The organism is Micromonospora sp. AP08, from assembly GCF_008085935.1.
In the GTDB taxonomy this organism is placed as follows: Bacteria; Actinomycetota; Actinomycetes; order Mycobacteriales; family Micromonosporaceae; genus Micromonospora; species Micromonospora chersina.
The window spans coordinates 1-113457 of sequence record NZ_VSEZ01000015.1 but is presented as its reverse complement, the minus strand read 5'-3'; the positions used below and the strand labels follow the sequence as shown (position 1 = coordinate 113457).

Here is a 113457-nt window from a genome sequence, read left to right as displayed (position 1 = left end):
GTGGGAGTGCCCCGACCAGCCCGAGCAGGAGCAGCACGAGGGCGCCGACCGCCATGCCGCCGCTGGCCATCACGACGGAGGGCAGCGCGGGGTCGACCCGGCCGGCGATGACGAAGTAGCCGGCGAGCCCGACCCCGGCACCGAGTCCCCAGAGGACGCCGACCAGGTCGAGGCGGCCGGCGCCGGTCAGGTCCAGCACGAACACCAGCCCGCACAGGGCGGTCAGCGAACCGGCCACCGTGAGCAGCCGGGGCCGCTGGCCGTGGACCAGCCACATCCAGCCCACCACGAGCACGATGCCGAGGTATTCGAGCAGGAGCGCGACGCCGACCGGCAGGTAGCGGACCGCGTTGAAGAAGCACGCCTGGGCCAGCGCCACCCCGAGCAACCCGAACACCACGAGCGTGCCGGCGTTGCGGCGCAGCACCGGCCACCGGCCGCGCAGCGCCAGCAGGGCGGGCACGGCCAGCACCAGGGCCGCGATGCCGACCCGGGCGAGCACCACGGCCTCGGCGGACCAGTCGCCGGTGATCAGCGGTCGGGCGAAGGTGCCCGAGGTGGCGAAGGTGAGCGCGGAGAGCAGCGCCAGGCCGAGGCCGACGCCGGGCCGTTCACGCATCGACAGCTCCTTGGGTCGACCGGACATGAGTCAAACGGGGTTATGCTGATGACGCTAGGCCGGCACCCCGACAGGAGTCAAGTTGCTGTTTGCTCATGACACCGAGTGCGGCCTGATCGCGTCCGCGGCGCTGGTCAACACGGCCGGTCCCGATCGGGAGGGGCTCCCGGACGTGGCCGCCCTCGACGAGTTCTTCACCGCGTACGGGTGGACCGGCCGGCACGAGCACACCGAGGCCGAGCTGCGCGAGGTCCGCGCGCTGCGGCCCCGGCTCCGGCGGATCTGGTACGCCGACACCGACGAGGTGGTGGCGGTGGTCAACGGGCTGCTCCGCGAGTCGCACGCCCTCCCGCAACTCGTCCGGCACGACGACGAGCCGTACCACCTGCACGCCGTGCCGCGGGACGCGCCGCTGGCCACCCGGATGGCGGTCGAGGCCGCCATGGCCCTGGCCGACCTGGTCCGGATGGACGAGCTGAGCCGGCTGCGCCGCTGCGACCACCCCGACTGCGAGAACGTGCTTGTCGACCTCTCCAAGAACCGGTCCCGCCGGTTCTGCGACGCCGGCTGCGGCAACCGGGCCGCGGTGAGCGCCTACCGGGCCCGCAAGGCGGCGTCCCACTCCTGACGCACCCCGGGCCAGTCCTCCCGGCGCAGCTCGTACTCCACCTCGCCGTGCTCGGCGCCCGGGATCGGGTCGTCGAAGGTCAGGTGGAAGGTACGCACGTGGCGCAGCCCGGCCCGGGCCATGATGGCACGGGACCGGTCGTTGACCGCCATCGTCTCGGCCCACACCCGCCGGACGCCCACCACGTCGAAGGCGTGCCGCACCAGCGCCCGCGACCCCTCGGTGGCCAGACCCCGCCCCCAGGCGGCACGCCGCAGCCGGTAGCCCAGTTCCCCCTCGCTCCCGTCGTCGGACGGGTCGAGCGCGAACCAACCGAGGAACTCGCCGGCGCCCCGGTCCAGCGCGGCCCACCGGCCGAGGTCGGGGTGACGGTCGTACCGGGCCAGCAGGCGGGGCAACTGCTCGCCCCGGACGGTGTCGGCCGGGGTCGGCCGGCCGTTGGTCAGGAACCGCATGACCTCCGGGTCGCTGTCCAGCTCGACCAGGTCGTCCACATCGTCCATGGTGAACCGCCGCAGCCGCAGCCGCGCCGTCTCCAGCAGCACCCCGTCACCGCCCATGACCGGATGATGCCCGCCGACCCGGCCTTCGGCGAGCGGTTATCAGGGCGGCGCCGTGATCAGGGGTGGGTCATCCGGAGCAGGTCCAGGGCCTCGTCGAGCTGGGTCTCGCTGAGCTTGCCCGAGTCGACGTGGCCGCGGGAGATCACCACCTCGCGGATGGAGACCTGCTTGGCCAGCGCCTCCTTGGCGATCGAGGCGGCCTCGTCGTACCCGAGGTGGCGGTTGAGCGGGGTGACGATCGACGGCGAGCCCTCGGCGTACGCCAGGCAGACCTCGGCGTCCGCGACCAGGCCGGCCACCAGGCGGTCGGCGAAGAGCCGGCTCGCCGCGGAGATCAGCCGGATCGACTCCAGCAGGTTGCGGCCCATCACGGGGAGCATCACGTTCAGCTCGAAGTCGCCCTGCGAGCCGGCGAACGCCACCGCGGCGTCGTTGCCGATCACCTGCGCGCACACCTGCCGCATCGCCTCGGCGACCACCGGGTTCACCTTGCCGGGCATGATCGACGAGCCGGGCTGGAGGTCGGGGATGCGCAGTTCGCGCAGGCCGGCGCGGGGGCCGGAGCCCATCCAGCGGATGTCGTTGGCCATCTTGTAGAGGCCGACGGCGACGGTGCGGAGCTGGCCCGACGTCTCCACCAGCGCGTCCCGGGCGCCCTGCGCCTCGAAGTGGTTGCGCGCCTCGGTCAGCGGCAGCCCGGTCGAGGCGCGCAGCTTCTCGATCACCTTCGCGGCGAAGCCGAGCGGCGTGTTGATGCCGGTGCCCACGGCGGTGCCGCCGAGCGGCAGCTCGGCGAGCCGGGGCAGCGCCCCCTCCAGCCGCTCGACGCCGTACCGGACCTGGGCCGCGTACCCGCCGAACTCCTGGCCCAGGGTGACCGGGGTGGCGTCCATGAGGTGGGTACGCCCGGCCTTCACCACGGTCTCGAACTCGGCCGCCTTCTCCTCCAGGGCGCCGGCCAGGTGCTTCAGCGCGGGCAGCAGGTCCTCCACCACGGCCTGGGTGGCGGCCAGGTGGATCGACGAGGGAAAGACGTCGTTGCTGGACTGGGACGCGTTGACGTCGTCGTTCGGGTGCACGCCCCGGCCCAACTCCCGGCCGGCCAGCGTGGCGATCACCTCGTTGGTGTTCATGTTGGACGAGGTGCCCGAGCCGGTCTGGAAGACGTCGACCGGGAACTGGTCGTCATAGCCGCCGTCGGCCACGTGCGCCGCGGCCGTGGCGATCGCCTCGGCCACGTCCGCGTCGATCACGCCCAGCTCGGCGTTGACCTGCGCAGCCGCGCCCTTGATCTGCGCCAGGGCCTTGATCTGGGCCGGTTCGATGCCCCGCCCGGAGATCGGGAAGTTCTGCACGGCGCGCTGGGTCTGCGCCCGCCACAGTGCCTCGGCGGGGACCTCCACCTCACCCATCGAGTCGCGTTCGATCCGGTAACCGGTCGCCTCTGGAGTCGTCACGCGTTCCATCCTGCCGCGCCCGCCGCGGACTCGCAGATGATCGCTCAGTCCAGGTCCGACAGCAGCCGTTCCACCTCGTGCTGGTCCGGCGACTCGATCTGGCGCAGCAGCGCCAGCGAACGGGTCCAGTGCGAGCGGGCCGCGTCGGGGTCGGTGTCCCGAAGGCAGCGGGCGATGCCGTCGAGCGCCCGCGCCTGTTCGTAGCGAGCGCCCATGCGGGTGGCGTCGGCGAGCACCCGGCGGTGCAGGTCCAGCGCGCTCGCCACGTCCCCCTGGTCGCGAATGGCCAGAGCGAGCAGGTTGCGCGAGGCGCACTGCCCGATCCGGTCACCCACCTCGGTCATCGCTACCAGCGCGTCGCGGTGCAGGGCGGCGGCCCGCTCCGGACGGCCGTCCTCCCGCTCCAGCATGCCGACCTCGTTGAGCACCTCGCCCTCGCCGTAGCGGTTGCCCAACTGGCGCTTGAGGTGGAGCGCGACCCGCAGGAGCCGGCGGGCCGGTGCGGCATCACCCATTCGGTGCCTGATCATTCCGAGGTGCCCCAGGGCGTGGGAGGTCTGCCGGAGGTCGCGGGTCTGGCGGGCCAGCAGCAGGTGCAGCCGGCCGATGTGCAGCGCCTTCTCGTACCGACCCCAGGCGAGCAGCGCCATGCAGAGGTTGTTCTGCAGATTCGTCAGCTCGCCGGCGTCGTTGAGGCCCCGTACCAGCCGGAGCGCCTCGTCGAACCGCGCCATGCCCTGGCGGTAGTCACCGTTGACCGCGTAGGAGACACCGAGGTTCCACAGCGTGCTGAGCACCTCGCTCCGCAGCCCGAGCCGGCGGCGCAGGTCGAGTGCCATCTCCATGAGCCGGATCGCCTCGGGGAAGCGGGCCAGCCGGTAGTAGGCCGAGGACAGGTAGTTGAGCATGGAGGCGACGGCCATGTCGTCACCGACCCGCTGGGCGACCCGGAGGCCGATCGTGTGCGTCTCGATCAGCTCGTCGAGGTGCCCGCCGTCGAAGTTGAGGCGCCAGCAGGCCCGCGCCAGCTGCCAGCACCGCTCCGGAAAGCCTTCCTCCTCGGCCAGCCGGACCAGGACGGTGAGCGCGGCCAGGTTCTCCTCGAACCAGGGCCGCCCCTCGGCGGCCGCCGCCTCCACCAGATCACCCCGTTCCGGCGCGCCCGCCGGCAGCGTCTTCCGGCTGCCCGCCGCCTCGAACGTGCGGGCGATCGCCACGGTGACGTGCAGGTGGTGGTCGAGCAGCCGCGCCAGCGCCTCCCGTCGCTCGGCGGCCCGCTCCGGCGCGCTGAGCAGCGTCCGGCCGTACTCCCGGATCAGGTCGTGCAGCCGGTACCGGCCGGGCTCCACCTCCTCTGCCAGGTGCGCGTCGACCAGTTCGTCCAACAGGTCCTCGGCGAGCGGCAGGCCGACGTCGCCGAGCGCGGCGGCGACCCGGCTGTCGAACCGCGCGCCGGGGTGCAGGCCGAGGAGCCGGAACAGCCGTTGCGCCGCCGGGGAGACCTGGGCGTACGACAGCGCGAACGCCTGCCCCACCGACCGTTGCCCGGCGGCCAGCTCGGCCAGCGGCCCGGACCCGGTGACCAGGCGCCCGGCCAGGTCGGCGACCCGCCAGCGGGGCCGGTGCGCGAGCCGCGCACCGGCCAACCGGATGGCCAGCGGCAGGTACCCGCACCGACGGGCCACTTCGGCGGCGGCCTCCGGCTCGGCGGCCACCCGTTCCTCGCCGGCCACCCGACCCAGCAGTTCGACGGCCTCCTCCCGGTCCAGCACGGGCAGCGACGACGGGCGGCCCTCGTCCAGGCCGACCAACCGGCGACGGCTGGTGATCAGCACCAGGCAGTCGGGGCCGTTCGGCAGCAGCGGCGCCACCTGGTCGGCGGTGGCGGCGTTGTCCAGCACCACGAGGGCCCGCCGGCCGGCCAGTTCGCTGCGCCAGAGGGCGAGCCGGTCGTCGAGTTCCAGCGGCACCCGCTCCGCCGGGACACCGAGCTGACGCAGCAGGGCGGCCACCGCCGCGCCGGGTGGCACCGGCGTCCGCTCGCTGTGCCCGTGCAGGTCGATGAAGAGCTGCGCGTCCGGGTAGTGGTCGCCGAGTGCGGCCGCCACGTGCACGGCGAGGGTGGTCTTGCCGCTGCCGGCCATCCCGTCAATGAGCTGGATCCGGACGCCGTCCTCCTCGATCTCCTTCACCAGCCGGGACACCGTCTGCTGCCGCCCGGTGAAGTCGCTGATCGCCCGGGGCAGCGAGCGGATCGGGACCGTGACCAGGCTCTCCGGGCCGCCGAGGGCCAGGTCACCGGCGAGCACCCGCTGGTGCAGCTCCTGTAGCGCGGCACCGGGCTCGATGCCCAGTTCCTCGGCGTAGATTCGGCGGCCCTCCCGATAGACGCCGAGGGCGTCGGCCTGCCGGCCGACCGCGGAGAGGGCGAGCATCAGCTGGCCGCGCAGCCGCTCCCGCAGCGGATGGCGGTCGACGCTCTCGGTCAGCTCGTCGATCAGGTCGGCCGCCTGCCGCAGCCGCAGTTGGACGTCGACGCACTCCTCCAGCACGGCGAGGCGCTGCTCGTCGAGGGCCTGCGCCCGGCGTCGAACGCTCCGGCTGGCGATGCCGCTCAACGCCGGACCCCGCCAGAGCGCGAGGGCCGCCCGGTAGTGCGCTCGGGCTTCGGTGGGCTGGCCGGCGGCAACCGCCGCGCGGGCGGCCTCGACACCGCGGGCGAAGACCTCGGCGTCCAGGTCGGCCGGATCAACCCGGATGCCGTACCCGATGGGGTCGGTGACGATGGTCTCCGGCGGCAGACGGAGCACAGCAAGGCGCTGTCGCAGCCGCGACACGCAGGTCTGGAGTTGGGCCCGCGCGGTGGCCGGCGGGCTCTCCTCCCAGACCGCGTCGACCAGCTCCTCGATGGGCACCACCCGGCCGGCACGCAGCAGGAGCATGGCGAGCACGGTCCGGTCCCGACCCGCGGTGACGGTGGCTTCTCCGCCACCGACCCGCAAGGGTCCCAGGATCCCGAACCGCATCTGCGCCCCCGTACGCCCGTTATGCAACTTACTGAAGGGTAACCCGGTGCGCACAGATCGCCCTCCACCGGCGATAGCGATCTGATAGCGGATCGACAGCGGCAGCGGTGACACTCGTGCGCGGGTTGTCGGTGACGGCATCCGACGGGGGCGGTGCGCCCGGTCGGGCGAACACCCGGGCGGGCGCACCGATGTCGATGAGCGCCAGACGACGAAGGGGCGCCGGGCCTGATACCCGGCGCCCCTTTCGCGTACGCGCGTCGAAGGTCAACGCCGCCCGACGGTGAGCACCGGCTTGGTGACCTCGGCGAAGAAGTCGTTGCCCTTGTCGTCGACCACGATGAAGGCCGGGAAGTCCTCCACCTCGATCTTCCAGACCGCCTCCATGCCCAGCTCGGGGTATTCGAGCACCTCGACGTGCTTGATGCAGTCCTGGGCGAGGCGGGCCGCCGGGCCGCCGATCGAGCCGAGGTAGAAGCCGCCGTGCGCCTGGCAGGAGCGGGTGACCTGGGCGGAACGGTTGCCCTTGGCCAGCATCACCATCGACCCGCCGGCCGCCTGGAACTTCTCCACGTAGGCGTCCATCCGCCCGGCCGTGGTGGGGCCGAACGAGCCGGAGGCGTAGCCCTCGGGGGTCTTGGCCGGGCCGGCGTAGTAGACGGCGTGGTCCCGCAGGTACTGCGGCATGGGCTCACCGGCGTCCAGCCGCTCGGCGATCTTGGCGTGGGCGATGTCCCGGGCCACCACCAGCGGGCCGGTCAGCGACAGCCGGGTCTTCACCGGGTACTTCGACAGCTCGGCGCGGATCTCGTCCATCGGCCGGTTGAGGTCGACCCGGACGACCTCGGAGGTGTCCAGCTGGGCGTCGGTGACGTCGGGCAGGTAGCGCGCCGGGTCGGTCTCCAGGCGCTCCAGCCAGACGCCCGATGGGGTGATCTTGGCGACCGCCTGCCGGTCGGCCGAGCAGGAGACCGCGATGGCCACCGGGCAGGACGCGCCGTGCCGGGGCAGCCGGACCACGCGGACGTCGTGGCAGAAGTAGCGGCCGCCGAACTGCGCGCCGATGCCGAAGTTGCGGGTCAGCTCCAGCACCTCGGCCTCCAGTTCGAGGTCGCGGAAGCCGTGCGCGCTCATCGAGCCCTGCGTCGGGAGGGCGTCCAGGTACTTCGCCGAGGCGTACTTGGCGGTCTTCAGCGCGTATTCCGCGGAGGTGCCGCCGATGACGATGGCCAGGTGGTAGGGCGGGCAGGCCGCGGTGCCGATGAGGCGCAGCTTCTCCTCCAGGAACTGCATCATCCGCGTCGGGTTCAGCAGCGCCTTGGTCTCCTGGTAGAGGTAGGACTTGTTGGCCGAGCCACCGCCCTTGGCCATGAAGAGGAACTTGTAGGCGTCGGGGTGGCCGTCCGGGTCCTCGGCGTAGAGCTCGACCTGGGCGGGCAGGTTGCTGCCGGTGTTCCGCTCCTCCCACATGGTCAGCGGGGCGAGCTGGGAGTAGCGCAGGTTGAGCCGGGTGTACGCCTGGTAGACGCCGCGCGAGATCGCCTCGGCGTCGGCGCCGTCGGTGAGCACGTGCCGGCCGCGCTTGCCCATCACGATCGCGGTGCCGGTGTCCTGGCACATCGGCAGGACGCCACCGGCGGCGATGTTGGCGTTGCGCAGCAGGTCCAGCGCGACGAACCGGTCGTTCGGCGAGGCCGCCGGGTCGTCGATGATCGACCGGAGCTGGGCCAGGTGGGCCGGGCGCAGGAAGTGGGCGATGTCGTGCATCGCCTCGGCCGTCAGCGCGGTCAGCGCGGCGGGCTCCACGGTGAGGAAACGGCGGCCACCCGGGCCGTCGACGACGTCGACGCCCTCGTCCGTGACCAGGCGGTACTCCGTCTGGTCGGGTCCGGTCGGCAGCAGGGGGGCGTACGAGAAGGCGGCGGCACTGCTCATGACGGAAAAGCCTAGGGCAGAGCCGTCGATCGGTGGCACCCGCCGGGTGCGTCCTGGGACGCCGCTCTCACCCGGCGTCACTTGCCGTCGGCGCAGAGTTCGTTCTTCGGGCCGCAGCTGCCCTGGTCGGTCGGGGGTCGCCAGGTGTCGCCCGGGTCCGGCGCGGGCACCGCGCCCTCGTCGGGCGGGGGCACCGCGGCGGCGCCGGCGCCCCAGCGGACGTACCCGATCTCCCGGCCCTCGCCGATGATCATGCCGTGCGGACCGACCGCCAGGGCGTTCGCCGACGTGCGCAGCAGGACCAGCTCCTGACCGCTGCGCGGCTCGACCGCGATGAGCCGGGACGGCTTCTCCTCGGCGATCAGCGCCGCGTACGGGGTGAGCGCGGCGCCGCTCTTCCCGCCGGCCGGCCGGGTCCACCGGGTGCCGTCGGCCGTCAGCTCCCGGCCGAACAGCGAGCGCTTGTCGGCGCTGCGCACCACCGCGTAGCGGTCGTCGACGGCGAGCACCTTCTCGCCCTCCCCGCCGACGAGGAGCAGCCGGCCGTCGTACCCGTCGAGGACCGCCTCGCGCCCGTCCGGGGCGACCCCGAGCAGCACGTTGCGGGCGCCCTGCGGGTCCTCCCGCTGCACGCATCCGGCGTAGTCGGCGGTCCGCAGGTTCACCCCGTTGCGCCGCCACACCTGCTGCCCGGTCGCCGGGTCGACGGCGGTGAGGACGAAATAGCAGCTGCCGTCCCGGGAGGTGGCCGAGATCCGGAGCAACCGGCCGCCGACCACCGCGAGCCGCTCCTCGCGGCCCGGCTCGACGTTCTGGAGCACCCGGCCGGTCGCGGTGTCCACCACGTGCACCCGGCCGTCCACCGGGAAGCCGAGCAGCGGCGGGACCGACTCCGGCCCGGCCACCCCCTCGTCGATCCGCGGCGCGCCGAGGCGCCGGGTGCCCAGCAGCTCCGGGTTGTCGGCGAGCACCCCGCTGTGCACGCCGGGCAGGAACGCGCTCCAGCGCGGCGCGGTGCCGCGCGGCTCCCAGGCGCGCAGGGTGCAGTCGGTGGGCTGCACGCAGTAGGCGTCGAGCAGCAGGTTGCGGTACGTCCAGACGGCGATGGCCCGCTCGTCGCGGCGACGCACCACGCCGGTGGTGGGGTCGAGCACCTCGTACCCCTTGTCGAGGAGCTTGCCCACGGCGACGACCGGGTCCCGGTCGCTGCCGGCCACCGCGGCCCAGTCGGCCTTGCGCTCCCAGAGCTGCGCGCCGGTGGCCAGGCTGCGCGCCTCGACCCGGGTGCGCTGCTCGACGATCACCGTGTCGCCGGCGATGGTGACGCTTCTCGGTGTGCCGCCGACCCGCTGCTGCCAGACCGGCTCGGGGTCGGCGATCGGCCTGCTCCGGTCGATCCAGTCCGAGATGGCGGGAAACGGGTTCCACACCCCGGCGGCGACGAGCACGACCACGGTGATGAGCCCCAGCAGCAACCAGCCGCGTACGCCAAGGCCCTTCACACCGCACACGGTAGCGACGACCACCGCTGCGCCGGCCCCCCGCAGGGCCGTGTCGCGCCGCTTTCTCGGTCAACCGCCGTGCTACGCGCCCCGGGCGGCCGAGCGGACCAGGGGCAGGGTGCGGTACGGGATCTGCTCGGCGAGGGCGATGATCGTGGAGGCGCGGCGGATGCCCTCCGAGGCGACGATCTGGTCGATGACCCGCTGGAGGTCGGTGTTCGACCGGGCCACGATGCGGCAGAGCAGGTCGCTGGAACCGGTGATGGTGTGCGCCTCCAGCACCTCGGGAATGGCGGCCAGGTGCGCGGTCACCGGGTCGTGGCCGTGCCGCTGGCTGATCTCCAGGGTCACGAAGCTGGTCACCCCGAACCCGATGGCGGCCGGTGAGATGTCCGGCCCGAACCCGGCGATCACCCCCCGCTCGACCAGCTTGTCGAGCCGGGCCTGGACGGTGCCCCGGGCCACGCCGAGCCGCCGTGAGCACTCCAGCACCCCGATCCGGGGTTCCTCGGCGAGCAGATCGATCAAGCGGGCATCCAGCCCGTCGAGCTGTACATCCTGACCAGTGTTCATGGGGTTTCATATTACCGAATGCGCAACCTGACCAGGGTTTTCGACAACTGTTGCCCAACCGGCGGCCGCGCAGCGATCCTCGCCACAACAGCAGATCAACGGCGGCCCACGAGGCCGGCCGGTGCGCAAGGGAGGCCACCATGACCCAGGCGATCGACCGACCCCAGTCGACCGAGGAGGTCGACGTCGACGCCCTCGTCGGCGCCGTCGACCACGACATCACCCGCGACCCGTTCCCGGTCAAGGGCCTCGACCACGTGCACTTCCTGGTGGGCAACGCCAAGCAGGCCGCCCACTACTACTCCACCGCGTTCGGCATGACCTGCGTGGCGTACCGGGGGCCGGAGCAGGGCTACCGGGACCACGCCCAGTACGTGCTGACCAGCGGCTCCGCGCGGTTCGTGCTGACCGGCGCGGTCCGCCCCGACGCCGACGGCGCCGAGCACGTGGCGAAGCACAGCGACGGTGTCTCCGACATCGCGCTGGAGGTGCCCGACGTGGACGCGGCGTACGCGCACGCCACCGCCCAGGGCGCCACCGGCCTGGTCGAGCCGCACGACGTCAGCGACGAGCACGGCACCGTCCGGATGGCGGCCATCGCCGCCTACGGCGACACCCGGCACACGCTTGTCGACCGGTCCCGCTACACCGGCCCGTTCCTGCCCGGCTTCGTGGCCCGCGGCCCGATCGTGGACCGGCAGCCGATGATCGACGCCGGCATCCAGCCGAAGCGCTTCTTCCAGGCCGTCGACCACGTGGTCGGCAACGTGGAGCTGGGCCGGATGGACGAGTGGGTCGAGTTCTACAAGCGGGTCATGGGCTTCAGCAACATGGCCGAGTTCATCGGCGACGACATCGCCACCGACTACTCGGCGCTCATGAGCAAGGTGGTGGCGAACGGCACCCGCAAGGTGAAGTTCCCGCTCAACGAGCCGGCCGTCGCCCGCAAGAAGTCGCAGATCGACGAGTACCTCGAGTTCTACCAGGGCCCGGGCGCCCAGCACATCGCCGTGGCCACCAACGACATCCTGGCCAGCGTCGACGCCATGCGGGCCGCCGGTGTCGAGTTCCTGGACACCCCGGACTCCTACTACGAGGACCCGGAGCTGCGCGCCCGGATCGGCCAGGTGCGGGTGCCGATCGAGGAGCTGCAGTCCCGCAAGATCCTGGTCGACCGCGACGAGGACGGCTACCTGCTCCAGATCTTCACCAAGCCGGTGCAGGACCGCCCGACCGTCTTCTTCGAGCTGATCGAGCGGCACGGCTCGCTGGGCTTCGGCAAGGGCAACTTCAAGGCCCTGTTCGAGGCCATCGAGCGGGAGCAGGAGAAGCGCGGGAACCTGTAACACTGTCCGCGTGACCGAGCCTTCCCCCGCGTCTCCGCCGCCCGTCGGGCCCCCGCCCGCGGGCGGCGGCTTCGCGCCGCCGTCCGGGCCGTACCTGCCGCCGCCGCAGCACACCCCACCCACGTACGCCGGGCTGCCGAGCTACCCGCCACCACCCCCGGGGTACGCCCCGCACGCCGCCTTCGTGCCGCCTCCCCTGGCCCCCAGCGGGCAGCCGCTGGCCGGCTTCGGCGAGCGGCTGCTGGCCTGGCTGATCGACGGCCTGGTGGCCACCGCGGTGGCGATGGTGCTCTTCGCGCCGGTCTTCCTCTGGATGGTCGTCAAGATGGTCGACGACCTGCCGCCGCCCGGGCCGGCCGGCACGGTGGCCGGGCCCGACTTCGGCACCGCCATGACCGACTTCTTCCTGCCCGTGCTCCTCGCCGAGTTCGGCGTCCTCGCGCTCATGCTCGTCTTCTACTGGCTCTACCACGTCGAGTACGCCCGCCGGAGCGGGCAGACGCTCGGCAAGAAGGTGATGAAACTGCGCATCGTCCCGCTCGACCCGCACGCCCCGCTCACCCGGGGCATGCTCGGCAAGCGGTACCTCGTGGAGTTCGTCGCCGGCGCGCTGGTTCCCTTCGCCAACTACCTCGACGGTTTCTGGCAGCTCTGGGACAAGCCCTGGCAGCAGTGCCTGCACGACAAGTTCGCCGGGACCGTCGTCGTTAAGGTTGCACCGTGAGCGTGAGGAGTGAGCCGGGTTTGCGAGCCCCGCAGTCGCGAACTGGGTCGGCGTCGTGAGCGAGCACACCGAGGCACGGCCGTGAGCGTGCAGCCCGGCTGGTACGTCGACCCCGCCGATCCCGAGACCCGCCGGTACTGGGACGGCGAGGGGTGGATCGGCGCGCCGATCCCGGTCGACGCCACCCCGCCCGACGGACCACCGCCGCCCGAGCCGGAACCCGCCGCCGCACCGGCCGCCGCCGCCGCGCCGCACCCGGGCCAGCCGGCCCCGGTGACCGGTGCGCACCCCGGCGGTCCGGCCCCCGGGCCGTGGTCGGGGCCGCCGGCCGGTGGGCCGGGTCAGCCGTGGCCGGGACAGCCCGGTCAGCCGGGGCCCTTGGCGGGCCCGCCCGGCCAGCAGGGGCCGCCGCCGGGCTGGCCGTACCCGGGCTGGCCGGGGCGCCCGCCGGCCCCGCGACCGCACGGCCTGCCGCTCGCCTCGTACGGCGCCCGGCTGGTCGCCCGTCTGATCGACCTCGGCGTGGTGTTCCTGCTCAACGCCGTGGTCAACGGCTGGTTCGTCTGGCGCTACATCGAGGAGATCTCGCCGTACCTGCGCGAGTCGGTGCGCCGGTCGCTGGCCGGGGAGACCTCCACCGAGGGGCTGCCCCAGCCGGGCGAGCAGGCCGCCGGGCTCCAGATCGCCATCCTGCTGATCGCCACCGCGCTGTGGTTCGCCTACGAGGTGCCCTCGATGGCGGCGCGCGGGCAGACCTTCGGCAAGCGGCTCATGGGCGTCCGGGCCCTGCCGGTCGAGGCGGACCAGCCGCTCGGCTTCGGCCGGGCCACCCGGCGCTGGAGCACCCTCGGCCTGCCCACCCTGCTCTGGTACTGCTGCGGCCTCGGCCTGCTGCTCCAGTTCGTCGACGCGGTCTCCCCGCTCTTCGACCAGCCGCTGCGCCAGGCCCTGCACGACAAGCGGGCGCAGACCGTGGTGGTCCAGCTCCCCCGCACCCGGCCCGACACCCGTACCGCCCCGCGCGACCGCGCCAACCCCCCGGGAGACACCCCATGACCGACACCGGACGTCACCAGCCTCCGCTGCGGCTCACCCGCGCCGACCTGGACGCGCTGCCCAACTACGTGCCCGGGCGCAGCCCGGCCGACCTGGCCCGCGAGCTGGGCCTGCCCGAGGCGATCAAGCTGGCCAGCAACGAGGTGCCGTACGGCCCGCTGCCCGGCGTGGTGGAGGCGGTCGCCGAGGCGGTGGCCGCTTCGCACCGCTACCCGGACATGGGCGTCGTGGCGCTGCGCCAGGCCCTCGCCGAGCGGTACGGCGTGGACGCCGACCGGATCGCCACCGGCTGCGGCTCGGTGGCGCTGGCCGAGCACCTGGTCCGGGCGACCTGCCTCCCCGGCGACGAGCTGCTGTACTCGTGGCGGTCCTTCGAGGCGTACCCGATCATCGCGGCGACCAGCGGCGCGACCAGCGTGCGCGTGCCGAACGACGCCGGCCACGGCCACGACCTGGCCTCGATGGCGGCGGCGGTGACCGACCGGACCCGGATGATCCTGGTCTGCAACCCGAACAACCCGACCGGCACGGCGGTCCGCAAGGCGGAACTGGACCGCTTCCTCGACGCGGTGCCGGACGACGTGCTCGTGGTGATCGACGAGGCGTACCGGGAGTTCGTCACCGATCCCGAGGTGCCGGACGGCCTCAGCTACCTGGACCGGCCGAACGTCGCGGTGCTGCGCACCCTGTCCAAGGCGTGGGGCCTGGCCGGCCTGCGGATCGGCTGGCTGGTCGCCGAGCCGACCGTGGCCGCCGCGGTGCGCAAGGTGGTCACCCCCTTCTCCACGAGCATGGCCGCGCAGGCGGGCGCGCTGGCCGCGCTGGCCCAGGCCGACGAGGTCGAGCGGCGGTGCGCGCTGGTCGTCGCCGAGCGCGACCGGGTCACCGAGGCGCTGCGCAAGTTCGTCCCGGACGTGCCGGACAGCCAGGCCAACTTCGTCTGGCTGCCGCTGGGCGACCGGGCCGTGGAGTTCGGCAAGGCGTGCGAGGCGCGAGGTGTGATCGTCCGACCGTTCCCCGGCGACGGGGTGCGGGTCACCATCGGCACGCCGGCCGAGAACGACGCCTTCCTGGCGGCCGCCGAGGCCGCGCTGGCCTGACGGCCCAGGTCCTGGGCCGGTCCGTCAACCCCCTACGGACCGGCCCAGGACGCCTCGGGTCGTCCGGCCGGGCTGCGACGCACGGACAACCCAGGGAAACCGTACCATTTGTCCGTTTCGTGCGGTCAGGTCGCGGCCAGCAGCACCGGCTCGGCCATCAGGAACCAGCCCTGGTCGTCGTCGTCCGGACGGGCCCGCTCGCGGAGCCGCTCCACCGCCACGTAGCCGTCCGCCGCGTGCGCCCGGCCGGGCTGCCAGCCGATCCCGTCCCGGCCGATGTCCATGGCGAACCGGGACCGCTCCGCGCCCGTCACCGGGTCGAGGGTGACCAGGTCCCGCCCCTCGGTCAGCAGGTGCACCCGGCCCGGCTCGACCGCCAGGATCCGGACCGGCCCGAGGTCGGCCCGGCGCCACAGCTCCTCGCCCGTGCGGGCGGACCGCCCGGTGACCACACCACCCGCGGTACCCACCGCCCGCTCGCCGTCCAGCACGGCGTCCGGGCCGTCCAGGGCGGGGGCGGCCACCGGCTCACCCGCGCCGACGACCAGCCAGCCCCGGCCGGTCTCGTCGCCGCGCCCGGAGGTACGCAGGCCCCGACAGGCCGAGCGCCCGTCCCGGCAGCCCACCGGGGTCACCACGAGCTGGCCCGGGGCGTCCGGCGGCCGCCAGCGGGTCCGCACCGCGCCGGTCGCGGCGTCCCGGAACTCGACCGCGGCCGGCCCGGCGCACGAGTCCACCCCGACCACCTCGCCGGCGGCCGTGGTGCCCACGTCGGCGCGGCAGCCCCGCCCCACCTCGGCCCGCCACAGCCGGCGGCCGTCCGTGAGGGCGTACCCGCCGACCGCGCCCGGGCCTGCGGCGACCAGCACGGTGCGGCCGTCGGCGGCCCGGGTGACGTGCAGGCCCGCCGGGTCCCAGACCGTGGCGGCGTAGGTGCGGCGGGGCTTCGGCACCGCGCCCGGCGCGGGGCCGTCGGCCCGCCAGGCGACCCGCCCGGTACGCGCGTCCAGCGCCACCAGCTTCCCGTCGGACCAGCGGCTCACCACCGTGGTGCCCTCGGCGAGCACGCCGACCAGCTTCGCCGGCCAGCGGCGGTACGACCAGAACGGGGTGACCCGGTGCCTTCCGGAGACCGGCTGGTCGGCGTACACCTGGCGGGCGCCCGCGTAGACGCGGAGCCGGCCGTCCACGACGAGCGGCGCCACCGGCAACCGGCCGATCACGCCGACCGGCGGGGTGGGCGCGGCCGGGTACGCGCCCCGGGCGACCGTCTCCACCTCGGCGGGCGCGAGGACCCGCAGGACCACGGCGGCCGCCGCCGCGACGGCCAGCACCGCCACGACCGCCACCGCGATCCGCCGCCCCGAGGGCTTCCCCATGCCGTACCTCCGCCCGGCACCCTACCCAGCGGCGGCTCCCGGGCCCCGCACCGGCCGACCACGCTCGGGTCGGCCCGCGGGTCGGCTCAGGCGGCCTCGGCGGACCGGGCGGGCCCGACGGCCAGCGCCAGGTCGGCCAGGTCGCGGCGGAGGGCGCCCTCCACGGCCCGGGCGGCCAGGCCGCCGAGGATCAGGGCCAGCACCCGGCCGTACGGGCGGGTCGGCACCGCCTCGTGCTCGACGGTGACCTCGGTGCAGCCGCGCCGCCGGCGCTCGACGGCGCGCAGCGTCCAGGTGATCCGGTAGTCGGCGCCCGCGCCCCGGGAGCTGAGCACCAGCCGTGCCGGGGCGGCGGCCTCGACCACCAGGAACTCCTCCGCCTCGGCGACCCCGTCCGGCCGGACCCGGGTCTCCCGCCAGGCCGTGCCGGGCGCGAGGTCGCCGGGGCTGAGAACCTCGACGTCGCCGACCGCGGACAGCCAGTCGGCCCGCGCCGGGAGGTCGGTGAGGAGCCGCCAGACGTCGACGTCCTGCGCTTCGATGAATGCGGAAACCGTCACCGTCGACATGGCACCTCCCGTGTCGTCCACGGTACGGGCCGTGACCGGGTAACGGGAGCCTTGCGGTGACATTTCCACCACCGGTGCCCCGAGCGGGGCACCGGGCGCGGCGAGGGGTCAGCGCCGGAAGGCGTCACCCCGGATCGCGGCGACGAACGCCGTCCAGCCCGGTGGGCTGACGGCGAGCGCCGGGCCCTGCGGGTCCTTCGAGTCGCGTACGCCCACCACGCCGTGCGCGGCCACCACGTTGGTGGCCACCTCGACACAGAGGCCCTGATCGTTGGAGCGGCTGCTGGTGCGCCAGACGGCGCCGGTCAGCTCGGTCATCTCTCGGTCCTTCCTGTTCCACTCGGGTGCGCCCCGGCCCGCACCGCCAGGGCGTACGCGGTCCGCGACGATCAACGGCCAAGGAAACGTCCCCGGTCGCACAGCGGGTGCGACCGGGGACGGAGAGTGAAAAGGGGCCGGTTCAGCGGGCCGGGAGGATGCTTCCGGTGACCTCGCCGAGGGCGATGGTGGTGCCGTCCGGCCCGGGCGCGGTGGCGGTGATCGTCACCGTGTCCCCGTCCTCCAGGAAGGTGCGGGCGGCGCCGTCGGCGAACTTGACCGGCTCGGTCCCGCCCCAGGTCAGCTCCAGGAACGAGCCGACCTGGCCGCGCTCCGGCCCGGAGACGGTGCCGGAGGCGTAGAGGTCGCCGGTCCGCAGCGACGCGCCGTTCACGGTGAGGTGGGCGAGCTGCTGGGCCGGCGTCCAGTACATGGTGGCGAAGGGCGGCTCGGCGACCCGCTCGCCGTTCCACTCGACCGACAGGGTCAGGTCCAGCCCGAGGTGCGGGGTGTCGTGCAGGTACTCCTGCACCGGCGGGTCCTGGTCCGGGGCGGGCACGAAGGCGTCGGCCAGCGCGTCCAGCGGGGTGACCCAGGCCGAGACCGAGGTGGCGAAGGACTTGCCCAGGAACGGGCCCAGCGGCTGGTACTCCCACGCCTGGATGTCCCGGGCGGACCAGTCGTTGACCAGCACCACGCCGAAGACGTGGTCGGCGAAGTCCGCGACGGCGACGCGGTCGCCGAGCCGGCTCGGCACCCCGACCACGAAACCGACCTCGGCCTCGATGTCCAGCCGCACGGATGCGCCCGTGGTCGGCCCCTGTGCGGTGGCCCGCTGCCCGCTGGGGCGGACGACCGGGGTGCCGGAGACGACCACGGTGCCGGCGCGGCCGTGGTAGCCGATCGGCACGTGCTTCCAGTTCGGCAGCAGGGGCGGCTGCCCGGGCCGGAAGATCTGCCCGACGTTCGACGCGTGGTGCTCGGACGAGTAGAAGTCGACGTAGTCGGCCACCTCGAACGGGAGCAGCAGCTCCACCTCGCGCAGCGGCACCAGCAGCGGCTCCACGGCCGGCCGGTGCGCCGGGTCGGTGAGCAGCTCGGTCACCCGCTGCCGGACGGCGGTCCACTGCGGACGGCCGAGCGCCATGAAGTCGTTGAGGGTCGGCCGGCCCAGCGCCCCGGCGGCCAGCACCAGCCCGGCGGCCTCCGCCCCGGCCAGGTCCAGCACGAAATCACCGATGCGTACGCCGATCCGCGGCGCGCGGTCGCCCTGCCGGAACACCCCGTACGGCAGGTTGCTCACCCCGTACGCGGAACCCGCGGCACCCGTCACCCAGCTCATGCCGCCACTCCGCTCCGCTCCGTGGCGCCATGAGGCACCATCGCACTGAACCTGCTGATTCGCTCGCTACGCTCGCTCATTCCTCAAAACCCCCGTTCACCAGCCCCAGCCGGATCAGATCGGTCAGTGGTTCGGAGATGCTGCACGAGCCGTAGCCGACCCACAGCGGGCGCTCGGCCTCCCGGTGCGACCGGGCCAGCTCGACCACCCGGAGCGGGTCGGTGGCGGCCAGCAGCTCGGCCACCCCGTCCACCTCGGCGCCCCCGGTGGCGGCCAGGGTGGCGGCCAGCACGTTGACGAAGCCGTGGTGGGTGAAGCCGGTCTCCGGGTCCCGGTGCCGGATCGCGTGGTGCAGCCCGGCGGTCAGCTTGAACGGCAGTTCCCGGTCCCGGCAGGCGCAGAGCACCGCGGCCAGTTCGACCGGGGTCGGGAACAGCTCGGCGGCCAGCCCGCCGGTGCGGAACTTGGCGGCCACCGGCAGCCCGCCGGCCCGCGCCTCGGCGAGGGCGTCCAGCGCGCCCATCAGCCCGAAGGTCAGCGGGATCTCGGCGTAGACGGTGGTGCCGGCGAGGCGCTCGGCGAGCTTGACCAGGTCGGCCAGGCCCGGCTGCGGGTCCTCGCCGCGCTTGGCGACCGGCGCCTCGACCTGGCGGACGGCGAGCCGGGGGTCCGCCTCGGCGAGGGCCTCCTCCAGCCGGCCGACCGGCACGTCACCGATCACGCCGACCGCCAGTGTCGCCTCCGGGGCGAGCAGTTCGGGCAGGTCCGGCAGGGTCGAGGCGGGCAGCAGCAGCGGGCCGACCAGGTCGGCGTACCAGCCGGCCCGGTGCCGGTGATGCGCGGTCACGGCGTCCGGCAGCGCGGCGCTGCCGGGCGGGAAGACCGCCGCGTCGTCGACCAGGCCGGCGAGAAGGCGGGGCACCTGCGTTGACACGAGACAAGAATCTACGGGACGCTACAAGGAACGGACAGCCGCGTCCGATTATCGGACGTCACCGGCCGGAGAACGGGACATATCGGGAGGCGAGATGCCGTACTACCGCAGCGTCGGCGAGGTGCCCCGCAAGCGCCACACCCAGTTCCGCCAGCCCGACGGCAGCCTGTACGCCGAGGAGCTGGTCGGTCAGGAGGGCTTCTCCTCCGACTCGTCGCTGCTCTACCACCGGCACGCCCCCACCGCGATCGTGGCCGCCGAGGAGTTCACCCCGCCCGCCTTCACCCGGGTGCCCAACCTGCCGCTCAAGCCCCGGCACCTGCGCACCCACAAGCTCGACGGGGCCGGCGCCGACCCGGTGCTCGGCCGGCAGTACCTGCTCGCCAACGACGACGTGCGGATCGCGTACGTGCTGGCGGACAAGCCGTCGCCGCTGTTCCGGGACGCCACCGGCGACCACTGCCTCTACCTCGAGTCCGGCTCGCTGCGCGTGGAGTCCCCGTTCGGCGTGCTGGAGGCGGTGGCCGGCGACTACGTCGTCATCCCCACCTCGACCATCCACCGCCTCGTGCCCACGGGCGACGAACCGCCCCGGCTGCTCGCCGTCGAGGCCGCCGGCCACATCGGCCCGCCCAAGCGCTACCTCTCGGTGCGCGGGCAGTTCCTGGAGCACTCCCCCTACTGCGAGCGGGACGTCCGCGGGCCGGACACGCCGCTGCTGGTCGACGAGACCGACGTCGAGGTGCTGGTCCGGCACCGTTCCCGGGCGGCACGCCCGGACGGCAGCGGCACAGTCTGGACACGTCATGTTTATGCGAACCACCCGTTCGACGTGGTCGGCTGGGACGGGCACATGTACCCGTGGGCGTTCTCCATCCACGACTTCGAGCCGATCACCGGCCGGATCCACCAGCCGCCGCCCGTGCACCAGACCTTCCAGGGCCCGAACTTCGTGATCTGCTCGTTCGTGCCGCGCAAGGTCGACTACCACCCGGACGCCATCCCGGTGCCGTACAACCACCACAACGTCGACTCCGACGAGATGCTCTTCTACACCGGCGGCAACTACGAGGCCCGGCGCGGCTCCGGCATCGAGCAGGGCTCGATCTCGCTGCACCCGTCCGGCTTCACCCACGGCCCCCAGCCGGGCGCCGCGGAGCGGTCGATCGGGGCGGAGTTCTTCGACGAACTGGCCGTCATGGTGGACACCTTCCGCCCGCTGGACCTCTGCGACGCGGGGACCGCCTGCGAGGACGACGCGTACGCCTGGACCTGGGCGCGCCGGGCCTAGCGCACCGGGTGCCGGCCGGCGCGGGCGAGCACGGCGAACCCGGCCACCACCGTCACGGTGATCCCCGCGACCAGCGGCCACGGGCCGCCGACCAGCGCGTAGAGCACCAGCAGCGCCGGGGCGGCGGCCACCGCGTACACGCTCAGGGCCAGGCCGCGGTCGGCGCGGAGCAGCCCGGGCAGGACGGTGTCCCGCAGGCCGGGCAGCCGGGCCGCGCTCCGCCAGACCAGCAGCGCCCCGCCCAGCGCGGCCAGCACCGCGAGGACGCGGGACGGGCCGGGCGCGACCGGGGCCAGGAAGGCGACCAGCACGGTGGCGACCAGCGACCAGCCGGCGCCGTGGAGCACCAGGCGGTGCAGCGGGTCGACGGTGGTCGGGCCGGCGTCGCGGCGTTCCGGGTCCATGGTGGCCGCCTCGGCCAGGTGCTCCAGCGCCTCCGCGTAGCGGCGCTGCTCCAGCCGGATCACGCCCGTGTCGTGCCGCGCCGCGGCCACCTCCGGGTCCAGCCGCAGCGCCTCGCGGTAGGCACGCTCGGCCAGGTCGTACAGCTCCAGCCGGGCGGCGACCAGACCGAGCACCAGGTGCGCCTGCGCGGTCTCCGGGGCCAGCTCCACACCCCGCCAGGCGGCGTTGAGCGCGGGCTGGCCGTTGCGGGCGCCGGCCAGGATCGCGGCGGCGGTCCGCTGGGCGTACGCGTCGTCCGGGCCGAGCGCCAGGATCTGGTCCCCGGTGCTCGCGGCGGCCTTCCACCGGCCCAGGTCGACCAGGGCGAAGCCGCGCGCCACCAACGGCGACAGGGCACCCGGGGCGGCGGCCACGGCCGCCTCGGCGACCGGCAGCGCCTCCGCCGACCGGTCCGCGGCCAGGTGCACCCGGGCCAGCATGGTCAACGCCTCGGCGTTGCCCGGGTGGCCGGCGAGCGCGGCGTCGAGTTCCTCGGCGGCCTCGTCGTACCGGCCCAGTTCGGCGAGGAGCTGCGCGCGCTGGAGGTAGCCGTCGGCGGCGGACTGGTCGGGGGCGGCGTCGTTCGACATCCCGGCGAGCGTAGCCTCCGGCCCGGCCGTCCGCCCGTCGTCTTACGCCGCCGGCGCCTCGTAGACCAGGGCCACCGCGATCCCGGTGAGCCCCTCGCCGCGCCCCGTGAAGCCCAGGCCGTCGGTGGTGGCGGCGGAGACGGTGACCGGCGCGCCGACCGCCGCGGAGAGCACCCGCTGCGCCTCGTCCCGGCGCGGGCCGATCTTGGGTCGGTTGCCGACCACCTGGACCGACACGTTGCCGATCTCGAAGCCGGCCGCCCGGACCCGCCGGGCGCTCTCGGTCAGCAGGGCCACACCGGACGCGCCCGCCCACTCCGGCTGGTCCACGCCGAAGTTCGCGCCCAGGTCGCCGAGGCCGGCCGCGGAGAGCAGGGCGTTGCTGGCGGCGTGCGCCGCCACGTCGGCGTCCGAGTGGCCGGCCAGGCCGTCCTGGTCCGGCCAGTGCAGGCCCGCGACCCAGCAGGGGCGCCCGGCCGCGAAGGCGTGCACGTCGGTGCCGATGGCCACCCGAGGAACGATCATGAACCGAGGGTACGCGTCAGGCGCCGGTGGCCAGCAGGTGCTCGGCCAGGGCCAGGTCGAACGGGCGAGTGATCTTCAGGGCCAGCTCCGACCCGGGTACGCAGTCCACCGGGACGCCCAGCTTCTCGACCAGTCCGGCGTCGTCGGTGAGCGGGTCGCCGGCCGCCTCGTGGGCGGCGGTGAGCACCGACCGGCGGAAGCCCTGCGGGGTCTGCACCGCGCGTAGGGCGGCCCGGTCGACCGTGCCGAGGACCCGTTCGCCGGCGTCGACCTCCTTGACCGTGTCGACCACCGGCAGCACCGGAATCACCGCGTCGTGGCCGGCGCGGACCGCGGCGGCCACCGACTCGACCAGCTCGGGCGGGGTGAGCGCCCGCGCCGCGTCGTGCACGAGGACGATCTCCGGCCCGGCGGGGACGGCGGCCAGCGCGGCGGCCACCGACGCCTGGCGCTCGGCGCCGCCGGGGACCACGGTGACCGGGGCCACCGGCGCGAGCATCGCCCGGACCGACTCGACGTCGGCGGCCGGGGCGGCCACCACGACGGTGTGCACCGAGGGCGCGGCGGCGATCCGGCGCACCGCGTGCACCAGCAGCGGCTCGCCGGCCAGCAGCCGGAGCGCCTTGGGCGCGCCCGGGCCGAGGCGTACCCCGGCACCGGCCGCAGGAACGAGGACCGCGACGTCACCGCGCGGATTGAGCTGCGCGGTCACGTCGCGGTCCTCGGATTCGTTTGCTACGGCGTGGGTACGACGATGAGGTGTGGATCAGGCCTCGGTCAGCACCTTGTCGAGCAGCGTCTCCGCCTCGTCCTTGGTGCTCTTCTCGGCCAGCGCGACCTCGCCGACGAGAATGTCGCGGGCCTTGGCCAGCATGCGCTTCTCACCCGCGGAGAGACCCCGCTCCCGCTCCCGGCGCCACAGGTCGCGGACGACCTCGGCAACCTTCAGCGGGTTACCGGAGGCCAGCTTCTCCAGATTCGCCTTGTAACGCCGCGACCAGTTGGTCGGCTCCTCGGTGTGCGGTGCACGGAGCACGTCGAAGACCTTGCCCAGGCCCTCTTCGCCGACCACCTCTCGCACACCCACGATCTCGGCGTTCTCGGCGGGCACCCGGACCGTCAGGTCACCCTGCGCGACCCTGAGGACGAGGTACTGCTTAGGCTCGCCCTTGATGACCCGAGTCTCGATTGCCTCGATGAGTGCGGCCCCGTGGTGGGGGTAAACAACGGTCTCGCCGACACTGAAAACCATAGGTTCGAAACCCCTTTCGCTGTGTCTAGGGTAACACGCTCAGGCACTGATGTCTCACCGCTGTCCTGACCGTTGGCGCAGCTCAGGGGCCCTGTGAGAGGTATTTCTTCAGCTTGACAGGCGGTCAAGCCGATGGTTTCGACACGCTCCGTGACCAACGGATGACAACCCGGTAAGGGTGACGGAAGCGTTCATAACTAGGGCGATGCGCTCCTTCCATGGTAGCTCCGGAATTCCACGTGCGCCCAGGTGTGGCGGTACGACGGCCGGTGCGGGACGCTGGGAAGGGACGTACGTCCGCTCACCGAGACGGCTCCTGGGGGTCCGATGGGCATGCCTGACGCTGAAGGCCACGGGCCACCGGACGGGCTGCCCGACCTGCCTCCGGAGTGGGGTCGGGTGGTCATCCCCGACGACGCCTCGGCGCTGGCCGAGGAGGCCCGCCAGGTCCGCCGCGAGCTGCGCGCGGCCCACCGGCAGGCCACCTCGCGGTGGGGCCTCGGCCCGGCCGGTCGGGGGGCGCCCGGGCTGCCGGTGCTGGCCCTGCTGGTCGCCCTGCTGATCACCCTCACCGGGCTGGCCGCCGTCACCTGGCCCCGGTCGAGCCGCTCCGGCGGCGCTCCCACCGTTCTCCCGTACCCGACGGCGCCCATCGGGCCGCTGCCCGCGCTCGACCTGGTCGGTCCCGACGACGCGCCGGTGCCGCTGCGCAGCCTGCTGCCCGCCATGATCATCCTGGTGGACGCGTGCGTCTGCGCGGAGCAGGTCGGCACCGCGGCGGCGACCGCGCCGCCCGGCGTGACCGTGGTCACCGTCACCGAGAGCCGCAGCGCCGGGTCCGCCACCGCCCCGGGGGTCCGCCCGCTCGCCGACCCGGCCGGCGGCCTCCGCTCCTACCTGCATCTGTCCGCCCACCCGGGCACGGCCGCCGCGCTGCTGGTGGACCGGCAGGGCACCCTCGTCCGGGTGGTGCCCGACCTGGGCCCGGTGGCGGACTACCGCGACGACCTGGTCCGGCTGGGCGGCTGACCGCCGCTCAGGCCAGCGCCTCCAGCCGGGCGTCGAGGTCGACCCGGTCCCGCAGCGCGACGAACCGGGTCAGCAGCGGCCCACCCATCGAGCTCACCGTGACCATCGACCTGGCGGTCGGCCCGTCGCAGCTCAGTATCTGCTCCGTCCCGTCGTCGGACGAACCGGTGAACCGGACGGCCACCGCCCCCGGGCCGGAGCAGCTGACCGTCAGCAGGAACCGGTTGCCGTCCGACGCGTTCGCCCGGCGGGTCACCGGGGCCCCGTCCGGCGTCAGGCGGGACCGCTCCCGCCACACCTCGAACAGGACCTCGCTCCGCCGCGTCACCCCGCCGGGCTCCTCGTGGATCACCACCGGCGCGTCCGGATCCGCCTCCGTCTGCTCCAGCACCCGCCCGGTCTGCGCGTCCACCACCACGCTCAACCCGACCCGGGAGCCACTCGGGCCGACCCGGACGCCGGGTTCGAGGAAGGCGCCGGTCGACGGGGTGGGCGCGGGCGCGGGTCGGCCCAGCTCCGGCGCCGCCGCCCGCCACCAGCCCGCGCCGGCCGCCAGCGCCGTCACGGTCAGCCCGGCCAGCAGCGCACTCCGGATCCGCTCGTCGGGAGCCATGCGGAGAGCGTATCGGCGCGCGGCGGCGGCCGCCGTCCCGTCAGCCGGTGCGCTCCAGCAGGGCCGCGTAGAGCGTGAGGCCCGGGCCGAACGCCAGCATCACGACCCGTTCCGGCGGCGTCTCCGCCCGGCCCAGCCGGTCCAGGATCAGCAGCACCGTCGGGGACGAGCAGTTGCCGTGCTCGTCTAGGATGGCCCGGGACGCCGCGAGCGCCGCCGGCGGAAGGGCCAGCTCCCGCTCCACCACGTTGAGGATGCGGGGGCCGCCCGGGTGCACCGCCCAGCCGTCCACCTCGGAACGCTGCCACCCGTGCCGGGCCAGCAGGTCGTCGACCAGCCCCCGGACGTGACGCGAGAGCACCTGCGGCACCTTCGGGGACAGCCCCATCCGGAAGCCGGTGTCCGTGACGTCCCAGGTCATGTGGTCGGCCGTGGAGGTGTCGGTGACCGAGGTGACCTCGCGCAGCGCGTACCCCCGGCCGCCGGGGACGACCACGGCGGCGACCGCGGCGTCGGAGAAGAGCGCGTGCGAGACGATCTGCTGGGTGTCCACCCGCGCGCCCGGCGGCTGGATGTGCAGGCTGGTCAGCTCCGCGCAGAGCAGCAGCGCGGGGCGGCCCCGGGCGGTGACGAAGTCGCTGGCCGCGCCGAGCCCGGGCAGGGCGGCGTAGCAGCCCATATGCCCGACGAACATGCGCTGCGTGTCCGGGGCCATGCCCAGGTCCCGGGCAAGCAGGATGTCCAGCCCCGGCGTGGCGTACCCGGTGCAGGAACAGACCACGAAGAGGCCGATGTCACCGGCGTCGAGGCCGGCGGCGGTCAGCGCCCGGCCGACCGCCTCCTTGCCCAGCGGCAGCGCCTCGACCTGGTAGCGCCGCATCCGCCGTTCGGTGGGCCACTCCGAGACGTCCTCCAGCAGCGGGTTCACCGCCGCCTGGCGCCGCGACACCCCGGAGTTGGCGAAGATCCGCTCGGCCAGCGCCCGGGTGGTCCCGGAGAAGTGCTTCGCGAAGAAGCCCGCCCACAGCTCGTCCTGCGCGGCGGACGGCGGTTGCGCCGTACCCAGACCCGCGATCACCGGCACGCCCATGTCCCCCACGTCCCCCACCTCTCGTCCCCCAACCCGACGCTTCACCAACGAGGCGTCGAGCCGTCGCGGTCCGGGTCGCCGCCGAGCGCGGCGATGCCGAGCCAGTCGGCGCAGACGTCGGACGTGGCCGGGTGGAGCGAGCCGCACCGGGCGTCCCGGTAGAGCCGCTCCAACGGATGCCCCCGCCGGGTGGCCGACGTGCCGGCGGCCTCCAGCATGGACGCCGCCACCTCGGCGGCGGTGGTGCCGGCCAGCAGCTTGGCCCGCCACACCCAGCGGTTGGTCTCGGCGTCGCCGGGCGCCTCGTCGACCCGACGGGCCGCCTCGGCGACCACCAGTCCGGCCGCCGCCACGGCCGCGTCCGCCCGGCCCAGCCGGGCCCGGACCGCCGGCAGGCCGGCCAGGTTGCGCGCGTTCAGGTGCTCGGCGGCGGCGTCGATGGCGGCCCGGGCCACCCCGACGTAGACGGCCGCGTAGCTGGCCACCAGCCAGTGCGGCATCAGCTGGGCGACCACCAGGGCCAGGCCCTCCACCCCGCCGAGCAGCCGGTCGGCCGGGACGGTCACGTCCAGGTGCAGGTCGTGCGAGGAGGTCGCGCGCATGCCCAGCGAGTCCCAGGTGGGCTCGACCGTGAGCCCCGCCCCGGCGGGGACCAGGAACTGGGAGACCACCGACTGGTCGGTGGCGCTGCGGGCGGCCACCAGGTAGCCGTCCGGGTGGCCCGCGCCGGAGCAGAAGGTCTTGCTGCCCTTGAGGTGCCAGCCGCCCTCGACCGCCTCGTAGACCGTGCTGAGCTGGGACAGCCGGGCACCGGCGCCGCGCTCGCTCATGGCCACCGCGTACCAGGCGCCCTCGGCCGCCGCGCGGAGCAGGCGGTCCCGGGCGGCCAGCGCCTCGTCCGGCACGCCGAGCGCCTCGGCCAGCTCCTCGGTGACCGCGCCCAGCGCGCCGGTGACCGAGGCGTGCATGTTGAACACCAGCGCCGTCGCGCCGTTGCCCCGGGCCAGTTCGGTGGCGACCGCCGCGTACTCGGCGAAGGTGGCGCCCATGCCGCCCAGCTCGCGCGGCACCATGAGCCCGAACAGACCGGCCTGCCGGAGGTCGGCGAAGTCGTCGACCGGGAACGAGCCGTCCCGGTCGTGGTCGGCCGCGCGGGCGGCCAGTCGCGGCGCCAACCTGCGGGCCGCCTCCAGCGCGTGCACAGTCATGTAGCCCCCTTCTCGGCGTCCCCTTTACCCCCGGCGGCCCCCGCTACCCGCTCCGGCGCCCGTGGCCCTGATAGAGCACGGCGGTCGACCAGGTCGGCACGATGCGCGGCTCCCTCCGGACCGGACGGCCGGCACCGCGCCACCGGCGCAGCAGCCACGTCAGTGTCCCGCCCAACTCGGGTCGGACCCCGCGCAGCCGCAGCGCCACGCCGTGCCGGGCGCATTCCGCCACCAGCGCGCGGGCGTCCACGAACAACCGTGGATCGTGGATGCCGCGCGGCACGGTGGGCAGCCGCTCGCCCAACTCCACCGCCACCAGCCGGGCCAGGAAGGTGTCGTTGAGGGTGTCCAGCACCAGCAGCCCGCCGGGCCGCAGCAGCCGGCACGCCTCGGCCACCGCGCGCCGCCAGTCCGGCACGTGTTCCAGCAGCTCACCGGCGGAGACCACGGCGGCGCAGCCGTCCGCGAGCGGGACCGCGGTGGCGTCGCCCTGGACCACCGTCACGCCGCGCCCGGCGGCCTGGTCGAGGGCGGAGCGGGTCAGGTCCACCCCGACGTGCCGGTAGCCCTTGCCGGCCAGGTGCGGGGCGAGCAGCCCGGCGCCGCAGCCGAGGTCGACCAGCAGGTCGTCCCCTTCGGACGCCGGCGGCACCAGGGCCGCGCGGGCCCGGGCCAGCCAGTGCAGCATCGCGAACGCGCCGTCCGGTCGCCACCACTCGCCGGCCAGGTCGTCGTACTGGCGGGGATCGTTGGGCGGCAGCACCCGGGGCGGAGTGGACACCGGGGCCGCGTTCCGCATGGACCGAGCGTGGCACGACTCCCCGGTAACGACCAGACTTCCCTTATGTCGATGTCGGTGTTAGGGCTGGTCAGGGCGAGCCACCCGGAACCGGCCGCCGCGGTGACCGTGGTGGCCGCGCTGCTCGCCCGGGGCGCCGGGCACGACCCGGCCGGGATCACCGCCGTCGCGCTCACGGTGCTGGCCAGCCAGCTCGCCGTGGGCTGGAGCAACGACCTGATCGACGCCGACCGGGACGCCACGGTGGGGCGTACCGACAAACCGGTGACCACCGGCGCGGTCTCCCGGCGGGCGCTGGCCCGCGCCACCGTGCCGGCCGCCGTCGCCACCCCGCTGCTGGCGCTGGCCACCGGCCCGGCGGCGGCGCTCTGCGCCACCCTGGGCCTGGTCTCGGCACTGCTCTACAACTGGCCGCTGAAGTCGACTCCGGTCTCGGTGCTGCCGTACGCCGTCTCGTTCGGCGCGCTGCCCGCCTTCGTGGTGCTGGCCCTGCCCGGTGCGCCCGCGCCCCCGGTCTGGCTGGTCGCGGCCGCCGCGCTGCTGGGCGCCGGGGCGCACTTCGCCAACGTGCTGCCCGACCTGGCCGACGACGCGCGGACCGGGGTGCGCGGGCTGCCCCACCGGCTGGGGTCGGCGGGCAGCCGGGCGGCCGCCGCCGGGCTGCTCCTCGCGGCCACCGTCGCGCTGGTCCTGGGGCCGCCCGGGCCGCCGTCGTGGGCCGGGCTGTCGGCGGTCGCCGCCGCCGTCGGCGTGCCGGCCCTCGGTTGGTACGCCGGACGCACCGCGGCCGGGGCCGGCGTCCGGCAGGTCGCCGCCTTCCGGGCGGTGCTGGTGGTGGCCCTCATCGATGTGGTGCTGCTGGTGGCGAGCGGCCGGGTGGTCTGACGGTTCCCCACGAAGGTGGCATTACCGGGTCGGCGTGCGGGCCTCGATCACCTCCAACTACCCTGGAGCGCGGTCTGCGCGGGTATGGCCACCCCGTGTCCGGCGTCCCGCCGGGTGGGGATCGTGACGAGGAGGACCGACGTGACGCGCTCGATCAGGGGTTCCGGGCGGGCGGCCCTGCTGCTGGCCGGCACGGCGGCGGCGACGAGCCTGCTGCTGTCCGGGTGTGGCGCCGGCCAGGTGGCCGAGACCGCCAACAAGATCCCGTCGGTGCAGGGCGTCAACGTCCAGACCCCCGACAACCTCTACAAGGTGCGCGGCCTCTACGTGGAGTTCCCCGGCCCGGAGGGTTACAAGTCCGGCGCCAACGCGCGGCTGAACGTGGTCATCTACAACGACAGCGAGCAGCCGGTGACCGTGACGGTCACCACCGACGGCGCCCGGGAGATCGTGCTCAGCGGCGCCGGGGCGGGCAGCGAGGCGGCCACCCCGACCGGCTCGCCGACCGAGCCGGCGTCCGCGTCGCCCACGGCGACCGACCCGAGCGCCTCGCCCAGCCAGTCGGTCGGCACCAGCGAGTCCCCGTCGGCGAGCGGCTCCGCCTCGGCCAGCGGATCCGCCTCGGCGAACCCGTCGCCGTCGGCCAGCGAGTCGGCGCCGGCCGGCCAGCCGGCCCGGATCGAGATCCCGGCCAACAGCTACGTCCAGCTGACCGGCAGCAGCCCGCGATTCCTCCAGCTCGTCGGCCTGAACCAGAGCCTGCGCGTCGGTCAGCCGGTCAACCTGACCTTCGACTTCGGCGGCGGCAAGGTCATCAAGACCGGCGCGGCGGTCGGCGTCCCGCTGACCCCGGCCGCACCGCCCTCGCCGGTGGTGCAGCCCCGCGAGGAGGAGGGCGGCGCCGGCCACCCGGGCGGCCTCATCGAGGGCGGCACCGAGGGCGGCAACCACAGCTGACGCCCGACCCAGCTTCGACGGCACCGCCGGTGTGGCCAGCGCCACGCCCGGCGGTGTCGCCGTTTCCGGGTGGGCTTTCGTCGTACCGTCCGGTTAGCGTCCTGGGGTGAGCACGCCCCGATCGACCTCCCCCCGCGCCACCGCCGGCCGCGGCCGCACCACCGCCAAGGAGCCGCGCCCGGCCTACGAGTGCGACGCCTGCGGCCACCAGCCCCCCAAGTGGGTGGGGCGCTGCCCGGAGTGCGGCGAGTGGGGCTCCGTGGTCGAGTGCACGGTGACCGGCCCGCTGGTGTCCGGCCGGGTGGTCAGCTCCCGGATGCCCGCCGAGCCGGCCCGCCCGATCGCCACCATCAGCGCCGCGCCCGCCCGGGCCCGCGCCACCGGGGTCAGCGAGCTCGACCGGGTGCTCGGCGGCGGCCTGGTCCCGGGCGCGGTGGTGCTGCTCGCCGGCGAGCCCGGGGTCGGCAAGTCCACCCTGCTGCTCGACGTCGCCCAGCAGTGGGCGACCAACGCGGGCAGCCCGTCGCTGGTGGTCAGCGGCGAGGAGTCGGTCAGCCAGGTGCGGCTGCGCGCCGAGCGGATGGGCACCCTGCACGAGCAGCTCTACCTGGCCGCCGAGAGCGACCTGTCGGCGGTGCTCGGGCACCTCGACGCGGTCAAGCCGGGTCTGCTGGTGCTCGACTCGGTGCAGACCATCTCCACCACGGGCACCGAGGGCGTGCCGGGCGGGGTGACCCAGGTCCGGGCGGTCACCGCGGCCCTGGTCGCGGTCGCCAAGGAACGCGGCATCGCCACCGTGCTGGTCGGGCACGTCACCAAGGACGGGCAGGTCGCCGGCCCCCGGGTGCTGGAGCACCTGGTCGACGTGGTGCTGCACTTCGAGGGCGACAAGCATTCCTCGCTGCGCATGGTCCGGGGGGTGAAGAACCGGTTCGGCGCGGCCGACGAGGTGGGCTGCTTCGAGATGCACGAGGGCGGCATCAGCAGCCTGGCCGACCCGTCCGGCCTGTTCCTGACCCGCTACTCCGAGCCGGTGCCGGGCACCTGCGTGACGGTGGCCATGGAGGGGCGGCGTGCCCTGGTCACCGAGGTGCAGGCGCTGATCGGCGCCACGGTCGCCGGCTCCCCCCGGCGCACCGTCTCCGGGCTGGACGGCGCCCGGCTGGCCATGGTGCTCGCGGTGCTCCAACGCCGCACCGAGCGGCTCACCCTGCACGACCGCGAGGTCTTCGCCGCCACGGTGGGCGGCATCCGGGTGGTCGAGCCGGCGGCCGACCTGGCCGTGGCGCTGGCGGTCGCCTCGGGCGGGCTCAACCTGGCCCTCAACCCGCACCTGGTGGCCATCGGCGAGGTGGGGCTCACCGGCGAGGTCCGCCGGGTCGGGGCGGTGCCCCGCCGGCTGGCCGAGGCGGCCCGGCTCGGCTTCCGGTTCGCCCTCGTGCCGCCCGGCTGCGGCCCGGGCAGCAGCGGGGTGGTGGCCCCGGAGAACATGCGGGTGACGGAGGTCACCGACGTCCGTGCGGCCCTCCAGGCTGCCGCGCGCGCGTCGGCCGAGTGACGGTCCGTAGGCGTGCGGTGGGACCGGGCGGGCGATTTCGGGCAGCCGGCGCAGCGGGTCGGCGACCGGGGGAGCCGGACATCGTGACACATCACAGTAACCACGAGAGCACCCACCGCACGGCAGTCCGTAGACTGTGCCCGTGCCGATCGACCGCGATGCCACCAAGCCCGCCGCGGCGACGCCGCACGCCCGCACCGGCGCCGTGGGCTCCCCCGCCCGTGCCATCAGCGTGAGCGTCACCGGAAACGTCGGCGGGGCCGGCGGCGACCCGCTGCGGGCCAACCTCGCCCTCATGGCGCCGGGCACCGCGCTCCGCGACGGCCTGGAGCGGATCCTCCGCGGCCGCACCGGCGCGCTCATCGTGCTCGGCTACGACAAGGTCGTCGAGCAGATCTGCACCGGCGGCTTCCCGCTCGACGTCGAGTTCTCCGCGACCCGGGTCCGCGAGCTGTGCAAGATGGACGGGGCCGTGGTGCTCTCCAGCGACGGCACCCGCATCGTCCGGGCCGCCGTGCACCTCATGCCCGACCCGTCGATCCCCACCGAGGAGTCCGGCACCCGGCACCGCACCGCCGAGCGGGTGGCCCGGCAGACCGGCTACCCGGTGATCTCGGTCAGCCAGTCCATGCGGATCATCAGCCTCTACGTCAACGGCCAGCGGCACGTGCTGGACGACTCGGCGGCGATCCTCTCCCGGGCCAACCAGGCGCTGGCCACCCTCGAACGCTACAAGCTCCGGCTGGACGAGGTCTCCGGCACGCTGTCCGCCCTGGAGATCGAGGACCTGGTCACCGTCCGCGACGCGGTGGCCGTGGTGCAGCGGCTGGAGATGGTCCGCCGCATCGCCGACGAGATCGCCGGCTACGTGGTCGAGCTGGGCACCGACGGCCGGCTCCTCGCCCTTCAGCTCGACGAGCTGATGGCCGGCGTGGACGCCGACCGCACCCTGGTCATCCGGGACTACCTGCCGGTCGGCCGGAAGTCGCGCACCCTCGACGAGGCCCTGGTCGAGCTCGACCTGCTCAGCGCCACCGAGCTGATCGACCTGGTCGCGGTGGCCAAGGCGATCGGCTACCCGTCGGCCTCCGACGCGCTCGACGCCGCGGTGAGCCCGCGCGGCTTCCGCCTGCTGGCCAAGGTGCCCCGGCTCCCCGCGGCCGTGGTCGACCGGCTGGTGGTGCACTTCGGCAGCCTCCAGCGGCTGCTCGGCGCCACGGTGGAGGACCTCCAGGCGGTCGAGGGGGTGGGCGACGCCCGCGCCCGGGGCGTCCGCGAGGGGCTGTCCCGCCTCGCCGAGGCGTCCATCCTGGAGCGCTACGTCTGACCGGCGTCAGCCGGTGATGGTCAGCTTCACCGGCTCGCTGAGCTTGGTGCCCACCCGGGCGAAGACCTGGTACGTGCCGATCGGGGCGAACTGGCCGTTGGCCACCCCGTTGGCGCAGCTGCTGTCCAGCTTGCCGTTCCAGCCGAGCTCGTAGGAGCGCTCGAAGTTCGGCGTGAACGACTGCACGTCCGAGCCCTTGCCGGTGCCACAGGTGTCCGAGGACCAGATCCGGTTCGCGCCGGCCTTCACGTAGAGCTCCTGGAGGTCGGCGCCCACGTCCCGGCTGCAGGTGCGGTCGGAGATGTTCTTGATTTTGAGGCGCAGGGTGACGACCGTGCCGCGCTGGGCGGTGGCAGGCACCGCCACCGGGGTCACCCGGATCTCCGAGTCGGCGCAGGTGCCGTCGTCGGCCACCGGGGCGGCCGGCGCGCCACCGTCGTTCGTGCCGGTGCCGCCGCCGTTGTTCGTCCCCGTGCCGCCGCCGTTCGTGCCGCCGCCGTTGTTCGTCCCGCTGCCGTCGCCCGTCCCGCTGCCGCCGCCCGAGTCGCTCGCGCTGGGCGACGGGCTGGTGGACTGCGGGGTCAGCAGCGAGCCGGTCGGCCCCGGAGCCGCCGTGTTGCTCGGTGACACGCCGCCGCCGGACCCACCGGTGTTCTGGTCGGTCCCAGAGCAGGAATACAGCAGGACGATCACGAAGAGCAGCACGGCGCCGAGTACGACGGCTCGACGCCGCCAGTACACGGTGGGAGACAGAGGGCCGACCGTCAGACGCATGATGCGTTCACCGTAGCGGCGCGACGCCCGGCCCGCTGGCGCGACGCGCCGGTGACCCTTCGCCCGGCCCCACCGACACTCCACAGTGGATGCCGAACACGGCGGCTCAGAGGTAGACCTTGCGCTGGTAGACGGCGTGCGCCCCGGCGACCCGGTCGAGGAAGAGCAGGCCGGCGCAGTGGTCGATCTCGTGCTGGAGGGCCCGCGCCTCGAACCCGTCGGTGACCAGCCGCACCGGGTCGCCGCTGCCCGGCAGCACGCCCTCGACCACCAGGCGGCTGGCGCGCTTCACGTCGCCGGTCAGGTCGGGCACCGACATGCAGCCCTCCCGCCCGGCCTTCCAGCGGCTCGCCTCCACCACGGTGGCGTTGCAGAGCACGAAGGTGCCGTGCACGGTGACCGCCTTCGGGTGGCCGGTCACGTCCACGGCGAACACCTGGGCGCTCACCCCGACCTGCGGCGCGGCCAGGCCCACGCAGCCCGGCGACACCCGCATCGTGGCGACCAGGTCGGCGGCGAGCCGCACCACCTCGGCCGAGGTCGGGTCGACCGCCGGCCCGGGCCGGCTGAGCACCGGATCAGGGGCGGCGACCACAGTGCGTACCTCGCCGGCGAGGCCGAGCTTCTCCGGGGTCCAGCCGCCCAGGCCGGCGTACTCCTCCGCCGTCACAGCAGGTCCGTGTCCGCGGGGCGGAGGCTGACCCCCACGCCCAGCTCCGCGGCGGTGCGGGCGAGCCGGCCGGCCACCTCGTCGGCGCTGCCCGGCGGCAGGTCGACCTCGGCGACCACCACGTAGAGGGAGCCGGTCAGCCGGGTGCTCAGGTCGGTCACGTTGCCGCCCGCGTCGGTCAGCACCCGGGTCATGGCCGCCACGATGCCCATCCGGTCCGCGCCGTGCACCGCCATCACGTACGGCTCGCCCGTGGGCTCGGTCTGCCCGTCGGGGGTGACCGCGCGTACGGTGGCCAGCAGCTGGCCCTCGGCGGCGAGCGGGGCCAGGGCGGCCTCGACGTCGGCGGCGGCCGGGCCCACGCAGATCAGGGTCATCGCGAAGTGTCCCCGCAACCGGGTCATCGTCGAGTCGGTGAGGTTCGCGCCGAGCCGCGCGAGGACCTCGGCGACGTCGGCCACGATGCCCGGCCGGTCCCGGCCGATGACGGTGATCGCGAGCTCGTTCATCCGGACATTCTGCCCGGTCACCGCCGGTCCGCCGCGACGGCCCGCCCGCCCCGCCCAACCTGCGGGAAAGCGGCCCGTGACATCATCGGCGGCGCCATGACTGAGCCCACCTTCGCCACCCTGGTCAGCCGCTGGTACGAGCAGAACGCCCGCGACCTGCCCTGGCGCGAGCCCGGCGTCGGTGCCTGGGCGATCCTGGTCAGCGAGGTCATGCTCCAGCAGACGCCGGTGGTCCGGGTGCTGCCCGCCTGGGAGGCGTGGCTGACCCGCTGGCCGACCCCGGCCGCGCTGGCCAGGGACAGCCCGGCCGAGGCGATCCGGATGTGGGGCCGCCTCGGCTATCCCCGCCGCGCCGTACGCCTGCGTGACTGCGCGGTCGCCATCGTGGAACGGCACGGCGGCGAGGTGCCGGACCGGCTCGACCACCTGCTGGCGCTGCCCGGCGTCGGCACGTACACGGCCCGGGCGGTCGCGGCCTTCGCGTACGGGCAGCGACACCCGGTGGTGGACACCAACGTGCGACGGGTGGTGTGCCGGGCGATCGCCGGCGAGCCCGACGCCGGTCCGGCCACCCGCCCCGCCGACCTGGTCGCCACCGAGGAACTGCTGCCCCTCGAGCCGGCCGCGGCGGCGCTGGCCAGCGCGGCGTTCATGGAACTCGGGGCGGTGGTGTGCACCGCCCGCGCCCCGCGCTGCGCGGTGTGCCCGGTCGAGTCGGTCTGCGCCTGGCGCGCCACCGGCCAGCCGGCCCCGGCCGGGCCGACCCGCCGTCCCCAGCGCTACGCCGGCACCGACCGCCAGGTGCGCGGCCTGCTCCTCGCCGTGCTGCGGGACGCTCCCGGGCCGGTGCCGCATCAGCGGCTGGACCAGGTCTGGCACGACGACGTGCAGCGGGCCCGGGCCCTCGCCGGCCTGGTCACCGACGGCCTGGTCGAGCCGGTCGGCGAGGAGTCCTTCCGGCTGGTCGGGGACGGCCCGCCGGTCCCGCTCCCCCGCCCCTGACCCACCCGACGTCCGGGCCGGAAAAAGGCGACGGCCCCGGCGGCTTTCGCCTGCCGGGGCCGTCGCCCTCGATCAGTTGCCCGAACTCACGCGGCGTCGTCCGCGCCCGTGGCGGCGGTGCCGCCGAGGTCCGCCGGGACCGCGTCCGGCACGGCCACCGGCCGGTCGGCGCCCCGGAAGACGAGCTTGGACTTGTCGATGTTGTCGGGGTCGCCCTCGCAGTCCACCACCACGATCTGACCCGGGGTCAGCTCGTTGAAGAGGATCCGCTCGGACAGGTTGTCCTCGATGTCGCGCTGGATCGTGCGACGCAGCGGCCGCGCGCCCAGCACCGGGTCGAAGCCCTTCTTCGCCAGGTACTTCTTGGCGTTGTCGGTCAGCTCCAGGCCCATGTCCTTGTTCCTCAGCTGCGTCTCGATCCGGGCGATCATGATGTCCACGATCGAGAGGATCTCGTTCTCGCGCAGCTGGTGGAAGACGATGGTGTCGTCGATCCGGTTCAGGAACTCGGGCCGGAAGTGCTGCTTGAGCTCGTCGTTGACCTTCTGCTTCATCCGGTCGTAGTTGGACTCGGAATCCTCAGAGGCCTGGAAGCCCAGCGACACCGCCTTGGCGACGTCCCGCGTGCCGAGGTTGGTGGTCAGGATGATGACCGTGTTCTTGAAGTCCACGATCCGACCCTGGCCGTCGGTGAGCCGCCCGTCCTCCAGGATCTGGAGGAGCGTGTTGAACACGTCCGGGTGGGCCTTCTCGATCTCGTCGAAGAGGACCACCGAGAACGGCCGGCGACGCACCTTCTCGGTCAGCTGCCCGCCCTCGTCGTAGCCGACGTAGCCGGGAGGGGCACCCACCAGCCGGGACACCGTGTACCGGTCGTGGAACTCGGACATGTCCAGCTGGATGAGGGCGTCCTCGCTGCCGAACAGGAACTCGGCGAGCGCCTTGGAGAGCTCGGTCTTACCGACGCCGGACGGGCCGGCGAAGATGAACGAGCCGGACGGGCGCTTCGGGTCCTTCAGGCCGGCCCGGGTGCGCCGGATCGCCTTCGAGACCGCCTTGACCGCGTCCTCCTGGCCGATGACGCGCTTGTGCAGCTCGTCCTCCATGCGCAGCAGGCGCGAGGTCTCCTCCTCGGTCAGCTTGTAGACCGGGATGCCGGTCCAGTTGCCGAGCACCTCGGCGATCTGCTCGTCGTCGACCTCGCTGACGACGTCCAGGTCACCGGCCTTCCACTCCTTCTCCCGCTGGGCCTTCTGCCCGAGGAGCTGCTTCTCCTTGTCACGGAGCTGCGCGGCCCGCTCGAAGTCCTGCGCGTCGATCGCGGACTCCTTGTCGCGGCGGACCTGGGCGATCCGCTCGTCGAAGTCGCGCAGGTCTGGCGGCGCGGTCATCCGGCGGATGCGCATCCGGGCGCCGGCCTCGTCGATCAGGTCGATCGCCTTGTCCGGCAGGAAGCGGTCGGAGATGTAGCGGTCGGCCAGGGTGGCCGCCGCGACGAGAGCCGCGTCGGTGATGCTGACCCGGTGGTGCGCCTCGTAGCGGTCCCGCAGGCCCTTGAGGATCTCGATGGTGTGGGCCAGCGACGGCTCACCCACCTGGATCGGCTGGAAGCGGCGCTCGAGAGCGGCGTCCTTCTCCAGGTGCTTGCGGTACTCGTCGAGGGTGGTGGCGCCGATGGTCTGCAGCTCGCCACGGGCCAGCATCGGCTTGAGGATGCTGGCGGCGTCGATCGCGCCCTCGGCGGCACCCGCACCCACGAGGGTGTGGATCTCGTCGATGAACAGGATGATGTCGCCGCGGGTGCGGATCTCCTTGAGCACCTTCTTGAGGCGCTCCTCGAAGTCACCGCGGTAGCGGGAGCCGGCGACCAGGGCACCGAGGTCGAGGGTGTAGAGCTGCTTGTCCTTCAGCGTCTCGGGCACCTCGCCCTTGATGATCTTCTGGGACAGCCCCTCCACCACGGCGGTCTTGCCGACGCCGGGCTCACCGATCAGGACCGGGTTGTTCTTGGTGCGGCGGGACAGCACCTGCATGACCCGCTCGATCTCCTTCTCGCGCCCGATGACCGGGTCGAGCTTGCCCTCGCGGGCGGCCTGGGTCAGGTTCCGGCCGAACTGGTCTAGCACGAGGCTGGTCGACGGCGCGGCCTCGCCCGGCGCGGCGCCGGCCGCGGCCGGCTCCTTGCCCTGGTAGCCGGAGAGCAGCTGGATCACCTGCTGGCGGACCCGGTTGAGGTCGGCGCCGAGCTTGACCAGCACCTGGGCGGCGACGCCCTCGCCCTCACGGATCAGGCCGAGCAGGATGTGCTCCGTGCCGATGTAGTTGTGGCCGAGCTGCAGCGCCTCGCGCAGCGACAGCTCCAGCACCTTCTTGGCCCGCGGCGTGAACGGGATGTGCCCGCTCGGCGCCTGCTGGCCCTGGCCGATGATCTCCTCGACCTGCTGACGGACGCCCTCGAGGGAGATGCCGAGGCTCTCCAGGGCCTTTGCCGCGACACCCTCACCCTCGTGGATCAGGCCCAGCAGGATGTGCTCCGTACCGATGTAGTTGTGGTTGAGCATCCGGGCCTCTTCCTGGGCCAGGACGACAACCCGTCGCGCTCGGTCGGTGAACCGCTCGAACATGCCCTCGTGCTCCTCACGTGCCGTGCGCCTTGATGGTCAGATCTCGGCGGGGCCGGTGCGCGGACGTCCGGGACGGGCGTCCGTGCCTCCTTACTCTATCGCCGCGGACCGACTCCGCTGAGGTCGTGTGTCCCCGCGAATGGCCGTTCACGCGTCGTTTCTGACAACCGTCCGCGCTCAGGAGGTGTTCCGGTACCCCAGCCTGTACGCGCAGAGCGAAATTCGACCGCCGGTGGAAAAGCCCGGTCGAGGGGCTCGTGCGGGGGCGTCGGCGCCCGGCCGCGGTCTTCCACAACCTGTGGACAGCATCTCCACCGCCTGTGGACAACTCCCCCGGGGGCCGGTTTCTTCCCGGGTCCGGCATGCCCCTGGGCGGGGCTGGCGCGGACCGGACAGACGGCGCAGTCGGGCGGAAACGGCGACGCCGGCCCGGAGTGGTACTCCGGTCCGGCGTCGTGTCGCCCGCTGCTGGGGTCGTCGGGTCAGTGCCCCGCCTTCGCGTGGTACTCGTCCACGATCTCCTGCGGGATGCGCCCCCGGTCGGAGATGTCCTTGCCGGCCTTCTTGGCCCAGGCCCGGATGGCCTTGTTCTGCTCACGGTCGGCGGTCGCGCCGCCACGACCCCGCGCGGCCCGGCCACCCACGACCACCCCGCCGCGGCCGACCTTCGTCCCGTGCGCGATGTACTGCGCGAATACGTCCCGCAATTTTTCAGCGTTGGAAGCGGAGAGGTCGATCTCGTACTGCACACCGTCGAGCGCGAACTTGACGGTCTCGTCAGCGTCCCCGCCGTCCAGGTCATCGACCAGCTTGTGAATGATCTGCTTGGCCACGTCCCACATTCCTTTCGAGCAGGGTTGTGCCCCGGTAATACAGGAGAACGATAACCCGCCCGCTGCTTGCTCCGTCAATAGGATGCGGTAACGACCCGGAGAAGCTTCTGTGCTACTCGGGCCGGACCAACGGGAACAGGATGGTTTCCCGAATTCCCAGGCCGGTCAGCGCCATCAAGAGCCGGTCGATTCCCATTCCCATACCACCGGCCGGCGGCATTCCGTACTCCATCGCCCGGAGAAAGTCCTCGTCCAGTCGCATGGCCTCGTCGTCGCCGCGGGCCGCGAGCTGCGCCTGGGCCACCAGCCGCTCCCGCTGCACCACCGGGTCGACCAGCTCGGAGTACGCGGTGCCCAGCTCGAAACCGAGCACGTAGAGGTCCCACTTCTCGGCCAGGCCCGGCTCGCTGCGGTGCGCCCGGGTCAGCGGGCTGGTCTCCTCCGGGTAGTCGCAGACGAAGGTGGGCGCCTGGAGCGACGGGACCACCAACTCCTCGAACAACTCCTCGGCCAGCTTGCCCGGGCCCCACTTCGGGTCGACCGAGAGGCCGACCTTGTCCGCGTACTCGACCAGGCGTGACCTTTCGGTGCGGACGGTGACCTCCTCACCGAGCGCTTCGGAAAGAACACCGAACAGCGACACCGAGCGCCACTCGCCGCCCAGATCGAACTCGCGGCCGTCGGCGTGGGTGACCACCGTCGAGCCGGCGACCGCCAGAGCGGCCTGCTGCACCAGATTTCGGGTCAGCTCCGCCATGGTGTTGTAGTCGCCGTACGCCTGGTAGGTCTCGAGCATCGCGAACTCGGGCGAGTGCGAGGAGTCGATGCCCTCATTACGGAAGTTGCGGTTGATCTCGAAGACCCGGTCGACGCCACCGACGACCGCGCGCTTGAGAAACAGTTCCGGCGCGATTCGCAGATACAGATCGGTGTTCAACGCATTGCTGTGGGTCACGAATGGGCGCGCCGCCGCGCCACCGTGCAGCAACTGGAGCATCGGGGTCTCGACCTCGATGAAGTCCTGCGCGTGCAGGGTGTCCCGGAGGCTGCGCACCGCGGCGGCCCGGGTGCGGACCATCTGCCGGGCCTGCGGGCGGACCACCAGGTCCACGTAGCGCTGGCGGACCCGGGCCTCCTCGCTCAGCGGCTTGTGCGCCACCGGCAGCGGGCGCAGCGCCTTGGCCGTGACCGCCCACTCCTCGACCAGCACCGACAACTCGCCGCGCCGGCTGGTGATCACCTCGCCGGTCACCCCGACGTGGTCGCCCAGGTCGACCAGGCGCTTCCAGTCGTCCAGCCGCTCGGCGCCGACCCGGTCCAGGGAGAGCATCGCCTGGAGTTCGGTGCCGTCGCCGTCCCGCAGGGTGGCGAAGCAGAGCTTGCCGGTGTTGCGCACGAAGATCACCCGGCCGGTGACCGAGACCCGGTCGCCGGTGGCCGTGTCGGTGGGCAGGTCGGCGTACCGCTCGCGGATCTTCGCCAGGGTGGTGGTCCGCGGGAAGCCGACCGGGTACGGCTCGACGCCCTCGGCGAGCATCCGGTCCCGCTTCTCCCGGCGGACCTTCATCTGCTCCGGAAGGTCGTCGGCGGGGTCTACTGGCAGGGCGTTCTGCTCGGTCACGGCACGCTTCCTCAGACGGAGAATTCGGGCGGGGTCAGGCCCCGAGCGTACTCAAGGGCCCGCCGGGTCGTTACGGGATAACCTGCCCGCCATGACCGACCCCACTCAGGCACTCTCCTTCGGCGCCGCCGCCGCCGACTACGACCGGTTCCGCCCCCGCTATCCGCAGGAGGCGCTGCGCTGGGCGCTGGACGGGCTGGAAGTCCCGGCCCGGGTGGTGGACCTCGGCGCGGGCACCGGCATCCTCACCCGCGGGGTGCTCGCGCTGGGAGCTGACGACGGCTCCAGGTCGCGGCGCGGCGCCAGACGCGCCGAGCTGGAGTTGTCGCAAGTCGTACCCGTGGAGCCCGATCCGGGGATGCGGGCGCAACTGGCGGCCGCCACCCCGGGCACGACGGCCCTGGCCGGCAGCGCCGAGGCGGTGCCGCTGCCGGACGGGTCGGCCGACGCCGTGCTGGTCGGACAGGCCTACCACTGGTTCGACAAGGAGCCCGCGCACGCCGAGATCGCCCGCGTGCTGCGGCCGGGCGGCACGTTCGCGCCGATCTGGAACGTCCGGGACGAGCGGGTGACCTGGGTGGCGGAGCTGACCCGGATCGCCCACCTCGGCTACAACGCCGGCGACGTGACCGAGAAGTACGCCGACTTCGGGCCCGCCTTCACCCCGGTCGAGGTGGGCGAGTTCGCCCACACGACCACGCTGACCCCGGACGAGGTGGTCGGCATGCTGCACACCCGCTCGTACTGGCTGACCGCCACGCCGGCCGAGCAGGAGCGGATCGACGGTGAGCTGCGCGAACTCTTCGCCACCCACCCCGACCTGGCCGGCCGGGCCACGGTCGAGCTGCCCTACCGCACCCTGGTGCTGCGCTCCCGGCGGCGCTGAGGCTCAGGTGTTGCGCTCGTAGACCATCCGCAGGCCGATCAGGGTGATCATCGGCTCGTGGTGGGTGATGGTGCGGCACTCGCTGAGCACCAGCGAGGCCAGGCCGCCCGTGGCGATCACGGCCTTCACCTCGCCCAGCTCCTCGGTCATCCGCTCGACGATCCGGTCCACCTGGCCGGCGAAGCCGAAGTAGAGGCCGGCCTGGAGGCACTCGACGGTGTTCTTGCCGATCACCGAGCGGGGCCGGGTGGCCTCCACCTTGCGCAGCTGGGCGGCGCGGGCGGCGAGCGCGTCGAAGGAGATCTCGATGCCCGGCGCGAACGCGCCGCCGAGGAACTCGCCCCGGCCACTGATCACGTCGAAGTTGGTGGTGGTGCCGAAGTCCACCACGATGCACGGCCCGCCGTAGAGGGTGTACGCGGCCAGCGTGTTCACCACCCGGTCCGCGCCCACCTCCTTCGGATTGTCGATGGCGAGCTGCACGCCGGTGCGTACCCCGGGCTCGACGATCACGCTGGGCAGGTCGGCGTAGTAGCGGGCCAGCATGGTGCGCAGCGAGCGCAGCGCGGCCGGCACGGTCGAACAGGCGGCCACCCCAGTGATCTCCACGGCGTCACCGGCGAGCAGGCCCCGGAACATCAGACCCAGCTCGTCCGCGGTGGACCGGGCGTCGGTCTTGATCCGCCAGTTGTGCACCAGCTTGTCGCCGTCGAAGGTCGCCAGCACGGTGTTGGTGTTCCCGATGTCGATGCAGAGCAGCACAGCGGCAGCCTAGACGGCGCTCGCGCCGGCGGTGAAGCGCGAGGAGTGAGCCGGGGTTGCGAGCCCCGCAGTCGCGAACGAAGACCAGCTCATGTCATTCCTCGCGCAGATCCAGGGCGATGTCCAGGATCGGCGAGGAGTGGGTCAGCGCGCCGACGGAGAGGAAGTCGACGCCGGTCGCCCCGTACTCGGCGGCCACCGGCAGGGTGAGCCCGCCGGTCGCCTCCAGCTCCGCCCGGTCGCCCACCGCGGCGACCACCTCGCGCAGTTGCGCCGGGGTCATGTTGTCCAGCAGCAGGAAGTCGGCGCCGGCCTCGACCGCCTCCACCGCCTCGGCCAGGGTGTCCACCTCCACCTGCACGGGGACGTCCGGGAACGCCTCCCGGACCCGGCGGAAGGCCGCCCCGATCCCGCCCGCGGCGACCTTGTGGTTGTCCTTGATCATGGCGACGTCGTGCAGGCCCATCCGCTTGTTGGTGCCGCCGCCGGCGCGGACCGCGTACTTCTCCAGGGCCCGCAGGCCGGGGGTGGTCTTGCGGGTGTCGAGCACCATCGCCTTCGTGCCGGCCAGCGCGTCGGCCCAGGCCCGGGTGTGGGTGGCCACCCCGGACATCCGGGAGAGCAGGTTGAGCGCCGTCCGCTCGGCGGTGAGCAGCAGCCGGGTCGGGCCGGTCACCGTGGCCAGCACGTCGCCGCGCGCCACCCGCTGCCCGTCGTGGGCCACCAGCGACACCTCGACGGTACGGTCCGCCCCGGTCACCTCGCCCACCAGCTCGAACACGGCCGCGGCCACCGGCAGCCCGGCCACCACGCCGTCGGCGCGGGCGACCAGGTCGGCGGTGTCGTTCTGCACGTCCGGGATGGTGGCGACGCTCGTGACGTCGAGGAAGTCCGCGCCCAGGTCCTCGGTGAGCGCGTCGACGACCACCCGCCGGACCCGCTCCGGGTCCAGGCCCCCGGCCCGCAGCGCCCGCTCCGTCGACTCCCTCACTGTGCCTCCCAGCCTTCGGTCACGAAACCCTCCACCCCGACGCTGGCCACGAGGTGGCCGCGCCACCGCTCGTCGGCCGTCGGGAAGTCCTCCCGCCAGTGGCAGCCCCGGGTCTCCCGGCGGGCGTACGCGGCGGCCACCAGGGTCGACGCCACCGTGATCAGGTTCGTCGCCTCCCAGTCGGCGGTGCGCGGCACGCCCCGGGCCTGGCCCAGCTCGGTGAGGGTGGCGGCGGTGTCGGCGAGGGTCGGCGCCGACCGGAGCACCCCCGCGCCCCGGGTCATGGCCCGCTGGAGGGTGGGCGTGGCGCCCGCCGGCACCAGCCAGCCCTGGCCGCCCACCCAGGCGCCGGTCTCCGCGGGCTTCGCCTGCTCGGGCAGCCCGGCGGCGATGTCCTCGGCGATCCGGCGGGAGAAGACCAGCCCCTCCAGCAGAGAGTTGCTGGCCAGCCGGTTGGCGCCGTGCACGCCGGTGCAGGCGACCTCGCCGCAGGCGTACAGGCCCGGGATGGAGGTGCGGCCGCGCAGGTCGGTCCGGACGCCGCCGGAGGCGTAGTGGGCGGCCGGGGCGACCGGGATCAGGTCGGCGGCCGGGTCCACGCCGATGGCCAGGCAGGAGGCCACGATGGTGGGGAAGCGCCGGGCCAGGAAGTCGCCGCCCAGGTGCCGGGCGTCCAGCCAGACGTGGTCCGCGCCGGTGGCCAGCAGCACCCGGTGGATGCCCTTGGCCACCACGTCACGGGGCGCCAGCTCGGCCAGCTCGTGCTGGCCCACCATGAACCGCTTGCCGTCGCCGTCGACCAGGTGGGCGCCCTCGCCGCGCAGCGCCTCCGAGACCAGCGGCTGCTGGGCGAGGCCGGCGCCCGGCTCACCGGCCGGCACGATCAGCGCGGTGGGGTGGAACTGCACGAACTCCACGTCGGTGACCGCGGCGCCGGCGCGCAGCGCGAGCGCCACCCCGTCGCCCGTGGACACCGCCGGGTTGGTGGTGGCCGCGAAGATCTGCCCCATCCCGCCGGTTGCCAGCACCACGGCCCGGCCCAGGATGGCACCGACGCCGTCCTCGCTGCCCTCGCCGAGCACGTGCAGGGTGATCCCGCAGGCCGGACCGAGCCCGTCCGGCCCGTCGCCGGGGGCGCGCAGCAGGTCCAGCACCAGGGCGTGCTCGACCAGCCGGATCCACGGGTCCCGGCGGACCGCGGCGTGCAGCGCCCGCTGCACCTCGGCCCCGGTGGCGTCGCCGCCGGCGTGCACGATCCGGTCGGTCCGGTGGCCGCCCTCCCGGGTGAGCATCAGCGACCCGTCCGGGTTGCGGTCGAACTCCGCCCCGATCCGCATCAGCTCCCGAAGCCGGGTCGGGCCCTCCTCGACCAGCACCCGCACGGCCGCCGGGTCGCAGAGGCCCACGCCGGCCACCTCGGTGTCGTACGCGTGCGCGGCCGGCGTGTCCGCCGGGTCGAGCACGGCGGCGATGCCGCCCTGCGCCCAGCGGGTCGAGCCCTCGTCGATGTTGACCTTGGTGACCACGGTGACGTGCAGCCCCGCCTCGCGCAGGTGCAGCGCGGCGGTCAGCCCGGCGACCCCGGACCCGACGACGATCACGTCGGTGGTCTCCACCCAGCCGGGTGCGGGCGCGGCGAGCAGCCTCGGCAGGGCCGGCAGGTCGACGGTCGGAAGGTCCATGAGCACAGTCAACCCGAAGCCCCCTCACCCCGGGCGGCGGGGGCGGGACGAGTGGTTTCGGCTACCTCGTCCGGACCGGCAGGCCGGCCGGGCCGGCCCCCTTCAGCGAGGCGGTCACCGTGCGGTCGCTGAGCCAGAGGTAGCAGCGCACGCCCCGGTCACCGACCACCCACCGGCCGACGCCGGGCGGGCGGACCACCACGCCGCTGCGGAACCGCAGCGTCGGGTCGTCGGGCACGCCGGCGTACTTCGCCAGGACCGTGTTGCAGCCGGTGTAGAGGGGCGCCCAGTCGGCGGCCTTCTTCGGGTACGGGCGGTCCGGCGCCGCCCACACCCCCACGAACTCGGCGTCGTGCGCGGCACGGCAGTCGACCGGGGTGAGGGTCTGCACCCGGCGGGCGTCCCGGCCGGTGCGCTGGCAGCCCAGCCGCAGCGGGGACGGCCCCTTGAGCGCGTCGCGCAGGCTGCCCGTCCGGGTCACCACGGTCGCCGCCGCCTCGACCGTGGTGACCTCGGTCAGGTCGCAGCGGTACCAGCGGGAACCGGCCGCCCAGCCGGGGCCGGTGGGCAGCGCCACGGCCAGCCGCAGCCGGGCGGCGCGCCAGTTGTCGCCGACGTAGCCGCCGGCCCGGGTGTCGCACTCCGCGAAGGCGGTGCGCAGCTCGGCCGAGCCGAGCGCCGGCGGGGTCGCCGGCTCGCCGGTGAACGCCCCCACGTGCACCGTCTCCACCCGGTGCGGCAGGTCACAGCCGACCGGGTCGTAGCCGGACAGGCCCACGGTGGGGGTGAAGTCGGCGACCTGGCACACCCCGGCCGCCGGAGTGAACGGGCCGGCCGGCGGCAGGGCGCCCCAGTCGTCGGTGAGATCCCCGTCCAGCCCGCCCGACGAGGCACACCCGGCCAGCGCCAGGACCGCGACCAACGCGGCGGCGAGGCCCCGCATCGCACCGCCCATCGCGCCTCCCCCAGCCCGACGACCGTCGATCCCGACGGTCCGACCAGGGTAGCCGGAAATGACCTTCCGGTGACAGACCGTGCGTGCGGCCCGAGATCAGTTGAGGGCGGCGGCCAGCGGGTTGGGCACGGGGTCACCGGCGGTGCCGGGGGCGGCCGTCGTCGGGTCGGCGCTGAGGTCGACGACCTTGTTGTCGGCGTCGACGTGCACCACCCGCGGCTGGTACGCGCGCGCCTCGGCGTCGTCCATCTGACCGTACGAGATGAGGATGACCAGGTCACCGGGGTGCACGAGGTGCGCCGCGGCGCCGTTGATGCCGATCACGCCGCTGCCCCGCCGCCCCGGGATCACGTACGTCTCCAGCCGGGCGCCGTTGGTGATGTCGACGATCGCGACCTGCTCGCCGGGGATGAGGTCGGCGGCGTCGAGCAGATCCTCGTCCACGGTCACCGAGCCGACGTAGTGCAGGTCGGCCTGGGTCACCGTGGCCCGGTGGATCTTCGACTTGAGCATGGTCCGGAGCATCGGGGTGCCTTTCCGAAGGGATGTGGTGGGGTCAGGAACGCGGGGCGAGGTGGATCGCCGCGTTGTCGATGAGGCGGGTGGCCCCGACCCAGGCGGCGATCAGCAGCCGCGCCGCGCCGGAGACCGGGCCGGGCTCCAGGTCGGCGTCGGTGAGCACCAGGTAGTCGAGGCGGGCACCGGACGTACCCGAGTCGAAGCCCCGGTGGGCGGCGGCCAGCACCGCGCCGGCGTCCGCGCCCCGCTCGGCGGCCTCGGCGCCGGCCCGCAGCGCGGCGGACAGGCTCAGCGCGGCCGCCCGCTCGTCGGCCGACAGGTAGCGGTTACGGCTGGACAGGGCCAGGCCGTCCGGTTCGCGTACGGTCGGCACCCCGACGATCTCCGTCGGCACGTCCAGGTCGCGGACCATCCGCCGGACCAGGGTGAGCTGCTGGTAGTCCTTCTCGCCAAAGAAGGCCAGGTCGGGGCGGGTGAGCTGGAGCAGCTTCATGACCACGGTGAGCACCCCGTGGAAGAAGCCGGGGCGGCTCAGCCCCTCCAGGTCCTCGCCGAGCGGGCCCGGGTTCAGCCGCACGGTCGGCTGGCCCTCCGGGTACATGTCCGCCACGGCGGGGGCGAACACCACGTCCGCGCCGGCCCGCCGGCAGATCTCCAGGTCGGCGTCGAGGGTGCGCGGGTAGCGGTCGAAGTCCTCGTTCGGGCCGAACTGGAGCGGGTTCACGAAGATCGTCACGAGGACGTGGTCCGCCCGCTCCCGGGCCGCCCGCAGCAGGGTCTCGTGCCCCGAGTGCAGCGCGCCCATGGTCATCACCACGCCGACCGTGCCGGTCAGCGCGTCCCGGGCCGCCGCGAGCTCCTTGCGGGTGTGCACCAGCTCCGTCACAGCGCCTCCTCAGTTCGGGACTGCGGGGCTCGCAAAACCGGCTCACTCCTCGCCCTCACGCCCATACCTCCATCCCGTCCAGCACGTCCAGCAGCGGCGCCGCGTCGGCCGGCCGCAGCCGTCCGGCCGCGATCGCGCGGTCCGCCGTCCGTCGTGCCAACGCCAGGTAGGGGGGCACTGATTCCGGCGCGGTCGCCGCCAGGCGCTCCAGGTGCCGGCGTACGGTGCCCGCGTCGCCCCGCGACACCGGGCCGGTGAGCGCGTCGTCGCCGAGCCGCAGCGCGTTCTCCAGGGCGGCCCGCAGCAGCGGGGCGAGCACCTTCTCCGGCCGGTCCACCCCGGCGTCACGCAGCCGGTCGGCGGCCTCGTTGACCAGCGTCACCAGGTGGTTCGCGCCGTGCGCCAGCGCCGCGTGGTAGAGCGGCCGGTCGCCCTCCGCCACCCACTCCGGCACGCCGCCCAGGTCGGCCACCAGCCGCGCGGCGAAGGCGCGCAGCTCGGCCGGGGCGGTCACCCCGTAGGAGATGCCGGCGAGGCGGGTCAGGTCGTCCGGCGTACCGGTGAAGGTCATGGCCGGGTGCAGCGCGAGCGGCCGGGCGCCGGCGGCGGCCGCCGGGGCGAGGACGGCCAGCCCGTGCGCGCCGGAGGTGTGCGCGATCACCTGGCCGGGGCGCAGCGCGCCGGCCTCGGCCAGCCCGGCGACCACGCCGGCGAGGGCGTCGTCGGGGACCGCCACGATGAGCAGGTCGGTGGCGGCGCGCGCCACGGCCGCGGCGGAGCGGGTCGGGGTCTGCGGCAGCAGCAGCGCCATCCGGGCCCTGGCCGCACCGGAGGTGCCGGCGGCGGCGACCACCCGGTGGCCGGCGGCCGCGAGGGCCGCGCCGAGCACGGTGCCGACCCGGCCGGCGCCGATCACGCCGACCGTGAGGGTGCGGGGGAAGACGAGCGGGGCGTCGGCGGCCCGGTGCGGGGCGGCGGGACGCGAACGCAGCGGTGCGCTCATGGCAATCGATCCAGTCCTCGAAGGGGGTACCGGTCGATCGCAAGTATGCGCCGGGGCCACGGAGCCGAAACAAGCATGTGTGAAAACCTTCACCGACGGCGCGATGGGGCCGCTCCGGCGGCGCCGAACGGCCCCTTCTGGTACGCCGGCCCACCTCGTGGCGGCGCCAGCGTAGGGTCGGCACGGTGACGCCTCCTGAACGTCCGCTCCGCTGGCGCGAGGCGATGGCGACGGCCCTCTACGGTCCGGAGGGCTTCTTCGTCTCCGGCCCGGGGCCGGCCGCCCACTTCCGCACGAGCGTCCACGCCTCTCCGGTCTTCGCCTCCTGTCTCCTCCGCCTGCTGTCTTCCCTCGATGCTGCCCTCGGCCATCCCGCTCGGCTCGACGTGGTGGACGTCGGCGCCGGCCGGGGGGAGCTGTTGCGGTCGTTGTCGGTTGCCGTGGGGGCTCCGCTGGCCGGGCGGGTACGCCTCGTCGCGGTTGAGAAGGCACCCCGGCCGGACGACCTGCCGCCAGAGATCGAGTGGGTGGACGAGATCCCGCAGGGCGTCACGGGCCTGCTGGTGGCCACCGAGTGGCTCGACAACGTCCCGCTGGACGTCGCGGTGCACACCCCCGAGGGCTGGCGCTACCTGCTGGTCAACCCGGCGACGGGCGAGGAGTCGACGGGCAACCCGGTCACGCCCGAGGACGCCACCTGGCTGAACCAGTGGTGGCCCTCCCCCGCCCCCGACGCTTCGTTGATCAAGGAGTTTGCGTCGGAGATGGGCCCGGAGTCAGACGCAAACCTCTTGATCAACGGGGTGGAGGGGCGGGGCGAGATCGGGGGGAGCCGGGATGAGGCGTGGGCCGACGCCGTGGGGCACCTCGACCGTGGGCTTGCCCTGGCCGTGGACTACGGGCACCTGCGGGAGGATCGGCCGCTCGGCGGGAGCTTTACCGGGTATCGGGGTGGGCGTCAGGTTTCGCCGGTGCCGGACGGGTCGTGTGACGTGACGGCGCACGTGGCCATGGACTCGGTCGCCTCTGCCGGTGAGCGGGTCGCGCGGTGTGCGTACACCCTGGTCTCCCAGCGGGAGGGGCTGCGGGCGCTCGGGGCCGACGGCGGGCGACCGCCGCTGAGCCTGGCCTCCCGGGACCCGGCCGGCTACCTGCGGGCGCTGGCCGCCGCGTCGGCGGTGGCCGAGCTGACCGACCCGGCCGGCCTCGGCGGGCACTGGTGGCTGCTGCAACCGGTCGGCGTCGCCTTCGATCCGCTCATGGCACGATGACGGACATGACCACCGACGCCGGCGACCTCCGCGAACTGACCGTCGGCACCGGGGCCGGCGGGGAGCAGCTCGGCACCGACATGGTGCTCAACATCGGCCCCCAGCACCCGTCGACGCACGGCGTGCTCCGGCTCAAGCTGGTGCTCGACGGCGAGCGGGTGGTCTCCGCCGAGCCGATCGTCGGCTACATGCACCGGGGCGCGGAGAAGCTGTTCGAGGTCCGCGACTACCGGCAGATCATCGTGCTGGCCAACCGGCACGACTGGCTCTCCGCCTTCTCCAACGAGCTGGGCGTGGTGCTCGCCGTGGAACGGCTCATGGGCATGGAGGTGCCGGAGCGCGCGGTCTGGCTGCGGATGGCGCTCGCCGAGCTGAACCGGGTGCTCAACCACCTCATGTTCCTCGGCTCCTACCCGCTGGAGATCGGCGCCATCACGCCGGTGTTCTACGCGTTCCGCGAGCGCGAGACCATCCAGGCGGTCATGGAGGAGGTCTCCGGCGGCCGGATCCACTACATGTTCAACCGGGTGGGCGGGCTCAAGGAGGAGGTGCCGGCCGGCTGGACCGGGCGGGCCCGGGCGGCGATCGGCGAGGTCCGCCGGCGCATGCCCGACCTGGACAACCTGATCCGGCGCAACGAGATCTTCCTGGCCCGCACCGTCGGGGTCGGCGTGCTGTCGGCCGCCGACGCCGCCGCGTTCGGCGCCTCGGGGCCGGTCGCCCGGGCCTCCGGGCTCGACCTGGACCTGCGCCGGGACGAGCCCTACCTGGCGTACGACCAGCTCGACGTGCCGGTGGTCACCAGGACCGCCGGGGACTGCCACGCCCGTTTCGAGGTGCTGCTCGACCAGGTGTACGCCTCGCTCGACCTCGCCGAGCAGTGCCTGGACCGGGTGGACCGGCTCAGCGGGCCGGTGAACACCCGGCTGCCCAAGGTGGTCAAGGCGCCCGAGGGGCACACCTACGCCTGGACCGAGAACCCGCTCGGCATCAACGGCTACTACCTGGTGTCCCGGGGCGAGAAGACCCCGTGGCGGCTCAAGCTGCGCACCGCCTCGTACGCGAACGTGCAGGCGCTGGCGACCCTGCTCCCCGGCTGCCTCGTGCCGGACCTGATCGCCATCCTCGGCTCGATGTTCTTCGTGGTCGGCGACATCGACAAGTAGCGGGCACCGGCCGGCGGACCGGGTCGACGACGGGCCGCCGGTAGGCGGACCGGTCCACGCTAGGCCGCCGGCGGGCGGGCCGTCAGCGCCAGCGGTCGCTGCCGCGGGCGCCGCCGGCCCGGGGTGCGTCGTCGCGCGGCGGGTAGCCGTAGCGGGCCGGCTCCGGCTCGACCTGGCGCCACTCCGGCTGGCCGCTGCGCTGCGTCGGGGGCCGCCACTCGTCCGGCACCGGCACGCCCCCGGCCGGGAGCGCCGGTCGGCTCTCCTCGCCCCAGCCGCCGGCCGACTCCCCGGCACCGGCGCTGCCCCGGACGGACGCCCAGCGGTCCTCGATCCGGTACTCGGTGCCGCCGCCGTCGGCGTGCACCGCGGCCCGCCGCTCCCCGACCCGGATCTCCCGGCCGTGCTCGTCGTCGCGGACCGCGGCCCACCGGTTGCCGCTGCGCAGCTCGGACCAGTAGTCGCCGTCCGGGTCGTCGGCCCGGCCGGACTGCTCGGCCGGCGTCCAGGCGCGGGCGCCCGTTCCCGCCCGGCCCTCGGCGGCCCGCTCGCCGTACCCGCCCCGGTCGCCAGGGCCCGACCAGCCGGCGTGGCCGTCGCGGTCAGCCTGGCCGGCCCAGGCGCCCTGGCCGGTGCGGGCCGGCTCGTCGCGTCCGGCGGTCCAGTCCGCCTCCTCGCGTCCGCCGGACCCCGCCGGCCAGGACCGGTCGTCCGCCCGCCCGTCCTGGCCGGACCGCCAGGACCGGTCGTCCGCCGACTCCCCGGCCCAGCCGCGGTCGTCGTCCTCCCGCGCCGACCAGCCCCGGTCCTCGCCGGACGCCCGGCCGACACCCGCCCACGGGTGCTCGCCGCCCGGCGCACCGGACCAGGAGGCGTCGTCCCGGGGACCGGCCGACCCGGACCAGGAGCGCTCGCCGCCCTGGCCGGACACCGAACCGCCGGGCCGGGAGCCCTCGGCCGGACCGGACCAGCCGCCGCCGACCTGGGCGGACCAGGAGCGCTCGTCCCGACCGGGCCGGGCGCGATCGTCGTCGGAGTCCCGGTAACCGGCGCGGGGGCGCTCGTCGTCCGAGTCCCGGTAGCCGGCGCGGGGGCGGTCCTCCGGCTCCGCGCCGCTCCACGAGCGCTCCTCGGACGCCGGGGACCAGCGGCCGGCGTACCCGCCGTACCGGGTGCCTGCCGGGTCGGCGCCACCGTCCACGATGGTGTGCCGGGTGGTGACGTGCACGGTCTCGGTGTGGTGCACCACCCCGACCTGGCGGGGCTCCGGCCGGGCCTCCGGCTCCGGCCCGCGCGGCGCGCCGTAGACGCCGGTCTGTGCGCGGTCGCCGCCGTAGACCCCGGCCTGGGGGCGGTCGCCGCCGTAGACCCCGGCCTGGGGGCGGTCGCCGCCGTGGACGCCGGACTGCGGGCGGTCGCCGTAGACGCTGGACTGCGGGCGGTCGCTGTCGTGACCCGGGTGGTCGGCGGCGTGGTCGGTGCCGTACCGGGTGCCCGGCCGGCGGGCCGGCTCGTCCTCGTCCCGCACGGAGGGCCGCGGCGGCTCGGGGCGGGCGCGCCCCTCGTCGTACGGCTCGGCGGCCGGCACCCGGGCGCGGCCACCGGCCGGCTCGTCGGCGGGGGACGTGGCGATGCCCGCGGCGGCGGCGATACCGGCGGCCGCCGCGTCGAGCCGGCGGCGCATCGCCGTGACCGACTCCTGGGTCCGCTGGACCTGGTCGAGCGCCTGGTTGCCGCGCTGGGCGGCGGCCACGATCTCGCCGCGTAGCTCCCGGCGGAGCTGCTCGAGTTCCTCGCGAAGCTCGTCGGCGCCGGCCGCGCCACCGCCGCTCTCCGCGCGCAGGGCGATGGAGAGGCCGATCAGCACCACGGCCAGGATCGCCAGCACGGCGCCGAAGCGGAGCGGGCCGTTGCCGTCGGCGATCAGCAGGATGAGCGCCGCCAGTGGCGCGAGCGCCACGCCGATCCAGAACAGGACGGTCAGCAGCGCGGGACTGCGGTTTTCGGCGGGGGCGACCGAGGCGGGCATGGCTGAGCAGACTACCGAGAGTTGCCCCGGTAGGGAACGGGCCGAAAGCACCGATGTAAAGCCGGTGACCAGGACTTCCCGTCCGGCCACGGCGGCCTGCCCCGCCGGCGCCGGCGGGCCGGTGCGGCCCGCCGGCGCGGCGGCGTTGGTCAGCTGGCGGCGAGCGCGGCGTCCGAGGAGAACACCAGGCCGACGCTGGCCGCGCCGGTCTTCAGGGCGTTCTTGGTCTGCGGGCCGCCCGCGTCGAGCGAGCTGAACGAGCCGGCCTTGAAGTCGTAGACCTCGACGAGGCCGGCCTGGCACTTCGGCCGCTGCGGGCACTCGGGCGGACCGGCCAGCACGGTGGCGGTGCCGGAGCACTTGGCGGCCAGGTCGGAGAGGGTGGCGACCTGGTACTTGTCGGCGAACGCCTTGGTGACCGCGAAGGCGTTCTGGTCCTGCGCCTGGGCGGGCTGGCCGAAGCTGATGCCGGCCTTGTCGCCGGCCGCCTTCAGCGCGCTGACCGTCTTGTCCAGCTCGGGCGAGGAGACCGGCTGGGCGTCCTTGCCGTTGGCCTTGGTGTTGAGGAACTCGGCCATGGTCGCCGCGTACTCGGGGACGACCTGGACCTGCCCCTTCTCCAGGGCCGGCTCGTAGAGCTCGCGGTTGCCGATGGTCTGCACCTTGACCTGGTAGCCGGCCGCGGTGAGCGCGATCTTGTAGAGCTCGGCGATGGTCTGGCTCTCGCTGAAGTTGCCGGCGCCGACCGTCACCTGGCCGCCCGGGCCCTTCTCGACGCCGTCGGTCACGCCGTTGGCGTCGGCGAACTCCTTCGCGGCGACCTGCGGGGTCTTCCGGTCGACGTCGACCGCCCGGTTCAGCTCGATGAGCTTGGGGGTGTCGAGCTTCGCGGAGACCTTGTCGAGCGCGGCCACGAGCTGCGGGGTGGCCGCCTTCGCGTTGACCGCGGGGATGACGTTGTCGGTGTTCTGGAGCTTCTTGTCGTCGGTGAGGACGACGAGCTTGTCGCCCGCCACCGGGGCGCAGCCGGCCCCGGAGGCGCCCTTCTCGGGGGCATCGGTGCCGGAGGAACCGGCGTCGCCGCAGCCGGCGAGGAGGCCGGCGGTCAGGACGCCGAGCGCCCCGACGGCCAGGCTGGTACGTGCGCGCATCAGTGCCCGCCTTCCGTGTCCCGGCGCGACCCGTCCGGGCCGGCCGCGTGTCCGACGGGCGATCCGATCAGCCGCCCGCGAGTTCCAGCCAATATCCTCCGGCTGGGACCGACAAACTCCGAGCGGGTTTCGTCACCCGATCGTCACCCGGTCGATTCAGCCGCCCGCCGTGGCGTCGGCCGCACGGCGGTTCGCCGCCCGCCGGGCCCGGCGCAGCGGGCGCGGCGTGACCACCCGCTCGACCAGCGCCAACACCCCCTCGACGAGCAGCGCCAGCCCGGCCACCAGGACGCCGCCGGCGACGATCTGGCCGCCTCCCGCCGCGATGTCCAGCCCGAAGCCGGCCCGGATGATCTGCCCGAGCCCGCCGCCGTTGACGAAGGAGGCCAGCGCCGCCGTGGCCACCACCTGGACGGCGGCGGTGCGGAACCCGGCCGCCAGGTAGGGGACCGCGAGCGGCAGTTCCACCCGGCGCAGCACCTGCGCACCGGAGAGCCCCATCCCGCGCGCCGCGTCCCGGGCCTCCGGGTCGGCCTGCCGCACCCCGGTGTACGCGTTGGCCAGCAGCGGCGGCACCGCGAAGACCGCGAGCGCGACCACCACGGCCGGCCGGCCGAAGCCGAGGAAGGTCAACGGCAGGATGGTCAGCAGGGCCAGGGTCGGGACGGCGAGGGTGACGTTGGACACCAGCAGCACCAGGCCGCCGCCCCGGCCGGTGTGCCCGAGCCAGAGCCCCACCGGCCAGGCCACCAGGCAGCCGAGCAGCACCGCCAGCGCGGACATGCTCAGGTGCTCCCCCAGCCGGTCGAGGATGCCGCCCGGGTTCGTCCAGTTGAGCGGGTCGTTCAGCCAGACGACCGCCTGCTGCACCGGGTTCATGAGCTCCGCCTCCGCAGCCAGGGGGTGAGCAGGCGGCCCACGGCGGCCAGGATCAGGTCGAGCACCAGCGCCAGCAGCACGCAGAGCACCGTGCCGGTCATGATCTGGGCCTTGTAGAAGTTGTTCTGGAAGCCGGCGAAGATGAGCTGGCCGAGGCCGCCCCGGCCGACCACCACGCCGACCGTGACCAGCGCCACCGTGGAGACCGTGGCCAGCCGTACGCCGGTGAGGATGCCGGGCAGCGCCAACGGCAGTTCGATCCGGAACAGGCGGCCCCAGCGGCCGTAGCCCATGCCCTCGGCGGCCTCCCGCACCTCGGGGGGCACCTGGTTGAGCCCGGCCAGGGCGTTGCGCACGATGACCAGCAGCGCGTAGAGCGCCACCACGGTGAGCACGGTGATCGCCCCGATGCCCAGGTACGGCGCCAGGAAGGCGAACAGCGCCAGCGACGGGATGGTGTAGAGCACCCCGGTCAGCGCCACGATCGGCGCGGCCAGCGACCGGAACCAGTAGGCCGCCACCGCGAGCGGCAGCGCCACCAGCGCCGCGATGAGCACGGCACGGGCGGTCAGCCAGGTGTGCTCCCGCAGCGCGGCGAGGATCGTGTCAGAGTTGTCCCGCACGTACTGCCAGGAGAACCACGGGTTACCGGGCGCGGCCCGGTAGCTCAGGTGGAGGGACACACGTGGACGTTACCCCGGGCGCCGGACACGGCGCGGCCTCGATCACGTTGGAGCGCATCCGCAAGCGCTACCCGGACGGCACGGAGGCGGTGCGGGAGCTCAGCCTGGAGGTGAAGGCCGGCGAGCTGGTGGTGCTCATCGGCCCCTCCGGCTGCGGCAAGTCCACCGTCCTGCGCATGATCAACCGGCTGATCGAGCCCACCGACGGGCGGATCCTGCTCGGCGACGACGACGTCACCCGGGTCGACCCGGTCACGCTGCGCCGCCGCATCGGGTACGTCATCCAGAACGTCGGCCTCTTCCCGCACCAGACCGTCGCCGCCAACGTGGCGACCGTCCCGGGGTTGCTCGGCTGGCCCCGGGAGCGGACCCGGGCCCGGGTGGAGGAACTGCTGGAGCTGGTCGGCCTCGATCCGGGGCAGTTCGGCCGCCGCTACCCGCACGAGCTCTCCGGTGGGCAGCGGCAGCGGGTCGGGGTGGCCCGCGCGCTCGCCGCCGACCCGGTGGTGCTGCTGATGGACGAGCCGTTCTCGGCCGTCGACCCGATCGTCCGGACCCGGCTCCAGGAGGAGTTCCTCCGGTTGCAGGCCGAGGTCCGCAAGACCATCGTGCTGGTCACCCACGACCTCGACGAGGCGGTCCGGCTGGGCGACCGGATCGCGGTGCTGTCCGAGGGCGGCCGGCTGGAGCAGTACGACACCCCGGCGGCACTGCTCGGGTCACCCGCCTCGCCGTTCGTCCGCGAGTTCGTCGGTGCCGACCGGGGCATCCGCCGGCTGGCGGTCACGCCGGTCACCCGCGAGGTGCTCGACCCGCTCCCGGCCGACGGCGGCGCCGACCTGCCGACCGTTCCGTTGGGCGGTTCGGCGTACGACGCGCTGGGCGGGCTGCTCACCTCGGGCGCCGAGCACGCGGTGGTCACCGAGGACGGCCGGCCGGTGGGCCTGCTCAGCCGGGCCCGCCTGCTGGGCCTCGGCGTGCTGGACTGAGCGCTGGGCCCCGCCGCCTCGGGGGCCAGACCTGCCAGGCCGACGATCCAGCCGGTCAGGCTCGGCCTCCGAGGCTGGCCAGGCCGACGATCCAGCCGGCGAAGAAGCCGTAGGTGACCCCGGTGCTGGCGCCCTGGAAGGCGGCGAAGAGCGAGCCGTGCGGCCCGAGGAGGGTGGCCAGCAGGGCGGTGCAGCCGGCGGCCAGGGCGTACGCGCCCCAGCCGGAGAAGAACTGGCTGCCGGAGCTCTCCACCCGGGCCACCTGCGGGCCGGGCAGCAGGTAGAGCAGCGCGGCGGCCAGCACGACCAGCAGGATCGCCCGCAGGTTGGTGGCGAGCACGCCCTGCGACGGGTCGTCGGCGTGCAGCCGCCAGGCCGGCCAGGCGAGCAACCGTAGGAACCAGCCGCCGGCCCCGGTCGGGTCGGTGTGGTCCTGCACCCAGCCCACGTACATCGGGCTGCCGCAGACACCGACGAGCAGGAGCGCGGCGAGTGTGCCGGTGCCGGCGGCCGTGCCGTACGCGCCGACGGTGCGGGGGCGGTTGGTGAGGGCCATGGAGCGGTCAGTTCCCGGCCCACCGCGCCGGGCAAACCTGCGTACCCGGGAAACCGCCGAGGGCCGGCGGGTGGCCATCGCCTAGTGCTTCAGCAGGTAGTCGATGAAGGCGGCCCGCAGCAGCGGCGTGGACTCCTCCTCCTCGTAGCCGTGCCCGGTCATCTCCCGCCAGAGGGCGTTGGCCTCGTCGATGATCGGCCCGATCGAGTTGGGGGCGCCGTCCAGGATCGCGGCCTCGTCCGCGTTGGGCATGTGCCGCAGCACCGACCAGAAGAACTCGACGTCGCGGCGCTCCCGGGCCAGGTGGAACGCCTGCTCACGCAGTTCCTCGGTGGAGAGCTTGTCCAGCTCGTCGAAGGTGCGGCCGCCGGGGGCAGGAGTCTCCGTCATGCCGCGAGCCTAACCGGCGAGATCAGCTCGGGCCCGGTGGACGCCACGCCGGCGGCGGACGGGCCGGGTCAGCGGTCCCCGGCGTCCCAGCGGCGCGGCTCGCTCTCCCAGCGCGGCGACTCCCACGAGTCGACGGTGTCGGTGTCCCGGACGGGCAGCACCGACGGCCAGGCGTCGGCCGGCTCGGGCGACGGGGTCAGCGCCCAGCCGGTGCTGATCGTGCCGTCGCCGCTCGGCCCGGTGGTGCCGGCCGGCACCCCGCCCGGCGGTGTCGGCCGCGGCCGGCCGAACGTCTCGACCAGTCGGGTGACCAGCAGCCCGGCCCCGAGGGTGGCCCCGCCCACCGCCCACCGGCTGATCGTCCAGTCCTGCGTCCCGGCCCAGGCCAGGAAGACCTCCACGGCGCACACCGCCAGCAGGGTGCCGAAGACCCCGCCCCGCCGGCCGTACGCGCTCGTGCCGCCGAGCATCACCGCGCCGATCGCCAGGACGGACCAGTCGAGCCCGCTGGCCGGCGCCACCGGGCCGTCCCCGTTCGCGGCGATCAGCACCCCGCCGAGCACGGCCAGCACGGTCGAGGCGACCAGCGCCAGCGCGGTCACCGTGGCGGCCACGGCACCCCGCCGCCGGGCCGGGTCGGTGACCGGCCGGAATCGCCCGACCAGCCGGCGGACCGGTTTGATGGCGCCGAAGAGCCCGCCGAGGACGGCGACCGCGGCGAAGCCCAGGAAGAGGTAGAGGGCGGTGCGCCGGGGGTCGTAGCCGCCTTGAACCACGACCGGCGTGGTCCGCCGCTCGATGTACACGATGACGGCCGCGGCGCCGGCCAGGCTGGCCGCCCAGCCGGGCACGTGCAGCACCACGACGGCCAGGGCGAGCGCCAGCCCGCCGAGCGCCGCCACCACCAGCGCCGGGAGCAGCGCCTCGCGCACGCCGCGGTCGCCCTGCTCGGCGAAGTGCAGGGCGGCGGCCAGCGCGACCGGCCCGATCGCCAGGTTCACCGCGGCGGCCCGCAGGCTGAGCCCGGCGGCCAGGGTGAGCAGCCCGAGCCCGGCCACGTCGACCAGCAGCGTGTTCAACGCGCCGCCGCGCAGCGCGTCCGCGTCCTCCCGCCAGAGCAGCCAGGTCACCGCGGCCAGCCCGACCAGCAGCAGGAACTCCCAGACCACGTGCACGGCGATCCGGTCCCGGCCGGGCTCGCCGTGGGAGGGATCGTCGAAGACGTTCTCCAGCACCGCCGCGGGCACGCCGGACGACGTCTCCACCGGCGCGATCCGGCCCGTCTCGTCGTACGCCATGGCCCGCGCCTCCCACGTGGCCGGCCGAGCCGTCCGACGCGCGGGCGGACCGGCGGCGGCCGTTGCTCTCCGGTCGCCAGGCACGGTACCTGCGGGGGGAGGTGCTGGGAACCCCCTGATCAGAGCCGGCCGCGCGGGGTCTCCCGGTCGCCGGGCTCCCGGTCCTCGTCGTCCTCCTGCTCGGGCACCCGGCAGGACCGCTCCAGCCAGAGCGCCGCCGCGACCAGGGCGAGCGAGGCGAGCAGCCCGCCCCCGCCGGCCGGCCGGTCGCCCACCGCGGCGTTGGTCCGCTCCACGAAGAGCCAGGCGGTCAGCCCGGCGTAGAAGCCGGCGAAGATGGCCCCGGCCAGGGCGGACGCCTTGGCCAGCACCACGAACCGGGCGACCAGCAGCGGGTTCACCGGGTCCCGCCCGGGGCGCCGCTCGATCCGGCCCCGGGTGTTGACCGCCGCGTACGCCTCCAGCACGGCCAGGCCGGCCAGCGTGACCACCGGCAGCCAGGGCAGGTTGGGGGCCACCTCGTAGTAGAAGGTGCTGATCAGCAGCCAGGCGAGCGCGGCGGCGGCCAGGGCGGCCACCACCAGGGTGGAGATCCGGGTCGGACCCATCCGGAAGCGGTGGGGATCGCGCGGGGACTGGGCCTGGCTCATGCCGTCCGGCTCCACAGCATCATGCGTCCGACTCTAACGTCAGATCGGGGCGCGGACCGAGTTCCAGCGCGTCGGAGGCGAGTGGCTCGGCGTTGAGCAGGTCGGTGAGCCAGCCGTGGCCGGGCAGCCGGCCGTGCGGCTCGACGTCGATCCACGGCCGCAGCACGAAGGCCCGCAGGTGGGCCCGGGGGTGCGGCAGGGTCAGCTCGGGATCCTCGCTGAGCACCGGTTCCCCGGCCGCGTCCCAGACCGCGATCACGTCCACGTCGAGGGTGCGCGGCCCGTACCGCCGCTCCGGGTCGCGGGTGCGGCCGGCCGCCGCCTCGGCGGCCCGCGCCCGCGCCAGCCAGTCGCGGGGGGTCGCCGCCGGGTCCGCGACCAGCACCGCCGCGTTGAGGTACGCGGGCTGGTCGGCGTCCCCCCACGGTGGAGTCTCGTAGACGCCGGAGACCACCAGCACGGTGTCCCCGAACGAGGCCACCGCGGCCCGGAGGTGGGCGAGGCGGTCGCCCAGGTTGCTGCCGATCGACAGCACGGCCCGGCTCATCGGGTACGCCGCATCGTCACGGCCACGTCCCGGAAGGTGTGCGGGATCGGGGCCTCCGGCTTGTGCACGGTGACCGTCGCGGCGGCCACCAGCGGCTCGGCCAGGCAGACCGCGAGGAGGCGGTCGGCGAGCGTCTCGATGAGGTTGACCGGCTCCCCGGTGACCACGGCGACCAGCTTCTCGGCCAGCTCGCCGTAGTGCACGGTGTCGGTCACCTCATCGGAGCGGGCGGCCGGGGCGAGGTCGAGTTCGAGCACCGCGTCGACCACGAACTCCTGCCCCTGGGCGCGTTCGAAGTCGTACACGCCGTGCCGGCCGTGCGCGCGCAGGCCCGTCAGCTCGATCCGGTCGGTCATCGGTCTCCCTCGTCGGTGCTGGGCCGCCCGGTCGGTCCCCGGTTCCCGTCGGTGGTGGGCCGGGCCAGGCGCGGGCGGCCGGTGGCCCGCCAGACGGCGAGCGCGTCGGCGGTGGCCCGGACGTCGTGGACGCGTACCCCCCAGGCGCCGGCCGCCACGGCGAGCACGCTGGTGGCCACGGTGGCCGCCTCCCGCTCGGCGGTGGGGCGGGGGTTGCCGTCCGGGTCGGCGAGCAGCCGGCCCAGGTAGGACTTGCGGCTCGACCCGAACAGCACCGGGAAGCCGAGGTCGACCAGCTCGGGCAGGCGGGCGCTCAGCTCCCAGTTGTGCGCGGCGGTCTTCGCGAAGCCCAGCCCCGGGTCGACGATGATCCGGTCGGCGGCCACACCGGCGGCCAGCGCCGCGTCGACGCGCCGGCTCAGCTCGGCCCGCACGTCGGCCACCACGTCGGCGTAGCGGGCCAGGTCCCGCATCTCACGGGAGTGACCCCGCCAGTGCATGAGCACCCAGGGGCAGCCGGCGTCCCGGACCACCCGGGCCATGTCCGGGTCGGCGAGGCCGCCGGAGACGTCGTTGACCACGTCCGCGCCGGCGGCGAGGACGGCCTCGGCCACCCGGGCCCGGCTCGTGTCGATGCTGACCGGGATGCCGGCGGCGCTCAGCTCGCGGATCACCGGCAGCACGCGGGCGATCTCGGTCTCCGCGTCGACCCGGTCGGCGCCCGGCCGCGTGGACTCGCCGCCCACGTCGACCAGGTCCGCCCCGGCCGCCCGCAGTCGCACTCCGTGTGCGACGGCGGCGTCGAGGTCGGCGTATCGGCCACCGTCGGAGAAGGAGTCGGGCGTGACGTTGAGGACGCCCATCACCACCGGGGTCTCCGCCCGTACCAGATCGGTCACGGACCCGACAGTACCGGTCGCCAGCAGGGCTTCCGGCGGCCCGGGCGACCCCGGCGGACGACACCCCTGACGTGCGGATTGGAACAGGTGTACGATCGGTCGTCGGGTCCGTTCCGGGTCGACTCTTCGCGGGTTGTCGCAAAGGTGGCCGCGCCGTACGCTTTGGAATTGCCCAGCATCGAGATGGCGAAGCCTGGAGGGAGGGCCGAAGCGGGACCAATCCCCCCAATGCTCACCACCCTTCGTGGTGGGTGACGAACACAGCGTCGCCGACGCTGTGTGGAACGAGCACCATCCCGCCAGGCTTTGCCCACGCGCACCACCGCGGCGCCGCCGGCCGCGACCTTGGGGAGGTTTTCCAGTGATCGCCATCGAGCTCATGGGGACGGCGTCCGCCGCCGTCGACCACGCGCTCCACACCCTGGCGTCGACTCCACTCGCCGAGCCGGCTCCCAAGGGCATCGACACCAGCGGTGTCGTCTCCTTCTTCGCCAGCAAGATCGCGCCGATCCTGCTCGCGGTGCTCGGCGTGATCTTCATCGGCCGGGCCAGCCGCGGCGAGATCTCCAAGGTGCTGACCAGCTCCGCCATCGCGATCATCGGGCTGGCCTTCATCGCCGGCGCCGCCACGCTCTTCTTCGTCGGCGACTACCTGATCAAGCTGATCTTCGAATAGGCGTTGGGCGACGATGCGGCTGCGCACCGACGACGACATCTACCGGGCTCGCCTCGTCTACCTGGGGCCGCCCGGCTACACCCTTCCCGTCCACCTGCCGTACGCCCAGTACGGCCTGTTCATGCTGCTCGTGCCCCTCTACATGTTCATCCACTGGTTGTTCACGCTCCAGGTCGAGCTGTTCCCCGCCTGGGAGATCTCGCTCGCCATCGTGACGACCTCGTTCATCTTCCGGTACGTCGACCCGGACCGGCCGGCGCGCATGGTCATCCGGACCGCGCTGACGGACTGGCGACGCACCCGGGAGCCGGCCGCCGAACTGCGCGACCCGCGCCTCGTCGCGAGCCGGATCAGGATCCGGGAGGAACTGGCATGACCGGGCGTACGCAGACGGCGCAGACGAACGACGCGGGTGAGGCGGTCGCATGAGTCGCTCTTCCACGCCGGGTTCCCCGGCCGGACGTCCGGCCGGGCCCTACGGTAACCGTGCGCGATCGTTCGACTACCCAACGGACGAGGAGCTGGACGAGGTCACCCTCGACCCGGCCCTGGTGACCAGCCCCCAGCAGGGTCGCGTCGGGGTCTTCCAGCCGCCCCGGCCGCTCGCTCCGCGCGGCGAGCAGCGGGAGCCGGTGGTCGCCGACAGCGGCGACATCGACTCCCCCTTCCTCGACCTCTTCGGTGGCGCGCAGCCCCGCGTCCGCCGGCCGGCCAGCCCGCCCGCCGGCCCGCCGGCTCCGGTGGAGCCCGTGGTGGCGCCGCCTCGGCGTGGCATCGGCCGGGACGCGCTGCCCATCCCGCACCAGCACGCCGCCCCGGTCGAGCCGGTCGAGCCGGCCCGGGCTGTCCCGTCGCAGCACGCCGCTCCGGTCGAGCCGCCCCTGCCGATCCCGCACCAGCACGCCGCTCCGGTGGAGCCGGTCGAGCGGCCCCTGCCACCACCGGCCCTGCCCGCCCGGCCCGAGGACGAGCCGCCCGCCGCCCGGTTCCGGGACAGCGCGCCCGGCGTCCGCCCCGTGGGCCGGCCCCGCGAGGCGGTCGAGGCCGCCCGCCCGGCGGCGCACGCCACCCCCGAAGCGCCGGAGCAGCCCGCCCTCGAACCGGCGCCGGCCACCCGTACCCGGGTGCCGCACCAGGTCGGCGACCGGCTCCCGGCGCTCCGGTCCACCGTCGAGCGGGAGCCGGCCGAGCCGGAGACCCCGGTCGAGCGCCCCGCCCGCCGGCGCGACCTCCGGCCGGTGGAACCCCGGCCGGAGACGCGCGAGCTGGCGACCCCGTCCGGCCGGGAGGTGACCGCGCCCCGGCAGCGGTCCCCGGAGCGCGGCGGCAAGCCCGCGAAGCCGGTCCGGGTCCGGGCCCCGAAGATCAAGTTCGGCGACCGGGACCCCTCTGTCGAACTGGCCATCACCGAGATCGCCGGCCACCTCACCTTCACCCCCAACACGGTGACGGCCTGGTACTGGCTGCCCGAGGTGCGCTGGGCGTTCCGCCCCGACGCCGAGCGCGAGGCGCTGCTCTCCGCGATCTCCGAGCAGTACGCCGGCCTGGCCGGCTTCCGGCTGCACCTGCGCCGCACCACCCGGCCGTTCCCGGCCGACGAGTGGGCCCGCACCATCGACGCGCACACCGCCGCGCCGCTGCCCGACGTGCCCGGCACCACCGGCTGGGCCGACCACCTCGTCGCCGCGCAGCGGCACCTCATGGCGGTCAACCACGCCGAGGGGCAGACCTACCTGGGCGTCACCTTCGCCCGCCGGTCGCTCGGCGACTCGCTCACCGAACGACTGCTGCGCACCTTCGGCCGGGGCACCGCCGACGGCGAGCGGCGCCGGCTCGGTCGCACCGTCGAGCAGTTCGACGAGGTGCTCGGCGCGTTCGGCATGCGGGGCCGCCGGGTCACCGCGCAGGAGCTGGAGTGGCTGCTCTACCGCTCGGTGGCGCTCTGCATGGCGCCGCCCGGCGTGCTCTCCCCCATCACCAACGGCAGGTGGGAACGCGGCGACCTTCTCGCCCTCACCGAGCAGGTCGAGCGCTACCGCACCCCCTACGGCTCCACGGTCAAGCTGGTCAACCGGATGACCGGCGAGGAGCGGCACGTGGCCGTGCTCGCGGTCGGCCGGATGGAACCGCTGGAGATCCCCGAGCGGCACGAGCCCTGGCTGCACTTCCACGAGCGGCTGCCGTGGCCCATGGAGCTCTCCACCCGGGTCGACATCCTCGGCCCCGGCGACTCCTTCCGGAACCTCGAACACCGGCTCCGGATGATCCGCTCCCAGCAGCTCGACTACGCGGAGCACGGCATCGACGCCCCGCCCGAGCTGGAGCGGCTGGCCAAGCGGGCCCTGGTGATCGGCGACGAGATGACCACCGGCCTGCCGGTGGACTCGGCCCGCGCGCACGGCTGGCACCGCATCGCGGTCGGCGGCCGCACCCGCGAGGAGTGCCTGGAACGCGCCCGCCGGCTCATCCAGCTCTACTCGCGCGAGCTGCGCATCTCGCTCCAGCATCCGAAGAACCAGGACTGGCTGGCCCGCGAGTTCATCCCCGGCGAGCCGATCGCCAACACCGGCTACGTCCGGCGGATGCCGGTCAACCTGCTCGCCGCGGCGCTGCCCCAGGCCGCGTCCACGGTCGGCGACCGGCGCGGCGACCTGATCGGCCGGACCGCCGGCACCTGCCGCCGCCCGGTCTTCCTCGACCTGCACTTCCCCATGGAGGTACGCGAGCGCTCGGGCCTCGCCGTCTTCGTCGCCGAGCCGGGCGGTGGCAAGTCCACCCTGCTCGGCGCGCTCGGCTATCTGGCCGCTCGGCGGGGCGTGCAGGTGACCCTGCTCGACCCGTCCGGCCCGCTGGCCCGCCTCTGCGCCATGCCCGAGCTCGCGCCGTACTCGCGGGTGCTCAACCTGACCGGCTCGGAGCAGGGCACCCTGGCCCCGTACGCGCTGATCCCCACGCCGCTGCGCACCGAGTTCGGCGCCGGGGCGGCCGGCGACCGGGAGTTCGAGATCGCGGTCTCCAACGCCCGCGCCGAGCGCCGGATGCTCGTGCAGGACATCTGCATGATGCTGGTGCCACCGCAGGTGGCCCGGGAGGCCTCCACGGCCACCCTGTTCCGACACGCCGTACGCCAGGTGCCGGCCGAGGAGACCTCCACGCTGGACGACGTGGTCGCCTGCCTCCAGGGGCTGGACGACGACGCCGGCCGGGAGCTGGCCAACCTGCTCCTCGACACCGCCGAGATGCCGCTGGCCATGCTCTTCTTCGGCCGGCCGCCGGAGGGGCTGCTCGGCGCCGACGCCGCGCTCACCGTGATCACCATGGCCGGGCTCCGGCTGCCCGACCTCAAGATCGAGCGCGAGTACTGGTCGGCCGAGGAGGCGCTGGCCCTGCCGATGCTGCACACCGCGCACCGGCTGGCCGTCCGCCGCTGCTACGGCGGCTCGATGTCCTCCCGCAAGCTGGTGGGCCTGGACGAGGCGCACTTCATGGAAGGCTGGCGCTCCGGCCGGTCGTTCCTGGTCCGCCTCGCCCGCGACTCCCGCAAGTGGAACCTGGCCGCGCTGGTCGCCTCGCAGAACCCCAAGGACATCCTCGGCCTCGACGTGCAGAACCTGGTCTCCACCGTCTTCGTCGGCCGGATCGCCGAGGACACCGAGATCGCCTCCGAGGCGCTGCGGCTGCTCCGGGTGCCGGTCAACGACGGCTACGAGGCCACCCTCGCCTCGCTCTCCCAGGCCGACAGCGGCTCGGCCGCCCGGCTGGGCTTCCGCGAGTTCGTCATGCGTGACGTCGATGGGCGCGTGCAGAAGGTCCGGGTCGACGTGTCGTACGTCGACGGGCTGCTGGAGCACCTGGACACCACCCCCGCCGCGGTCGCCCAGGCCGCCGGGCAGCTGCCGGCCGTCCTGGCTGATCTGGAGGCGTGACATGGCGAGGGTCCGGGCACGGATCGCGGCGCTCCTCCTCGCGCTCGGCGTACTGGCCGGGGCCACCATCGCCTGGCCGCTGGTCGGGGCGACACCCGCGTACGCCGCCGTACCGGCTGCCGCCCAGGCCCGGGCCGAGCTGTGCAGCACCAAGGAGTGGCAGGCCGACTTCCGCGCCTGCGTGGCGAAGCTCAAGGCGGTCAGCGAGGACCAGGTCGAGTGCCGCAACGCGCCGGTGCCCGGGGCGCCGGACTCGGGCCTGGCCGGCTGGTTCGCCTCCCGCCCCGACTCCGCCAAGCAGCCCGGGCCCAAGGGCCTCTACAGCGACTACGGCTACGCCGGATACAGCTACACGACGTACGACGTCGACGGCGGCTGCGCCTCCTCGGTGCTGCATCCGGACTACCGGTTCACCACGATGGTGGCGAACGGCGAGTTCATGTTCGCCAACGCGATCATCGGGGCGTCCAACGCGCTGCGGGAACGCGCCTGGGACCCGCGCACGATGTGGCGCTGGGCGGACCCGCTGGTGGAGCAGGCCACCAAGGCCGTCTACCAGAAGGTGTTCAGCGTCTTCGGCATCATCACGATCTGCGTGGTCGGTCTCTACCTGCTCTGGCGGTCACGCCAGTCGGACATGAGCAACGCCATGACGACGGCCGGCTGGGCGATCCTGGTCATGGTCGCGGTGACCGCCCTGGCCGCCTGGCCGGTCAAGTCGGCGAACATCGCCGACAGCGCCCTGATCACGAGCCTCGGCGTGGTGCACGACGCCGTCGGTCCCACCTCCAGGGACACGCCGCCCGGACAGTGCGACGACCCGAACCCTGCGGCGTGCAAGGACCACCGTCCCCCGGCCGTGCGCGCCAGCGACACGGCGACGGAGACGATGCTCTACCGGAACTGGCTGCGGGGCGTGCTCGGCTCGGCCGACAGCGAGACCGCCAAGAAGTACGGTCCGGCGCTCTACGACGCCAAGTCCCTGACCTGGGACGAAGCGGAGTCGATCCGCGCTAACCCCGCCACTCGCGAGGTGGTCATCAAGGCCAAGCAGCAGCAGTGGGCCAAGGTCGCCGAACAGATCAAGTCGGAGGACCCGGAGGCGTACGAGTACCTCCAGGGCGTCCGGGACATGGACCGGATCGGCGCGGGCTTCATCGCGGTGCTGGCCTCGCTGCTCTTCGCGATGTTCGACCTGACCGCCTCGCTGCTGGTGCTGCTCGGCTTCCTGATCTTCCGGTGGGCGGTGATCGCCGCGCCGATCCTGGGCACGGTCGGGTTGATGCGCCCGGCCAGCGCCGGCCTCCGGCGGCTCGCGAACGCCGTGGTCGCCGCCGTCTTCAACATCGCCATTTTCGGCACCGGCGCGGCCATCTACCTGTTCGCGGTGGATCTGATCATGAACACGCCCACCCTGCCCGGCTGGCTTCAGGTGGTCCTGGTCTGGCTCTGCGGCGTGGTGGGCTGGCTGCTGCTCCGCCCGTACCGGCGGATCACCCAGCTCGGCGGGAAGGACAGCAGCGAGGCGGTCAGCTCGGCCGGCTCCTGGCACCGGCGGTTCTTCCGCGACATGCGCGTCGCCGCCCGGCTCGACGTGGCCGAGCCGGGCGGCACGGCCGAGCCGGCGATGGGGCGGCGGCGCGGCGTCCCGGCCGACCAGCGCAGCCTCCGGCCGGAGGCCCGGCACGAGGACCCGGCGCACACCGTCACGGCGGTCGAGCGGGAACGGCCGGACGGACGGGAGCGCCCCGAGCAGGCGCCGGCGACCGAGCCCGGGTCCGAGCGCCGTAGCGCCGCGCCCCGATCCCGCCGCCAGCCAGCGGGCTGGGCCGGACCCGACGTGCCCGAGGAGGCACCCTCCTTCGCCGTCTACCGGCCGGACTCGGCCGACCGCGCCCCGGCGCCCAAGCCGGCGCCGCGGGTCCGCTCCGAGGCCCGGTGACACCGGTGCGGCGCGCGCTGGAATTCCTGGTCACCCGGGTACTGCGGTCCCGGCTCGGCGTCGCGCTGGTGATCGCCGTCCTGGTCTTCGGCGTGATCGGCGCGGCCCGGCTGGTCTCCGGTCCGGTCGACTCGACAATCGGCCTCAGCACCCGGCCGAGCCAGCCGATCAGCACTGTCGACCCGCACGCCGGTGACGACGGGGTGCTGTCGAGCCCGCCGGCGGCGGTCTCGCCGAAGACCCGGGCGGGCGAGGCCACCCCGGAGCAGACCGCGAGCAGGTTCACCACGGCCTGGCTCACCGGCCCCGGCAGCAGCGGCGATGCCTGGCAGGCCCGGCTGCGGCCGCTCTCCACGCCCGCGCTCGTCGAGAAGATGACCGGCGCCGACCCGGAGAGCGTGCCCGCCCGCCGGACGGCCGGCGCCGTGACCCTCCGGCCGCGCACCGAGTCCTTCGTGGAGGCGCTGGTCCCGCTCGACAACGGCCGGCTCCGGCTCGAACTGGTTGCCCCGGACGGCCGGTGGCTGGTGGACGCGGTCGACTGGGAGCGGCCGTGAGCGCGGCGCCGGGCGTCACGGCGCCGGTCCGCCGCAAGCTGCGGGTCGGCGTGCTGGTCACCGCCGTCACCACGGTGCTCACCCTGCTCTGCTGCGTCGGCGGGGCGGGCGCGTTCCTCCTCACCGAACTCGGCGGCGACCAGAAGGACGGCGTGCTCGCCGGCCTGAACTGCGACCCGGCCTACCAGGTCAACCTCACCGGGGACATGCCGCGTTTCACCGAGTACGGCGAGGGCCAGCTCCGCAACGCCGCCGTCATCATCAAGGTCGGCCAGGACATGAAGGTGCCGCCCCGCGGCTGGGTGATCGCGCTGGCCACCGCGATGCAGGAGTCCGCCCTGCGCAACCTCGCCAACAGCACGGTGCCGACGTCCCTGGCCCTGCCGCACGAGGGCGTCGGCGCCGACCACGACTCGCTGGGCCTGTTCCAGCAGCGACCCGGGTGGGGCAGCGTCGAACAGCGGATGACGCCGTCCTACACGGCCCGGAAGTTCTACGAGAAGATGGTCAGGGTGCGGGACTGGCAGCACCGGCCGCTCACCGTGGTGGCGCAGCGGGTGCAGGTCAGCGCCTTCCCGGACGCCTACGCGAAGCACGAGGACCTGGCCGGCCGGATCGTCGACGCGCTCGCCGGCGGGGCCGCCCGCACCGTCGAGATCGCCGGGAAGGCGGTCTGCGACGCCGCCGCCGGGGCCCGCATCGCCGCCTCCGGCTGGACCGCCCCGCTGCCCGGCGGCGTGGTCTCCGGCTTCCGCACCACGGAGCGGCCCAGCCACAACGGGGTCGATCTCGCCGCCGACAAGCGCACCGAGATCCACGCGGCCTCGGCGGGCCGGGTGCTGGTGGCTCGCTGCGACCCCGACCGCTCCGGGAGGCGCGACTGCGACCGGGACGGCTGGCCGGGCAAGGGCGGCTGCGGTTGGTTCGTCGACATCCTGCACGCCGGCGGTTACATCACCCGCTACTGCCACATGATCGAGCGCCCCAGGGTGGTGCCGGGCCAGTCCGTGGAGGCGGGCGAGGTGATCGGCCTCTCCGGCACGAGCGGCAACTCCTCCGGCCCGCACCTGCACTTCGAGGTGCACGTCGACAGCGACCGGTCCAGCCGCGGCGCGGTCAACCCGGTGCCCTTCATGCGCGAGCGGGGCGCTCCGGTGGACGGGACCGCGTGAGGCGCACCGGCACATGAGCAACCCGCTGCCCGACCCCTTCGCGGACCGGCCCGACTGGGCACCGCTGCCGCCCCACCCCGTCGACATCGTCCCCGCGACCGGGCGGATCGAACTGCGCGGGCGCCGCGTGCTGGTCGGCCTGCCCGGCCTCGGGTGGCGCGGTGACCTGCGCGCCGACGAGCGGGTCGTGCAGGGCAGCCGGACCTACGTGCCGGTCATCCCGGAGCACGAGTGGTACCGCGCCGAGTCCGAGCAGGTGGAGGTCTTCGCGCCGCTCGTGCCGGTGGAGCGGGTCTGGGTGGAGACCGTGGGCGAGCGGCGGCCGAGCGTCGGCCCGCCCGAGCCGGGCATCCGGCTGGTCTCGCTCGACGCGCCCACCCGGCGCCCGCCCACTCCGGTCTTCGAGGCCGACTCGGTCGCCGGCCGCCGGGTCGTGCACGTGACCGGGGCGACCGAGCAGCGCGACCTGCGGGCGGTCACCGAGGCCTACTCCGGCGCGGACGGGGACATCTGCGTCCGGGTGGCCCCGGAACTGGAGTGGTACCGCTGGGCCTGGCGCGGTCAGGCACCGACCAGCATGGAGGTACCGGTCCACCTGCTCTGGCTGGAGTGACCCGGATCAGCCGACCTTGCTGCCGCCACACACTCGCCAGCCGTCTTTATTGACGACGTGGAAGCGCCAAACCTCCCGGCGACTGCTCCGCGGCTGGCCGTTCGACGAGCTTGAGATGGCCAGGGTCGTTGTCACCGACTCGCCCTCCCCGTCCTTTGCACGGGCGAGGGGACCCCAGCTGACCTTGACGACAACGTTGAAGTTGGCCTCTCGCTGCTCCAGTTCGGTCCGGAGAGCGCGGACCGCATCGAGATCGGCTCCGGAGGCGCAGGTGAACTCTTGCGCCTTCGTGTCGTTGCGGTCCACCAGGAAGGTCTGGATGTAGTTGGCCACCACGACATCGGGAGCGCTGCGGTCAGGAGCGGTTGCCCGGTCGTACAACACGAAACCGACGACCGCCCCGCCAACGCAGAGCAGCGCCAGCACCCCGGCGACCACCGCGAGAACGGTGCGCAGCCGCCGCTTCGGGCGTGCCGGCGCCGGAGCGGGCGCGGGCGGCGCCAACTGCTCGGGCGGGGTCCGCTGCGCCGGTACCCGCGAGACCTGGGAACCGGCGGGGGGCTGCACTGATTCCACCTCCTGAGGCTATCGGCTGCGCGCCGCGTACCCAATGCCTCAGAACTGGCGGATCGTGGCGAACCGCCGGAGGGTGCGGCGGGTGAGGCTGCTCACCGGTGAGCCGGGCACCGCGCCGACCGACATCCCGGAGGACGGCCCCCGGCTGGGATACCGTCACCATCGGGGAGGAGATGTCGGCCTCGGGAAGAGAGGTGGACGGGTGGCGAGTCCGAAGGCGCGCGCCGGCCGGGCCGCCGCGCTGCACCGCAGGGCCGAGGCCACCGCGACCGCGGCGGCCGCGATCCTCGACGAGATCCGGCCCGCGCCCGCCGATCACCACCGGCAGTACGAACTGGCCGAGCGGCTCCGTGCCGCGGCGGCGCTCGCCGCGCCAGGCTGGGCCGGTGACCCGCTGGAGACGCTGACCCCGACGGCCCCGCCCGGGGACGACCTGCCCGCCTTCGTCCGGGTCGGCACCGCCGCGCCGCTGGACGACGCCCGGTTCCCCGCGTTGGTGCCCCTGCTGGGCAGCGGACATCTGAGCGTCGACGCCGACGCCGGCGACCCGCGGGTTGCCGGGCTGCTCCGCGCCCTGCTGCTGCGGCTGTTCGCGGCCAGCCCGGCCGGCGCCCTGCTGGCCCGCGCGGTCGACGGTGGCCCGGGGGCCACGCTGGCCGGTTACGCGCCGCTGGCCGACGCGGGCCTGCTGCCGCCGCCCGCCACCGACCTGACCGGGTTCCGGGCGGTGCTGGCCGAGGCCGAGCAGTGGGTGGCCGCCGGCACGGCCCGTCAGCGCGGGCACGACCGCACGCTGCTGCTGGTGGTGGCCGCCCTGCCCGACGGGGCCGCACCGTCCGATCTCGACCGGCTCGCCGAGCTGGCGGCGCAGGGTCCCCGGGCCGGGCTGCACCTGGTGGTGGCCGGCTGGCCCGACACGGTGCCGCTGCCGCAGGCCACCCCGCTCGCGGTACGCACCGCCTACGCGCTGGTCGGGGATCCGCACGCCGCCGGCTTCAGCAGTCCCGGGGCGGAGCCGCCGGGCGGGTTGAACTCCCCGGTCTTCCTGGACGAGGACCCGCCCGAGGAGCTGGTGGCCGGGGTGTGCCGGCGGCTGGTCCGGCAGATCGAGGACGGCTCCCGCCTCGCCCTCACCGACCTGCTGCCCGACGGCGAGCTGTGGGCGGAGGGTTCGGTCGACGGGCTCGTCACGACGGTCGGTGACGCCGCCGGGCGGCCGGTCAGCCTGGGCTTCACCGAGCTGACCCCGCACTGGCTGGTCAGCGGCCGGTCGCAGGCCGGCCGGTCGGCGTTCCTCACCGACGCGCTCTTCGGCCTGGCCGCCCGCTACGGCCCGGACGAGCTGGTCCTCTACCTGGCCGATCTCGACGACGGCGAGTCCTTCGTGGAGTTCCTCCAGACCGAGCGGGACCGGTCCTGGGTGCCGCAGGTCCGGGCCGCCGGGATGGCGGCCGACCGCGAGTACGTGGCGGACCTGCTCGGCGAGCTGGAGGCGGAGCTGCGCCGCCGGGAGGAGGCGGGCCGACGAGCCGGCGGGCAGCGCTACGCCGAGCTGCGCCAGCACCAGTCGCTGCCCCGGATCGTCTGCGTGATCGACAACTTCCCGCTCCTGCTGCGCGAGCGGGACCGGCTCGCCACCGACCTGCTCGCCCGGCTGGACGGGCTGGCCCGCGCCGCCCGCTCGTACGGGATCCACCTGGTCCTGGCCGGCGAGGGCGACCTGGGCATCGGCGGCCCGCGCGACCCGCTGCTCGGCCAGTTCCCGGTCCGGGTGGCCCTGCCCGGGGGTTCGGCCGTGCTGGAGCCGACCAACGACTCGGCGGCCGGCCTGCCGGTGGGCAGCGCGGTGGTGAACACCGCCGGCGGGCTGGGCGGCCCGCGCGGCGCGACCCGGGGCCACGAGCGGATGATCCGGTTCCCCGACCCGCACGAGGACCCCGAGGTCCTCACCGACCTGCGGCACCGGCTCTGGTCGGCCCGGCCCGAGGGTGCCGCCCCGCCGGTGGTCTTCGCCGGGTTCGCCCGCCCGCTGCTCGCCAACGACCCGCGCCACCGGGCCGCGCTGGCCGGCCGGGCGCACGCGCCGGCCGCGCTGCTCGGCCGGGCGGTGGACGTCCGGCGCTCCACGGTGGCCGTGCCGCTCGGGCCGGCCGCCGGCCGGAACCTGGCCGTGCTGGGCCGGGACGAGGAGGCCGAGCGGCTGCTGGTCACCGCGGTCCGCAGCGCGGCGGCGGCGCACCCGGGCGCGGCGCGGTTCGTGCTGGCGCCGCTGGCCAACGGCTCGGCCGAGCCGGCCGGCGCGCTCGCCGCCGAGCTGGCCGGGCGGCACCGGGTGGAGACGGTCGACGTGACCGGGTTGCGGGCGGCGATGGCGGCGGACGAGCCGGGCTACCTCGTGGTGTTCGGGCTGGACGTGCCGGACGCGACCGAGCTGCCGCCCGAGCTGCTGCGCACGCTGCTGCTGGAGGGGCCGCCCGGCGGCCGGCACCTGCTCGGCTGGTGGCGCACGGTGGCGCCGCTGGCCGGGCTGCTCGGTCCGGAGGGCGAGGTGGACAAGCTCACCGCCGTGGTGGTCACCGACGTGCCCGGCGGCCGGCTGGAGCAGCTCTTCGACCGGCCGGTGCTCTGGCGTCCCCGGCCCGGCCGGGCCGTGCTCTGGGACGGCCCGGGCGAGCAGGGCACGGTGCTGGTCCCCTTCGGCGAGGGGGCACCGTGAGCGCGAGGAGCGAGCCGGGGTTGCGAGCCCCGCAGTCGCGAACCGAGAGGGCACCGTGAGCGCGAGGAGTGGGCCGGCGGGAACCGGGAGGGTGCAGCCATGAGCGAGACCGGCACGGCCGTCCCCGCTCCCCGGTCCGGCGGCCCGACGGTGGACGTGGACGCGGCCGGGGCGGCCTGGGCGGACTACGTGGCCGCCGCCCGCCAGCTGGACGGCGTACGCCGGGCGGCGGCGACCGCCGCGAGCGAGCAGGCCCGGTCGGTGGCGGCGGCCCGGGAGGAGCTGACGGCGGTCCGTGAGCGGCTCGCCCCGCAGCAGTCGCGACTGCGGGAGCTGGGCGTGCCCGCGATCTCGCTGGTCCCGACGCCCCCCGAGGTGACCGAGGCGACCCGACCGATGGCGGCCGGTCCGGCGGCCGTCCTGGCCGCCCTGCGGTCCGCCCGGGGCTGGGCGGACTCCGCGGACGACAGTCTCGCGGCGCGCGGCCTGCCCCGGCTGGCCCGCTGGCCGGCGCGCCCGCGCAACCTGCTGGTCTACGGTCCGCTGGCGCTGCTGGTGCCGCTGGTCCAACTCGTGCTCTTCCTCGCCACCGGCACCGGCCCGCTGACCGTGCTGGCGCTGGTGGTGGGGCTGCCGCTGCCGGCGGTCGCGTTCATGCTGGGCTGGCTCGCGGTGGGGCGGCTGTTCCGGCCCCGCCCGGCCGACCGGGTGGACCGGACGCCCCGCTTCGGCGCGCTGGTCTGCCTGGTACCGGCGGTGCTGACCACGGCCGGGCTGCTGCTGGCCATGCTGGCCGACTGACCCTGGCCGACTGACCCCGGACACGGCACAGGGCCCTCCCCCGCGGGAAGGGCCCTGTCTCGCTGCGGTCAGCGGGGGATGATGAGCGCCATGGCCTCGGCGCGCGACTTGGCGTCGTGCTGGAGGGTGCCCCGGACGGCCGAGGTGATCGTCTTGGCGCCGGACTTCTGGATGCCGCGCATCGCCATGCACATGTGCTCGCATTCGAGCACCACCACGACGCCGCGCGGCGCCAGCTTGGTCATCAGCAGGTCGGCGATCTGCGAGGTCAGCCGCTCCTGCACCTGCGGGCGCCGGGCGAACACCTCGACCAGCCGGGCCAGCTTGGACAGGCCGGTGATCCGGCCGTCCGGGCCGGGGATGTAGCCGATGTGCGCGCTGCCCCGGAAGGGGAGCAGGTGGTGCTCGCAGAGGCTCATCACGTCGATGTCCCGGACGAGCACCAGCTCCTCGTGGTTGGCCTCGAAGGTGGTGCTGAGCACCTGCGCCGGGTCGACCCGCAGGCCGGCGAAGAGCTCGGCGTACGCGCGGGCGACCCGTGCCGGCGTCTGCTGGAGGCCGTCCCGGTCCGGGTCCTCGCCGACCGCGACGAGGATCTCGCGGACCGCCTTCTCGATGCGCGCCAGGTCGACGCTCTCCTCGACGGGCCGCCCGGTCAGCTTGCCGCTGATCAGGCGGGCGGCGACGTAGTCGAGCCCGTCGTCCCCGTCGGGCTCGGTCGCGGAAACGGCCAGCTCCCGGTCTCGGGAGCTGGCCGTCGGGTCGCTGCTCAGTGGGTACCGTCCGAGTTGTTCGAGGGGGACCCGCCGACCGAGGCGCCATCGGCCTGGGCCTGCGCCTTCAGGGTCTCCTTCTCGGCCGGGGTGAGCACGGGCGGCTCGGTGGAGGGCTGACGCTTGCCGAAGCCGTGGTAGGGGGCCATCGGCGGGCGCTTCGCCACCCGGGCGCAGATCCGGGCCATGTCGGCCGTGGAGAGGGTCTCCTTCTCCATCAGCTCGAGCACGATGTTGTCCAGGACGTCCCGGTATTCCACCAGGATCTCCCAGGCCTCGTCGTGCGCCAGCTCGATCAGCGCCCGCATCTCGCCGTCGATCTCGGCGGCCACCGCGTCCGAGTAGTCCCGCTCGTGGCCCATGTTGCGGCCGAGGAACGGCTCGTCGCCGCTGGTGCCGTACTTGATCGCGCCGAGCTTGGAGCTCATGCCGTACTGGGTGATCATCGCGCGGGCCAGCTGGGTGGCCTTCTCGATGTCGTTGCCGGCGCCCGTGGTGGGCTCGTGGAAGACCAGTTCCTCGGCGGCCCGGCCACCCAGCGCGTACGCCAGGGTGTCGATCATCTCGGCCCGGGTCTGGGTGTACTTGTCCTCGGTCGGCAGGACCAGGGTGTGGCCCAGCGACCGGCCCCGGGACAGGATGGTCACCTTGTGCACCGGCGCGGCGTGCGGCAGCGCCCAGGCGACCAGTGCGTGCCCACCCTCGTGGTACGCGGTGATCTTCTTCTCCTGGTCGCTCATCACCCGGGTCCGGCGCTGCGGACCGGCGATCACCCGGTCGATCGACTCCTCCAGGGAGTCGTTGGTGATCGCCCGCTGGTCCTTGCGGGCGGTGAGCAGCGCGGACTCGTTGATCACGTTGGCCAGGTCGGCGCCGCTGAAGCCGGGGGTGCGCCGGGCGACCGAGTCGAGGTCGACGTCGGGCGTGAACGGCTTGCCCTTGGCGTGCACCCGCAGGATGGCCTTGCGGCCCTCCATGTCGGGCGCGTCGACCGGGATCTGCCGGTCGAAGCGGCCCGGGCGCAGCAGCGCCGGGTCGAGGATGTCGGGCCGGTTGGTGGCGGCGATCAGGATGACCCCGCCCTTGGTGTCGAAGCCGTCCATCTCGACCAGCAGCTGGTTGAGGGTCTGCTCCCGCTCGTCGTGGCCGCCGCCCATGCCGGCGCCACGGTGCCGGCCGACCGCGTCGATCTCGTCGACGAAGACGATGGCGGGCGCGTTCGACTTGGCCTGCTCGAAGAGGTCGCGGACCCGGCTGGCGCCGACACCCACGAACATCTCCACGAAGTCCGAGCCGGAGATGGAGTAGAACGGCACGCCGGCCTCGCCGGCGACCGCGCGGGCGAGCAGGGTCTTACCGGTGCCGGGCGGGCCGAAGAGCAGCACACCCTTCGGGATCTTGGCGCCCAGGGCCTGGTACTTCGCCGGGTTCTGCAGGAAGTCCTTGATCTCGTGCAGTTCCTCGACGGCCTCGTCCGCCCCGGCCACGTCCGCGAAGGTGGTCTTCGGCGTGTCCTTGGTGATCATCTTCGCCTTGGACTTGCCGAAGTTGAGCACCCGGGAGCCGCCGCCCTGCATCTGCGACATGAAGAACAGCAGCAGGAGCACGAGCAGCGCGATGGGCAGCAGGTTGACCAGGAGGCTCACCCAGATGCTGTCCGACGAGACCTTGGTGTCGGCCGGGCCGGTGATCCGGTTGGCCGCCTTGGCGTCCAGGACCTCGCTCCAGACCCGGCTGCCCACCTCGTAGGGGAACTGGGCCTCGATCCGGTCGGTGGTCGTGTCGCCGAACTTCGTCTTCTGGGCCAGGTCGAGCTGGAGCGTCTGCTCCTTGTCCTGGAAGACCGCCTTGTTGATCTTTGCGGTGTGGAGCTGGTCGAGCGCCACCGACGTGTCCACGCGGTGGTAGCTGGGACCAGCCGTGAAGAGTTGACTGAGCACAACGGCGCCGAGGATGACCAGGATGATCCAGACCACCGGTCGGCGGAAGAAACGCGTACGTTCCATACTGTTGTCGGGCACCGAGGCGCCCGCATCCTCCTGATCGACGTCCTGACCGTCTGAATGGTGTCGCCGCCTCGGGCGGCGGCCGCAGCCGCCGTGCGGGCCGGCCCCGACCCCGAGACGCGCGAACTGCCGCGCCGCGGTCATTCGACGGTACACCGTTCGTGCCAGATGTGAGCTTGCGAGCCCGGCACTTACGCGTACGGCGAACCCGGGTTTGAGCCGGCGTGGCGGGGAGCTCCCCACCCGGCCACCCGACCGCCCGGTCACGCGGTTCGAGGGGTCGGGCGTGGAGGGTGCCTCCACGTCACCGGCCTCTACCGTAGACCGGAAGGCTGAGAGCCCGCTGAACGTCGGCTGACGACCGGCGGGGCGCCGGGGTCAGGCCCGGGCGTAGACCTCGGGCTTGAGCACGCCGACGTAGGGCAGCTCGCGGTAGCGCTCGCCGAAGTCGAGGCCGTAGCCGACCACGAACTCGGTCGGGATGTCGAAGCCCACGTACTTCACGGGGACCGGCACCTTGACCGCGTCCGGCTTGCGGAACAGGGCGACCACCTCGACGCTGGCCGCGGAGCGCGACTCCAGGTAGCGCAGCAGCCAGGAGAGGGTCAGGCCGGAGTCGACGATGTCCTCGACGACCACCACGTGCCGGCCGGCGATGTCCCGGTCCAGGTCCTTGAGGATCCGCACCACGCCCGAGGAGGTGGTGCCCTGGCCGTACGAGGAGATGGCCATGAAGTCCAGCTCGGCGGGCGGGCCCTGGCGGCCCAGCGCGCGGGCGAAGTCGGCCATGAACATGACCGCGCCCTTGAGCACGCAGACGAGCAGGAGACCGTCCTCGACGTGCGCGTAGTCCGCCGAGACCTGCTTGGCCAGTTCCGCGGTCTTCTCGCGGATCTGCGCCTCGGAGATGATCACGTGGTCGATGTCGGCGTCGTACCAGGAGCCGTCAGCCATGCTCCTAGCCTGCCGTACGCCCTATGGCCTCCGTCGGCGGGGCCGCCCCTTTTGGCGCGGTCCCGCCGGGGATTAACGGCGCAGATGGAGCAAATCACCTCAGCAGGTGCGGGAGCGCCAGCGGCGCCCGTCCTCGGTCGGCTTCCAGTCGGCCGAGTCGCGGCTGTCGGCGGTGAGCCCGGAGGCGCTCGCGCCGACGAGGAGGAGCAGGAAGAGGAGGAGCAGCAGAACGGTCATGGCGGCGCTCACTTTCGCGTGGTTGATGTGGTTTTCGCCGCCGGTGCGCACCGGACACCATCAATTCTGCGGGCCGCCGTACCCATCGGACAGTGGCAGGAATGCCAGTGAGCCTCGATTTCCTGCCACCCGTCGGGTTACCCTCGTCACATGCTTCGCTCGGTCGCCGTCGTCGCCCTCGAAGAGGTCGCCGTGTTCGAACTCGGGGTCGTCGCGGAGGTGTTCGGCACCGACCGCACCGCCGACGGCTTCCCCGGCTACCGGTTCGACGTCTGCACCGCCGACGGCGGGCCGGTCCGCAGCCGTTCCGGCTTCCAGCTCACCCCGACCGCCGACCTGACCCCGATCGAGTCCGCCGACCTGGTGGCCGTGCCGGCGCACGGCGACGGGCGGACGCCGGTCCCCGAGCCCGTGCTGGCCGCGCTGCGGCGGGCCGCCGACCGGGGCGCCTGGCTGCTCAGCGTCTGCTCCGGGGCGTTCGTGCTCGGCGAGGCCGGGCTGCTCGACGGGCGGGACTGCACCACCCACTGGCGGCACGTCGACGACCTCCAGGAGCGGTTCCCGGCGGCCCGGGTGCAGTGCAACTCGCTCTACGTGCAGGACGGCCGGCTGCTCACCAGCGCCGGCACCGCCGCCGGGATCGACGCCTGCCTGCACCTGGTCCGCCAGGAGCACGGCTCGGCCACGGCCACCCGGCTGGCCCGCCGGATGGTCGTCCCGCCGCACCGCGACGGCGGCCAGTCCCAGTACGTCGAGGCGCCCATCCCCAAGGCGCCCGAGGCGCCCACGCTGGAGCCGGTGCTGGAGTGGCTCATGGGGCACCTGGACCGGGCGGTGACCGTGGACGAGCTGGCCGCCCGGGCCGGGATGGCCCCGCGTACCTTCGCCCGCCGGTTCCGCGCCGAGACCGGCACCACCCCGCACGACTGGCTGACCAACCAGCGGGTGCTGCTGGCGCGGCGGCTGCTTGAGGAGACCCGGCTGAGCGTCGAGAGCGTCGCCGACCAGGCCGGCTTCGGCGATGCGGCGGCGCTGCGGCACCACTTCACCCGCCGGGTCGGCACCACCCCGCACGCCTACCGGACGACCTTCCGCGAGCGGGTCGACGCCTGATCACCAGCCCACCATCGCGCCGTCGACGCGGGACTCCGACCCGGCCACGTACCCGCCGCCGGGCGCCCGCCAGATCGCCTGGCCGTACCCGAAGACCGACGGCTCGGCCGCGACGGTGACCTCGTGCCCGCACGACCGCAACCCCGCGACCACCTCCGGGTCGAGGTCCGGCTCGACCAGCAGGGTCCGCCCGGCGTGCCAGTACCAGCGCGGGGTGTCCAGGGCCGCCTGCGGGTCGCGCCCCGCGTCCACGGTGGCCGAGACGAGCTGCACGTGCCCCTGCGGCTGCATGTGCCCACCCATCACCCCGAACGGGCCGACCGGCGCCCCGTCCCGGGTCAGGAAGCCCGGGATGATCGTGTGGTACGGCCGCTTCCCCGGCCCCACCACGTTCGGGTGGTGCGGGTCGAGCCGGAAGCCGAGGCCCCGGTTCTGCAGCGCGAAGCCGTGCCCGGGGACCACCACGTGCGAGCCGAACGCCAGGTAGGTCGACTGGATGAGGCTGACCATCATGCCGCCGGCGTCGGCCGTGCAGAGGTAGACGGTGCCGCCGCGCTCCGGCTCGCCGGCCACCGGGTCACCGGCCCGCCCGGTGACCAGCGCGCGGCGGGCCGCCGCGTAGCCCGGGTCGAGCAGCGCCGCCGTCGGCACCTCGGCCCGCTCCGGGTCGGCCACGTGGGCGTGCGCGTCGGCGAAGCCGAGCTTCACGGCCTCGATCTGCCAGTGCAGCCGCTCCTCCGGCGACAGCGCGGCCAGGTCCACCCCGTCGAGCAGCTGGAGCGCCAGCAGCGCGGCGATCCCCTGCCCGTTGGGCGGCAGCTCCCACACCTCGTGCCCCCGGTAGCGCACCGAGACCGGATCGACCCAGGTCGAGGCGTGCCGGGCCAGGTCGTCGCCGGTGAGGAACCCGCCGGTGCGGGCCGCGTGGTCGTCGATCGCCGCCGCGATGCGCCCCCGGTAGAAGTCCGCCGCGCCGCTCTCCGCGATCCGCCGCAGCGTGCCGGCCGCGTCGGGGTTGCGCCACCACTCCCCCGGGCGCGGCGCCCGGCCGTCCACCGTGAACACCCGGCGGAACTCGGCGTGCTCCGCACCGGTCAGCCCGTCGTGCGCGGCCACCCCCCGCGCCCAGGTGGCCGCCGTGCCCGGGGCCACCGGGTAGCCGCGCTCGGCGTAGCCGATCGCGTCGGCGAACAGCTCGGCGAAGGGCAGCGAGCCGAACCGCTCGTGCAGGTCCCGCCAGCCGGCCGGTGCGCCCGGCACGGTCACCGGCAGCCAGCCCCGGGTCGGCACGGTGCGCCCCTCGCCCTGCGCGCCGCCGAGCGCGTCGACCGGCGCCGCGCCGCGCCGGTCCGTCGCGGCCAGCACCAGCTCCCGGGTCAGCGCCGCCGGGGAGCGGCCGGAGGCGTTCAACCCGTGCAGCCGCTCACCGTCCCAGACGATCGCGAACAGGTCGCCGCCGATGTCGTTCGAGGGCGGCTGGACCACGGTCAGGGTGATCGCGGTGGCCAGCGCCGCGTCGAGGGCGTTGCCGCCGCGCCGCAGCACGGCCAGGCCCGCGGCCGCCGCGAGCGGCTGGCTGGTCGCGACGGCGCCCTGGGGGGCCAGCAACGGCTGTCGGGGGTACGCCATGCGCCCTGTCTACCGCCTCCGGCGGCTCCCGGCGACCCCTCGGCGCGCCCGTCACCGCCGGCTCGGCGAGCTGGCGGCGTCCCGTGCGGTGAAACACCGCCACCTCGGCGGGCCGGCGTTCCGGCGGGCTCCCGGGGCATCCCCTCGCGGCCGAGGAGCCGGCCCGGGCGGCGTGCGGCGCGTCGGGGCGGGTCAGGTGGTGAGGCGACCGGCCTGGCGGCGCACCGGGAGGCCGCCCGGCAGGTGCGCCGGGCCCTGCCCGTGCCAGTCGGTGACCAGGGCGTCCAGCGCCGCCACGTGCCGGTGCGACAGGGCGGCCGGCGGGGCGCCCAGCTCGCGGGCCCAGGTGTGCAGCACCCGGGTGCGTACCGCCGCCGGCAGGGCGGCCAGGCCCTCGACCGAGAGCCCGCCCTCGGCGGCCCGGACCTCGGTGAGCGCGGCGGCGGCGAGGTCGTCCAGCGCGGCGGTGTCGGCGGCCAGCAGCCGGGCGGTCCGGGCCAGGTTGCCCACCACCCCGGGGCCGAGCGCCTCGACCAGCGCCGGAAGCAGGTCGGCGCGGACCCGCGACCGGGCGTACGCCGGGTCGACGTTGTGCGGGTCCGCCCAGGGCGTGAGCCCGAGCGCGGCGCACGCCTCCCGGGTGTCGTCGCGCGGGACGTCGAGCAGCGGGCGCAGCAGCGCGACGCCGTCCAGCTCACGGCGGGCCGGCATGCCGGACAGCCCGCGCGGGCCGGCGCCCCGGGCCAGCGCGAGCAGCACCGTCTCGGCCTGGTCGTCGCGGGTGTGCCCGAGCAGCACCCCGGCCGCGTCGTGCCGGCGGGCGGCGGCGACCAGGGCGGCGTACCGGGCCTCGCGGGCGGCCGCCTCCGGGCCGCCGGGTCGGCCGGCGACGGTCACCGGGACCACCTCGACCGGATCGAGACCGCTCCCGGCCGCCCACCGGGCCACCTGTTCGGCGCGCTCGGCCGAGCCGGGTTGCAGGCCGTGGTCCACGGTCACGAGACCGGCCCGGCGGCCGAGGCGGGGCGCCACGAAGGCGGTGGCGGCCGCCAGGGCGAGCGAGTCGGCGCCGCCGGAGCAGGCCACCAGCACCGGCCCGGCCCCGGGCAGCCCGGCCAGCGCCCGGCGTACGGCGAGCCGGACGGCGGCGACCGGCGGGGCGAGCGGGGCCAACTCAGCCGGCGGCCGGGGGCACGTTCGCCGGGCCGCCGTGCACCCGGGCCACCCAGGCGTCCGGGTCGCCCAGCTCGTCGAGCCGGGGCAGGGTGAGCGGCGAGGAGAAGATCTTGTTGAAGCCGGCCATGCCGACCCGGTCCACCACCCCGTGCACGAACTTGCGGCCCTCGGCGTACTGGCGCATCTTGACCTCGATGCCGAGCAGCCGGCGGATGGCCTTCTCCAGCGGGTTGCCGGACTCGCGGCGGCGGTTGAACGCCGCCCGGATCGACTCGACGCTGGGGATGACCTGCGGGCCGACGCCGTCCATGACGAACTCGGCGTGCCCCTCCAGCAGGGTCATGAGCGCGGTGAGCCGGTCCAGCACGGCCCGCTGCGCCGGGGTCTGCACGATGTCCAGCACGCTGGCCCGACTGTCCGGGTTCTTCACCGCGTCGGCGAGCGTGGCCACGCCGCGGCGCAGCCGCTCCAGCACGTGCTCGCCGCCCTGCGACGCGTCGACGAACGCCTGCACCTCGCTGAGGAAGTACGCGCGCATCCACGGCACGGCGGTGAACTGGGTCCGGTGGGTCACCTCGTGCAGGCAGACCCAGAGCCGGAAGTCCCGGGGGTCGGTGCCCAGCTTCCGCTCGACCTCGACGATGTTCGGGGCGACCAGCAGGAGCTGGCCGGGGTCGCCGGCGAACACCTCGTACTGGCCGAGCACCCGGCCGGAGAGGTACGCCAGTACGGTGCCGGCCTGCACCCCGGTGAGCCGGGAACCGATCGCCTCGGTGAGCGGCCCCGGGCGCTTGTCGCGGGAGAGCCGGTCCACCAGTGGGGTGATCACCTCGCGCAGGCCGGCGATGTTGGCGGCCGCCCAGTCGCGGCGGTCGACCACGCGCACCGGCGGGTGGGCGACCTGGGAGCGCAGGCCGGTGTAGTCGGCGACGTGACCGGCGGCCTCCTCGGTCAGCCGGCGCAGCTCGCCCACCACGTCGGTGGCCTCGGCGTACGACACCCGGGGGCCCGACTTGCCCAGGGCCCCCGCGGTCGCGGCGGCCAGATCCCAGTCCACGAACTGCGCCATGAACCCACCGTACCCGCGCCGCGACACCCCAACCGGGGCTCGCGCCGGCCGATCGACGCCGGTCACACCGGCGGGGATGGTCAGCGGCAGCCGCAGCCGGCCAGCGCGGAGGTGATCCGGTCGAGGGCCTGCCGGGTCTCGTCGAGGGTGTCCGGCGTGCGGTCGGTGAGGACGGCGAAGGTGAGCAGCCGGCCGTCGGCCGTGGTCACCAGCCCGGCGATGGCGTTGACCCCGCTGAGCGTGCCGGTCTTCGCCCGGACCACGCCCGCACCGGCCTTCGTCACCGATGCCTGGTAGCGCTCGTCCAGGGTGCCGGACCAGCCGCCCACCGGCAGGCCGCCGAAGATCGCGGCCAGGTCGGGGTGGCTCCCGTTGCCGGCCAGCGTGATGAGGTCGGTGAGCAGCGACGGGCTGATCCGGTTGGTGCGGGACAGCCCGCTGCCGTCGGCCAGGCTGATCTCGTCGGCCGGCAGCCCCAGCTCGCCGAGCACCTGGTCGGTGGCCGCCGCGCCGCCGTCGAACGAGCCCGGCTTGCCCTTGGCGAGCGCGACCTGGCGGGCCATCGCCTCGGCGATCACGTTGTCGCTGTCGCTGATCATGATGTCGACCAGGCGGACCATCGGCAGCGACTCGACCTTGCCCAGCTCGGCGCCGGGAGCGGGCGCGCCGGCCGCGGACGCCCCGGAGTCGGCGGGCGCGGCGCCCCGCTGCACCTCGGCGGCGGCTCCGGAGAGCCCGAGGAGCTTCGCGAACTGCCGGCCGGCGGTCAGGTCCGGCTGGGGCACCCGCTCGGCGGCGTGGTTCATGGCCTCCTCGGTCCGGCGGGCCTCCGCCGGGTCCCGCCGCGCGCCGTCGGTCATCAGGGCGGTGATCGCCGCGCCGAACCCGCCGGTGGGGATGTCGGAGTCCCAGCCGGGCCCGTACACCGGGCCGGTGAACAGGGACGAGTCGACGGTGACCTTGGTCGGGGCGGTGCCGCCGAGCGCCTTGCGCACCTGGGCGGCGAGGTCGTCCAGCCGGGCCGCGCCCGGGTAGAAGCCGTTCTTGTCGACCGCGAGGGTCGGGTCGCCGCCGCCCACCAGGACCACCTCGCCGGGGGCCGCGCCGGCCACCGCCCGGGTGGGGATCCGGTACGCCGGGCCGCGCGCGGCCAGCACGGCGACCCCGGTGGCCAGCTTGGTCACCGAGGCGGGGACGGTCGGGGCGTCCTGCCCGCTGCCGTAGAGCGCCTGGCCGGTGGTCACGTCGGCCACCGACACGTTCACCCGGTCGCCCAGCGCGGCGGCGCGGACCAGGGGTTCGAGCGCGGCGCCCACCCCCTCGGGGGTGGGCAGCGGCGCGTTGCCGTCGGCGCCGGCCAGCACGGCGGGCGGGGGCGGCTCGGGGGACCGCGCGGCGGCGGTCCGGCTGTCCTCGCCGCCCAGCCAGCCGGCCAACGGCCCGGGACGGACCACGGCCAGCCCGACCGCCGCGAGGGCGACGATCAGCACGCCGGCCAGCACCGCGACCAGCCGGACCCGGCGCCGGCCGGGTGGCGGGGGCGGCGGCGGGAGCGGGGCGGCCCCGACCGGGGGGGCGGGCGGGCTCACCGGGATGCCGCCGGGCGCGTCGTAGCCGGGCCAGCTCACCGGGGCGGCGGGACCCGGGCCGTGGTCCCGGGGATCCGGGTGACCGTGCCGCCGGGGGTCGGCGTGGCCGTACTGCCCGGGGTTGGCGCGGCCGACCGGGGCGGACCCGACGGGCGGCCCGGGGCGGTGGGCGGGGTTGGCGCCGGGGACCGGGACGCGGCCGGTGGCCCCGCCGGAACCGGAACCTGCGGACCTGCGCCCGTCAACCCCCTCGGGGCGGTAGTGTGAATCTTCCCTCCCCACGACCCCCTCCTCCCCCGCTCCAAAGCGCCTTGGGTGACACTACTTCGGTCCGAACACTATGCGGCCGTCGGAGCCGGCGGGGGTCGTTCACCCCGTCCGGTGGGCGGCGCCACTGGTTCCGTTAGCCAGCGTGGGCAAACGAGGGAGCGTGGGAGATGGATTTCGACGTCACGGTTGAGATCCCGAAGGGTCACCGCAACAAGTACGAGGTGGACCACGCGACCGGCCGGATCCGGCTGGACCGCACCCTCTTCACCTCCACGCAGTACCCGGCCGACTACGGCTTCATCGAGGGCACCCTGGGCGAGGACGGCGACCCGCTGGACGCGCTGGTGCTGGTGCCCGAGCCGACCTTCCCGGGCTGCCTGATCCGCTGCCGCACCATCGGCATGTTCCGGATGACCGACGAGAAGGGCGGCGACGACAAGGTCCTCTGCGTGCCCTACGAGGACCCGCGCCAGGAGCACCTGCGGGACATCCACCACCTGGGCGAGTTCGACCGCCTGGAGATCCAGCACTTCTTCGAGGTCTACAAGGACCTGGAGCCGGGCAAGTCGGTCGAGGGCGCCACCTGGGTGGGCCGCACCGAGGCCGAGGCCGAGATCGTGGCCTCGTACCAGCGCGCCAAGGAGGCCGCCGAGCGCGGCGAGACCCTGCACTGACCTGATCCGCGCCGACGGGCCCGGGCCGCTCCACCGAGCGACCCGGGCCCTCGTGCGTGCCGGTCAGCCGAGCAGGCCGCGGGCCCGGTCGTAGAGGTCGAGCACCGCGCAGGCCACCGGGACCACCGCGACCACCAGCGCGGTGTCGGTCAGGTCGGCCAGCCGGCCCAGGTACGGGGTGACCGGCCGGCGGGCGTACGTGGCGCCGGCCGCGACGGCGACCAGGGCCAGGGCCAGCCCGCCGAGGGACAGCGCCAGCCGGCCGGCCGGGCCGGACCGGCCGGCGAGCACCGCGCCGAGCAGCGCGTACCCGGCCAGCCCGGCGGCGACGGCGGGCACCCGGTGGCGGACCGCCACGAAGAGCCGGGAGCGCAGTAGCAGCACCCCGCAGCCGACCGCCACGAGCAGCCGACCGGCGAGCCCGCCGGTGGTGGCGAGCACGGCTGCGGCCACCACGGCCAGCACCGCGTGCCCGAGCAGCATGCCGGTCAGCATCTCCTCGGTGCGGGCCACGGCCGCGTGCACCCGGCCCCGGTCGGGCAGGTCACGGACCCCGGGCGGGCCGCCGGCCGGCGCGGGCAGGGTGATCGGCGGCAGCGGCACCTTGCCGAGCCGGATGGCCAGCAGCGGCAGCCCGCCGAGCGCGAAGACCAGCGCGCAGAGCAGCACGGCGGCGGTGCCGGCCGGGTCGAGGAACAGCCCGCCGAGGCCGGCCGCCGCGCCGGCCGCGCCGGTGGTCGCGCCGGCCAGGAAGACCCGGGACCGGCTGCCCACCCCGAGCAGGCCGAGCACCGACCCCAGCAGCAGCGCCACCGAGCCGGCGAGCAGTTCGGGCGCGCCGACCCAGCGCAGCGGCCAGAACGGGCCGACGGGGTCGCCGGAGCCGACCGCCAGGGCGCCGGCCGCGGCGGCCCAGGGCAGCGCGTACCCGCCGAGGGTGGCGCCGACCGGCCCGTCGCCGTACGCCCGGGAGGCGGCGGTGGCGGCGAGCACCAGGAGCAGGGCCACCAGGGCGGCGACCGGCCAGCCGTCGCGCGGCCCGGGGCCGGCGGCCAGCACGGCGAGCAGCCCGACGGCCAGCGGCACGCCCGCCCCGGCCAGCGCCGCGGCCCGGGTGGCCCGGGGCGACCAGGCGGCGCCCCGGCGTCGGGCGCCGTCGGCGATGGCCTCGACCACGTCGTCGTACTCCAACTCGGGCCACTCGGCCCGGGCCGGGACGAGATGGAGCACCTCGCCGTCGCGGACGCCCTGGGGCAGCAGCGCCTGCGCGGTCGCCAGCGCGGCGCCGTCGGTCCGCCGCAGCACCCAGCCGCCGTGCCGTTCGCCGTCGTCGGCCAGCCCCTCCCCGGCGTGCCGCAGCACCTCGGGCAGCAGCTCGGCCAGGGGGACCTGCTCCGGCAGGGCCACGTCGACCCGCCGCCGGGGCGCGCTGATCGTGACCCGGGCCAGCCCGCTTGTCATCGATTCTTCTCCATATCGAGCGGGAACGGTGGCTGACGGACGAGTGGACTTTACCTACGATGAGCCAGGCTCGGGTTACCGAGAGCCATGGGGAGGCTGAGTGTCCACTGTCGTCATCAAGCGGCCGCCACGCCGCCCGGGGCCGGAGATCCCGGCCGGCGAGCTGACCGTGGAGGCGCCGCCGGAGATCCCCGCGGTGGCCGGCGGGCGCTGGCAGCAGGCGCTGATGGTGCTGCCGATGCTCGGCGGGACGGTGGCCATGGCCATGATGTTCGGCCGGGGCGGCGGGGCCTACTCGTACGTGGTGGGCGGCATGTTCGGGCTCTCCTCGGTGGCGATGCTGGTGACGTCCTGGGGCAGCGCCGGCCCGAAGAAGTCGGAGATGATGGCCGCCCGCCGGGAGTACCTGCGGCACCTGGCCGCGCTGCGCCGCCGGGTCCGGGAGACCGCCGGGGCGCAGCGGGCCGGGCTCTACTACCGGCACCCCGACCCGGGGCGGCTCTGGTCGACCGTGGACAGCCACCGGGTCTGGGAGCGCCGGCCGGTCGACCCCGACTTCGCCGTGGTCCGGGTCGGCGTCGGGCCGCAGACGCTGGCCACCCCGCTGGTGCCGCCGGTCACCCGGCCGCTGGACGAGCTGGAGCCGATGACCGCGGGGGCGCTGCGGCGCTTCCTGGACGCGTACTCCGTGGTGCCGGACCTGCCGGTGGCGCTCTCGCTGCGCAGCTTCGCCCGGGTCTTCGTGCGGGGCCCGGCCGGCGCCGTCCGCGGCGCGGGTTCCCCAGCCGCCCAGGCGCTGACCCGGGCGATCCTCACCCAGCTGGCCGTCTTCCACGCCTCCGACGAGCTGCTGATCGCGGTGTGCGCCGGGCCGGAACGGCGGGCGCGGTGGGAATGGGTCAAGTGGCTGCCGCACGCCCACCACCCGGGGCACACCGACGCGCTCGGCCCGGTCCGGCTGGTCACCAGCTCCGCGGCCGAGCTGGAACGGCTCCTCGACGACGTGCTGGGCAGCCGGTCCCGGTTCAGCCCGGCCGGCCCGGCCACCGACGGGCCGCACGTGGTGGTGGTGCTCGACGGCGGTGACCTGACGGCTGCCGCCGACCTGGCCGGCGACGGCGGGATCGACGCGGTGACCGTCCTCGACCTGGACACCCCGCCGCCCCGCCTGCTCGACCGGTACGCCCTCCTGCTCGACCTGGTCGACGGCCGGCTGCACTCGCACTCCGCCGAGGGGCACGCCGAGGTGGGCGCGGCCGACGCCCTGGAGGCGGCCGACGCCGAGGCGGTCGCCCGCCGGCTCGCGCCGCTGCGGCTGGCCGGGCCGGCACGCGGGCCGGACGCCCCGCCCGGCGCCGAGCCGGGCCTGCCCGAGCTGCTCGGTCTCGGCGACCCGGAGAACTTCACCGCCGAGCAGGGCTGGACGCCCCGGGCCGCGCGGGACCGGCTCCGGGTGCCGATCGGGGTGGGCGCCGACGGCGGGGCCATCGAGCTGGACCTCAAGGAGTCGGCGCAGGACGGGATGGGCCCGCACGGGCTGCTCATCGGCGCCACCGGCTCGGGCAAGTCCGAGCTGCTCCGCACGCTGGTGCTCGGGCTGGCCGCCACGCACAGCTCGGAGCAGCTCAACTTCGTGCTCGTCGACTTCAAGGGCGGCGCCACCTTCGCGCCCTTCGAACGGCTGCCGCACACCGCCGCGGTGATCACCAACCTGGCCGACGCACTGCCCCTGGTCGACCGGATGGTCGACGCCATCAACGGCGAGCTGATGCGCCGCCAGGAGCTGCTGCGCCGGGCCGGCAACTTCGCCGGCGTACGCGACTACGAGCGGGCCCGGGCGGCCGGCACCCCGCTCGCGCCGCTGCCGTCGCTGCTGCTCATCTGCGACGAGTTCTCCGAACTGCTCTCCGCCAAGCCCGACTTCATCGACCTCTTCGTGCAGATCGGCCGGCTGGGCCGGTCGCTCGGCGTGCACCTGCTGCTCGCCTCGCAGCGGCTGGAGGAGGGCCGGCTGCGCGGGCTGGACACCCACCTGTCGTACCGGATCGGGTTGCGCACCTTCTCGGCGCTGGAGTCCCGGACGGTGCTCGGGGTGCCGGACGCGCACGAGCTGCCACGCAGCCCGGGGCACGGCTACCTGCGCTCGGGCACCGACCCGCTGGTCCGGTTCAAGGCCGCGTACGTCTCCGGCGCGGTGCGTCGGCGCGGCGGCCCGGCGGGCGCGGCCGGCGCCGGCAGCCCTCGGCTGCTCGCCTTCTCCACCCACCTGGTGCCGGCGCCCGAGCCGGCCACCCTCACCGCCGAGGAGGAGACCGGCGAGACCCTGCTCGACCTGCTGGTGGGGCGGCTGGCCGGGCAGGGCCCGCCGGCGCACCAGGTGTGGCTGCCCCCGCTGGACGCCTCGCCCGGCCTCGACGAGCTGCTCGGCCCGGTCGGCGCCGACCCGGCCCGCGGGCTCACCGTGGGCAACCCGGAGCTGCACGGCGCCCTCCAGGTGCCGGTGGCCGTCGTGGACAAGCCGTTCGAGCAGCGCCGTGACCTGCTCTGGCTGGCCCTGGACGGGGCGGCCGGGCACGTCGCCGTGGTCGGCACCACCCGCAGCGGCCGGTCCACCCTGCTCCGCACCCTGGTCTGCGCGCTGGCGCTCACCCACACCCCGGCCGAGGTGCAGGTCTACTGCCTGGACTTCGGCGGCGGGACGCTCGGCGCGCTGCGCGACCTGCCGCACGTCGGCGGGGTCAGCGGGCGGGCCGACGACACCGCGGTACGCCGGACCGTCGGCGAGATGGTCACCCTGCTGGCCGAGCGGGAGCGGCGGTTCACCGAGGCGGGGGTGGAGTCCATGGCGGCCTGGCGCCGGCGGCGGGCCACGGCGACGGCCGGCGGCCGGCCCGGCACCGACCCGTTCGGCGACGTGTTCCTGGTGGTCGACGGCTGGAACACCCTGCGCGGCGAGTACGAGGACCTGGAGCCGCTGGTCACCGAGCTGGCCACCCGGGGCCTGGCGTACGGGGTGCACGTGGTGGCGAGCGCGCTGCGCTGGTCGGACTTCCGGCCGGCGATCCGCGACCTCTTCGGCTCTCGGCTGGAGCTGCGGCTCGGCGACCCGGCCGACTCGGTGGTGGTCAAGCGCGCGCTGGCGGCGACCGTGCCGGAGGAGCGGCCGGGGCGCGGGATCACCGCGGGCGGGCTGCACTTCCTCGCCGCCGCGCCCCGGGTCGCCGGCCTGGGCGCCGAGACCGGTGACCTGGTGAAGGCGGTCGCCGGGGCCTGGGCCGGGCCGGCCGCGCCCCGGGTGCGGCTGCTGCCGCCGGTGCTGCCGTACGCCGAGCTGGACCAGACCGCGACCACCGGGCTGGCCTTCGCCATCGGGGTGGCCGAGGCGGATCTGCGCCCGGTGGTGCTGGACTTCGCCACCGAGCCGAACTTCGTGGTCTTCGGCGACGCCGAGTGCGGCAAGTCCTCGTTCCTGCGCGCGCTGGCCACCTCGATCGTCCACCGGTTCACCCCGGAGCAGGCCCGGGTCATCCTCGTGGACTACCGGCGCAGCCTCATGGGCGCCGTCGAGTCGGCGCACCTCATCGGCTACGGGACCGCCGCGCCGCACACCACCGAGCTGATCGAGTCGGCGGCCGGCTACCTACAGGGGCGGCTGCCCGGGCCGCAGGTCACGCCGGCCGAGCTGCGCAACCGGTCGTGGTGGGCCGGGCCGGAGCTGTTCGTGCTGGTGGACGACTACGACCTGGTGGCCGGCGGGCCGACCAACCCGTTGCGGGCGCTGGAGGAGCACCTGCCGCATGCCCGGGACGTCGGCCTGCACCTCGTGCTGGCCCGCCGTTCCGGAGGCGCGGGCCGGACCTCGTACGAGCCGATCATCCAGCGGCTGCGGGAGCTGTCCACGGCCGGGCTGGTCATGTCGGGCGGCCCGGAGGAGGGGCCGCTCGTCGGTCAGGTGAAGGCCGATCCGCTCCCACCGGGCCGCGGTCGGCTGGTCACCCGGCGCGAGGGCGTACGCCTGGTCCAGCTGGCGCATCTCCCGCCCGGCTGACCGGTCTCACCGAGTTGCACCGTGACACGCGGGAAAACCGGTAATCTCCGAGCGGCATGTGTCTGACGCGATGAATGGCTGGGGAATGTGACCACGGATCGGCAGGGAGTTCCCACCGCGCCGCCCCGGCGTCTCGCCGGACGCGCGCTGCTCGGCGCGGCGGCGGTCCTGGCCGCCGTGGCCGGTCCGCCGGCCCCGCCCGCGCACGCCGCCCCGGCCACCGCCGCACGAGGAGCTGTCCGGCTGGCGCCGGTGGACGAGCTCGCCGGGGCGGACCCGGCCCGCGAGGGCCAATGGCAGCTCGCCAAGTTGCAGGCGCAGACCGCCTGGCAGAGTTCCACGGGTCGTGGCGTCATCGTCGCCGTGGTCGACTCCGGGGTGGACGGTTCTCACCCCGATCTGGCCGGGCAGGTGCTGGACGGCGTCGACCTGGTCTCGAGCGGCGCCGACGGGCCCGATCCGGTGGGGCACGGCACGACGGTCGCCGGCCTCATCGCCGGGCGCAACGACGACGACCGCGGGGCGGTCGGGCTGGCGCCGGATGCCAAGATCCTGCCGGTCCGGGTGCTCGACCAGGAGAACCGGTACGACAACGATGCCACCGTCGCCGACGGGGTGCGCTGGGCGGTCGACCACGGCGCCCGCGTGATCAACCTTTCCCTCGGCGGCACCAACACCAGCGCGACCCTGGCCGCCGCCATCGACTACGCCTTCGCCCGCAACGTCGTGGTGGTTGCCTGCACGGGCAACCTGGCCACGTCGGACAGCCGCAACGTGTGGTACCCGGCCCGTGAGCCGGGCGTGCTCGCTGTCACCGGGCTGGACCGGAACGATGGCCTCTGGTCCGGCTCGATCACCGGCCACGAGACGGTGCTCAGCGCTCCGGCCACCGAGATCTACGGGGCCCGGCCCGGCGGGTACTGGCTGATGCAGGGCACCAGCTTCGCGGCCCCCCTGGTCGCGGCGACGGCGGCTCTCGTCCGGGCCCGGTATCCGCAGATGTCGGCCGCGGACGTGGTCAACCGGATCATTACAACCGCGCGGGACCTCGGGCCCACCGGTCGGGACGACCGGTTCGGCTACGGCATGGTGGATCCGGTGGCCGCGCTGACCTCCGACGTGCCCTCGGTGGCGAGCAACCCGCTCGACGACAGCGGCTCCCCCGGCAAGGTGGGCTTCGGCTGGGCGCCTGGCCTCGGCCCGGACACCCGGGCCGCCGCCGTGCCTCCCAGCGACCCGTTCAGCGTCGCCGCGCCCGAGCAGCAGCCCCGGTGGGAGGCCCGCCCGGCCGGCCAGGTCGACGATTCGGCGCGGGAGCGGCTCTGGTCAGGGCTCGCCCTGTTCGTCGCCCTGGTCACCAGTGCCGCGCTGGCGGTCCGCCGGTTCCGCCAGTCCCGCCAGTCCCGCCGCTGACCGGCGACGGCTCCACGTCGCGGCGCGGCGAGGACGCGCCGAGTTGGAGTCGTCGTTCCGGCCCGTCTGACCGGGCCCCACCCTGGGTAGTGAACAGCGCATGAACACCTCCGGCGACCTGATCTCCCCGCAGGAGCGGTCCTGGCGGCGCCGCCGCCTCGACCCGGACCGATCGCTGGGCCTCCGGCTGACCCTGGCCGCCACCGCCGCCTTCCTGGTGCTGGTGCCGTTCGCCCTGCTCGCGCTGCTGGTGCTGGGCGCCTGGTCGCCGCTGTCCCGGCTGGACGCCTCGATCACCGACGCCCTGCACGGGTACGCCCTCGACCACCCGGCCTGGGTCCGGCTCATGGAGGTGTGGACCCACGTCTTCGGGCCCGGCCCGCTCCGGGTGGCCGCCGCCGCGGCGGTGGTCTGGCTGCTGCTGCGCGGCGCGCCCCGGCTGGCCATCTGGGTGGTCACCACCATGACCGTCGGCGGGCTGCTCGGCGCGCTGCTGAAGCTGCTGGTGGGCCGGCACCGGCCGGACCTGCTGGACCCGGTGGCGCGGGCGGCCGGCTACTCCTTCCCGTCCGGCCACGCGCTGAACGCCACCCTGGCCGCCGGGGTGCTGCTGCTGGTCTTCCTGCCGTTCGCCCGGCACAGCCGGCCGCTGCGCGGCGCGCTCTGGGCGGCAGCCGTGCTGATCGCGGTGGTGACCGGGCTCAGCCGGATCGCGCTGGGCGTGCACTGGACCAGCGACGTGGTCGGCGGCTGGCTGCTCGGCGTGGCGGTGGTCGCCGCGACCTCGGCCGCCTTCTCCACCTGGCGGACCCGGGTCGGCCGGCGGCCGGCGCGTACCGCGCGGGAGGGGGTCGAGCCGGAGCTGGCCGAGCCGGAGCTGGCCGAGCCGGGGCCGGACGGCCGCCACGCGTAGTCCGGCATCCGCCGGGGTAAAGGGCCGCTCATGTCCGATGTCGCGGTCCAGATCGCCCGGCGGGTCCTGCTGCCGGTGGCCCTGCTCTTCTCCGTCATGGTCGCGCTGGGTCTCCTGGTCACCCGGGTGCTCGCGAAGACCTGGCCGTTCACCGTGGAGGACACGGTCAACCGCGAGTTGGCCGCGCACCGGACCGCGGGCTGGAACGACGTCTCGCTGGTGTTCAGCACGCTGGCCAGCACCCAGCTGATCGTCGTGGTGACCGTGCTGGTGGCGCTGGTCCTGCGACTGGTGCTGCACCGCTGGCGGGAGCCCATCTTCCTGTGCGCCGCGGTGAGCGCGCAGGCGCTGATCTTCCTCTTCACCACGATGGCCATCGACCGGCGCCGCCCGGCCGTCGAGCACATGGACAGCTCGCCGCCGACCTCCAGCTTCCCCTCGGGGCACACGTCCGCCGCCATGGCGCTCTACGTCGGCATCGCCCTGCTGCTCGCCCTGCGGGCGCGGAGCACCCCGGCCAAGGTCACCTGGTGGACGCTGCTGGTGCTGGTGCCGGTCGGTGTCGCGCTCACCCGGATGTACCGGGGCATGCACCACCCCAGCGACGTGGCGGCGTCCTTCCTCAACGGCGGCGTCTGCGTGGCGATCATGGCGCGGGCGGTGCTCGACCGCACGCTCACCTGGGGCCGGGCCAAGCTGCCGCTGGGCCGCTCCGGCGACGACGTGACGCCGGCGGGCGCCGCGACCGGCTGACCGCCGTCGGCCGCCGCCGGCTCAGGTGCACTCGCCGGTGGCCACCCCACGGGTACGCTCCGCGCCGGCCAGCGCCACCGACCGCGCCTCGGCGGCGGTCACCGCGAAGCCGGTGTTCGGGTCGTCCGCGGCGGCCGCGAAGATCACGCCGAGCACCAGCCCGTTCGAGGAGACCAGCGGGCCGCCCGAGTTGCCGCTGCGGACCAGCGCCCGGATCGTGTAGATCTCCCGGGTCACGTCACCGGACGAGTAGATGTCGGGCCCGGTGATCCGGTCGACGTCGCGGATCCGGGCCGGGCGGGCGTCGTACGGGCCGTCGAGGGGGAAGCCCAGCACGATGGCGTCGGCCCCGCTGCCGGCCTCACCGGCGGCGAAGCGCAGCGACGGCCCGGGCAGCCCCGGGACGTGCAGCACGGCCAGGTCCCGCGCGGGGTCGTAGACGACGACCTCGCCGTCGTAGCGCTCGCCGCGCAGTTCCACCGCCACCGACCGGGTGCCCGCCACGACGTGCGCGTTGGTCATCACCCGGTCGTCGGCGTACACGAAGCCGGAGCCCTCGATGCGGCGGGCGCAGCTCGGCGCGGAGCCCAGCACCTTCACCACCGACCGCTGGCTGTTCTTCACCACCTGGGAGTTGGCCAGCGCCGGGTCGGGCGGGGAGACCTGCCGGGCCCGGGTCGGCGCGAGGTCGCCGAAGACGTCCGGGAAGCCGTTGGTGTCGACCGTGTCGCGCAGCGCCGTGGACAGCTCCTGCGCCTTGTCCGGCAGCACCCGGTCGACCACGGTCAGCAGCGCGCTGTTGCGCACCGAGGAGGCCAGCCAGGGCACCGACGAGGAGCCCAGCGGCACGGCCACCAGCCACGCCACCAGCATGACGGCGAACACCGAGATGACCGCGCCGCCGGCGTCGTCGGCCTTCCGCCCGAACGGTCCGGTGATCGCCGCCCGCAGGTTGGAGCCGAGCCAGCCGGCCAGCGCCTGCCCCAGCACGGCCAGCCCGAAGATGGCCACCAGGGAGATCAGCACGCGGGTGCCGCTGTCGGCGAACTGCCGGGCCACCAGCGGCCCGACCTGCAGGCCGAGCAGGGCGCCCAGGAAGAAGCCGGAGAACGACAGCGCCCCGATGACGAAGCCCTGACGGTATCCGCTGATCGCGAACACGAGCATGAGCAGGAGCAGTACGAGATCCACGGCGGACACGCCCCCAGGGTACGGGCACTGTGCCCGGAACAGGCTGACCGCTCGCTGAACGTGACCTTCAGGTCCGCGCCGGTGACCCCGGCCGGCTCAGCGGACCGGGCTCTCGTCGACCGCGTCGGTGCCCGCCGACGGGGCCGGGGCGGCGCCGGTCGGCGGCAGCTCCACCACCCGGGAACGCGGCCACGGGCGGGCCCACCCGCCCATCTCCAGCAGCGTGTTCAGCACTCCGGCGGTGAAGCCCCAGACGAGCATGCCGCGCACCGAGAAGGCCGGGCCGATCCAGCCGCTGGGGTGGCGTACCCGCATCCGGTTCGCCGGGTCGACCAGCTCGGCGATCGGCAGCCGGGCGACGTGCGCGACCTCGGCGGGCTCGCGGGGGTGCACCGGGTGCGGGTCGTGCCACCAGGCGAGCACCGGGGTGACCAGGAAGTCGCTGACCGGGATCCACAGCTTGGGCAGCTCGGCCAGCACGGTGACGCTGGCCGGGTCGAGGTCGACCTCCTCGTTCGCCTCGCGCAGTGCGGTGGCGCTGGCGTCGGCGTCCTCCGGGTCGGCCGCGCCACCCGGGAAGGCCGGCTGCCCGGCGTGGTTGCGCAGCGTGGCGGCGCGCTGGAGGACCAGCACGTCCGGGCCGGCGCCCGGCTCCTCGCCGAGCAGCACCAGCACGGCGCTCTCCCGACCGCCGCTCTCCGGCGTGGTGAGCCGGGTGAAGTCCTCGGCCCGCGCGGTGCCGAGGCGATCGAGCAGCGGGTCGAGCCAGCCGGGCGGTCTGGTCACAGCGGCACCCCGAGGTGGGTGCGGACCAGCTCGGCGAGGCGGGCGTCGTCGAGCGCGCCGGTCGAGTCGGTGTGCCGGATCCGCCCGTCGGCGTCGACCAGGACGGTCAGCGGGAAGGCGTTGCGGCCGAGCGCCCGCTCGAACGCGTCCCCCTGGTCGACCAGCATGGGGAACCGGACGCCGAAGTCCTCGCCGATGGACTGCGCGCCGCCGCGGCTGTCCCGGCTGTTGACCCCGATCACCTGGAACCGGCCGCCGGCCCGCTCGCTGAGCCGCTGGAACGCGGGCAGCTCCTTGCGGCACGGCGGGCACCAGGACGCCCACACGTTGATCACGGCCGGGCCCTTGATGTCGCGCACGTTCACCGGGGCGCCGCCGGTGAAGCAGGACAGGGCCAGGTCGGGCAGGGGATCCCCCGGGGCGCCGGACGCGGCCGGGCCGGACGGCGGCGCGGCGGTCAGCGGGGCGCAGTCGGCGAACGGCGAGGGGCGCTCGGCCCGGGTGGCCGGCGCCGGGCCCGCCGGCTCCTCGGTGCTGCCGGTGCAGCCGGCCACCGCGAGCAGCAGCGGGACGAGCAGGTACGCGAGCCGGCGGGTCACGGCACCTCCGCGGCGACGGCCTGCTGCGGCACCAGGTCGGGGTCGAGGCCGACGGCCGCCGCCAGGTCCCGGGCGCGGGGGCCCTTGAGCAGCTTGGCCGCGGCCACCGGCTCGGTCGGCCCGGTGCCGTACGACGGGCAGAGCTTGGCCAGCGTGCAGGCCCCGCAGGCCGGCTTGCGGGCGTGGCAGACCCGCCGGCCGTGGAAGATGATCCGGTGCGACAGCATCGTCCAGTCGCGCTTCGGGTAGAGCGCGCCGATCGCGTGCTCGATCTTGACCGGGTCGGTCTCGGTGGTCAGCCCCCACCGCTGCACGAGCCGCTGGAAGTGGGTGTCGACCGTGATGCCGGGGACGTCGAAGGCGTTGCCGAGGATCACGTTGGCGGTCTTGCGCCCGATCCCCGGGAGGGTGACCAGGTCGGCGAGCCGGTTGGGGACCTCGCCGTCGTAGCGCTCGCAGAGGGCGCGGCCCAGGTTGATCAGTGAGCTGGTCTTGTTCCGGTAGAACCCGGTGGGCCGGATCAGCTCCTCCAGCTCGGCGCGGTCGGCCCCGGCGTAGTCCGCGGCGGTGCGGTAGCGGGCGAACAGCTTCGGGGTGACCTCGTTGACCTTCTTGTCCGTGCACTGCGCCGACAGGATCGTGGCGACGGACAGCTCCAGCGCGTTGGAGTGGTCGAGTTCACAGTGCGCGTCGGGGTGCGTCTCGGTCAGCACCCGGCCGATCCGGCGGGCGCGACGCGTGCGGCCGAGGTCGGTCTCGGGGAGGCGCGTGGTCACGCCGGCCAGCCTACGTCGCGGGGATGACGTCCCGGCGGGGCCCACGCGGGCGGCGGTGCGCCTCAGCCACCCGCCGGAGCACTGATCTTGCCGGCCCCGTCGAGCCGCGCCCCGGACTGCGGGAAGTCGGCGCCGCTCACCTCGCGGACCAGCCCGAGGCCGCGGTCCTGCCGGTCGATGGCCGGCCGGCCCACGCTGTTCATCGCGGTCGAGGTGAACTCGCCCCCGACGAAGCGCCCCTCCGCGGTCAGCGACACCTTGAGCACGCCGCCCCAGCCGAGCCGGCCCGCGCTGTTCAGCGACTTGCCGCCACCGGCGAAGTTGCCCAGGCTGTAGGCGATCAGCCGCCCCTTGTAGAACTCCATGCCGCGCAGCACGTGCGGGCCGTGCCCGATCACCAGGTCGGCGCCCGCGTCGATCACCGCGTGCGAGAAGCGGATCGGGTCGCCCCGGTTCTCCCCGACGTACATCTCGGTGCCCGGCTTCACGTGGGACCGGTCGGCGCCCTCGGCGCCCATGTGCACCTGCACCACGACCAGGTCGGCCATCCCCTTGGCCATGGTGATGACCTGCTTGGCCGCGTCGATGTCGATGAGGCTGTTCGACCAGGGGTACGACGAGAAGCCCGCCACCGCGACCTTGATGCCCTTGACATCGACCACGGTGATCTCGCCGGGCGCGCCGGTGTGCTTGAGCCCGTGCGCCTCCAGCGCCGACTGGGTGTTCTCGTAGCCCTGCTGGCCGTAGTCGTAGCCGTGGTTGTTGGCCTGGTTGAGCAGCTGGAACCCGGCCGTGCGCAGGTGCGCCGCCCAGCCCGGGGGCGCCCGGAACTGGTAGCAGTTCTTCGGCTGCGGGCCGCACTTGCCGGCGCCGGTGTCGTCGGTGAGCGGCTCCTCCAGGTTGCCCATGACGAGGTCGCCCTTGAGCGCCGCCTTGACGTCGTCGAAGAAGCCCTTGCCGCCATTGGCCGGCAGCTTGGACGGGGCGTTGCCCATGATCACGTCGCCGGTGGCGGTCAGCGAGATCGACTTTTCGACCGGCTCACCTGACGCGCCGGGCTGGTCGGCCTCGGCGGGGCCGCCCGAGGCGGTCGAACCCCCGCCCTGGCCCGGCTGCCAGATCGGCCCGTCGCCGGATTCGTCGCCGCACCCGGCGGCGAGCAGGACGACGAGCAGCGCGCCGAGGGCCGCGGAGAGGCGCACGCGCCGGGCGGCGGGGCGGCGGCGACGGGGACGAGGCACGGAGGGGGCGGGAGCGTACATCGTGCGCGACGCTACCGTCCCGGGAATGCCGCGACGAGGGCCGATCGGTCGGAAAACCCGATCGGCCGGGCGGGCCGGGCCCACGCTCAGCCCGCCAACCGGTCGGACCAGGGCACCACCGTGCCGGCGCCGCCGGCCAGCACCGCCGCGTGCACGGCCCGGGCCAGCGGGGCGCCCCAGGCCGAGCGGGGGCCGCCGTACGGGGCCGGCTCGCCGTCTGCCGGGCAGAGCACGGTGACCGCGTCGGTGGGGGTGCCGGTGGCCGGCAACCCCAGCTCCCAGATCGCCTGTGCCTTCGCCTCGGTGGCCGTGGCCACCGCGTTGACCAGGGCGGCGTCGCCGAGCCGGACCGGGACGTGCACGACGATGTTGACCGTGCCGACCCGCTGGGCGGGCGCGGCGGGCTCGGGCTCGGCCGCCCAGACCGGGGTGCCGAGGCCGACGGTCGCCCAGACCCGTACGCCGCCGTCCGTGCGGGGCACCACCTCGGTCACGTCGACCCCGGTCAGCAGCCCGACCCCGGGGCCGGCCAGGCCGAGGCCGTCGGCCAGCTCGGCCAGGTGCGCGGCCGGGTCGTCCCGGTCGTACGACATCGGCACGGTCGCGTTGACGACCCACCGGCGCACGCCGATCCCCCCGCCCAGCGGGGCGGAGCCGACCGCCAGCAGCGGCGCCTCGGCCCGCCACACCAGCAGCGGGATGTCCGACCCGTCCTCGGGCCGGCTGGTCAGGAACGGCTCGCTCAGCACGCCGGTCACCCTACGATCACAGGTGGGAACGGATGGTGGCGGCCCGCACCGGAGGCGGGATCGTAGTCGTTGACCGGGTCGGGCAGGTTACGCCCAACCATCAAGATTCCAGGGGTGCACCTCTGATTCCCGTTCATGTGCGCCTAGACTGGCGGCGCGCGAGGGATCAGCGGACGGCGGACCCGGCCGACGGACGGCACGCGCAAGCGGAGGTGCGCGATGGACGAGGTACTGGCCCGCAGCGGGATCTTCCAGGGTGTCGACCCGGAGGCTGCCGAGGCGCTCGCCAAGGAGATGGAGACGATCGAGGTCCGCAAGGGCGAGGTCGTCTTCAACGAGGGCGAGCCCGGCGACAGTCTCTACATCCTCCTGTCCGGCAAGATCAAGGTGGGCCGCCGCGCGGCGGACGGCCGGCAGAACCTGATCGCCGTGATGGGCCCGTCGGACATGGTCGGCGAGCTGTCACTCTTCGACCCCGGCCCGCGTACGGCGACGGCCACGGCGGTCACCGACACCCGGCTGGTCCGGCTGCGCAAGCAGGCGCTGCGCCCGTGGCTGAACAATCGGCCCGAGATCGCCGAACAGCTGCTGCGCGTGCTGGCCCGCAGGCTGCGCCGGACGAACGACTCGCTGGCCGACCTGATCTTCACCGACGTGCCCGGGCGGGTCGCCAAGAACCTGCTCCAGATGGCCGGCCGGTTCGGCACCCGCGACGGCGGCGTGCTGCGCGTGACCCACGACCTGACCCAGGAGGAGATCGCCCAGCTCGTCGGCGCCTCCCGGGAGACCGTCAACAAGGCCCTGGCCGACTTCGCCTCGCGCGGCTGGCTGCGCCTGGACGGCAAGAGCATCATCATCCTCGACCCGGAGCGCCTGGCCCGCCGCGCGCGGGTCTGAATCCTCCACCCGACGTCCCGGCCCGGCCCGCTCCTGCGGTCCGGGCCGGTTCTGTCTGCCCGCTCTGCCCGCTCTGCCCGGCGCAGAATTGCTGGACCAGCGGGCCGTCCCGGCGGAGGCTGGGGCGATGATCGAGCGGCTAGCCGTCCTCTCCGACATCCACGGCGCGCTGCCGGCGCTGGAGGCCGTCCTGGCCGAGCCGGACGTGGCCGCCGCCGACCTGATCGTGCTCACCGGCGACATCGCGGCCGGCCCTCAGCCGGTCGAGGTGCTCGACCTGCTCGCCTCGCTCGGCGACCGGGCCTGCTGGGTCGGCGGCAACGCCGACCGGGAACTGGTCGAGGCACGGGCCGGGCAGCCGGCGCAGATCGAGGTGTCCGACTGGGCCGCGACCCAGCTCCGCGACGACCAGGTGGCCCGGCTGGCCGCACTGCCACCGACCGTGACGCTGCCGGTCGCCGGCCTCGGCGAGGTGCTCTTCTGCCACGCCACGCCCCGGGACGACGAGGAGGTGGTGCTTGTCGACTCCCGGCTGGAACGGTGGGCCGAGGTCTTCGCCGGGCTGCCGGCCGAGGTGGGCACGGTGGTCTGCGGGCACACGCACATGCCGTTCACCCGGCTGGTCGACCGCCGACTGGTGGTCAACCCGGGCAGCGTCGGCATGCCGTACGGCGGCGCGGGCGCCTGGTGGGCGTTGCTCGGGCCGGGCGTGCAACTGCGCCGGACCGCCTTCGACGTGGACGCCGCCTGCGCCCGGGTGGCCGCCGAGTCGGGCTTCCCGGACGCCGCCGCCTGGGCCGACGAGTACCTGCGTTCGCGCCACTCCGACGCGGACGCGCTCACCGTCTTCGGCCCGCGCGACGGCCGCTGACCTACCGCCGGGGTACCGGAGCGGTTCAGCGAGGGTGGCGAGAAGTGTGAATGCTTGGTGACTTCGACTCCACGAGGGACGGGGCGGCCTGCTCGGTGGCCGACCGGGCGGCTCGAGCGCCGCGGTGGGTGATGACCCCGCGCCCGCTAGGAACTTGATGACGTAGATGGATCAGGCAGCCCCGGCGGCGTCGCCCGCCGCACGGACCACCGCGCCGCACCGGCCATCCCACCGCGCAAGTCATTCACGTCATCAAGTTCCTAGCGGCACGCGACCTACCAGCCGACCGACCGCGCCGCGGGATCGCCTCAGAAAAAGTCAGGCTTGACTGTTTGTTTCGAGGGCGGCACGCTGTCCCCGTGCCCGCCGCATCGACCCGCGTCCCTCAGCAGGAGCGCAGCCGCGCCACCCAGGCCCGGCTGCTGGAGGCGACCGTCGAGTGCCTGGTGGAGCACGGCTGGTCCGGCACCACCACGACCGTGGTGGCGGCCCGGGCGGGCGTCTCCCGGGGCGCCCAGCTGCACCACTACCCGACCAAGGCCGCCCTGGTCACGGCCGCCGTCACCCACCTCACCGAGCGCCGGGCCGTGGAGCTGCGCACCGAGGCCGCCGCGCTGCCGGCCGGCCCGCGGCGGCTCGACCGGGTGGTCGACCTGCTCGCCGCCGCCTTCACCGGGCCGCTCTTCGTCGCCGCGCTGGAGCTGTGGGTGGCCGCCCGCACCGACGCCGAGCTGCGCGGCGCCCTGGTCCCCCTCGAAGCCCGGGTGGGCCGGGAGATGCACCGGCTGACCGTCGAGCTGCTCGGCGTGGACGAGCGGCGGCCCGGCGTCCGCGAGGCGGTGCAGGCCACCCTCGACCTGCTCCGCGGCCTCGGCGTGGCCAACCTGCTCAGCGACGACTCGGCCCGCCGGGCCGCCCTGCTGCACACCTGGAAGCGCCAGCTCGCCGCCCTGCTCACCCCCGACGCCGGCCCGCCCACGCCCGGGAGCGTGCGGCCGCACTGACTCCCCGGAGGCTCCATGGTCGACCTGACAGCCCTGCTCGCGGACCTGACGGCCGAGTCCGAGCAGCTCGACGCCCTCGTCGCGCCGCTGCCGCCGGAAGCCTGGGCGCGGCCGACCCCGGCTCCCGGGTGGACCGTCGCCCACCAGATCGCCCACCTGGCGTGGACCGACCACGTGGGCCACCTGGCGGCGACGGACACCGCGGCGTTCTTCGCCTCGGTCACCGGCGCTCCGGATCCGTCCCGGCTGGTCGACGACGGCGCCGAGGCGTTCCTCGCCCCGCCCGACGCGCTGCTGACCCGCTGGCGGGAGGGTCGGGCCGCGCTCGCGGCGGCGCTCGCGGCCGCACCGGCCGGGGAGAAACTGCCCTGGTACGGCACCCGGATGTCGCCCGCCTCGATGGCGACCGCCCGGCTCATGGAGACCTGGGCGCACGGCGAGGACGTGGCCGACGCGCTGGGTGTTGCGCGTACGCCGACGGGCCGGCTGCGGCACGTCGCGCACCTGGGCTTCCGTACCCTCGGGCACAGCTTCGCGGCGCACGGCCGCGCGGTGCCGACGGCGCCGGTCCGGGTCGAGCTGGTGGCACCCGACGGGGACACCTGGGCCTTCGGGCCGGAGGACGCGGCCGACCGGGTCACCGGCCCGGCGCTGGACTTCTGCCTGCTGGTGACCCAGCGCCGGCACCGCGCCGACGTGGCGCTGGTCGCCACCGGGCCGGTCGCCGACGAGTGGCTGGACGTGGCGCAGGCGTTCGCGGGCCCGCCCGGCGGGAAGCGGGCGGCGGCGGGCAGCGAGGTGCTCCGATGACGGCGCTGCGCGTCGGCAACGCGTCCGGCTTCTACGGCGACCGCCTGTCGGCCTGGCGGGAGATGCTCGACGGCGGCGAACTGGACGTGCTGACCGGCGACTACCTGGCCGAGCTGACCATGCTGATCCTCGGCCGGGACCGGATGCGCGACCCCTCGCTCGGCTACGCGAGGACGTTCCTGCGCCAGCTGGAGGGCACCCTCGGCACCGCGCTGGAGCGCGGGGTCCGGCTGGTCACCAACGCGGGCGGGCTCAACCCGGCGGGGCTGGCCGCCGCGATCGGCGCGCTCGCCGACCGGCTCGGCCTCACCGTCCGGATCGGGCACGTCGAAGGCGACGCCCTCGCCCGGCCGGACGCGTTGACCGCGAACGCCTACCTGGGGGCGTTCGGGATCGCGGCCTGCCTCGACGCCGGTGCGGACGTGGTGGTCACCGGGCGGGTGACCGACGCCTCGCTGGCGGTCGGCCCGGCCATCTCCCGCTTCGGCTGGACCCGGGACGACCTCGACGCGCTGGCCGGCGCGACCGTCGCGGGGCACCTCATCGAGTGCGGGGCGCAGGTCACCGGCGGCAACTTCAGCTTCTTCACCGAACTGCCCGACGGCGGGCACCGCCCCGGCTTCCCCATCGCCGAGCTGCACCCGGACGGCTCGTCGGTGCTCACCAAGCACCCCGGCACCGGCGGCGCGGTCACCGTCGAGACGGTCACCGCCCAGCTGCTGTACGAGGTGGGCGGGCCGGCGTACCTCGGGCCGGACGTGGTGACCCGGCTCGACACCGTGGAGCTGGCCCAGGAGGGGCCGGACCGGGTGCGGGTCTCCGGTGTCCGGGGCACGCCCCCGCCGGACACCCTCAAGGTGGGCGTCAACAACCTGGGCGGCTTCCGCAACTCGATGACGTTCGTGCTCTGCGGGCTGGACATCCCGGCCAAGGCGGCCCTGGTGCGGGGGCAGTTGGAGGAGGCGGTCGGCAAGGAGGGGCTGGAGTTCACGCTGGCCCGCACCGACCACCCGGACGCCACCGACACCGAGGCGGCGAGCGCGCTGCTGCACGTACACCTGCGGGACGGCGACAAGGCGCGGGCCGGGCGGGCCTTCTCGGCGGCCGCCGTGGAGCTGGCGCTGGCCTCCTACCCGGGCTGCACGCTCACCACCCTGCCCGGCGACGCCACCCCGTACGGGGTCTTCACCGCCGACGCCGTGCCGCAGGAGGCGGTCGCGCACGTGGCCGTGCTGCCGGACGGGAGCCGGGTGCCGATCGCCCCGCCGGCGCGGACGGCGGCGCCGCCGGCGTACGAGCCGGTTGCCGCACCGGAGTTCGACGCCGGGCCGACCCGGCGGGCGCCGCTGGGCGAGCTGGTCGGTGCGCGGTCCGGCGACAAGGGCGGCGACGCCAACCTCGGCGTCTGGGCCCGCACCGACGCCACCTGGGCGTGGCTGCGCGGCTGGTTGACCGTCGCGCGGCTGGCCGAGCTGCTGCCGGAGACCGGCCCGCTGACCGTCGAGCGGCACGAGCTGCCGAACCTGCGCGCCGTCAACTTCGTGATCCGGGGGCTGCTCGGCCAGGGCGTGGCCGCCTCCACCCGCTTCGACCCGCAGGCCAAGGCGCTCGGCGAGCTGCTCCGCTCCCGCATCGTCGACCTGCCCGCCGACCTCACCCCGGGGGTGCCGTCGTGACCGTGGTGGACACTCCCGAACGGCGGCAGCTCCGCGAGCTGACCCGGGCGTTCGTCACCAAGGAGGTCCTGCCCTACCTGGACGACTGGGAACGGGCCGGCGGGGTGCCCCGCTCGCTGCACGAGACCGCCGCGAAGATCGGGCTGCTCGGCATCGGCTTCCCCGAGTCGGTCGGCGGCAGCGGCGGCGACCTGCTCGACTCGATCCTGGTCACCGAGGAGGTCATCCGCTCGGGCGGCTCGTCCGGGCTGATCGCCGCGCTCTTCACCCACGGCATCGCGCTGCCGCACATGGTGGCCTCCCGCGACGACGGCTTGATCGACAGGTACGTGCGGCCGACGCTCGCCGGCACGATGATCGGCGCGCTGGCGATCACCGAGCCGGACGGCGGCTCCGACGTGGCGGGCATCCGCACCTGCGCCCGGCGGGACGGCGACCACTACGTGGTGAACGGGTCGAAGACGTACATCACCAGCGGGGTCCGGTCCGACTTCGTGACCACCGCCGTCTGCACCGACTTCCCCGGCTCCGGCGCGCTGAGCCTGCTCGTGATCGAGAAGGGCACGCCCGGGTTCACCGTCGGCCGGCGGCTGGAGAAGCTGGGCTGGCACTGCTCGGACACCGCCGAGCTCTCCTTCGTGGACGTGCGGGTGCCGGTGGCGAACCGGATCGGCCCGGAGGACACCGGGTTCCTGGCGATCATGCAGCAGTTCGCCACCGAGCGGCTCTCGCTGGCCACCCAGGCCTACGCCACCGCGCAGCGCTGCGTGGAGCTGGCCACCCGCTGGTGCCGGGACCGGTCCACCTTCGGCCGCCCGCTGGCCAGCCGGCAGCTCGTCCGGCACCGGCTGGCCGAGATGCACACCCGCGCCGAGGCGGCCCGGGCGTACGTGCACGACGTGGCCGAGCGGGTCGCCGCGGGCGAGCCGGTGGTGACCGAGGTGGCCATGGCGAAGAACGTCGCCGTGGCGGCCTGCGACTTCGTCGTCGACGCGGCGCTGCAACTGCACGGCGGCTTCGGCTACCTGCGCGACGCCGAGGTGGAACGGCACTACCGGGACGCCCGGATCCTCGGCATCGGCGGCGGCACCACGGAGATCATGAACGAGATCATCGCGAAGGGCATGGGCCTGTGACGACACTTGACAGCGCGATCGACCCGTCCGCGCCGGCCCACCGGGCCAACCGCGAGGCGCTGCTGGAACGCCTCGCCGAGCTGGAGTCGACGCTCGACCAGGCGCGGGCCGGCGGCGGCGAGAAGTACGTGACCCGGCACCACAAGCGGGGCAAGCTGCTCCCCCGGGAGCGGATCGAGCTGCTGGTGGACCCGGACAGCCCGTTCCTGGAGCTGTCGCCGGTGGCCGCGTACGGCACCGACTTCCCGGTGGGCGCCAGCACGGTCACCGGCATCGGGGTGGTCGAGGGCGTGGAGTGCCTGGTGGTCGCCAACGACCCGACGGTACGCGGCGGGGCCGTGAACCCCTGGGCACTCGCCAAGACCCGGCGGGCCGGCGAGATCGCCCTGGCCAACCGGCTGCCCATGGTGAACCTGGTCGAGTCCGCCGGGGCGGACCTGCCCACCCAGGCGGAGATCTTCATCCCGGGCGGCCGGGTGTTCCGCGACCTGACCCGGCTCTCCGCGGCGAAGATCCCCACGGTCAGCGTGGTCTTCGGCAACGCCACGGCGGGCGGCGCGTACGTGCCGGGCATGTCCGACTACACGATCATGATCCGGGACCGGTCGCAGGTCTACCTGGCCGGGCCGCCGCTGGTGAAGATGGCCACCGGCGAGGTGACCGACGACGAGTCGCTGGGCGGGGCGGCCATGCACGCCACGAGGTCCGGCCTGGCCGACTTCCTGGCCGAGGACGAGCGGGACGGCATCCGCCTGGCCCGGCAGTGCGTACGCCGGCTCAACTGGCGCAAGCAGGGCCCGCCGCCGCGCAACCCCGTCCCCCAGCCACCGAAGTACGACCCGGAGGAGCTGCTCGGCATCGCCAGCGCCGACCTCAAGGTGCCGTTCGACCCGCGCGAGGTGCTGGCCCGGGTGCTGGACGGCAGCGAGTTCGACGAGTTCAAGCCGAACTACGGCACCGCGCTGGTCACCGGCTGGGGCGAGCTGCACGGCTGGCCGGTCGGCGTGCTGGCCAACGCCCGGGGCGTGCTGTTCAGCGAGGAGGCGCAGAAGGCGGCCCAGTTCATCCAGCTCGCCAACGCCGCCGACACCCCGCTGGTCTTCCTCCAGAACACCACCGGCTACATGGTGGGCACCGAGTACGAGCAGCGCGGCATCATCAAGCACGGCGCCCTGATGATCAACGCGGTGTCGAACTCGAAGGTCCCGCACCTGACGGTCAACCTCGGCGCCTCCTACGGCGCCGGCAACTACGGCATGTGCGGCCGGGCGTACGAGCCGCGGTTCCTGTTCACCTGGCCGAACGCCAAGTCCGCGGTGATGGGGCCGGCGCAGCTCGCCGGGGTGCTGTCGATCGTCGCCCGGCAGGCCGCCGCCGCCCGGGGCCGCGACTACGACGAGGACTCCGACGCCGCCATGCGGATGATGGTCGAGCAGCAGATCGAGTCCCAGTCCGGGGCGCTCTTCCTCTCCGGCCGGCTCTACGACGACGGGGTGATCGACCCCCGGGACACCCGTACCGTCCTGGGGCTGTGCCTGTCGGCGATCCACAGCGGACCGGTGAAGGGCGCCGACGGCTTCGGCGTCTTCCGGATGTGAGGCGGACATGATTCGAAAACTGCTCGTTGCCAACCGCGGGGAGATCGCCCGCCGGATCTTCGCCACCTGTCGGGCGCTCGGCGTCACGACGGTCGCCGTGCACTCCGACGCGGACGCCGACGCGCCCTTCGTGGCCGAGGCCGACCTGGCCGTCCGGCTGCCCGGGAACACGCCGGCCGAGACGTACCTGCGGATCGACCTCGTCCTGGACGCGGCCCGGCGGGCCGGCGCGGACGCGGTCCACCCGGGCTACGGCTTCCTGGCCGAGAACGCCGACTTCGCCGCGGCGGTCACCGACGCGGGGCTGACCTGGGTCGGCCCGCCGGCCAAGGCGATCGCCGCCATGGGCGACAAGATGGCGGCCAAGGCGCTGCTCGCCGACGCGGGCGTGCCCATGCTGCCGACCTGGACCGAGGCCGACCAGGTGACGGGGTTCCCGGTGCTGGTCAAGGCCGCCGCGGGCGGCGGCGGGCGGGGCATGCGGGTGGTCCGTGACGCCGCCGGGCTGGCCGAGGCCGTGGCGGGCGCGCGCCGCGAGGCGGCCGCGGCGTTCGGCGACGGCACGGTCTTCATCGAGCGGTACGTCGAGCGCGGCCGGCACGTCGAGGTGCAGATCTTCGGCGACACGCACGGCACGGTGCTGGCCCTCGGGGTGCGGGACTGCTCGATCCAGCGCCGGCACCAGAAGATCGTCGAGGAGGCGCCGGGGGTCCTGCCCCCGGAGGTGCGCGAGCGGCTGCACGAGGCGGCGGTGGCCGCCGGCCGGGCGGTCGACTACGTCGGCGCGGGGACCGTCGAGTTCCTGCTCGCACCCGACGGGGAGGTCCACTTCCTGGAGATGAACACCCGCCTCCAGGTGGAGCACCCGGTCACCGAGGCGGTCACCGGGTGGGACCTGGTCCGGCTGCAACTGCTGGTCGCCGAGGGCGAACCGCTGCCGCTGACGGCCACGCCGCCGGCCGACGGCCACGCGATCGAGGTGCGGCTCTGCGCCGAGGACCCGGCCCAGGGCTTCCGCCCGGCCACCGGCACCCTGCACCGCTTCGCGATCCCGGGGGTGGCCGGCGAGTTCACCCCGACGAAGGGCCTGCGGCTCGACTCCGGGGTGGTGGACGGCTCGACGGTCAGCGTCCACTACGACTCGATGCTCGCCAAGCTGGTCGCCTGGGCGCCCACGCGGGCCGAGGCCGCCCGTGCCCTGGCCGGCGCGTTGGCCCGGGCCGAGCTGCACGGCGTCGCCACCAACCGGGACCTGCTGGTCCGGGTTCTGCGCAGCCGGGAGTTCGGCGCGGCGGAGGCCGACACCAGCTTCCTGGAGCGGCACGAGGAGGTCTTCGCGCCGCTGCTGGCGGCCGACCAGCTCCCCCTGGTCGCGCTGGCCGCCGCGCTGGCGGGTGCCGCCGAGCGCCGCACGGCCGCGCCCGTCCTGGCCGGGCTCCCCTCGGGCTGGCGGAACGTGCCGGCCTTCCCGCAGGTCACCCGCTTCGCCGGCCCGGACGGCGAGATCGAGGTCCGGTACCGGCTGGACCGCACGGGCACGCTCGCCGACTGGTCGGTGTCGCCGGCCTCCGCGTCGACCACCCAGGACGAGTCGGCGGCGGGCGGCGACGCGGCGCCGGACGTGACGGTGGTCGAGGCCGCGCCGGACCGCGTCGTGCTCGACGTCGACGGGACGCGGCGGGCGTTCCGCGTACACCGGGTGGGTGCGGAGGTCTTCGTGGACGGCCCGGACGGGGCGGCGAGCCTCACCGAGCTGCCGCGCTTCCCCCTGCCCACCGCGGAGCTGGCCGCCGGGTCGCTGCTCGCGCCGCTGCCCGGCGCGGTGACCCGGGTGCACGTCGAGGTCGGCCAGCGGGTCACCGCCGGCGACCTGCTGCTGACCCTCGAAGCGATGAAGCTCGAACACCCCGTGCTCGCCCCGACCGACGGCGTGGTGGCGGAGCTGCCGGTGCCGGCCGGCGGCCAGGTCGACACCGGGGCCGTGCTGGCCGTGGTCACTGAGGAGGACCCCCGATGAACTTCGACCTCACCCCCGAGCAGGACCAGCTCCGCGACGCCGTCCGGGCGCTGGGCCGGAAGTACGGCCACGGCTACTTCGTCGAGAAGGCCAAGGCCGGTGCGCACACCGTCGAGCTGTGGCAGGAGGCCGGCCGGCTCGGCTACCTGGGCGTCAACATCCCCACGGAGTACGGCGGCGGGGGCGGCGGCATCACCGAGCTGGCCATCGTCTGCGAGGAACTGGCCGCGGCCGGCTGCCCGCTGCTGCTGCTCGTGGTCTCGCCCGCCATCGCGGCCACCGTGATCAACAAGCACGGCACCGACGAGCAGCGCAAGCGGCACCTGCCCGGTCTCGCCGACGGCTCGCAGAAGATCGTCTTCGCGATCACCGAACCCGAGGCCGGGTCGAACTTCCACCGGCTCGGCACGGTGGCCCGCCGCGACGGCGACGACTGGCTGCTCACCGGCCGCAAGTGCTACATCTCCGGGGTCGACGAGGCGGGGCACGTGCTGGTCGTCGCGCGTACCGAGGACTCGGCCACCGGAAAGCTGAAGCCGGCGTTGTTCATCGCGCCGACCGACGCGCCGGGGCTGGAAAAGTCCAAGCTGGACATGGAGATCCTCTCCCCGGAGAACCAGTTCCTGCTCTACCTGGACGACGTGCGGCTGCCCGCCGACGCGCTGGTCGGCGAGTCGCTGGACGCCGGGCTGCCGGCGCTGTTCGCCGGCCTCAACCCGGAGCGGATCACGGTCGCCGCCATGGGCGCCGGCACCGGCCGGTACGCCATCGAGCGGGCCAGCGAGTACACCGCCACCCGGAAGGTGTGGGGCGGCCGGAGCATCGGCACGCACCAGGGCGTCGCCCACCCGCTCGCACACGCGGCGGTGCAGGTGGAACTGGCCCGCCTGATGATCCACAAGGCGGCCACCCTCTACGACGCGGACCGCGACCTGGAGGCCGGCGTCGCCGGCAACATGGCCAAGTACGCGGCCGGCGAGGCCGCCGCCCTCGCCGTGGACACCGCCGTGCAGGCGCTGGGCGGCGCCGGCATGACCACGGAGTACGGCGTGGCGACCCTGCTCGGCGCGGTCCGGGCCGGCCGGATCGCCCCGGTCAGCCGCGAGATGATCCTCAACTTCGTCGCCCAGCACGTGCTGGGCCAGGACAAGTCCTACTGAGTGCGCCGTTGCCCGGCGCCCCTTCCTCGGGGGCGCCGGGCAACGGGGGCGGGCTCAGGAGGTGGCGATCTTGTCGAACTTCTCCCACGGCCCGATCGCGGTCCGGTTGGCGATGAGCGGCAGGGCGCCCGCATTCTCCGCCACCACGATCTTGCCGTTGGCGTTGGCCCGGAGGCTGATGCTGCCGTCCGAGTTGTTGATGACGGTGAACTTCTCCCAGGCGCCGATCGACGTGCGGTTGGCGATCAGGGCCTTGGCGCCCCCGCTCTCCGCCACGACGTACCGGCCGTTGGCCCGCGAGCGGAGGGCGACGAACCCGCCGCCCGCGTCGACCAGGTCGAACTGCTCCCACAGCCCGACCGCGGTCCGGTTGGCGATGAGCGGCTTGGCTCCGGCGCTCTCGGCCACCACGTAGCGGTTGTTGATCCGGGCGCGGAGGGCGATCGGCGCCGCGGCCGCCGGAGCGCCGGTGAGCCGGGTGAGGGCCGCGTAGTCGCCGTTGAACGCGTTCTGGCTGTAGTTGCCGGGCTGGCTGGAGTCGCCGGCCGCGTACTGCCAGATGGTCTCGGTCGTCCAGCCTGCGGGCAGCGGCGGGCGGGTGGTGGTGTAGCCGGCGATGTCCAGCGGGTTGGCCCCGAAGGTCGCGTTGTTGCCGGTGCACGGGTTCCAGTAGTTGGTGTTCGTGTAGATCATCACCGGCCGCCCGATGCGGGCCTTGACCTGGTCGGTGAAGGACTTGATCCAGGCGGACATCTCGGTCGTGGTCAGGCCGTAGCAGGCGGGCGCGCCGCTCCAGTAGGGCCACTCGATGTCGACCATGGGCACGAGCGTCTGGCTGTCCTTGGCGAACTGCGCGTTGTCGATGAAGAAGTTCGCCTCGGTGACCGGGTCCTGCCCGTCCGGGCGGGCGAAGTGGTACGCGCCGACGAGCAGACCGGCGGCCTTGGCCGCCGCGTAGTCCTCGGCGAAGTAGGGATTGCGGTACGTCTGCCCCTCGGTGGCCTTCACGTACGCGAACTTGTAGCCGTCGGCCGCCACGCCCGGCCAGTCGATGGCGCCGAGGTTGTGGTCGTGGCTGGACACGTCGATCCCGCGGATCGTGTAGCCGGCCGGGATGGTGGCGCTCGTGGTGGCCGAGGTGACGCGGGCGCCCGGCTTGACGCCGGCGTTCGCCCGGCCACCACCGTCGGGAGCCGAGTCGGCCGCGCCGGCCGGCTGGGACATGCCGAGTGCGCCGAGCGCGAGCCCGGCGGACAGCAGAACAGAGATCCATCTTCTTGACATGGAGGTCGAGATCTCCTCGGTCGGGAAGTCGAGGACCGCCGGTCGCCAGGAGGCGGATCACGGCGGCGGAACGCCCTCGCACTCGGGCCGGGGAATCGGCGGGAGCAGGGCGCGCCCGTACTCTAGCCGCCGAACCGGCTGCGCGGCGTCCCGCCACGGTCGACACAGGCGACAAATTTGATGATTATCTCTTTGGTCCGGTCCCGCTCACGAGACTGCGCTCCAGTCGAAAGCCCCGATTATCGCGGCTGACCGCTTCTGCACATTGGACCTCCCGAGATCGGTTCCACCTGCGCTGAATCGTGTTTGGAGGAAGGTTTTCCGCCGCGTTCGGGGGTACTGATTCGCCACCGACGGAAGGAGAGGGACCGCATGATTGGCCAGGAACAGGTGACCACCGTCATCGGGCGTGAGGTCTTCGACCGTGACGGCGACAAGATCGGCACGGTGGGGCAGGTCTGGGCCGACGGCGCCGGCCAGCCGGCGTGGGCGAGCGTCCGGACCGGCTTCTTCGGGCTCAATGAGTCGCTGATCCCGTTGCAGACCGCGGAACTCCGGGACGACCGGGTCACGGTGCCGTTCGAGAAGGACCGGGTGAAGGACGCCCCGAACGTCGACGCCTCCGCCGACGAGCCCCTGAGCAGCGAGGAGGTTGCCGAACTCTACCGGCACTACGACCTGGAGTGGGACTCCTCCCACCGCGGCGAGTGGTCGTCGGGCTCGGCGGCCTACGACGGCGCGTCCCGTCGGGACACGACCTACGAGGCGAGTGCCGGGCACGACACCTCCGGTCCGAACACCGACGACGCGATGACCCGCTCGGAGGAGCGACTGAACGTCGGCACCGAGCGGGAGCGCGCCGGCACGGCCCGCCTGCGCAAGTACGTGGTGACCGAGCAGCAGCAGGTCAACGTGCCGGTGCGGCGCGAGGAGGTGCGGCTGGAGCGCGAGCCCATCACCGACGCCAACATCGGCAGGGCGATGGACGGTCCGGCGATCAGCGAGGAGGAGCACGAGGTCACCCTGCACGAGGAGCGCCCCGTGGTGGCCAAGGAGACCGTACCGGTCGAGCGGGTCCGCCTCGGCAAGGAGACGGTCACCGACAGCGAGACCGTGGGCGGGGAGGTGCGCAAGGAGCGCATCGAGGCCGACCTGCCCGACCAGGGTCGCCGCGACCTGAGCTGACGACCAGACGCCAGGCGGTGCCGCATCCGGCTTCCGGAACGGCGCTGCCTGGCGTCTGCGCACCCAGTTAACTCATGCGGTTGCGCCCATTGTTTTCCTGTCACATGGATGGGTACATCAGCGCCAGGAAATGCTTCGATTGACTGGAGGCTGATTCAATGAAAGACAATTTCGGGGAT

102 protein-coding genes (1 of these 102 only partly in view) are annotated in these 113457 nt (G+C 74.4%); 41 read left to right on the top strand and 61 right to left on the bottom strand.

The genetic code is table 11. The features are described 5' to 3' along the window. Window positions 1-619, bottom strand: partial view of a DMT family transporter gene (locus FXF50_RS23255; protein ID WP_148430991.1) — the 5' portion only. Its footprint begins 338 nt before the window's first position; only the first 619 of its 957 coding nucleotides appear in the window; it begins with the start codon at window positions 617-619; its stop codon lies beyond the left edge, outside the window. Between the two features lie 82 nt (window positions 620-701). On the opposite strand from FXF50_RS23255, the gene FXF50_RS23250 reads away from it, so the two are divergent. After that, window positions 702-1247 carry a CGNR zinc finger domain-containing protein gene (locus tag FXF50_RS23250; RefSeq protein ID WP_148430990.1) on the top strand — a complete coding sequence of 182 codons (546 nt, stop codon included), beginning with the start codon at window positions 702-704 and terminating at the stop codon, window positions 1245-1247. Here FXF50_RS23250 and FXF50_RS23245 read toward each other — a convergent pair. The 6 genes from FXF50_RS23245 to FXF50_RS23220 all read right to left on the bottom strand — a co-directional run bounded on the left by FXF50_RS23245 (window position 1214) and on the right by FXF50_RS23220 (window position 10303). Beyond that, window positions 1214-1807 carry a GNAT family N-acetyltransferase gene (locus FXF50_RS23245; protein ID WP_148430989.1) on the bottom strand — a complete coding sequence of 198 codons (594 nt, stop codon included), beginning with the start codon at window positions 1805-1807 and terminating at the stop codon, window positions 1214-1216. The genes FXF50_RS23250 and FXF50_RS23245 overlap by 34 nt on opposite strands. A 59-nt stretch (window positions 1808-1866) precedes the next feature. Continuing rightward, complete coding sequence (locus tag FXF50_RS23240; RefSeq protein WP_148430988.1) at window positions 1867-3267, bottom strand: class II fumarate hydratase; 1401 nt, start codon at window positions 3265-3267, stop codon at window positions 1867-1869. Window positions 3268-3311: 44 nt separating this feature from the next. Then, window positions 3312-6293 (bottom strand): BTAD domain-containing putative transcriptional regulator, encoded by a 2982-nt coding sequence (locus tag FXF50_RS23235; protein WP_148430987.1) that lies wholly within the window; start codon window positions 6291-6293, stop codon window positions 3312-3314. Between the two features lie 267 nt (window positions 6294-6560). Then, window positions 6561-8228, bottom strand: a complete 1668-nt coding sequence (locus FXF50_RS23230) for a fumarate hydratase (RefSeq protein WP_148430986.1) — start codon at window positions 8226-8228, stop codon at window positions 6561-6563. A 77-nt stretch (window positions 8229-8305) separates the two neighbouring features. Further along, window positions 8306-9739 (bottom strand): PQQ-binding-like beta-propeller repeat protein, encoded by a 1434-nt coding sequence (locus tag FXF50_RS23225; protein ID WP_148430985.1) that lies wholly within the window; start codon window positions 9737-9739, stop codon window positions 8306-8308. A 72-nt stretch (window positions 9740-9811) separates the two neighbouring features. Beyond that, window positions 9812-10303, bottom strand: a complete 492-nt coding sequence (locus tag FXF50_RS23220; protein ID WP_148430984.1) for an Lrp/AsnC family transcriptional regulator — start codon at window positions 10301-10303, stop codon at window positions 9812-9814. 140 nt (window positions 10304-10443) lie between these two features. On the opposite strand from FXF50_RS23220, the gene hppD reads away from it, so the two are divergent. The 4 genes from hppD (at window position 10444) to hisC (ending at window position 14529) form a co-directional block, all read left to right on the top strand. Continuing rightward, window positions 10444-11649 (top strand): 4-hydroxyphenylpyruvate dioxygenase, encoded by a 1206-nt coding sequence (hppD, locus tag FXF50_RS23215; protein WP_148430983.1) that lies wholly within the window; start codon window positions 10444-10446, stop codon window positions 11647-11649. A 10-nt stretch (window positions 11650-11659) separates the two neighbouring features. Then, entirely contained in the window at window positions 11660-12373 is a 714-nt protein-coding gene (locus FXF50_RS23210; protein WP_148430982.1) for an RDD family protein, read from the top strand. An 81-nt stretch (window positions 12374-12454) separates the two neighbouring features. Next, a complete protein-coding gene (locus tag FXF50_RS23205) occupies window positions 12455-13429 on the top strand; it encodes an RDD family protein (RefSeq protein WP_148430981.1) in 975 nt (324 codons plus the stop codon). Next, entirely contained in the window at window positions 13426-14529 is a 1104-nt protein-coding gene (gene hisC / locus FXF50_RS23200) for a histidinol-phosphate transaminase (RefSeq protein ID WP_148430980.1), read from the top strand. The genes FXF50_RS23205 and hisC overlap by 4 nt, the downstream gene beginning before the upstream one ends. A 125-nt stretch (window positions 14530-14654) precedes the next feature. Here hisC and FXF50_RS23195 read toward each other — a convergent pair whose 3' ends face one another. The 5 genes from FXF50_RS23195 to FXF50_RS23175 form a co-directional block, all read right to left on the bottom strand. Further along, a complete protein-coding gene (locus FXF50_RS23195) occupies window positions 14655-15908 on the bottom strand; it encodes a PQQ-binding-like beta-propeller repeat protein (RefSeq protein WP_148430979.1) in 1254 nt (417 codons plus the stop codon). A gap of 86 nt (window positions 15909-15994) precedes the next feature. Then, window positions 15995-16477, bottom strand: a complete 483-nt coding sequence (locus FXF50_RS23190; RefSeq protein ID WP_148430978.1) for an SRPBCC family protein — start codon at window positions 16475-16477, stop codon at window positions 15995-15997. A 108-nt stretch (window positions 16478-16585) separates the two neighbouring features. After that, window positions 16586-16795, bottom strand: coding sequence for a DUF397 domain-containing protein (locus FXF50_RS23185; RefSeq protein ID WP_091317211.1), 210 nt, complete (start codon window positions 16793-16795; stop codon window positions 16586-16588). 142 nt (window positions 16796-16937) lie between these two features. Further along, window positions 16938-18137, bottom strand: a complete 1200-nt coding sequence (gene fahA, locus FXF50_RS23180; protein WP_148430977.1) for a fumarylacetoacetase — start codon at window positions 18135-18137, stop codon at window positions 16938-16940. Window positions 18138-18213: 76 nt separating this feature from the next. After that, window positions 18214-19071, bottom strand: coding sequence for a hypothetical protein (locus FXF50_RS23175; RefSeq protein WP_148430976.1), 858 nt, complete (start codon window positions 19069-19071; stop codon window positions 18214-18216). 94 nt (window positions 19072-19165) lie between these two features. Here FXF50_RS23175 and FXF50_RS23170 point away from each other — a divergent pair, with 94 nt between their 5' ends. Beyond that, window positions 19166-20362 (top strand): homogentisate 1,2-dioxygenase, encoded by a 1197-nt coding sequence (locus tag FXF50_RS23170; RefSeq protein WP_148430975.1) that lies wholly within the window; start codon window positions 19166-19168, stop codon window positions 20360-20362. On the opposite strand, the gene FXF50_RS23165 is transcribed toward FXF50_RS23170, so the two are convergent. The 4 genes from FXF50_RS23165 to FXF50_RS23150 are packed head-to-tail and all read right to left on the bottom strand — an operon-like array spanning window position 20359 to window position 23173. Beyond that, on the bottom strand, window positions 20359-21396 hold the full coding sequence (locus FXF50_RS23165; protein WP_148430974.1) for a tetratricopeptide repeat protein: 1038 nt from the start codon (window positions 21394-21396) through the stop codon (window positions 20359-20361). The genes FXF50_RS23170 and FXF50_RS23165 overlap by 4 nt on opposite strands. A 42-nt stretch (window positions 21397-21438) precedes the next feature. Next, window positions 21439-21921, bottom strand: coding sequence for a 2-C-methyl-D-erythritol 2,4-cyclodiphosphate synthase (gene ispF, locus FXF50_RS23160; RefSeq protein WP_148430973.1), 483 nt, complete (start codon window positions 21919-21921; stop codon window positions 21439-21441). 16 nt (window positions 21922-21937) lie between these two features. After that, a complete protein-coding gene (ispD, locus tag FXF50_RS23155) occupies window positions 21938-22633 on the bottom strand; it encodes a 2-C-methyl-D-erythritol 4-phosphate cytidylyltransferase (RefSeq protein ID WP_148430972.1) in 696 nt (231 codons plus the stop codon). Window positions 22634-22687: 54 nt separating this feature from the next. Further along, window positions 22688-23173, bottom strand: a complete 486-nt coding sequence (locus tag FXF50_RS23150; RefSeq protein ID WP_007073334.1) for a CarD family transcriptional regulator — start codon at window positions 23171-23173, stop codon at window positions 22688-22690. A gap of 327 nt (window positions 23174-23500) precedes the next feature. Between FXF50_RS23150 and FXF50_RS23145 the strand changes: the two genes are divergently transcribed. Further along, window positions 23501-24202, top strand: coding sequence for a hypothetical protein (locus tag FXF50_RS23145; protein ID WP_148430971.1), 702 nt, complete (start codon window positions 23501-23503; stop codon window positions 24200-24202). A gap of 7 nt (window positions 24203-24209) precedes the next feature. On the opposite strand, the gene FXF50_RS23140 is transcribed toward FXF50_RS23145, so the two are convergent. Genes FXF50_RS23140 through FXF50_RS23125 form a run of 4 tightly spaced genes read right to left on the bottom strand, consistent with a single transcriptional unit; the run spans window position 24210 to window position 27912 of the window. Then, window positions 24210-24815 carry a hypothetical protein gene (locus FXF50_RS23140; protein WP_148430970.1) on the bottom strand — a complete coding sequence of 202 codons (606 nt, stop codon included), beginning with the start codon at window positions 24813-24815 and terminating at the stop codon, window positions 24210-24212. Window positions 24816-24855: 40 nt separating this feature from the next. Then, on the bottom strand, window positions 24856-25905 hold the full coding sequence (locus FXF50_RS23135) for a type III polyketide synthase (RefSeq protein WP_148431013.1): 1050 nt from the start codon (window positions 25903-25905) through the stop codon (window positions 24856-24858). A gap of 41 nt (window positions 25906-25946) precedes the next feature. Further along, a complete protein-coding gene (locus FXF50_RS23130) occupies window positions 25947-27113 on the bottom strand; it encodes an acyl-CoA dehydrogenase family protein (RefSeq protein ID WP_148430969.1) in 1167 nt (388 codons plus the stop codon). A 43-nt stretch (window positions 27114-27156) separates the two neighbouring features. Next, complete coding sequence (locus tag FXF50_RS23125) at window positions 27157-27912, bottom strand: methyltransferase domain-containing protein (protein WP_148430968.1); 756 nt, start codon at window positions 27910-27912, stop codon at window positions 27157-27159. Between the two features lie 45 nt (window positions 27913-27957). Here FXF50_RS23125 and FXF50_RS23120 point away from each other — a divergent pair, with 45 nt between their 5' ends. The 4 genes from FXF50_RS23120 to disA all read left to right on the top strand — a co-directional run bounded on the left by FXF50_RS23120 (window position 27958) and on the right by disA (window position 32639). Then, window positions 27958-28797, top strand: a complete 840-nt coding sequence (locus FXF50_RS23120; protein WP_148430967.1) for a UbiA family prenyltransferase — start codon at window positions 27958-27960, stop codon at window positions 28795-28797. 141 nt (window positions 28798-28938) lie between these two features. Further along, window positions 28939-29754: a hypothetical protein gene (locus FXF50_RS23115; RefSeq protein ID WP_148430966.1), complete on the top strand. Its 816-nt coding sequence runs from the start codon at window positions 28939-28941 to the stop codon at window positions 29752-29754. A 106-nt stretch (window positions 29755-29860) separates the two neighbouring features. Further along, on the top strand, window positions 29861-31312 hold the full coding sequence (radA, locus tag FXF50_RS23110; RefSeq protein ID WP_148430965.1) for a DNA repair protein RadA: 1452 nt from the start codon (window positions 29861-29863) through the stop codon (window positions 31310-31312). Window positions 31313-31454: 142 nt separating this feature from the next. Then, complete coding sequence (disA, locus tag FXF50_RS23105) at window positions 31455-32639, top strand: DNA integrity scanning diadenylate cyclase DisA (RefSeq protein ID WP_091322179.1); 1185 nt, start codon at window positions 31455-31457, stop codon at window positions 32637-32639. A gap of 6 nt (window positions 32640-32645) precedes the next feature. Here disA and FXF50_RS23100 read toward each other — a convergent pair whose 3' ends face one another. The 3 genes from FXF50_RS23100 to FXF50_RS23090 form a co-directional block, all read right to left on the bottom strand. Beyond that, a complete protein-coding gene (locus FXF50_RS23100) occupies window positions 32646-33413 on the bottom strand; it encodes a hypothetical protein (protein ID WP_148430964.1) in 768 nt (255 codons plus the stop codon). A 106-nt stretch (window positions 33414-33519) separates the two neighbouring features. Then, window positions 33520-34083 (bottom strand): peptide deformylase, encoded by a 564-nt coding sequence (locus tag FXF50_RS23095; RefSeq protein WP_148430963.1) that lies wholly within the window; start codon window positions 34081-34083, stop codon window positions 33520-33522. Further along, window positions 34080-34592 (bottom strand): glycine cleavage system protein R, encoded by a 513-nt coding sequence (locus tag FXF50_RS23090; protein ID WP_148430962.1) that lies wholly within the window; start codon window positions 34590-34592, stop codon window positions 34080-34082. Before FXF50_RS23090 ends, FXF50_RS23095 begins: the two co-directional genes overlap by 4 nt. 96 nt (window positions 34593-34688) lie before the next feature. On the opposite strand from FXF50_RS23090, the gene FXF50_RS23085 reads away from it, so the two are divergent. Continuing rightward, window positions 34689-35594, top strand: coding sequence for an A/G-specific adenine glycosylase (locus tag FXF50_RS23085; protein WP_148430961.1), 906 nt, complete (start codon window positions 34689-34691; stop codon window positions 35592-35594). Between the two features lie 86 nt (window positions 35595-35680). Here FXF50_RS23085 and FXF50_RS23080 read toward each other — a convergent pair whose 3' ends face one another. The 3 genes from FXF50_RS23080 to lysS form a co-directional block, all read right to left on the bottom strand. Next, window positions 35681-38218 (bottom strand): ATP-dependent Clp protease ATP-binding subunit, encoded by a 2538-nt coding sequence (locus FXF50_RS23080; protein WP_107078339.1) that lies wholly within the window; start codon window positions 38216-38218, stop codon window positions 35681-35683. A 482-nt stretch (window positions 38219-38700) separates the two neighbouring features. Next, window positions 38701-39051, bottom strand: a complete 351-nt coding sequence (locus tag FXF50_RS23075) for an Lsr2 family protein (RefSeq protein ID WP_091267630.1) — start codon at window positions 39049-39051, stop codon at window positions 38701-38703. 112 nt (window positions 39052-39163) lie between these two features. After that, window positions 39164-40672 (bottom strand): lysine--tRNA ligase, encoded by a 1509-nt coding sequence (gene lysS / locus FXF50_RS23070; RefSeq protein ID WP_148430960.1) that lies wholly within the window; start codon window positions 40670-40672, stop codon window positions 39164-39166. A gap of 91 nt (window positions 40673-40763) precedes the next feature. Here lysS and FXF50_RS23065 point away from each other — a divergent pair, with 91 nt between their 5' ends. After that, entirely contained in the window at window positions 40764-41558 is a 795-nt protein-coding gene (locus FXF50_RS23065; RefSeq protein ID WP_148430959.1) for a class I SAM-dependent methyltransferase, read from the top strand. 3 nt (window positions 41559-41561) lie between these two features. On the opposite strand, the gene FXF50_RS23060 is transcribed toward FXF50_RS23065, so the two are convergent. From FXF50_RS23060 to FXF50_RS23030, 7 genes are all read right to left on the bottom strand, one after another. Next, on the bottom strand, window positions 41562-42320 hold the full coding sequence (locus tag FXF50_RS23060; RefSeq protein ID WP_091317088.1) for a type III pantothenate kinase: 759 nt from the start codon (window positions 42318-42320) through the stop codon (window positions 41562-41564). Window positions 42321-42414: 94 nt separating this feature from the next. Beyond that, complete coding sequence (gene nadC / locus FXF50_RS23055; protein WP_148430958.1) at window positions 42415-43311, bottom strand: carboxylating nicotinate-nucleotide diphosphorylase; 897 nt, start codon at window positions 43309-43311, stop codon at window positions 42415-42417. Beyond that, a complete protein-coding gene (locus tag FXF50_RS23050; protein WP_148430957.1) occupies window positions 43308-44993 on the bottom strand; it encodes an L-aspartate oxidase in 1686 nt (561 codons plus the stop codon). Before FXF50_RS23050 ends, nadC begins: the two co-directional genes overlap by 4 nt. 61 nt (window positions 44994-45054) lie before the next feature. Beyond that, window positions 45055-45948 (bottom strand): septum formation family protein, encoded by an 894-nt coding sequence (locus FXF50_RS23045; RefSeq protein ID WP_148430956.1) that lies wholly within the window; start codon window positions 45946-45948, stop codon window positions 45055-45057. Between the two features lie 96 nt (window positions 45949-46044). Then, window positions 46045-46473, bottom strand: coding sequence for an aspartate 1-decarboxylase (gene panD, locus FXF50_RS23040; protein WP_148430955.1), 429 nt, complete (start codon window positions 46471-46473; stop codon window positions 46045-46047). 31 nt (window positions 46474-46504) lie between these two features. After that, the gene (gene panC / locus FXF50_RS23035; RefSeq protein ID WP_148430954.1) at window positions 46505-47353 is read right to left on the bottom strand and encodes a pantoate--beta-alanine ligase; all 849 of its coding nucleotides are present in this window, start codon (window positions 47351-47353) and stop codon (window positions 46505-46507) included. A gap of 55 nt (window positions 47354-47408) precedes the next feature. Further along, window positions 47409-48356 (bottom strand): Rossmann-like and DUF2520 domain-containing protein, encoded by a 948-nt coding sequence (locus tag FXF50_RS23030; RefSeq protein ID WP_148430953.1) that lies wholly within the window; start codon window positions 48354-48356, stop codon window positions 47409-47411. A 224-nt stretch (window positions 48357-48580) separates the two neighbouring features. On the opposite strand from FXF50_RS23030, the gene FXF50_RS23025 reads away from it, so the two are divergent. Together FXF50_RS23025 and FXF50_RS23020 are read left to right on the top strand one after the other, a co-directional pair. After that, window positions 48581-49627, top strand: coding sequence for an SAM-dependent methyltransferase (locus FXF50_RS23025; RefSeq protein WP_148431012.1), 1047 nt, complete (start codon window positions 48581-48583; stop codon window positions 49625-49627). Continuing rightward, the gene (locus tag FXF50_RS23020) at window positions 49624-50793 is read left to right on the top strand and encodes an NADH-quinone oxidoreductase subunit D (protein ID WP_187399777.1); all 1170 of its coding nucleotides are present in this window, start codon (window positions 49624-49626) and stop codon (window positions 50791-50793) included. Before FXF50_RS23025 ends, FXF50_RS23020 begins: the two co-directional genes overlap by 4 nt. 82 nt (window positions 50794-50875) lie before the next feature. Here FXF50_RS23020 and FXF50_RS23015 read toward each other — a convergent pair whose 3' ends face one another. The 4 genes from FXF50_RS23015 to FXF50_RS23000 form a co-directional block, all read right to left on the bottom strand. Further along, window positions 50876-52822, bottom strand: coding sequence for a hypothetical protein (locus tag FXF50_RS23015; protein ID WP_148430951.1), 1947 nt, complete (start codon window positions 52820-52822; stop codon window positions 50876-50878). 149 nt (window positions 52823-52971) lie between these two features. After that, complete coding sequence (locus tag FXF50_RS23010; RefSeq protein WP_148430950.1) at window positions 52972-53973, bottom strand: glycine betaine ABC transporter substrate-binding protein; 1002 nt, start codon at window positions 53971-53973, stop codon at window positions 52972-52974. A gap of 156 nt (window positions 53974-54129) precedes the next feature. After that, window positions 54130-54852 carry an ABC transporter permease gene (locus FXF50_RS23005; RefSeq protein WP_091317060.1) on the bottom strand — a complete coding sequence of 241 codons (723 nt, stop codon included), beginning with the start codon at window positions 54850-54852 and terminating at the stop codon, window positions 54130-54132. Continuing rightward, window positions 54849-55535 (bottom strand): ABC transporter permease, encoded by a 687-nt coding sequence (locus FXF50_RS23000; RefSeq protein ID WP_148430949.1) that lies wholly within the window; start codon window positions 55533-55535, stop codon window positions 54849-54851. The genes FXF50_RS23005 and FXF50_RS23000 overlap by 4 nt, the downstream gene beginning before the upstream one ends. A gap of 2 nt (window positions 55536-55537) precedes the next feature. On the opposite strand from FXF50_RS23000, the gene FXF50_RS22995 reads away from it, so the two are divergent. After that, complete coding sequence (locus FXF50_RS22995) at window positions 55538-56524, top strand: ABC transporter ATP-binding protein (RefSeq protein WP_148430948.1); 987 nt, start codon at window positions 55538-55540, stop codon at window positions 56522-56524. 55 nt (window positions 56525-56579) lie between these two features. Here the strand turns inward: FXF50_RS22995 and FXF50_RS22990 are convergent, their stop codons facing one another. The 7 genes from FXF50_RS22990 to folP all read right to left on the bottom strand — a co-directional run bounded on the left by FXF50_RS22990 (window position 56580) and on the right by folP (window position 61220). Then, window positions 56580-57080 (bottom strand): hypothetical protein, encoded by a 501-nt coding sequence (locus FXF50_RS22990; RefSeq protein ID WP_148430947.1) that lies wholly within the window; start codon window positions 57078-57080, stop codon window positions 56580-56582. 81 nt (window positions 57081-57161) lie between these two features. Beyond that, a complete protein-coding gene (locus tag FXF50_RS22985) occupies window positions 57162-57470 on the bottom strand; it encodes a hypothetical protein (RefSeq protein ID WP_148430946.1) in 309 nt (102 codons plus the stop codon). A gap of 68 nt (window positions 57471-57538) precedes the next feature. After that, a complete protein-coding gene (locus FXF50_RS22980; protein WP_148430945.1) occupies window positions 57539-58768 on the bottom strand; it encodes an ABC transporter permease in 1230 nt (409 codons plus the stop codon). A 119-nt stretch (window positions 58769-58887) separates the two neighbouring features. After that, complete coding sequence (locus tag FXF50_RS22975; protein WP_370464143.1) at window positions 58888-59376, bottom strand: DUF3180 domain-containing protein; 489 nt, start codon at window positions 59374-59376, stop codon at window positions 58888-58890. A 61-nt stretch (window positions 59377-59437) separates the two neighbouring features. Next, window positions 59438-59965 (bottom strand): 2-amino-4-hydroxy-6-hydroxymethyldihydropteridine diphosphokinase, encoded by a 528-nt coding sequence (folK, locus tag FXF50_RS22970; protein ID WP_148430944.1) that lies wholly within the window; start codon window positions 59963-59965, stop codon window positions 59438-59440. Continuing rightward, entirely contained in the window at window positions 59962-60321 is a 360-nt protein-coding gene (gene folB / locus FXF50_RS22965) for a dihydroneopterin aldolase (RefSeq protein ID WP_148430943.1), read from the bottom strand. The genes folK and folB overlap by 4 nt, the downstream gene beginning before the upstream one ends. Beyond that, window positions 60318-61220 carry a dihydropteroate synthase gene (gene folP, locus FXF50_RS22960; RefSeq protein ID WP_148430942.1) on the bottom strand — a complete coding sequence of 301 codons (903 nt, stop codon included), beginning with the start codon at window positions 61218-61220 and terminating at the stop codon, window positions 60318-60320. Before folP ends, folB begins: the two co-directional genes overlap by 4 nt. 361 nt (window positions 61221-61581) lie before the next feature. On the opposite strand from folP, the gene FXF50_RS22955 reads away from it, so the two are divergent. From FXF50_RS22955 to FXF50_RS22925, 7 genes are read left to right on the top strand one after another with little or no spacing between them, the layout of a single operon-like run. Then, window positions 61582-61896 (top strand): hypothetical protein, encoded by a 315-nt coding sequence (locus tag FXF50_RS22955; RefSeq protein ID WP_148430941.1) that lies wholly within the window; start codon window positions 61582-61584, stop codon window positions 61894-61896. Window positions 61897-61909: 13 nt separating this feature from the next. Beyond that, a complete protein-coding gene (locus FXF50_RS22950; RefSeq protein ID WP_091317037.1) occupies window positions 61910-62272 on the top strand; it encodes a hypothetical protein in 363 nt (120 codons plus the stop codon). A 49-nt stretch (window positions 62273-62321) separates the two neighbouring features. Beyond that, on the top strand, window positions 62322-65822 hold the full coding sequence (locus FXF50_RS22945; protein WP_148430940.1) for an ATP-binding protein: 3501 nt from the start codon (window positions 62322-62324) through the stop codon (window positions 65820-65822). 1 nt (window position 65823) lies between these two features. Beyond that, on the top strand, window positions 65824-67764 hold the full coding sequence (locus FXF50_RS22940) for an MFS transporter (protein ID WP_148430939.1): 1941 nt from the start codon (window positions 65824-65826) through the stop codon (window positions 67762-67764). After that, complete coding sequence (locus FXF50_RS22935) at window positions 67761-68321, top strand: hypothetical protein (RefSeq protein WP_148430938.1); 561 nt, start codon at window positions 67761-67763, stop codon at window positions 68319-68321. Before FXF50_RS22940 ends, FXF50_RS22935 begins: the two co-directional genes overlap by 4 nt. Then, a complete protein-coding gene (locus FXF50_RS22930; RefSeq protein WP_148430937.1) occupies window positions 68318-69493 on the top strand; it encodes a M23 family metallopeptidase in 1176 nt (391 codons plus the stop codon). Before FXF50_RS22935 ends, FXF50_RS22930 begins: the two co-directional genes overlap by 4 nt. Window positions 69494-69506: 13 nt before the next feature. Then, window positions 69507-70106 (top strand): hypothetical protein, encoded by a 600-nt coding sequence (locus FXF50_RS22925; RefSeq protein WP_148430936.1) that lies wholly within the window; start codon window positions 69507-69509, stop codon window positions 70104-70106. A gap of 6 nt (window positions 70107-70112) precedes the next feature. On the opposite strand, the gene FXF50_RS22920 is transcribed toward FXF50_RS22925, so the two are convergent. Further along, window positions 70113-70673 (bottom strand): hypothetical protein, encoded by a 561-nt coding sequence (locus tag FXF50_RS22920; RefSeq protein WP_148431011.1) that lies wholly within the window; start codon window positions 70671-70673, stop codon window positions 70113-70115. Window positions 70674-70884: 211 nt separating this feature from the next. On the opposite strand from FXF50_RS22920, the gene FXF50_RS22915 reads away from it, so the two are divergent. Continuing rightward, window positions 70885-73398 (top strand): FtsK/SpoIIIE domain-containing protein, encoded by a 2514-nt coding sequence (locus FXF50_RS22915; protein ID WP_255510154.1) that lies wholly within the window; start codon window positions 70885-70887, stop codon window positions 73396-73398. 99 nt (window positions 73399-73497) lie between these two features. Continuing rightward, a complete protein-coding gene (locus tag FXF50_RS22910) occupies window positions 73498-74199 on the top strand; it encodes a hypothetical protein (RefSeq protein WP_148430934.1) in 702 nt (233 codons plus the stop codon). A 68-nt stretch (window positions 74200-74267) separates the two neighbouring features. On the opposite strand, the gene folE is transcribed toward FXF50_RS22910, so the two are convergent. From folE to FXF50_RS29410, 4 genes are all read right to left on the bottom strand, one after another. Next, the gene (gene folE / locus FXF50_RS22905; protein ID WP_148430933.1) at window positions 74268-74933 is read right to left on the bottom strand and encodes a GTP cyclohydrolase I FolE; all 666 of its coding nucleotides are present in this window, start codon (window positions 74931-74933) and stop codon (window positions 74268-74270) included. Between the two features lie 35 nt (window positions 74934-74968). Further along, a complete protein-coding gene (gene ftsH, locus FXF50_RS22900) occupies window positions 74969-76978 on the bottom strand; it encodes an ATP-dependent zinc metalloprotease FtsH (protein WP_148431010.1) in 2010 nt (669 codons plus the stop codon). A gap of 378 nt (window positions 76979-77356) precedes the next feature. Next, window positions 77357-77932 carry a hypoxanthine phosphoribosyltransferase gene (gene hpt, locus FXF50_RS22895; RefSeq protein WP_091317014.1) on the bottom strand — a complete coding sequence of 192 codons (576 nt, stop codon included), beginning with the start codon at window positions 77930-77932 and terminating at the stop codon, window positions 77357-77359. 99 nt (window positions 77933-78031) lie between these two features. Next, the gene (locus FXF50_RS29410) at window positions 78032-78169 is read right to left on the bottom strand and encodes a hypothetical protein (protein WP_167544575.1); all 138 of its coding nucleotides are present in this window, start codon (window positions 78167-78169) and stop codon (window positions 78032-78034) included. Between the two features lie 150 nt (window positions 78170-78319). Between FXF50_RS29410 and FXF50_RS22890 the strand changes: the two genes are divergently transcribed. After that, complete coding sequence (locus tag FXF50_RS22890; protein WP_148430932.1) at window positions 78320-79282, top strand: GlxA family transcriptional regulator; 963 nt, start codon at window positions 78320-78322, stop codon at window positions 79280-79282. On the opposite strand, the gene FXF50_RS22885 is transcribed toward FXF50_RS22890, so the two are convergent. The 4 genes from FXF50_RS22885 to dacB all read right to left on the bottom strand — a co-directional run bounded on the left by FXF50_RS22885 (window position 79283) and on the right by dacB (window position 85027). Further along, entirely contained in the window at window positions 79283-80911 is a 1629-nt protein-coding gene (locus tag FXF50_RS22885; RefSeq protein ID WP_148430931.1) for a gamma-glutamyltransferase family protein, read from the bottom strand. It abuts the gene before it with no gap. A 192-nt stretch (window positions 80912-81103) separates the two neighbouring features. After that, entirely contained in the window at window positions 81104-82084 is a 981-nt protein-coding gene (tilS, locus tag FXF50_RS22880; protein WP_148430930.1) for a tRNA lysidine(34) synthetase TilS, read from the bottom strand. A gap of 1 nt (window position 82085) precedes the next feature. Continuing rightward, a complete protein-coding gene (locus FXF50_RS22875; protein ID WP_148430929.1) occupies window positions 82086-83156 on the bottom strand; it encodes a zinc-dependent metalloprotease in 1071 nt (356 codons plus the stop codon). An 80-nt stretch (window positions 83157-83236) separates the two neighbouring features. Beyond that, window positions 83237-85027: a D-alanyl-D-alanine carboxypeptidase/D-alanyl-D-alanine-endopeptidase gene (gene dacB, locus FXF50_RS22870; protein ID WP_148430928.1), complete on the bottom strand. Its 1791-nt coding sequence runs from the start codon at window positions 85025-85027 to the stop codon at window positions 83237-83239. 155 nt (window positions 85028-85182) lie between these two features. Between dacB and FXF50_RS22865 the strand changes: the two genes are divergently transcribed. Continuing rightward, a complete protein-coding gene (locus FXF50_RS22865) occupies window positions 85183-85689 on the top strand; it encodes an inorganic diphosphatase (protein ID WP_091266984.1) in 507 nt (168 codons plus the stop codon). 63 nt (window positions 85690-85752) lie between these two features. Here the strand turns inward: FXF50_RS22865 and eccD are convergent, their stop codons facing one another. Then, on the bottom strand, window positions 85753-87150 hold the full coding sequence (gene eccD, locus FXF50_RS22860) for a type VII secretion integral membrane protein EccD (protein WP_148430927.1): 1398 nt from the start codon (window positions 87148-87150) through the stop codon (window positions 85753-85755). A gap of 100 nt (window positions 87151-87250) precedes the next feature. Here eccD and eccCa point away from each other — a divergent pair, with 100 nt between their 5' ends. The 4 genes from eccCa to FXF50_RS22840 all read left to right on the top strand — a co-directional run bounded on the left by eccCa (window position 87251) and on the right by FXF50_RS22840 (window position 94277). Next, window positions 87251-91198 carry a type VII secretion protein EccCa gene (eccCa, locus tag FXF50_RS22855; protein WP_148430926.1) on the top strand — a complete coding sequence of 1316 codons (3948 nt, stop codon included), beginning with the start codon at window positions 87251-87253 and terminating at the stop codon, window positions 91196-91198. An 87-nt stretch (window positions 91199-91285) separates the two neighbouring features. Next, complete coding sequence (gene mycP, locus FXF50_RS22850; RefSeq protein WP_370464141.1) at window positions 91286-92611, top strand: type VII secretion-associated serine protease mycosin; 1326 nt, start codon at window positions 91286-91288, stop codon at window positions 92609-92611. Between the two features lie 100 nt (window positions 92612-92711). Beyond that, window positions 92712-93524 (top strand): phosphatase PAP2 family protein, encoded by an 813-nt coding sequence (locus FXF50_RS22845; RefSeq protein WP_148430925.1) that lies wholly within the window; start codon window positions 92712-92714, stop codon window positions 93522-93524. A gap of 30 nt (window positions 93525-93554) precedes the next feature. Then, complete coding sequence (locus FXF50_RS22840; RefSeq protein WP_148430924.1) at window positions 93555-94277, top strand: phosphatase PAP2 family protein; 723 nt, start codon at window positions 93555-93557, stop codon at window positions 94275-94277. 21 nt (window positions 94278-94298) lie between these two features. Here the strand turns inward: FXF50_RS22840 and FXF50_RS22835 are convergent, their stop codons facing one another. From FXF50_RS22835 to FXF50_RS22810, 6 genes are all read right to left on the bottom strand, one after another. Then, entirely contained in the window at window positions 94299-95477 is a 1179-nt protein-coding gene (locus tag FXF50_RS22835; RefSeq protein WP_148430923.1) for a MarP family serine protease, read from the bottom strand. An 87-nt stretch (window positions 95478-95564) separates the two neighbouring features. Next, window positions 95565-96254 carry a CoA pyrophosphatase gene (locus tag FXF50_RS22830; RefSeq protein WP_148430922.1) on the bottom strand — a complete coding sequence of 230 codons (690 nt, stop codon included), beginning with the start codon at window positions 96252-96254 and terminating at the stop codon, window positions 95565-95567. Continuing rightward, window positions 96251-96853: a TlpA disulfide reductase family protein gene (locus FXF50_RS22825; protein WP_148430921.1), complete on the bottom strand. Its 603-nt coding sequence runs from the start codon at window positions 96851-96853 to the stop codon at window positions 96251-96253. The genes FXF50_RS22830 and FXF50_RS22825 overlap by 4 nt, the downstream gene beginning before the upstream one ends. Then, on the bottom strand, window positions 96850-97629 hold the full coding sequence (gene nth, locus FXF50_RS22820; RefSeq protein ID WP_148430920.1) for an endonuclease III: 780 nt from the start codon (window positions 97627-97629) through the stop codon (window positions 96850-96852). The genes FXF50_RS22825 and nth overlap by 4 nt, the downstream gene beginning before the upstream one ends. Window positions 97630-97691: 62 nt before the next feature. Further along, window positions 97692-98891, bottom strand: a complete 1200-nt coding sequence (locus FXF50_RS22815; protein ID WP_148430919.1) for a CapA family protein — start codon at window positions 98889-98891, stop codon at window positions 97692-97694. Window positions 98892-98977: 86 nt separating this feature from the next. After that, entirely contained in the window at window positions 98978-99640 is a 663-nt protein-coding gene (locus FXF50_RS22810) for an adenosylcobinamide amidohydrolase (RefSeq protein WP_148430918.1), read from the bottom strand. A 219-nt stretch (window positions 99641-99859) separates the two neighbouring features. On the opposite strand from FXF50_RS22810, the gene FXF50_RS22805 reads away from it, so the two are divergent. From FXF50_RS22805 to FXF50_RS22765, 9 genes are all read left to right on the top strand, one after another. Next, window positions 99860-100537 (top strand): Crp/Fnr family transcriptional regulator, encoded by a 678-nt coding sequence (locus tag FXF50_RS22805; protein WP_007073398.1) that lies wholly within the window; start codon window positions 99860-99862, stop codon window positions 100535-100537. 127 nt (window positions 100538-100664) lie between these two features. After that, a complete protein-coding gene (locus FXF50_RS22800) occupies window positions 100665-101408 on the top strand; it encodes a metallophosphoesterase (protein WP_148430917.1) in 744 nt (247 codons plus the stop codon). A 359-nt stretch (window positions 101409-101767) separates the two neighbouring features. Continuing rightward, window positions 101768-102412 (top strand): TetR/AcrR family transcriptional regulator, encoded by a 645-nt coding sequence (locus tag FXF50_RS22795; protein WP_148430916.1) that lies wholly within the window; start codon window positions 101768-101770, stop codon window positions 102410-102412. A gap of 15 nt (window positions 102413-102427) precedes the next feature. Beyond that, window positions 102428-103222 carry a TIGR03084 family metal-binding protein gene (locus FXF50_RS22790; RefSeq protein WP_148430915.1) on the top strand — a complete coding sequence of 265 codons (795 nt, stop codon included), beginning with the start codon at window positions 102428-102430 and terminating at the stop codon, window positions 103220-103222. Beyond that, the gene (locus tag FXF50_RS22785; protein WP_148430914.1) at window positions 103219-104898 is read left to right on the top strand and encodes an acyclic terpene utilization AtuA family protein; all 1680 of its coding nucleotides are present in this window, start codon (window positions 103219-103221) and stop codon (window positions 104896-104898) included. The genes FXF50_RS22790 and FXF50_RS22785 overlap by 4 nt, the downstream gene beginning before the upstream one ends. Further along, complete coding sequence (locus tag FXF50_RS22780) at window positions 104895-106034, top strand: acyl-CoA dehydrogenase family protein (RefSeq protein ID WP_148430913.1); 1140 nt, start codon at window positions 104895-104897, stop codon at window positions 106032-106034. The genes FXF50_RS22785 and FXF50_RS22780 overlap by 4 nt, the downstream gene beginning before the upstream one ends. Continuing rightward, window positions 106031-107632 carry an acyl-CoA carboxylase subunit beta gene (locus FXF50_RS22775; RefSeq protein ID WP_148430912.1) on the top strand — a complete coding sequence of 534 codons (1602 nt, stop codon included), beginning with the start codon at window positions 106031-106033 and terminating at the stop codon, window positions 107630-107632. Before FXF50_RS22780 ends, FXF50_RS22775 begins: the two co-directional genes overlap by 4 nt. A gap of 7 nt (window positions 107633-107639) precedes the next feature. Further along, window positions 107640-109649 carry a biotin carboxylase N-terminal domain-containing protein gene (locus FXF50_RS30150; protein WP_148430911.1) on the top strand — a complete coding sequence of 670 codons (2010 nt, stop codon included), beginning with the start codon at window positions 107640-107642 and terminating at the stop codon, window positions 109647-109649. Then, window positions 109646-110809 carry an acyl-CoA dehydrogenase family protein gene (locus FXF50_RS22765; protein WP_148430910.1) on the top strand — a complete coding sequence of 388 codons (1164 nt, stop codon included), beginning with the start codon at window positions 109646-109648 and terminating at the stop codon, window positions 110807-110809. The genes FXF50_RS30150 and FXF50_RS22765 overlap by 4 nt, the downstream gene beginning before the upstream one ends. 54 nt (window positions 110810-110863) lie before the next feature. Here FXF50_RS22765 and FXF50_RS22760 read toward each other — a convergent pair whose 3' ends face one another. Then, a complete protein-coding gene (locus tag FXF50_RS22760) occupies window positions 110864-112093 on the bottom strand; it encodes a GH25 family lysozyme (RefSeq protein WP_148430909.1) in 1230 nt (409 codons plus the stop codon). A 372-nt stretch (window positions 112094-112465) separates the two neighbouring features. Here FXF50_RS22760 and FXF50_RS22755 point away from each other — a divergent pair, with 372 nt between their 5' ends. After that, a complete protein-coding gene (locus tag FXF50_RS22755; RefSeq protein WP_148430908.1) occupies window positions 112466-113278 on the top strand; it encodes a DUF2382 domain-containing protein in 813 nt (270 codons plus the stop codon). Window positions 113279-113457: the final 179 nt, after the last annotated feature.

What these genes read in the sequence shown, in the direction of transcription:
- folK (WP_148430944.1), bottom strand. Translation starts at nt 59,965, where the DNA reads ATGAGCCGGGCCGTGCTGTCGATCGGCAGCAACCTGGGCGACCGCCTC.
- FXF50_RS23135 (WP_148431013.1), bottom strand. Translation starts at nt 25,905, where the DNA reads ATGGGCGTGCCGGTGATCGCGGGTCTGGGTACGGCGCAACCGCCGTCC.
- FXF50_RS22760 (WP_148430909.1), bottom strand. Translation starts at nt 112,093, where the DNA reads ATGTCAAGAAGATGGATCTCTGTTCTGCTGTCCGCCGGGCTCGCGCTC.
- FXF50_RS22755 (WP_148430908.1), top strand. Translation starts at nt 112,466, where the DNA reads ATGATTGGCCAGGAACAGGTGACCACCGTCATCGGGCGTGAGGTCTTC.
- FXF50_RS23125 (WP_148430968.1), bottom strand. Translation starts at nt 27,912, where the DNA reads ATGCGGAACGCGGCCCCGGTGTCCACTCCGCCCCGGGTGCTGCCGCCC.
- FXF50_RS22890 (WP_148430932.1), top strand. Translation starts at nt 78,320, where the DNA reads ATGCTTCGCTCGGTCGCCGTCGTCGCCCTCGAAGAGGTCGCCGTGTTC.
- FXF50_RS23235 (WP_148430987.1), bottom strand. Translation starts at nt 6,293, where the DNA reads ATGCGGTTCGGGATCCTGGGACCCTTGCGGGTCGGTGGCGGAGAAGCC.
- FXF50_RS23025 (WP_148431012.1), top strand. Translation starts at nt 48,581, where the DNA reads ATGGCGACGGCCCTCTACGGTCCGGAGGGCTTCTTCGTCTCCGGCCCG.
- FXF50_RS23015 (WP_148430951.1), bottom strand. Translation starts at nt 52,822, where the DNA reads ATGCCCGCCTCGGTCGCCCCCGCCGAAAACCGCAGTCCCGCGCTGCTG.
- FXF50_RS23045 (WP_148430956.1), bottom strand. Translation starts at nt 45,948, where the DNA reads ATGGGCGGTGCGATGCGGGGCCTCGCCGCCGCGTTGGTCGCGGTCCTG.
- FXF50_RS22865 (WP_091266984.1), top strand. Translation starts at nt 85,183, where the DNA reads ATGGATTTCGACGTCACGGTTGAGATCCCGAAGGGTCACCGCAACAAG.
- FXF50_RS22910 (WP_148430934.1), top strand. Translation starts at nt 73,498, where the DNA reads ATGAGCGAGACCGGCACGGCCGTCCCCGCTCCCCGGTCCGGCGGCCCG.
- FXF50_RS23090 (WP_148430962.1), bottom strand. Translation starts at nt 34,592, where the DNA reads ATGAACGAGCTCGCGATCACCGTCATCGGCCGGGACCGGCCGGGCATC.
- FXF50_RS22840 (WP_148430924.1), top strand. Translation starts at nt 93,555, where the DNA reads ATGTCCGATGTCGCGGTCCAGATCGCCCGGCGGGTCCTGCTGCCGGTG.
- FXF50_RS23230 (WP_148430986.1), bottom strand. Translation starts at nt 8,228, where the DNA reads ATGAGCAGTGCCGCCGCCTTCTCGTACGCCCCCCTGCTGCCGACCGGA.
- ftsH (WP_148431010.1), bottom strand. Translation starts at nt 76,978, where the DNA reads ATGGAACGTACGCGTTTCTTCCGCCGACCGGTGGTCTGGATCATCCTG.
- FXF50_RS23065 (WP_148430959.1), top strand. Translation starts at nt 40,764, where the DNA reads ATGACCGACCCCACTCAGGCACTCTCCTTCGGCGCCGCCGCCGCCGAC.
- FXF50_RS22950 (WP_091317037.1), top strand. Translation starts at nt 61,910, where the DNA reads ATGCGGCTGCGCACCGACGACGACATCTACCGGGCTCGCCTCGTCTAC.
- hisC (WP_148430980.1), top strand. Translation starts at nt 13,426, where the DNA reads ATGACCGACACCGGACGTCACCAGCCTCCGCTGCGGCTCACCCGCGCC.
- FXF50_RS22765 (WP_148430910.1), top strand. Translation starts at nt 109,646, where the DNA reads ATGAACTTCGACCTCACCCCCGAGCAGGACCAGCTCCGCGACGCCGTC.
- FXF50_RS22985 (WP_148430946.1), bottom strand. Translation starts at nt 57,470, where the DNA reads ATGACGGAGACTCCTGCCCCCGGCGGCCGCACCTTCGACGAGCTGGAC.
- FXF50_RS23085 (WP_148430961.1), top strand. Translation starts at nt 34,689, where the DNA reads ATGACTGAGCCCACCTTCGCCACCCTGGTCAGCCGCTGGTACGAGCAG.
- FXF50_RS23020 (WP_187399777.1), top strand. Translation starts at nt 49,624, where the DNA reads ATGACGGACATGACCACCGACGCCGGCGACCTCCGCGAACTGACCGTC.
- FXF50_RS22815 (WP_148430919.1), bottom strand. Translation starts at nt 98,891, where the DNA reads ATGTACGCTCCCGCCCCCTCCGTGCCTCGTCCCCGTCGCCGCCGCCCC.
- FXF50_RS22885 (WP_148430931.1), bottom strand. Translation starts at nt 80,911, where the DNA reads ATGGCGTACCCCCGACAGCCGTTGCTGGCCCCCCAGGGCGCCGTCGCG.
- FXF50_RS22990 (WP_148430947.1), bottom strand. Translation starts at nt 57,080, where the DNA reads ATGGCCCTCACCAACCGCCCCCGCACCGTCGGCGCGTACGGCACGGCC.
- FXF50_RS22980 (WP_148430945.1), bottom strand. Translation starts at nt 58,768, where the DNA reads ATGGCGTACGACGAGACGGGCCGGATCGCGCCGGTGGAGACGTCGTCC.
- FXF50_RS22805 (WP_007073398.1), top strand. Translation starts at nt 99,860, where the DNA reads ATGGACGAGGTACTGGCCCGCAGCGGGATCTTCCAGGGTGTCGACCCG.
- FXF50_RS23145 (WP_148430971.1), top strand. Translation starts at nt 23,501, where the DNA reads ATGGGCATGCCTGACGCTGAAGGCCACGGGCCACCGGACGGGCTGCCC.
- FXF50_RS23150 (WP_007073334.1), bottom strand. Translation starts at nt 23,173, where the DNA reads ATGGTTTTCAGTGTCGGCGAGACCGTTGTTTACCCCCACCACGGGGCC.
- FXF50_RS23190 (WP_148430978.1), bottom strand. Translation starts at nt 16,477, where the DNA reads ATGTCGACGGTGACGGTTTCCGCATTCATCGAAGCGCAGGACGTCGAC.
- folB (WP_148430943.1), bottom strand. Translation starts at nt 60,321, where the DNA reads ATGACCGACCGGATCGAGCTGACGGGCCTGCGCGCGCACGGCCGGCAC.
- FXF50_RS23005 (WP_091317060.1), bottom strand. Translation starts at nt 54,852, where the DNA reads ATGAACCCGGTGCAGCAGGCGGTCGTCTGGCTGAACGACCCGCTCAAC.
- FXF50_RS22945 (WP_148430940.1), top strand. Translation starts at nt 62,322, where the DNA reads ATGAGTCGCTCTTCCACGCCGGGTTCCCCGGCCGGACGTCCGGCCGGG.
- FXF50_RS22785 (WP_148430914.1), top strand. Translation starts at nt 103,219, where the DNA reads ATGACGGCGCTGCGCGTCGGCAACGCGTCCGGCTTCTACGGCGACCGC.
- FXF50_RS22845 (WP_148430925.1), top strand. Translation starts at nt 92,712, where the DNA reads ATGAACACCTCCGGCGACCTGATCTCCCCGCAGGAGCGGTCCTGGCGG.
- FXF50_RS23080 (WP_107078339.1), bottom strand. Translation starts at nt 38,218, where the DNA reads ATGTTCGAGCGGTTCACCGACCGAGCGCGACGGGTTGTCGTCCTGGCC.
- FXF50_RS23195 (WP_148430979.1), bottom strand. Translation starts at nt 15,908, where the DNA reads ATGGGGAAGCCCTCGGGGCGGCGGATCGCGGTGGCGGTCGTGGCGGTG.
- FXF50_RS23050 (WP_148430957.1), bottom strand. Translation starts at nt 44,993, where the DNA reads ATGGACCTTCCGACCGTCGACCTGCCGGCCCTGCCGAGGCTGCTCGCC.
- FXF50_RS22975 (WP_370464143.1), bottom strand. Translation starts at nt 59,376, where the DNA reads ATGGGTCCGACCCGGATCTCCACCCTGGTGGTGGCCGCCCTGGCCGCC.
- FXF50_RS23245 (WP_148430989.1), bottom strand. Translation starts at nt 1,807, where the DNA reads ATGGGCGGTGACGGGGTGCTGCTGGAGACGGCGCGGCTGCGGCTGCGG.
- FXF50_RS30150 (WP_148430911.1), top strand. Translation starts at nt 107,640, where the DNA reads ATGATTCGAAAACTGCTCGTTGCCAACCGCGGGGAGATCGCCCGCCGG.
- FXF50_RS23185 (WP_091317211.1), bottom strand. Translation starts at nt 16,795, where the DNA reads ATGACCGAGCTGACCGGCGCCGTCTGGCGCACCAGCAGCCGCTCCAAC.
- FXF50_RS23165 (WP_148430974.1), bottom strand. Translation starts at nt 21,396, where the DNA reads ATGTCGAACGACGCCGCCCCCGACCAGTCCGCCGCCGACGGCTACCTC.
- FXF50_RS22875 (WP_148430929.1), bottom strand. Translation starts at nt 83,156, where the DNA reads ATGGCGCAGTTCGTGGACTGGGATCTGGCCGCCGCGACCGCGGGGGCC.
- eccD (WP_148430927.1), bottom strand. Translation starts at nt 87,150, where the DNA reads ATGACAAGCGGGCTGGCCCGGGTCACGATCAGCGCGCCCCGGCGGCGG.
- FXF50_RS22800 (WP_148430917.1), top strand. Translation starts at nt 100,665, where the DNA reads ATGATCGAGCGGCTAGCCGTCCTCTCCGACATCCACGGCGCGCTGCCG.
- FXF50_RS23220 (WP_148430984.1), bottom strand. Translation starts at nt 10,303, where the DNA reads ATGAACACTGGTCAGGATGTACAGCTCGACGGGCTGGATGCCCGCTTG.
- FXF50_RS22925 (WP_148430936.1), top strand. Translation starts at nt 69,507, where the DNA reads ATGAGCAACCCGCTGCCCGACCCCTTCGCGGACCGGCCCGACTGGGCA.
- FXF50_RS23130 (WP_148430969.1), bottom strand. Translation starts at nt 27,113, where the DNA reads ATGACTGTGCACGCGCTGGAGGCGGCCCGCAGGTTGGCGCCGCGACTG.
- hpt (WP_091317014.1), bottom strand. Translation starts at nt 77,932, where the DNA reads ATGGCTGACGGCTCCTGGTACGACGCCGACATCGACCACGTGATCATC.
- FXF50_RS23030 (WP_148430953.1), bottom strand. Translation starts at nt 48,356, where the DNA reads ATGAGCGCACCGCTGCGTTCGCGTCCCGCCGCCCCGCACCGGGCCGCC.
- FXF50_RS23140 (WP_148430970.1), bottom strand. Translation starts at nt 24,815, where the DNA reads ATGGCTCCCGACGAGCGGATCCGGAGTGCGCTGCTGGCCGGGCTGACC.
- FXF50_RS23120 (WP_148430967.1), top strand. Translation starts at nt 27,958, where the DNA reads ATGTCGATGTCGGTGTTAGGGCTGGTCAGGGCGAGCCACCCGGAACCG.
- FXF50_RS22940 (WP_148430939.1), top strand. Translation starts at nt 65,824, where the DNA reads ATGGCGAGGGTCCGGGCACGGATCGCGGCGCTCCTCCTCGCGCTCGGC.
- ispF (WP_148430973.1), bottom strand. Translation starts at nt 21,921, where the DNA reads ATGATCGTTCCTCGGGTGGCCATCGGCACCGACGTGCACGCCTTCGCG.
- FXF50_RS23100 (WP_148430964.1), bottom strand. Translation starts at nt 33,413, where the DNA reads ATGCGTCTGACGGTCGGCCCTCTGTCTCCCACCGTGTACTGGCGGCGT.
- FXF50_RS23010 (WP_148430950.1), bottom strand. Translation starts at nt 53,973, where the DNA reads ATGCGCGCACGTACCAGCCTGGCCGTCGGGGCGCTCGGCGTCCTGACC.
- panD (WP_148430955.1), bottom strand. Translation starts at nt 46,473, where the DNA reads ATGCTCCGGACCATGCTCAAGTCGAAGATCCACCGGGCCACGGTGACC.
- FXF50_RS29410 (WP_167544575.1), bottom strand. Translation starts at nt 78,169, where the DNA reads ATGACCGTTCTGCTGCTCCTCCTCTTCCTGCTCCTCCTCGTCGGCGCG.
- FXF50_RS23170 (WP_148430975.1), top strand. Translation starts at nt 19,166, where the DNA reads ATGCCGTACTACCGCAGCGTCGGCGAGGTGCCCCGCAAGCGCCACACC.
- hppD (WP_148430983.1), top strand. Translation starts at nt 10,444, where the DNA reads ATGACCCAGGCGATCGACCGACCCCAGTCGACCGAGGAGGTCGACGTC.
- FXF50_RS22790 (WP_148430915.1), top strand. Translation starts at nt 102,428, where the DNA reads ATGGTCGACCTGACAGCCCTGCTCGCGGACCTGACGGCCGAGTCCGAG.
- fahA (WP_148430977.1), bottom strand. Translation starts at nt 18,137, where the DNA reads ATGAGCTGGGTGACGGGTGCCGCGGGTTCCGCGTACGGGGTGAGCAAC.